Annotated in this window: 87 protein-coding genes and 4 pseudogenes (2 of these 91 only partly in view); 17 read left to right on the top strand and 74 right to left on the bottom strand. The window is 44.4% G+C overall.

Translation table 11 applies throughout. The features are described 5' to 3' along the window. The 16 genes from ASD40_RS24545 to ASD40_RS36650 all read right to left on the bottom strand — a co-directional run. Window positions 1-1,570: the 5' portion of a cellulase family glycosylhydrolase gene (locus ASD40_RS24545; RefSeq protein WP_057305761.1), read on the bottom strand. It extends 155 nt beyond the left edge of the window; only the first 1,570 of its 1,725 coding nucleotides appear in the window; the start codon lies at window positions 1,568-1,570; the stop codon falls past the left edge of the window. A 502-nt stretch (window positions 1,571-2,072) separates the two neighbouring features. Next, a complete protein-coding gene (locus ASD40_RS24550; protein WP_057305762.1) occupies window positions 2,073-3,779 on the bottom strand; it encodes an ABC transporter substrate-binding protein in 1,707 nt (568 codons plus the stop codon). An 81-nt stretch (window positions 3,780-3,860) separates the two neighbouring features. Continuing rightward, window positions 3,861-4,685: a carbohydrate ABC transporter permease gene (locus ASD40_RS24555; RefSeq protein WP_082562485.1), complete on the bottom strand. Its 825-nt coding sequence runs from the start codon at window positions 4,683-4,685 to the stop codon at window positions 3,861-3,863. An 80-nt stretch (window positions 4,686-4,765) separates the two neighbouring features. Then, window positions 4,766-5,656 (bottom strand): ABC transporter permease, encoded by an 891-nt coding sequence (locus tag ASD40_RS24560; RefSeq protein ID WP_082562421.1) that lies wholly within the window; start codon window positions 5,654-5,656, stop codon window positions 4,766-4,768. Between the two features lie 357 nt (window positions 5,657-6,013). Next, window positions 6,014-7,588, bottom strand: coding sequence for a response regulator transcription factor (locus ASD40_RS24565; RefSeq protein ID WP_057305765.1), 1,575 nt, complete (start codon window positions 7,586-7,588; stop codon window positions 6,014-6,016). Continuing rightward, window positions 7,581-9,368: a sensor histidine kinase gene (locus tag ASD40_RS24570; protein ID WP_057305766.1), complete on the bottom strand. Its 1,788-nt coding sequence runs from the start codon at window positions 9,366-9,368 to the stop codon at window positions 7,581-7,583. Before ASD40_RS24570 ends, ASD40_RS24565 begins: the two co-directional genes overlap by 8 nt. 476 nt (window positions 9,369-9,844) lie before the next feature. Further along, complete coding sequence (locus ASD40_RS24575; protein ID WP_057305767.1) at window positions 9,845-10,924, bottom strand: alpha/beta hydrolase; 1,080 nt, start codon at window positions 10,922-10,924, stop codon at window positions 9,845-9,847. A gap of 121 nt (window positions 10,925-11,045) precedes the next feature. Further along, entirely contained in the window at window positions 11,046-15,188 is a 4,143-nt protein-coding gene (locus ASD40_RS24580) for an endo-1,4-beta-xylanase (RefSeq protein ID WP_057305768.1), read from the bottom strand. 313 nt (window positions 15,189-15,501) lie between these two features. Next, window positions 15,502-16,494 (bottom strand): endo-1,4-beta-xylanase, encoded by a 993-nt coding sequence (locus ASD40_RS24585; RefSeq protein ID WP_057305769.1) that lies wholly within the window; start codon window positions 16,492-16,494, stop codon window positions 15,502-15,504. A gap of 1,282 nt (window positions 16,495-17,776) precedes the next feature. Continuing rightward, complete coding sequence (locus ASD40_RS24590; protein ID WP_057305770.1) at window positions 17,777-19,282, bottom strand: response regulator transcription factor; 1,506 nt, start codon at window positions 19,280-19,282, stop codon at window positions 17,777-17,779. Next, window positions 19,275-21,098, bottom strand: a complete 1,824-nt coding sequence (locus ASD40_RS24595) for a sensor histidine kinase (RefSeq protein WP_057305771.1) — start codon at window positions 21,096-21,098, stop codon at window positions 19,275-19,277. The genes ASD40_RS24590 and ASD40_RS24595 overlap by 8 nt, the downstream gene beginning before the upstream one ends. Before the next feature lie 25 nt (window positions 21,099-21,123). Further along, entirely contained in the window at window positions 21,124-22,644 is a 1,521-nt protein-coding gene (locus ASD40_RS24600; protein WP_057305772.1) for a response regulator transcription factor, read from the bottom strand. Between the two features lie 126 nt (window positions 22,645-22,770). After that, window positions 22,771-23,682: a carbohydrate ABC transporter permease gene (locus ASD40_RS24605; RefSeq protein WP_057305773.1), complete on the bottom strand. Its 912-nt coding sequence runs from the start codon at window positions 23,680-23,682 to the stop codon at window positions 22,771-22,773. 13 nt (window positions 23,683-23,695) lie between these two features. Beyond that, window positions 23,696-24,670 (bottom strand): ABC transporter permease, encoded by a 975-nt coding sequence (locus ASD40_RS24610; RefSeq protein ID WP_057305774.1) that lies wholly within the window; start codon window positions 24,668-24,670, stop codon window positions 23,696-23,698. 72 nt (window positions 24,671-24,742) lie between these two features. Continuing rightward, window positions 24,743-26,425, bottom strand: a complete 1,683-nt coding sequence (locus tag ASD40_RS24615) for an ABC transporter substrate-binding protein (RefSeq protein WP_057305775.1) — start codon at window positions 26,423-26,425, stop codon at window positions 24,743-24,745. Window positions 26,426-26,692: 267 nt separating this feature from the next. Beyond that, a complete protein-coding gene (locus ASD40_RS36650) occupies window positions 26,693-27,037 on the bottom strand; it encodes a hypothetical protein (RefSeq protein ID WP_057305776.1) in 345 nt (114 codons plus the stop codon). A gap of 50 nt (window positions 27,038-27,087) precedes the next feature. Between ASD40_RS36650 and ASD40_RS24625 the strand changes: the two are divergent. Then, a pseudogene (locus ASD40_RS24625) lies at window positions 27,088-27,405 on the top strand (transposase); the annotation flags it as partial. 50 nt (window positions 27,406-27,455) lie between these two features. Here ASD40_RS24625 and ASD40_RS39500 read toward each other — a convergent pair. The 22 genes and pseudogenes from ASD40_RS39500 to ASD40_RS24725 form a co-directional block, all read right to left on the bottom strand. Further along, entirely contained in the window at window positions 27,456-27,749 is a 294-nt protein-coding gene (locus tag ASD40_RS39500; RefSeq protein WP_200957474.1) for a sugar-binding protein, read from the bottom strand. Between the two features lie 139 nt (window positions 27,750-27,888). Further along, window positions 27,889-28,083, bottom strand: a pseudogene (locus tag ASD40_RS38840) (DDE-type integrase/transposase/recombinase); the annotation flags it as partial. Window positions 28,084-28,204: 121 nt separating this feature from the next. After that, window positions 28,205-29,581: pseudogene (locus tag ASD40_RS24635) on the bottom strand (glycoside hydrolase family 43 protein); the annotation flags it as partial. A 15-nt stretch (window positions 29,582-29,596) separates the two neighbouring features. Further along, window positions 29,597-31,579: a YjhG/YagF family D-xylonate dehydratase gene (locus tag ASD40_RS24640; protein ID WP_057305779.1), complete on the bottom strand. Its 1,983-nt coding sequence runs from the start codon at window positions 31,577-31,579 to the stop codon at window positions 29,597-29,599. 47 nt (window positions 31,580-31,626) lie between these two features. Beyond that, entirely contained in the window at window positions 31,627-33,096 is a 1,470-nt protein-coding gene (gene gucD / locus ASD40_RS24645; protein ID WP_057305780.1) for an alpha-ketoglutaric semialdehyde dehydrogenase GucD, read from the bottom strand. 49 nt (window positions 33,097-33,145) lie between these two features. Then, window positions 33,146-34,027, bottom strand: coding sequence for a fumarylacetoacetate hydrolase family protein (locus ASD40_RS24650; protein WP_057305781.1), 882 nt, complete (start codon window positions 34,025-34,027; stop codon window positions 33,146-33,148). A gap of 86 nt (window positions 34,028-34,113) precedes the next feature. Further along, a complete protein-coding gene (locus tag ASD40_RS24655; RefSeq protein WP_057305782.1) occupies window positions 34,114-34,878 on the bottom strand; it encodes an IclR family transcriptional regulator in 765 nt (254 codons plus the stop codon). A gap of 193 nt (window positions 34,879-35,071) precedes the next feature. Further along, window positions 35,072-36,616 (bottom strand): glycoside hydrolase family 43 protein, encoded by a 1,545-nt coding sequence (locus tag ASD40_RS24660; protein WP_057305783.1) that lies wholly within the window; start codon window positions 36,614-36,616, stop codon window positions 35,072-35,074. Between the two features lie 153 nt (window positions 36,617-36,769). Then, complete coding sequence (locus ASD40_RS24665) at window positions 36,770-38,185, bottom strand: family 43 glycosylhydrolase (RefSeq protein ID WP_057305784.1); 1,416 nt, start codon at window positions 38,183-38,185, stop codon at window positions 36,770-36,772. Window positions 38,186-38,277: 92 nt separating this feature from the next. Beyond that, window positions 38,278-38,502 carry a beta-L-arabinofuranosidase domain-containing protein gene (locus ASD40_RS39275; protein WP_327205307.1) on the bottom strand — a complete coding sequence of 75 codons (225 nt, stop codon included), beginning with the start codon at window positions 38,500-38,502 and terminating at the stop codon, window positions 38,278-38,280. Next, window positions 38,498-40,822, bottom strand: coding sequence for a glycoside hydrolase family 95 protein (locus tag ASD40_RS24670; RefSeq protein WP_057305785.1), 2,325 nt, complete (start codon window positions 40,820-40,822; stop codon window positions 38,498-38,500). The genes ASD40_RS39275 and ASD40_RS24670 overlap by 5 nt, the downstream gene beginning before the upstream one ends. Window positions 40,823-40,863: 41 nt before the next feature. After that, window positions 40,864-41,652 (bottom strand): helix-turn-helix transcriptional regulator, encoded by a 789-nt coding sequence (locus ASD40_RS24675; RefSeq protein WP_235549366.1) that lies wholly within the window; start codon window positions 41,650-41,652, stop codon window positions 40,864-40,866. A gap of 340 nt (window positions 41,653-41,992) precedes the next feature. Then, window positions 41,993-43,525: a carboxylesterase/lipase family protein gene (locus ASD40_RS24680; RefSeq protein ID WP_057305787.1), complete on the bottom strand. Its 1,533-nt coding sequence runs from the start codon at window positions 43,523-43,525 to the stop codon at window positions 41,993-41,995. Between the two features lie 169 nt (window positions 43,526-43,694). Beyond that, complete coding sequence (locus ASD40_RS24685; protein WP_057305788.1) at window positions 43,695-45,494, bottom strand: hypothetical protein; 1,800 nt, start codon at window positions 45,492-45,494, stop codon at window positions 43,695-43,697. A gap of 43 nt (window positions 45,495-45,537) precedes the next feature. Then, a complete protein-coding gene (locus tag ASD40_RS24690; protein ID WP_156390181.1) occupies window positions 45,538-46,506 on the bottom strand; it encodes a carbohydrate ABC transporter permease in 969 nt (322 codons plus the stop codon). Continuing rightward, window positions 46,503-47,426, bottom strand: a complete 924-nt coding sequence (locus ASD40_RS24695) for an ABC transporter permease subunit (protein ID WP_200957461.1) — start codon at window positions 47,424-47,426, stop codon at window positions 46,503-46,505. The genes ASD40_RS24690 and ASD40_RS24695 overlap by 4 nt, the downstream gene beginning before the upstream one ends. A 478-nt stretch (window positions 47,427-47,904) precedes the next feature. Next, on the bottom strand, window positions 47,905-48,882 hold the full coding sequence (locus ASD40_RS24700; RefSeq protein ID WP_057305789.1) for a glycoside hydrolase family 43 protein: 978 nt from the start codon (window positions 48,880-48,882) through the stop codon (window positions 47,905-47,907). A 334-nt stretch (window positions 48,883-49,216) separates the two neighbouring features. Beyond that, on the bottom strand, window positions 49,217-50,263 hold the full coding sequence (locus ASD40_RS24705; protein ID WP_235549367.1) for an ABC transporter substrate-binding protein: 1,047 nt from the start codon (window positions 50,261-50,263) through the stop codon (window positions 49,217-49,219). Between the two features lie 277 nt (window positions 50,264-50,540). After that, window positions 50,541-51,503, bottom strand: a complete 963-nt coding sequence (gene yjfF / locus ASD40_RS24710) for a galactofuranose ABC transporter, permease protein YjfF (RefSeq protein ID WP_057305790.1) — start codon at window positions 51,501-51,503, stop codon at window positions 50,541-50,543. Then, window positions 51,496-52,524 (bottom strand): ABC transporter permease, encoded by a 1,029-nt coding sequence (locus ASD40_RS24715; protein WP_057305791.1) that lies wholly within the window; start codon window positions 52,522-52,524, stop codon window positions 51,496-51,498. Before ASD40_RS24715 ends, yjfF begins: the two co-directional genes overlap by 8 nt. Before the next feature lie 5 nt (window positions 52,525-52,529). Beyond that, window positions 52,530-54,038 carry a sugar ABC transporter ATP-binding protein gene (locus ASD40_RS24720; protein ID WP_057305792.1) on the bottom strand — a complete coding sequence of 503 codons (1,509 nt, stop codon included), beginning with the start codon at window positions 54,036-54,038 and terminating at the stop codon, window positions 52,530-52,532. Between the two features lie 100 nt (window positions 54,039-54,138). Then, window positions 54,139-55,173: an ABC transporter substrate-binding protein gene (locus tag ASD40_RS24725; RefSeq protein ID WP_057305793.1), complete on the bottom strand. Its 1,035-nt coding sequence runs from the start codon at window positions 55,171-55,173 to the stop codon at window positions 54,139-54,141. 253 nt (window positions 55,174-55,426) lie between these two features. Between ASD40_RS24725 and ASD40_RS24730 the strand changes: the two genes are divergently transcribed. The 3 genes from ASD40_RS24730 to ASD40_RS24740 are packed head-to-tail and all read left to right on the top strand — an operon-like array spanning window position 55,427 to window position 59,846. Continuing rightward, window positions 55,427-57,229, top strand: coding sequence for a cache domain-containing sensor histidine kinase (locus ASD40_RS24730; RefSeq protein WP_057305794.1), 1,803 nt, complete (start codon window positions 55,427-55,429; stop codon window positions 57,227-57,229). A gap of 6 nt (window positions 57,230-57,235) precedes the next feature. Next, on the top strand, window positions 57,236-58,882 hold the full coding sequence (locus tag ASD40_RS24735; RefSeq protein WP_057305795.1) for a helix-turn-helix domain-containing protein: 1,647 nt from the start codon (window positions 57,236-57,238) through the stop codon (window positions 58,880-58,882). Beyond that, window positions 58,869-59,846 carry a sugar ABC transporter substrate-binding protein gene (locus ASD40_RS24740; RefSeq protein WP_057305796.1) on the top strand — a complete coding sequence of 326 codons (978 nt, stop codon included), beginning with the start codon at window positions 58,869-58,871 and terminating at the stop codon, window positions 59,844-59,846. The genes ASD40_RS24735 and ASD40_RS24740 overlap by 14 nt, the downstream gene beginning before the upstream one ends. Window positions 59,847-59,991: 145 nt before the next feature. Here the strand turns inward: ASD40_RS24740 and ASD40_RS24745 are convergent, their stop codons facing one another. The 22 genes from ASD40_RS24745 to ASD40_RS24850 all read right to left on the bottom strand — a co-directional run bounded on the left by ASD40_RS24745 (window position 59,992) and on the right by ASD40_RS24850 (window position 87,648). Continuing rightward, window positions 59,992-63,150, bottom strand: a complete 3,159-nt coding sequence (locus ASD40_RS24745) for a glycoside hydrolase family 2 TIM barrel-domain containing protein (RefSeq protein WP_057305797.1) — start codon at window positions 63,148-63,150, stop codon at window positions 59,992-59,994. Further along, window positions 63,147-63,959: a carbohydrate ABC transporter permease gene (locus tag ASD40_RS24750; RefSeq protein ID WP_057305798.1), complete on the bottom strand. Its 813-nt coding sequence runs from the start codon at window positions 63,957-63,959 to the stop codon at window positions 63,147-63,149. Before ASD40_RS24750 ends, ASD40_RS24745 begins: the two co-directional genes overlap by 4 nt. Further along, window positions 63,956-64,885 carry a carbohydrate ABC transporter permease gene (locus ASD40_RS24755; protein ID WP_057305799.1) on the bottom strand — a complete coding sequence of 310 codons (930 nt, stop codon included), beginning with the start codon at window positions 64,883-64,885 and terminating at the stop codon, window positions 63,956-63,958. The genes ASD40_RS24750 and ASD40_RS24755 overlap by 4 nt, the downstream gene beginning before the upstream one ends. Before the next feature lie 68 nt (window positions 64,886-64,953). Beyond that, window positions 64,954-66,339, bottom strand: a complete 1,386-nt coding sequence (locus ASD40_RS24760; RefSeq protein WP_057305800.1) for an extracellular solute-binding protein — start codon at window positions 66,337-66,339, stop codon at window positions 64,954-64,956. Between the two features lie 175 nt (window positions 66,340-66,514). Then, window positions 66,515-68,218 (bottom strand): cache domain-containing sensor histidine kinase, encoded by a 1,704-nt coding sequence (locus ASD40_RS24765; protein ID WP_057305801.1) that lies wholly within the window; start codon window positions 68,216-68,218, stop codon window positions 66,515-66,517. Between the two features lie 2 nt (window positions 68,219-68,220). Continuing rightward, a complete protein-coding gene (locus ASD40_RS24770; RefSeq protein ID WP_057305802.1) occupies window positions 68,221-68,670 on the bottom strand; it encodes a helix-turn-helix transcriptional regulator in 450 nt (149 codons plus the stop codon). Between the two features lie 165 nt (window positions 68,671-68,835). Beyond that, entirely contained in the window at window positions 68,836-69,774 is a 939-nt protein-coding gene (locus tag ASD40_RS24775) for a response regulator (RefSeq protein ID WP_057305803.1), read from the bottom strand. 226 nt (window positions 69,775-70,000) lie between these two features. Next, window positions 70,001-71,470 (bottom strand): sucrose phosphorylase, encoded by a 1,470-nt coding sequence (gtfA, locus tag ASD40_RS24780; protein ID WP_057305804.1) that lies wholly within the window; start codon window positions 71,468-71,470, stop codon window positions 70,001-70,003. Window positions 71,471-71,481: 11 nt separating this feature from the next. Beyond that, entirely contained in the window at window positions 71,482-72,438 is a 957-nt protein-coding gene (locus ASD40_RS24785; RefSeq protein ID WP_235549368.1) for a carbohydrate kinase family protein, read from the bottom strand. A gap of 20 nt (window positions 72,439-72,458) precedes the next feature. Beyond that, entirely contained in the window at window positions 72,459-73,250 is a 792-nt protein-coding gene (locus ASD40_RS24790; protein ID WP_057305806.1) for an alpha/beta hydrolase, read from the bottom strand. 45 nt (window positions 73,251-73,295) lie between these two features. Next, window positions 73,296-74,102 (bottom strand): Nif3-like dinuclear metal center hexameric protein, encoded by an 807-nt coding sequence (locus tag ASD40_RS24795; RefSeq protein WP_057305807.1) that lies wholly within the window; start codon window positions 74,100-74,102, stop codon window positions 73,296-73,298. Window positions 74,103-74,132: 30 nt separating this feature from the next. Continuing rightward, entirely contained in the window at window positions 74,133-75,032 is a 900-nt protein-coding gene (locus ASD40_RS24800; RefSeq protein WP_057305808.1) for a carbohydrate ABC transporter permease, read from the bottom strand. A gap of 12 nt (window positions 75,033-75,044) precedes the next feature. After that, window positions 75,045-75,974: an ABC transporter permease gene (locus tag ASD40_RS24805; protein WP_057305809.1), complete on the bottom strand. Its 930-nt coding sequence runs from the start codon at window positions 75,972-75,974 to the stop codon at window positions 75,045-75,047. Window positions 75,975-76,035: 61 nt separating this feature from the next. Further along, complete coding sequence (locus tag ASD40_RS24810) at window positions 76,036-77,586, bottom strand: ABC transporter substrate-binding protein (protein ID WP_057305810.1); 1,551 nt, start codon at window positions 77,584-77,586, stop codon at window positions 76,036-76,038. 142 nt (window positions 77,587-77,728) lie between these two features. After that, a complete protein-coding gene (locus ASD40_RS24815) occupies window positions 77,729-79,318 on the bottom strand; it encodes a response regulator transcription factor (RefSeq protein ID WP_057305811.1) in 1,590 nt (529 codons plus the stop codon). A gap of 11 nt (window positions 79,319-79,329) precedes the next feature. Further along, the gene (locus tag ASD40_RS24820; RefSeq protein ID WP_057305812.1) at window positions 79,330-81,051 is read right to left on the bottom strand and encodes a sensor histidine kinase; all 1,722 of its coding nucleotides are present in this window, start codon (window positions 81,049-81,051) and stop codon (window positions 79,330-79,332) included. A 278-nt stretch (window positions 81,052-81,329) separates the two neighbouring features. Next, the gene (locus ASD40_RS24825; protein WP_057305813.1) at window positions 81,330-82,262 is read right to left on the bottom strand and encodes an alpha/beta hydrolase; all 933 of its coding nucleotides are present in this window, start codon (window positions 82,260-82,262) and stop codon (window positions 81,330-81,332) included. A gap of 20 nt (window positions 82,263-82,282) precedes the next feature. Then, window positions 82,283-83,272, bottom strand: a complete 990-nt coding sequence (locus tag ASD40_RS24830; protein WP_057305814.1) for a LacI family DNA-binding transcriptional regulator — start codon at window positions 83,270-83,272, stop codon at window positions 82,283-82,285. Window positions 83,273-83,357: 85 nt separating this feature from the next. Further along, window positions 83,358-84,182 (bottom strand): carbohydrate ABC transporter permease, encoded by an 825-nt coding sequence (locus ASD40_RS24835; protein ID WP_057305815.1) that lies wholly within the window; start codon window positions 84,180-84,182, stop codon window positions 83,358-83,360. Further along, entirely contained in the window at window positions 84,182-85,063 is an 882-nt protein-coding gene (locus tag ASD40_RS24840; RefSeq protein WP_057305816.1) for a carbohydrate ABC transporter permease, read from the bottom strand. Before ASD40_RS24840 ends, ASD40_RS24835 begins: the two co-directional genes overlap by 1 nt. 39 nt (window positions 85,064-85,102) lie before the next feature. Next, window positions 85,103-86,434, bottom strand: coding sequence for an ABC transporter substrate-binding protein (locus tag ASD40_RS24845; protein ID WP_063860421.1), 1,332 nt, complete (start codon window positions 86,432-86,434; stop codon window positions 85,103-85,105). 473 nt (window positions 86,435-86,907) lie between these two features. Beyond that, a complete protein-coding gene (locus ASD40_RS24850) occupies window positions 86,908-87,648 on the bottom strand; it encodes a glycoside hydrolase family 43 protein (RefSeq protein ID WP_235549370.1) in 741 nt (246 codons plus the stop codon). Between the two features lie 370 nt (window positions 87,649-88,018). On the opposite strand from ASD40_RS24850, the gene ASD40_RS24855 reads away from it, so the two are divergent. Beyond that, on the top strand, window positions 88,019-88,930 hold the full coding sequence (locus ASD40_RS24855; protein WP_057305818.1) for a glycosyltransferase family A protein: 912 nt from the start codon (window positions 88,019-88,021) through the stop codon (window positions 88,928-88,930). 349 nt (window positions 88,931-89,279) lie between these two features. On the opposite strand, the gene ASD40_RS24860 is transcribed toward ASD40_RS24855, so the two are convergent. After that, the gene (locus tag ASD40_RS24860) at window positions 89,280-89,708 is read right to left on the bottom strand and encodes a MarR family winged helix-turn-helix transcriptional regulator (RefSeq protein WP_006207256.1); all 429 of its coding nucleotides are present in this window, start codon (window positions 89,706-89,708) and stop codon (window positions 89,280-89,282) included. A gap of 159 nt (window positions 89,709-89,867) precedes the next feature. On the opposite strand from ASD40_RS24860, the gene ASD40_RS24865 reads away from it, so the two are divergent. From ASD40_RS24865 to ASD40_RS24890, 6 genes and pseudogenes are all read left to right on the top strand, one after another. Then, window positions 89,868-91,178, top strand: a complete 1,311-nt coding sequence (locus ASD40_RS24865) for an amidohydrolase family protein (RefSeq protein WP_057305819.1) — start codon at window positions 89,868-89,870, stop codon at window positions 91,176-91,178. Window positions 91,179-91,743: 565 nt separating this feature from the next. Continuing rightward, window positions 91,744-91,926, top strand: a pseudogene (locus ASD40_RS38845) (aminopeptidase P family N-terminal domain-containing protein); the annotation flags it as partial. A gap of 550 nt (window positions 91,927-92,476) precedes the next feature. Then, window positions 92,477-93,925: a spore germination protein gene (locus ASD40_RS24875; protein WP_057305821.1), complete on the top strand. Its 1,449-nt coding sequence runs from the start codon at window positions 92,477-92,479 to the stop codon at window positions 93,923-93,925. 15 nt (window positions 93,926-93,940) lie between these two features. Next, window positions 93,941-95,089 (top strand): Ger(x)C family spore germination protein, encoded by a 1,149-nt coding sequence (locus ASD40_RS24880; RefSeq protein WP_057305822.1) that lies wholly within the window; start codon window positions 93,941-93,943, stop codon window positions 95,087-95,089. Between the two features lie 7 nt (window positions 95,090-95,096). Continuing rightward, window positions 95,097-96,200 (top strand): GerAB/ArcD/ProY family transporter, encoded by a 1,104-nt coding sequence (locus tag ASD40_RS24885; RefSeq protein WP_057305823.1) that lies wholly within the window; start codon window positions 95,097-95,099, stop codon window positions 96,198-96,200. After that, entirely contained in the window at window positions 96,197-96,400 is a 204-nt protein-coding gene (locus tag ASD40_RS24890; RefSeq protein ID WP_057305824.1) for a hypothetical protein, read from the top strand. Before ASD40_RS24885 ends, ASD40_RS24890 begins: the two co-directional genes overlap by 4 nt. A 1,039-nt stretch (window positions 96,401-97,439) precedes the next feature. Here ASD40_RS24890 and ASD40_RS24895 read toward each other — a convergent pair. The 3 genes from ASD40_RS24895 to ASD40_RS24905 all read right to left on the bottom strand — a co-directional run bounded on the left by ASD40_RS24895 (window position 97,440) and on the right by ASD40_RS24905 (window position 99,900). Continuing rightward, window positions 97,440-97,661, bottom strand: a complete 222-nt coding sequence (locus ASD40_RS24895) for a DUF896 domain-containing protein (protein ID WP_057305825.1) — start codon at window positions 97,659-97,661, stop codon at window positions 97,440-97,442. 20 nt (window positions 97,662-97,681) lie between these two features. Beyond that, window positions 97,682-98,674, bottom strand: a complete 993-nt coding sequence (locus tag ASD40_RS24900) for an LLM class flavin-dependent oxidoreductase (protein WP_057305826.1) — start codon at window positions 98,672-98,674, stop codon at window positions 97,682-97,684. Window positions 98,675-99,219: 545 nt separating this feature from the next. Then, a complete protein-coding gene (locus ASD40_RS24905) occupies window positions 99,220-99,900 on the bottom strand; it encodes an NAD(P)H-dependent oxidoreductase (protein ID WP_057305827.1) in 681 nt (226 codons plus the stop codon). Between the two features lie 279 nt (window positions 99,901-100,179). Here ASD40_RS24905 and ASD40_RS24910 point away from each other — a divergent pair, with 279 nt between their 5' ends. After that, the gene (locus ASD40_RS24910; protein ID WP_057305828.1) at window positions 100,180-100,764 is read left to right on the top strand and encodes a TetR/AcrR family transcriptional regulator; all 585 of its coding nucleotides are present in this window, start codon (window positions 100,180-100,182) and stop codon (window positions 100,762-100,764) included. Between the two features lie 108 nt (window positions 100,765-100,872). On the opposite strand, the gene ASD40_RS24915 is transcribed toward ASD40_RS24910, so the two are convergent. Then, window positions 100,873-101,526 carry an HAD family hydrolase gene (locus tag ASD40_RS24915; protein ID WP_082562424.1) on the bottom strand — a complete coding sequence of 218 codons (654 nt, stop codon included), beginning with the start codon at window positions 101,524-101,526 and terminating at the stop codon, window positions 100,873-100,875. A 16-nt stretch (window positions 101,527-101,542) separates the two neighbouring features. Continuing rightward, window positions 101,543-102,178, bottom strand: a complete 636-nt coding sequence (locus ASD40_RS24920) for a DUF5677 domain-containing protein (protein WP_057305830.1) — start codon at window positions 102,176-102,178, stop codon at window positions 101,543-101,545. A 207-nt stretch (window positions 102,179-102,385) separates the two neighbouring features. Between ASD40_RS24920 and ASD40_RS24925 the strand changes: the two genes are divergently transcribed. Next, complete coding sequence (locus ASD40_RS24925) at window positions 102,386-103,345, top strand: LacI family DNA-binding transcriptional regulator (protein ID WP_057305831.1); 960 nt, start codon at window positions 102,386-102,388, stop codon at window positions 103,343-103,345. 235 nt (window positions 103,346-103,580) lie between these two features. Here the strand turns inward: ASD40_RS24925 and ASD40_RS24930 are convergent, their stop codons facing one another. The 6 genes from ASD40_RS24930 to ASD40_RS24950 form a co-directional block, all read right to left on the bottom strand. Continuing rightward, a complete protein-coding gene (locus tag ASD40_RS24930; protein ID WP_268795927.1) occupies window positions 103,581-103,988 on the bottom strand; it encodes a carbohydrate ABC transporter permease in 408 nt (135 codons plus the stop codon). A gap of 43 nt (window positions 103,989-104,031) precedes the next feature. After that, window positions 104,032-105,003 carry a formylglycine-generating enzyme family protein gene (locus tag ASD40_RS24935; RefSeq protein ID WP_082562425.1) on the bottom strand — a complete coding sequence of 324 codons (972 nt, stop codon included), beginning with the start codon at window positions 105,001-105,003 and terminating at the stop codon, window positions 104,032-104,034. A gap of 32 nt (window positions 105,004-105,035) precedes the next feature. Continuing rightward, window positions 105,036-105,422 (bottom strand): chromate transporter, encoded by a 387-nt coding sequence (locus tag ASD40_RS24940; RefSeq protein WP_327205298.1) that lies wholly within the window; start codon window positions 105,420-105,422, stop codon window positions 105,036-105,038. After that, complete coding sequence (locus ASD40_RS39280) at window positions 105,373-105,573, bottom strand: chromate transporter (RefSeq protein WP_327205299.1); 201 nt, start codon at window positions 105,571-105,573, stop codon at window positions 105,373-105,375. Before ASD40_RS39280 ends, ASD40_RS24940 begins: the two co-directional genes overlap by 50 nt. 17 nt (window positions 105,574-105,590) lie before the next feature. Beyond that, window positions 105,591-106,241 (bottom strand): chromate transporter, encoded by a 651-nt coding sequence (locus ASD40_RS24945; protein WP_063860401.1) that lies wholly within the window; start codon window positions 106,239-106,241, stop codon window positions 105,591-105,593. A 249-nt stretch (window positions 106,242-106,490) separates the two neighbouring features. Then, entirely contained in the window at window positions 106,491-108,002 is a 1,512-nt protein-coding gene (locus ASD40_RS24950; protein WP_057306307.1) for a sulfatase family protein, read from the bottom strand. A gap of 130 nt (window positions 108,003-108,132) precedes the next feature. Between ASD40_RS24950 and ASD40_RS24955 the strand changes: the two genes are divergently transcribed. Then, on the top strand, window positions 108,133-108,969 hold the full coding sequence (locus tag ASD40_RS24955; protein WP_057305834.1) for a helix-turn-helix transcriptional regulator: 837 nt from the start codon (window positions 108,133-108,135) through the stop codon (window positions 108,967-108,969). Window positions 108,970-109,038: 69 nt separating this feature from the next. Here the strand turns inward: ASD40_RS24955 and ASD40_RS24960 are convergent, their stop codons facing one another. Next, entirely contained in the window at window positions 109,039-111,354 is a 2,316-nt protein-coding gene (locus ASD40_RS24960) for a helix-turn-helix domain-containing protein (RefSeq protein ID WP_057305835.1), read from the bottom strand. Window positions 111,355-111,570: 216 nt separating this feature from the next. Here ASD40_RS24960 and ASD40_RS24965 point away from each other — a divergent pair, with 216 nt between their 5' ends. From ASD40_RS24965 to ASD40_RS24975, 3 genes are read left to right on the top strand one after another with little or no spacing between them, the layout of a single operon-like run. Next, complete coding sequence (locus tag ASD40_RS24965) at window positions 111,571-112,899, top strand: ABC transporter substrate-binding protein (protein ID WP_057305836.1); 1,329 nt, start codon at window positions 111,571-111,573, stop codon at window positions 112,897-112,899. Window positions 112,900-112,930: 31 nt separating this feature from the next. Then, window positions 112,931-113,881 carry a carbohydrate ABC transporter permease gene (locus ASD40_RS24970; RefSeq protein ID WP_057305837.1) on the top strand — a complete coding sequence of 317 codons (951 nt, stop codon included), beginning with the start codon at window positions 112,931-112,933 and terminating at the stop codon, window positions 113,879-113,881. A gap of 1 nt (window position 113,882) precedes the next feature. After that, a complete protein-coding gene (locus tag ASD40_RS24975) occupies window positions 113,883-114,728 on the top strand; it encodes a carbohydrate ABC transporter permease (RefSeq protein WP_057305838.1) in 846 nt (281 codons plus the stop codon). Window positions 114,729-114,805: 77 nt separating this feature from the next. Here the strand turns inward: ASD40_RS24975 and ASD40_RS24980 are convergent, their stop codons facing one another. After that, window positions 114,806-115,343, bottom strand: partial view of a LamG-like jellyroll fold domain-containing protein gene (locus ASD40_RS24980; RefSeq protein WP_057305839.1) — the 3' end only. Its footprint extends 893 nt past the window's final position; only the last 538 of its 1,431 coding nucleotides appear in the window; the start codon falls outside the window, past its right edge; its stop codon occupies window positions 114,806-114,808.

The following is a 115,343-nucleotide window of genomic DNA, read 5'->3' on the forward strand; positions in this document are numbered from 1 at the left end:
GTTTGAATGTCCGGGCGAACTCTTTGTACGAAGTCCAGTTATTCGGACCTGCGTTGCCCCCTACAGCGTACACAGCCTCCATCGTGGCAAGACGGTCGCCGTTGAAGGCAGTCGGAATCGCAAAGCTGTTGGTTGTGCCTTCCACGTTTTGCAGCACCGGCGTGTCATTGTACAAGACATGGAACGTCCAATCTGCGCCCTTGTTAAATTGGGCTTTCAATACGGCTACCTCGCCAAGTGAGGCCGATTCAGTCAGCTTGGCGATAAAACTTGCTTTGAGGGTCAGCTCTTCGCCGTTCAACTCATAATCTTTGCCTATTTTCAACTTATTGTCTCCGGCCAAGATACCGGTCAAAATATTGCCGTTCAAGTTCACATGGACTACGGCGTCTTGGGCCGGCGTACCTTTCCTGACAAAGATCAGATCGGATTCGCCAGTAGAAGAGCGGCCTTTCAAGCTGGCCATAATCTGATTGTAAAGCTCCGGATCGTCCCACTGAAGCGTTCTGCGGTCAAACCGCCCGCCGTTGTCCCACAGCATAAGGGCAAGTTTGTTCTCTATGGATTTAGAGGTGAAATACTCGATAAACTTCAACATCTCGCCATGCTCGGGCACACCTTCACTGATCGGCGTTTTCCAAGGTACAGCATCCCAGCCGAGCAGTCCGAATTCGCCAATGACAACAGGAATTCCTTTCGATACGAACGAAGTCGTTACATTGTTAATCATTGTATCGATATCTTTAATCGTGTCAGCCTCAAGCCTCGGGTAGCCCGCAATGTTTACGCTGAACGGCCAGAAGCCGTAAAAGTGAACCGTCACGATCAAATTCGGATCGTTCAGATCGGCAATTGTGCTTGAAAGCGAATCCACGTGCTCTTGCGAGTGATTCGTATTTAACGTCGGCAGCACGAGCGGACGAACGTCATTATTGCCTCCCGACGCTCTTACAATATGAACGAAGGATTTGTTGAGCTCATCAAGAAACGCGTGTTGCGTCGTCACATCAACGTTCTCAAAAAACGGTTCGTTGACGCTCTCGAACATCAGTTTGTCGGAATGATTCTTGAAGCGGTCGGCGACTTGCGTCCATATCGCATTATATTTGGCCAATGCTTCGTCGTGATTCGTCGGCATCTTGCTGGCCCACATCCAGTTGTCGTGATGAATGTTGATCATGACATACAGTCCCTCTTCCAGCGACCAGTCGACGACTTGCTGAACCCGGTCCATCCAGGCCGGATTGATCGTATAATCCGGTGCGCCTTCCATCCGCCCGCTCCATGTAATCGGAATACGGATGCTTTTGAAGCCCTGCTTCCTAATTTCCTTAATGAATTCTTTGGTTACGCGAGGGTTGCCCCAAGCCGTCTCATCATTTTTTGTCGGATCAGTTGTATCAAATGAATCAAATGTATTACCCAGGTTCCATCCGGGCTGCATTGCGCTGACATAAGACTGAATTTGGGTTTCTTTCGGGGAAGCAGCGGCCGAACTGACGGGTGAAAACAACGCCAGCAACAGGGCAACGATCATTGCGACCGACAGATATGATCTTTTTATGCGCATAGAAATTCTCCTTTGGTTTCATGTATTTGGATTGATTCTGTAGATGTTTTGCTTGCCGCATATTTACTGATGCATCCCTGAATATCCTCCTCTGCTTGGAATAATTGGCACTGCTGTCTTTCGAGGAAATCAATTCCCCGAGACACTTGTGACTGCGCTTCGATGTTGTGTTTTTCATGCAACTCCTCATTGAACGCTTTATGTAAGCGGTGACATTTTTATTTTAACGATATGGCGTTTGTAATAATACTTCATAAAATCATCTAAAAATCATGTGGAAATTCAATATTTTGGATGCTGTCCTGTAAAATAACGCTTCACAACGGTATACGCCATTCGGATCGTTCGCCGACCACGGGTCAACGCCGGGGGAACGGTTCCGTAATAGCGCCGGCATGAGATAAGGGACCGACTCCATGGCGGCCCCCTCTCAATCGGATCGGTTCAACAAGCCGACGTTACTTAATGCCGCTGTCGGCTTTCAGCTTGACTTTGTCAGCTTTTACTCATTCCAAAGCTTCACACGCTCTTTCACCAGCCTGGTGAATTCCTGATTCAGCTTGTTAACGCCGGCTTTTTCCAGATCCTTCATGAAGTTGTCCCATACGGCGTCGAATTGGTCCGGCTTCACCAAAATCGCTTCCGGGATGCGTTTCTTCATAATGTCTTCGCACTTCTGGAAGAGGACGTTCACTTCGGAGCCGCTTTCCATGTTGATGTTCCACGCCGCGCCCCACGGTCTAACCGGGAATTCCTTCTCGGACGGCCACAGATCCTTGAAGTTCTTGATTTTGTAAGCAGCCAATGTCTCTTTGTCCGCTTGGGTGTATTCCTTCTCGATTTGTTCAGGGAAGACAGTGGTGTAATAGTTGCCCGTTGGGTCCTTCACGCCGTCACCGTAGCTCGGTCCCATTCGGTACATTTCAATACCGGTAGTTTGCTTAAATTTTTTGTTATCATTGATCTTCATCTTCAAAATGTCGTCCAGGATGACGTGCTTGCCGTTCTCCACCTTGTAATGCTTGCCTTCAATCCCCCAGTTGACCAACACTTGCCCTTCATCAGACGCCAGAAAATCCAAGAACTTGATGATGCGAACCGGGTCTTTGGCGCTCTTCGTAATCGAGATGCCGGTACCAGCCAAGTATCCGGTATCCTGGAAATCAGATCTCTTGTAGGTTTCATTCAAGGTAACCGGGAAGTGGGCGTAGGTTTGATCGAACTTGCCGTCTTTCTTCAGCAATGCTTCTTCATTGGCGTAGTCCCAATCCGCATCGATGAGTCCCAGAACGCGGCCGCTGGCAACCTTCGCCTTGTACTGGTCATACTTCTGCACGAAGCTCTCCGGGTCAAGCAAGCCGATGTCGTTCATATGGTTCAGCCATCGGAAGTATTCCTTCTCCTCAGGACGCAAGTAGTGGAACTTCGCCTCATAGGTTTTCGGATCAATGTAAAATTCGCCTTCATCCGGCGCGCCTGTCGTGGCAACGGCGGGGTTGGTGGTGGTAATCAAAATTTGCCATTCCCCTGCGTTCAGGGACAAGGGGATGATCGGCTTGCCGTCAGCTGTAGTCGGGTGCTTGTCTTTGTAGGCTTTGAGAGCGTTCTCGAAATCCTTCACCGTCTTGATTGGCGGGTAGCCAAGCTCCTTCACCACGGCATGCTGCAGCTCGAAGCCGGCGCCTGCCTTGAAGTACTGGTTGTTTACCCCAGCTGTCGGCAGGACATAAATGCCATGGTCTTCATTGCTCCAGCGCAGACGCTTCATGTAATCGCCATACAGCTTCTTAAGGTTCGGCGCATACTGGTCAATGAGCGGCGCCAGATCGATCAAAGCGCCGGCGTCCTTCAGCTTGCCCGCACTGCCCTTGGCAGCAACCATATCCGGATAGTCGTTGCTTGCCACCATCAGGGAAAACAAATCATCATTGCCGCCTACCGGGAATTGCGCCTTGATGGAGATGCCGGTTTTTTGCGTAATGAGTTTGCCGACTTCGCTCTGCATGTCGTCCCAGAGCGGATTGTTGTCGCCAGCAGCGAAACGGATCGTCATGGGGGCAAGAGCTTCTTTGGACGATTCGGATACCGATGGTTTTGACGATGCCGCAGGACTGCTTGTGCCATCGGAATTCGGCTTGCTGCAGCCGGTGGCCGCCAACAAGGCGACGACCATCAGAACGCTTGCCACTTTCGTTGTATTGACTTTCATGAAATACTGCCTCCCTTTTATTCGTTGATAATTGAGGTAATGATTATATGGGACAGGTTTCCCTGGACTTACCGATGTCAGTTAACTCTTGACCGCTCCCAGCGTTATGCCTTTCACGAAGTACTTTTGCAGGAATGGATATACCAAAAGGATCGGAGCGGTGACGACCATGGTGATGGCCATCTGGATCGATTCCGGCGAAACCTCCGCCAAGGACTGCTGCTTGTTCGGGTCGTAGATATTGCCGCCGTTGTCCGTCGCTAGCAGAACCTTGCGGAGCTCGTATTGCAAGGTCGTATACTCCGGCTTTTGACCGTTGTACAGATAAGTGTCGAACCAAGAGTTCCAATGGTTGACAGCGATGAACAGCGCGATGGTAGCCAGCACCGGCTGGCATAACGGGAGTATGACTCTCCAGAAGATGGTCCAGTCGTTCGCACCGTCCATCTTCGCGGATTCCAGCAAGGCATAAGGCAGACCGTTTATATAGGAGCGCACGATGAGCACGTTCCATACGCTCAAGATGCCAGGGATCATATAAACCCAAAATGTGCCTAACAGGTGCAAGTCGCGAATCAGCATATAGCCGGGAATCAAGCCGCCGGAGATGTACAGGGTCATCACGAAGATGGCGGTGAACAACTGCCTTGCCTGAAACTCCGTCTTGCTCAGGACGTAAGCGACCATGGAGGCGGACAAGACGCCGACCACCGTACCCAAGACCGTTCGGATGGTCGAGTTGCGAAATCCGGTCAGCAGTCCCTCATATTGAAAGATCGTCTCGTAATTCCGGATAGTTAACACTCGCGGCCATACGTGGATGCCGCCTTTGACGGTATCCGCGGAGTCGTTGAAGGAAATGGCCAACACGTTGATGAACGGATATAAGGTTGCAATCCCAATCATGATCAGGATGACATACAGGGAGATGTCGAATAAGCGGTCGGCTGTTTTTTTCTGCACAAGCCCTTGCACTGTGATTCCTCCTAAATGATCGTTTCTTTGGTGATTTTTTTATAGATGGCATTGGCCGTAAACACCAGGAAAATACTGACAACGGAATTGAACATCCCGATTGCGGTGCCGTAGGAATAACGGGACATCTGGATACCGTATTTCAAAGCGTAAATATCAAGCACCTCGGAGTAATCATTGACCAGCGGATTCCCTAGTAAGAACTGCTTCTCGAAGCCGATGCTGATCAGGTTGCCGATGGACAGAATCAGCAGTACCATGAAGGTGGGGCGGATTCCCGGCAGCGTAATGTACCACATCCGGCGGAACCTTCCCGCGCCATCCACAGTCGCCGCTTCGTACAACTCCGGGCTAATCCCGGCCATGGCCGCAAGATAGATGATGGAATTCCAGCCGGTTTCCTTCCACATATCTGCCGATGTGACGATTCCCCAGAACCAGGTGGGCTTCGCCATGAACTGGATCGGATGGTCCGTAATGTGAAGCATCATCAGCAGTTGGTTCACCGCACCTCCGTCGGTGGAGAGCATCTTGCTGACCAAGCCGGCGACAACCACCCATGAAACAAAGTGGGGCAAATACGAAACCGTCTGAATGGTCCGCTTGAACAACTGTCCCCGCAATTCGTTGATCAGCAGTGCAAAGATAATGGGAACGGTAAACCCGACAATAAGCCCCATAATGCTCATTGCAAGCGTATTCCGCAAAACCAGATAGAACCGTTCGTCCGCGAACAATTCGTGGAAGTTGCTCAATCCCACCCACTTCTGTTGCAAAATATTCTTGCCAGGCTTATAGTTCTGGAATGCCATCAACCAGCCCCATAATGGAACGTAGTTGAATATAAGCAACCAGATGATGAAAGGCAACGACATGAAATACAAGTATTTCTGATCCAGCATGGTCTGAATGAAGCTTTTCTTTCGTTTTACCGCCTGAAGATTAATGACAGTTTTTGTTGATAGCGGTTGCAGCCCGGTTCCTCCTCCTTCTCTCTCTCTCTCTCTCTCTCTCTCTCTCTCTCTCTCTTGATCTTATTTTAACGCACCCGGCCTGACGTCAAAACCCACGAAATTCAACTATAAATCATATTAAAATAAGCGTTTTCAAAGGATTCAAAAAAGAAGGAGGCAAATGGCCCTCCTCCCGGAACATTTATGGCTATTCGTGCGAAAACATCTTGAAGGGAGCGCCTTTGAACGAAGATGGGGACGCTGTATCCTATCAAAAATCGACACGCAGAACATGGCTGCACGGTTTCATCCTGAAGTGGTTTTGGTCGGCTTCATCTTATAGCGGGACGGCGATTCGCCTATATACTTTTTGAATTTCAAATGGAAATAATCGGCGCTGGCATACCCGACACGCGTCGCTACCTGGTGCACCTTGAGCCCGCCGGCCAGCAAATGTTTGGCGTTCCGGATTCGGACTTTGTCCAAATAGTTGTGAAAGGTGTCGCCCGTGAAGCTTTTGAACATCTTCCCCAAGTACCCGCTATTGTAATTGAATAACCCGGCGAGTGTCTCAAGCTTTAAGTTTTCAGCGTAATGACGCTCCACGAAATCAAGAATTTGCTTGATGGCAGACTCGCTGCTGAACGTGCTTATACGCTCCGTCAGTCCGAGCAACCTGTCCTCAAGCATCTGACGCAACGACCGAAGATCAGGCTGCTCATAAATTTCTGCGACTACCGAAAGGCCATCTTGTGCGGCAGTGAAAGCGGTGTCACTTGTCTTCGACAGCTTGGTCAGTGCGAGCGATATCCATTGCGAGAAGGCTGTTTTCATCGCTAGCTCCGCACCGTCGTACGCGGCGATCGACTGCCCCCCTTCATCCAGAATGCGCCGAACGGAGTCCTTGCTGCCGATATCGAGCGCATAAAATAGCTTATCCGCCAAAGCGTTTATATCGGGTCCAGTCGGCTCGCCGTCTCTAGTGCCATTAGCGGCAAGGTTGAGAGGCGGACGCTTAAGAATGACCCTCCGTTCTCCGCGGAACAGGAACTCTTCCTTCAGCAGCCGGACAGCCTGCGAATAGGATTGACTGATTTCGCCGAGCTGAGGCACCGGGTCTCCCGCCGCTGCGGAGAAGCCGCCGTTCAGTCCCAGAAGTGATTCCTCCAAATCCAGATACATCGAATTGGCCTGTAGTTTATTCGGCGCCCTCTCATTCAGCAGAACGCCTACAAAGGGCTCTGCGGCGAATACGATGCCTGTACCCGACGACTCAAAACGCTCTGCCAGCTTTCTCTTGACTTCCGCCCGACCGTTTACATGACTGCCAAGCGGCGGATGCAGCTTCAAGAGCATTACCCGATACGAACACCAATCGAGCTCCGGCTCCTTCGGCTGTTCCATCGCCGTACGGTGACCCTCCTCATCATACATTAGCAGCGATACGATCTGATCCTCGAGCTGCTGCGCCGACGTCTGTTCCTTTATTTGCAGCGATCCGGAAGCCTCTCTCAGCACTCCGCCGATCCTATCAAGCTCATCTTGTAATTCATCCGTATCTACTGGCTTGAGCAAATAGGCGTTCACTCCCCATGAAATCGCGCGCTTGGCGTACGAGAAATCGGCATGGCCGCTTAAAATGATAAATTGGCATTCCTTATCGACCTTGCGAATTTCTTCGATAACCTGCAGCCCGTCCGTCCCAGGCATGCGGACATCCATGACCATAAGGTCGGGCTTCAGCTCCTGGTGCCGAAGCATCGCTTCCCGGCCGTTGCCCGCCTCCCCGATCACCTCGAAGCCGTGCCGCTGCCAGTCGATAATCGCCTTCAAGCCTTGGCGTATCGCTTTTTCATCGTCTACGAGAATAACTTTATACATGTGAATCTCCTCCAATCGGTATCATGAAATGAATTTCCGTCCCTTCATTTTCCCGGCTGACGATGCGGAGTCCGTATTGCTCTCCATAAGTAAGAATAAGCCGCTGATGCACGTTGCGCAGGCCAATGCGATGATTCTTTCCATCTTCGGGGTCGTCCAGCGAGTAGATTAGCGCATTCAACCTTGCTTCCGGAATTCCGGCGCCATCGTCGGCAACAGTCACATACAAGGCGTGATCCTTAAGCTCCGTACGAATCCGTACGAAGCCCGCCTCTTCTTTATTCTCGATCCCGTGAATCACGGCGTTCTCCACCAGGGGCTGCACGACGAGCGGCAGAATCTGGATTTCGCTTGATGCCGGGTCGAGCTCAAGCTCGTAGACAAGGCGGTCATCGTAACGGAATCGTTGTATGGCCAAGTAACATCGGACCATATCCAGCTCTTCACCAAGTGTAATCGTACCGCCTCCGATCTCGAGGCTCTTGCGCATCAGTTTCCCAAGCACCCTGACGATGTCGGCAATATCCGCACTCCCCCGCAAATGAATCTTCATCCGCAGCGACTCAAGGGCGTTGAACAAGAAATGGGGATTGATCTGGCTGGCCATCATTTTCAGTTTGATTTCTTTCTGCTTGAGCTCCAGCTGCGCTTTTTGCCGGTTCGATTCGGTCACTTCCTCCATCAACTCGCGGATATTGCCGACCATATAATTGAATTGCCGTGACAGCTGCCCGATTTCGTCGTCACCATCAATCACTGAGCTGGCATGCAAATCGCCTAAAGCCACCTTATTGATTTGCTTGCTCAAGCGAAAGATACGCTTCGACAACAGCGAGGAAAAAATATAGATGAACACCAAGGCGATTAACAAGCTCATGATGATAATGAATAGTCCGAACATGCTGATCCGGTTCGCTCCCTTAACGATGCTTTGCACCGAAAACACGGATATGATTTTCAAGCCGTTACTACTCACGTCCGGAATGAGGGACTCTATAATGAGCTTCGACGTTTCCCCGTTGTAATCGATTTGGTACGTGCCACTCGGTTTATCCAGCATTTCCTGGGTGATGTGAAAGTCGCGAATATGCTTGCCCACGAGGTCCGTGTTTTTGGCAGCATCGATATATCCGTTCCCATCGATGACCATCGTATCGAACTGCTCTTGCCTCAGAATTCCGTTCAGCTGCGTTGGGCTGATATCGATGACGAGCACGCAGGTCGTTCTGTAATTCGGAAAATAGACGCGACGCACGAGGCTCAGGTAAGCACTATCGCCTTTCGTTTCGTCTCTGATATAATACCATCCGATTTTATCCGAGTTCTTTATCGTCGCCTTGTACCATTCCGAATTCGCAATCGACGGCTCTGGCTGTAAATAGTACCAGTTATTCAGCAGCGTCGGATTATCCACGTACAACCGGATGTTGGTGATTTCTTTATACAGCCGCACGTATTGCTCGAACTCCCGATATTCTCTATAGGCCTCTACAACCGCATAGTTCGATTCGTAACGCTTATTGACGAGAACTTCCAATCGCGGGTCCGTCGCCAACTTATTAGAAATCTCGATCGACAGTTTCAATATCTCGCCGATGCGTGTCTTCACCTTCTCCACGTCGTTCGACGTTTGCTGGACCGCATCGTTAAGTGCCGTCTGGCGGAGCGATTGGGTCAGCAAAGCGCCCACGATCCCGACCGGAATAAAGACGACAAGGATGAATGAAATGATCAACTTCTTTTTCATGTGAATGTTGTTCGTTTTGTCTATCAACTTCATAAGCACCTTGCCCCCCTTTTTTTTGATAGCGTTTTCAATTATGTGAAATATATGATTTTATGCTTCTGCTATGGGGCTATATAATTATAAAAAAACTTTCGAAAGCATCCCACCCAGTAGATTCATCGAAATTTCATGTCAAAATTAGATATTTTTATCCTAACACAAAAAAATCGATGTTGCATTTTGGCCCGCAGAGACCCGGAACAGCATCTGGTTCCTTTGCGTATAAAGATGGCTTAATTTTGCGCCAAATGGTTAACCCACTCCCATTCCGGAAGCCCCACAAAAAACTGCCGCACATGGAATCCATATGCGGCAGCCTTCCTTCTATTCCTTGCAAATGAAGCGCCGAGCTGCAGTCGTCCCTCAAGACGATGGACGTCATCCGCCCTTGAAGGATTCCACGCCTGCCTACAAGTTCTGCTTAGGGGAACGGCCCAGCCCCAGATCTAGACCTCCCTGTATATGTTCAGTTAAAATGAATGGAGCGTCAACCTGACAACATATGGCTTTTCATGCTCTTCACATTTCCCAAATGATAACCGGATAAAATTATATGCACCGTTGTTCCATACATTGAAATCATGAACACCGTTCTTTAGAAGGACCTGGTAATAATCACTTACAGAATCTCCCGCAGTGTCCGTTAGCCCTTCAACCGATTTGGCATAGCTGCCATTTGCTACTCCGTCTGAATCGCCGCAGGTGGTATATAGCAAATGAAGTTTATGGACGCATGATGTGAGACTGACTCCAAGAGTTATGCCATCACTCGACGTAGGAGCGTTTGAAAAAGCTCCGACATAAGCAAACAAATCTATCATGCCTGGCGCGAGCACAGTCTTATCCAACCCGTTGTTCCAGGAACTCTCTGTGCCAGTGATTCGCGTTGAATCATGTCGGTAACCGCCGAGGATCAGATTCAAGGCTTGCATTCCCCCCATCGAAAGCCCGGCGATCGCTCTGCGCGTGCGGTTAAATAGGATTCCCTCATCTGAAGTGACTGTTATATCTGCGTATGTTTTGTAGTTTGATTCAATAAATGGAATCAGATCGTATCTCAACTCATAATCGAAGTAATAGAATCCCAGCATATTGGTTCCTTCGGAATTGAAGGAGCTATCCGTCCAGTCGTACGCGCTTCTCCCGTTGGGAAATACGACGATCAGCGGATCGATATCGCCGTTTACAATAAGATTGTCAAATATATTGCAAATGATAAATCGTCCGTCAACCTTACCGTTACTACTTAACCATTCATATTGATCCCCGCCTACTCCATGAAGCAAATACAATACATTATATCTAACGGTAGTGTCGTTTGGGTCATAACCCGGAGGCAAGTAGACGTTGCATTTCTTCAATATGGCATCTCCCGCAACGGTTTCTCTTCCTGCTTCACTGATCTCGATGTTCCGATCCGTTACAAGCTGTCGAGACAAATGAATATAGTTGCCTACCTTATAGGAAACCTCTTGAACCGTACCTTGAGACTCTTCATTAACTGACCTTAGATATTCGGCAGGCACTGACGTCACATTCATGCTTTTCATAGATCATTATTGTCCCTTCGGATATATATTTTCCACAATAAGAATATGGAATACAAAGCTGCCGCACATGAAATCCACGTGCGGACAGCCTTCCTTCTATTCCTTGCTGGCGTTATTGCACCTATTGAGCATCCAAAACCCTAATGATGATAACCGCCGCTTCTGCGCGGGTGCTGAAAGCCTTCGGCTTCAGTGTACCGTCTTCGTAGCCGTTCAGCACACCCTTGGTTGTCAAAGCCGCAAGCAATCCTTGGGCCCAGGCGGAGACGTCGCCGCTGTCCTTATAGTCCAAATCGCTGTTTGCAGATGCCAAATGTGCAGCACGAGCCAGGATTGCAGCCATTTGTTCCCGCGTGATGTTGTCATACGGGCCGAAGGTTCCGTCCTCATAGCCATTCACGATCCCCAGCGTGGATGCGGTTGCAATAGCATCCTTCGCCCAGTGGCTGCCGGTATCGGAGAACCCAGCTCCGCCTGTTGCCGTCAGGTGGAAAGCTTTGACGATCATGGATACGAACTCGGCTCTTGTTACAGCTGCTTCAGGCCGGAATGAACCGTCTTGGTAACCGTCGATCACACCGGCCTTCACAAGGGCTTGGATCCCTGCTTCGGCCCAGTGTCCTTTAATATCGGTCAAGGCCGGAACCTTGAACGATGCGGACTTTTCTGCCGCCAATACTGCAAACTTGGTGAAGTGTGTCACGCTGCCGGAAACGGTGCCTTTCTCCCGGTCGACCTTAATGTCGCCCAGTTTGACCCACTTGTCGGTTTCTTCATTGTACCAGTACAATGCCACCTCATGTTCATCATCCAACAAGCCAGTCTTGAACGGCAGGGTAATAGTGACTGGTTTCTGGAACGCTCCTGCCACGTCCTTAGTAATCTCGTACACATCTCCGGCCAGCTTCAAATGCGGGTCGTTATTCAGCTTCGAAGGATCACTCAGCTTTTTGACGACCACGATAACGTCTTTGCCAATGGCTCCGGCCGGCAAATCAATGGTCGCTCCATTTTGTTCGACCTTGCCGCCCTTTTGGACGTCCACTTTAAAGAATTCGTCCGGTGTGGGGCTCGAGGTAGAACCGGTCTGGGACGGTGCAAGCTTCGGCTCAAACGTCAGAACGCCGAATCTCGAGGTATTCTGATAGGATTGACCTGTCGGGTCGTTCCATGAAAATACGCTTTCCCGGCTTCCACTGTCCTGAGCATTATTGACTTGGAGGTCGAATCCGATCATGGTTCCTGCAGCAGGAGTGATCGTATCCAGCGCGATTGCCGTTTCTACAACGTAGCCTCCATCAATGAGTTTGGTGGCCGATGTATAGTTGTCTTGGGTTGCATGACCGCCAACGGTCTTCACGTTCTTGAAGTTGATTCGGTATTGGCCATCGTCGATTTGGTAGCTATCCGTTTTTCCGTTGTTTTGGTCAACGAAGATTTCAATCGAATCCTGCTCCCATGGGTTCGCGTTAGCATCGTTCAATTTGCTATCTTGCACGACGGCATAAACATAAAGGTTATGTTCATCCCACATCGTATGGATTTGAGCTTTGGCGACTGCGTTGTTATGTTGTTCTACCATGACGTCGGTGGAATAAACCGGTGCGTTCGCCCACGTGCTGTCCAGTTCACCGTCGATGGTGGGGGTTCCGTAAACAGCTTTTCCCGCCTTGGTAGCATCGATATAAGTCAAGACCCCGTAACCTGCTGTATCGCTGTCTTGGACGTTCCGTGGATCGCTCCAGGAAACGATGACGCCGTTGCTGCCATGCTCCGTACCGTCATTAGTTCCCATGTCGGTCACTCTTACGTCAAACTTCACTTGCTTGCCTAAGGTGCCTGCCAATGGGATCGATGCTTGCACTACATAACCGTCGGTGGTTTCCGTAATATGAGCATCATTTCGTGCGAATGTATACTTCTGGATTCCATTTACGAAGAGATCGATTTTATCCGTTGCGGTTTTGGTACTGTCTTTGACCGCTACACGGGCATATAGGTTATGGTCATCCCACAACGTTTTCACTTGAGCCTGCAGCGTACCTGCTTGTTGGGTCTTGATTGTCGGAATCGTATTCCAAACCGAATCTAAAGCGTTTACAGGTGTGCCTTGAGCTGTGAGTGCTGTTTCTGGAGTGATGGGAAGATGAGTAGGCGTTACCGTCTTTACTGCCTCGATCATTCCCCAATACGCGTATTTCGCTTGATGCTTCACGTCAAACGGAAGTGGGGCATCTTTACGGATGATATTATTGAAGTTGTCCAGCCAGGTATGATCGTCTGCAATCCCCCATAGCGTAACATTGCTGATCCATCCGTCAGGATTATATGCTGGAGTGTTCGGGTCGGCATGTTTGCTCTCGTTGTCCAGTCGAACCAGCTCTTGGAACAATTGTTTGTAGCGGTACCCTTGTTTAATAAGCATGTTCTCATCAAAGCTGGTTGTTGAGCTATCCGTATAAACGGAAACGTCAAGCTCTGTGATCTGATTGTCGAATCCGGCTTCTCCGAATTTCCGGATGGAATCGGAAATTTGTTCGATAGAGGGGCCGCCGATGCTGATGTGCGTTTGATGGCCTACACCGTCAATCGGAATTCCCTCTTTTCTCAGCTTCGTTACCAAATTAAACAAGAAATCGCGTTTGACCGGGTCCTGCGTACTATAATCGTTGATATACAGCTTAGAGTTCGGGAACTCTTGCCGAGCAACTGTGAAAGCTGTTCGGATGAAGTCCAGGCCTGTCAGATTATACCACTCGCTCTTCCGCATGCCGTCCCGCTGTCCTGGGTCGATGACTTCGTTGACGACGTCGATGGCATTGATCGGTACTTCCATAGCTTTAAAGTGACGCGCTACAGTTTGAATATAAGTTGTAAGACGGTCCAGCACCAGCTGTTTATTATCATCTGTTGCTTCAAGCGGATTGCCTTTAGCATCCTTAAACATCCATTCCGCAGCTTGCGAATGCCAAGCAAGAGTATGCAACCGGAAATTCATATTGTGATCCTTGGCATACTGTGCAGTCTTGTCTGCTTCCGTCCAGTTCCATTGCCCTTCTGTCGGTTCGAGAGAGCCCGGCTTTGTGGCGTTCTCAGCGACGATGGAACTGTAGTGATAATCCAGAAGTGTGTGGACATCGGAAGTAAGCTGGTCGCCAGCCACCGCAGCACCGATCTTGAAGTTGTCCGCATAGACGTCCTTCAAATGATCAATATCCGTTTGAATCGGCTTTGGTCCGGCTACTTGGCCCACATTGGACAAATCGAAATCGTCCATATAGAAGGATCTTGCATCGCTATACTGGTCGGCTACTTCCACGTATGCATTCAAAACAGTCGGAGTGCTTGTTAAAGTGAACGTGCCGGTCAACTGTACCCATTGATCAGATGTCACCGTCAAGTTAGATGAAACATTGGCATAAGAACTGTCACCGCTTTGTACAGAGAGCCGCAATACAGTGGGGGACTGCCCCGAAGCCATTTTTACCCATGCGGACAAATTGTATTTGTTGCCCGCAGACATATCCCCCAGGACGTTAAGCAATGGTCCGTCATATTGCTTTGATACCGTGGTCAGTAAGCTTTTGGAGCCGCCTGTGGTGTGATTGTCAGCCGTCGATATATCGATATTGCCTGGGCCGTTCCTACGTACCCATTCCCCCTGCCCGTCTTCAAAAGTAGATTGGATCCCCGGTTGATCAATCGACGTGACGTCCATTAGCGACACTTCATCAATATAGAGATCCTCCGTCGTGGTGGAATTATTCGACTCAACCCATATTTTGAACCCCGTGGTATCGCTCGGGAGCTGGTACCCCTTCCATTCAAAGGTGGTCCATTCTGTGGAACTAACCGATTTATCCTCTACCAGCCAAGGATATTGGTTAGTCAGCGAGACGGCGGCGACATTAGAAGCGATATGAAAGGTGTCGGTTCCTGCTCCGAGTTTAAGCTTCAGCGATAAATCGTACGTATGGCCGGGTTTCGTCAACGAAGTCAAATCCAAGAACGGGCTGCTGCTACTTGCAGCACGGTTCGTCATCGCCAAGGACTTGGATCCTTCGGAATATGTTGTTGACGATATGGCAACGCTTCCGTCCCCTTTCCAAGGCACCTTTTCCCAGCCGCCTATTTGGCCATCTTCAAAGCTTTGGGACAAAACCACCGATCCGCTGGCTGCTGCCTCCAAAGGCGCTAGCAGCTGGGGGGCGATCATCCCAAACAGCAGCACGATTGCCATCCATACATTCATTTTCTTTCTCACAAGCATCCTCCTCTTTCTTGCAATCGCTTACAATCTATTCCAATTTCATTTTACAACTTAGATAATTGGCTTCACATACTCAAAATAAAGAATAATCCCCCCTCAATTATGGCGTAGAATGTATTAAACATTAGTCCTCTTTCTAATAAAAAGAAATCGTCCCAAAAGGTCATAAATTGACCTACGGGACGACCCCTTTGTCGATGACTTACTGCTCTGACTTGCCTAATTCCAACAGCCGGCTGACCGTCACAAGCTCATAGCCATGGCCTTGGCCTTGGAAGCGGCGATGACGCTCCAGATCCAAAATTGCTTATCCGATTACACGCCAGAATGCTTGTTTAGGCTGAAATTCCCCATCAAACAGAAACGGCCAATTCTTTCGGCCGCGAACTGGGAAGTTGTCCAACCAGGTATAGTTGTCAGCCGCTCCCCAGAACGTTACCGACGTAATGACATCCCGATATTCCTTAAAAAGCCCGAAGATTTCCTCGTACCGCTGCTGCTGCAGCTCCACCATTTGCACGGTGGGCACCGTCAGATCGGTCCGTCTATCGTCAAAGTTGAACATGGAAAGATCCAACTCAGTGATGTGAAGCTCCAGATCAAGGGATGCGTAAAGCTCGATCGCTTGCCGGATTTCATCCAGGGAAGGACCATGGATGTTCCAATGTCCCTGCATGCCGATTCCGTGGATCGGAACCCCCTTCTCCTTCAAGGAACGGACGAGATTATAAATCTTATCCCGCTTGACCGGCTCCGTCTCGTTGTAGTCGTTATAGAACAGAAGCGCATTCGGATCGGCTTCATGTGCTGCCTCGAAGGCATAGCGGATATAATCCTCACCGAGAATCTCCAGCCATTTGGTACTTCGCATCACCAGTTCCGCCTTATCTTCGATCGCCTCATTGACCACGTCCCACGCATAAACTTTCCCCTTGTAACGACTAGCTACCGTACGGATATGCTCCTGCATCCGTAAGAGAACCAGTTCTCTGCTGGCTAGACCGCCGGAAGGGCTTTCAAACACCCAATCAGAGGTTTGATTATGCCAGACCATCGTATGCCCCCGGACGGCTATCCTGTTCTGCCAAGCAAAATCCATTATTTCATCCGCCGCTTCAAACGTATACCGATCTTCCTCAGGATGGATCTCCTCGAACTTCATCTGGTTCTCCGCGGTAATACTGTTATAATGCCGAGCGATGAAATCCCCCTCGGATCGGATGGTCTTCGTGCTAACGGCGGCCCCGATTTTGAATATTCCGTTAAAAGCCTCGTGCAAATTCGGTACCTTGTTATTCATGGATTGGCAAGCCTCCTCATCATATCCTGTTTAAACAGGCCATCTATGTTATATGATATAGAATCTGAATACACTTACCATTCACAGATTAAAGGTCTCTCCCCCCTATTCTTAAAAAGCATTAAAAATTGGATGCGATGTTTCCAATAACACTCATATGAGAAAAACGGCTTTCGCGGTCTTCGGGTGAGAGTTTTTATAAATGTTGATGCAAAGTAAGCTACAACACGCGAGACGCATATGCTTTTGCTTTTGCTTTTGCTTTGCTCTTGCTTTTGCTTTTGCTTGTCCGTGTGTTGTTGCACTTTGTACAACATTTGGCAAGCTAATCCGCTATTTTCACGCGATTGTTGCAAAAAATACAACAATTCTGATCCAAAGTGGTCCATTAGAGTGAGTTAAGGCTAAATTGTTGTACAACATACACCATCCTGAGCTTTTCAAGAAAAAGTCAAAGAAATTGTTGTACGTTATACAACTTGTAATTCTAATTTCCCTATTTCTCTCAAAAATCAGAACCAGAGACAAAAATCAAAATATAGAAAAACCAAACACAGAAAACCGAAGTCACTTATGAAGCATCATGTCACTATCCTTAATTTCACTCAGCATTAGCACCTTGCGCACAATTTTTGTACGCTAGCGTCCGGTCGCGACAGATCCGACGACCTTGCGCACAATTTTTGTTCGCTAGCGTCCGGTCGCGACAGATCCGACGACCTTGCGCACAATTTTTGTGCGCTAGCGTCCGGTGGCGGCGGATCTGACGACCTTGCGCACAATTTTTGTGCGCTAGCATCCGGTCGCGACAGATCTGACGACCTTGCGCACAATTTTTGTGCGCTAGCGTCCGGTGGCGGCGGATCTGACGACCTTGCGCACAATTTTTGTGCGCTAGCGTCCGGTGGCGACAGATCTAACGACCTTGCGCACAATTTTTGTGCGCTAGCGTCCGGTCGCGACCGATCCGACGACCTTGCGCACTATTTTTGTACGCTAGTATTCCTTCTCTCCATACTACCAAATTTACCAAATAAATTAGAAAGGGAGTATCCTCATGATCTACCTCGAAACTTATACTTTCTATTATCTCAAGGATAAACGACTCCGTCGTCCTTCTAGGACGAGCGCGCTACCCTGAAAATTAAAAATTTTCATTCATCAGTGGTGCCGCAACGCGGCATGGAAGTCTTATCTACGCAAATAGACGTGTATCTCTTAGAAAAGAAATACACGTCCTTCGTAGAAACGGCACAGACTGTAGGATTCACTCCCTGTTCTTTTAGGCTTTTCTTAATTGTCTATACGCGGCGGGCTTGTCGGACACACGTTTTTCAAACTCTTTGAGGAAATGATGATAGTTAGCGTACCCGATCTGCTCCGCGATCACGCGAATCGTTTCATCCGATTCACACAGCATTCGCTTCGCCTCATGAATGCGCAGATCATGAATATACTCAATCATGCCTACGCCGCACCTCTTCATGAACGCTTGGCCTAAGTAAACCGGGTTCATAAAGAACCGTTCTCCGATATCTTTAATCGTTAGCGTTTCCCGATAATGTTCTTGGATATAACGCTCAATAACCCGAAGGGGATGGCCCGAGAATTTGTCTTTATGCTGCTTCAACTGGCTCAAATACTGCTGCATATATACCTGCAGGGATTCCTCCACTTCTTTTAAGGAACGATGCTCCCTTCTCAAAAAATCGCGAACACGAGGCAGTGCCTCTGAATCGATGCCCATTTCCCGCATGACGGCAGCGCTCTTCAGAACAATGCGGATGACCAACAAATGGACGACTTCCCGAGCCGTTTTGTTAGCAGACAGCATCACAAACATTTGTTTAATCAGCTCGCCAATCCGTTTCACCTGAAGCGCCTCGATCGCAATGTGAATGTCGTCTACGATAGAAACCGCATGGAGGTCATAGCTAATTTGCCTGAGATGAATCGTTTCGTAATCGAGTGGACCCCCTGATACATGAAAGAAATGATGCACGGATGCCTCTAGAGCACCTGTATACGAATCTGCAATATGTCGGAGGGAGTCCACCCGTGGTCCTATCGAAAGACAGCATTCGATACCGTGCTGACGAAGATCTTCATATACATGTTGAGCCCACTCCTTGATATCAGGGACAGACGGCATGACAAGCCCCTCCTGATTCCCAAATAAATCAATGGGATAAACTTTCTGCGACTGTAAGTACCTCGCATCCAGTTCATGCTCTGTGCCGCTCAACCATTCGAAATGGATATACCTCCATCCCTGATCTCCTAGTACCAAAGGATTCAGTATCTCACCTACGTTCTCGTCCGTTGCCGAAATTTCTCCCCGAATTATCTGAGCAAGCATAGTCGGTACAAGACGATTAGCAACAAGGTCATTTCGTACCTTTTGCTGTTCTCGGTGCTGCAGCTCCTGAATAACAAGTTGAATGATAGCATCCCATTCCCTATCTAAAGCTGGTTTAAGCAAATAATGCTTAACCCCGTACCTCAGGGCAGATCGAGCGTATTCAAAATCGTTGTACCCGCTTAAAATAATGAATACCGGATCACTGCCTGCTTTTTGCACCCTTTCAATCAATTCTAAACCGTCAATCACCGGCATCCGAATATCTGTTACCACGAGATCGGGCTTGCAGGCTTCAATACAGGCCAATGCTTCTTCGCCATTCTCGCACATTCCCACAATTTCAAAGCCAAGCTCTTCCCACTCCATCATGAGCCTTATCCCTTCCAAGGCAAAAGGCTCGTCATCAGCAAAAATAACTTTATACATGTCCAATAGCCTCCTCCTGGTTCTTGATGAGACTCAAAGGGATTTGAATCGTAACGCTTGTCTTTTCGAAGGGGATACTTTCAATATGGAAGAGAGAACGTTCTGCGTAAAACAGATTTAAGCGGCGGTACACGTTGCGAAGTCCGATGTTCTTGCCGTTGTCTTCTCCCTTAAATAGACTCTGAACAATCTCATCCAGCTTCGCACTGTTCATACCGATTCCGTTATCTTCGACCTTCATGAGCAAGTTCATTCCTGCTCTCTCTACAGATATTCGAATCCTGCGATTCCCTTTAACCGATTGAAGACCATGTTTGCAAGAGTTCTCTACGAGCGATTGAATACTCATCTTTGGGATCCGATACGCGAGAACAGATTCGTCAACGGACAATTCATAGTGAAACCGATCTTGGAATCGGAATTTCTCGATCTGGAGGTACATTTCGGTAAAGCTTAACTCTTCTTCTACGGTTACCAAGTCCTCTTTCCAGCTTAGCAGCCTTCTCAGAATTTGGGACAAGTTTTGTATGATTTCCGTCACATGCTCATAGCGATATTTCTTACAGACTACGAGAATCGCGTTTAACGTATTGAACAGGAAATGAGGATCTACCTGACTTTGCAAATATTTCAGCTCTGCCTGCACGCGTTCGAGCTCCAAATCTTTTTTTTGAATTTCGAGTTTGTATACGTCATTGATTAAATTGCGTATTTTCCCTGTCATCAGATTAAAGCTGCGAAGAAGATTGCCGATCTCATCTTTCCCTTCATACATCGTGATGGGTTCAAACCTCTCGTTTTTCACCAATTGCATATGTTTGGAGAGCTTTCGTACCCGGAAATTAAAGGAATGCATAATGATATAAATCAATATCGTCGGAATAATCGTAGAGATGAGTGTCAGCCATATAAAAAAGTGGATAACCCCTTTCCTCTCCTCCGCGATTCGACTTCCCTCCGGAATCCCGATCAGCCGCCAGTTAAGCATGTAACTGGCGGTACTGAGAGGACTGACGAAGCTATTCCCAGGTAAGCCTGCCAGCTGATTATCGCTAGATACAGGCAGGATCTGCAACAGAGGGTCAACACCTTTAAATGTACCTGCTGATTCCAAAACAAGCTGATTTTCCTCATCCACGAGCTTGATTTGCAAGTAATCGTGTTCTTTATCAAACAGCTCCAGCAGCTTATCCATCCGAATATCGATGCGCAGATATTTGGAGAATGCCATAAGGTCAGGGAAATTGTCCAGCTTCCGACTAATGCTGACATATACCAATTTCTCCTCGGGATTCATGGGATTCGTATCCAAATAAGCGGTCACTGTCACCTTATCTTTCTTTTCGTTCATCTTCTGGTACCATTTACTCTGCAGATCACTGGGCTTAAGCACAAAGTAACTTCCACCATTGGATAGCGTTGGGTTAGAGGTATACACGCCAATCCAAGATATATATGGGTAAATATTCGGATACTGACCCAATTTATCTCGGAGGTAACGATCGTATTCTTCGTAATAGGCGACATTATCAGAGTACGTATATTCAAGCATTTCATTAAAGACACGGTCAGCGGATACGGCGTTGCCAATCACGACACCTTCGTTCACCATTTGCATGATTTCACTTCCGACCCGATTCAGGGAAATTCGCAAGTTGTCCATCTCTCTACGTTCCGTGTTTTTGCTATCCTGCATGTAAAATAAACCGTTTATACACAAAATGGGAAGCAGCACACACATCAAGTAAATGATCAGAAACTTGAATTTCAGCGGAATATCATTAACTATACTTAACAGCTTCCATCTCCGGCTCATATGCGATCTCCTTGTCAGTTGTAGGTCATCCCTTTTTGTAGGCAGAGGGTAACAGGCCGGTAAGTGCCTTGAACTTGGTTACGAACTGTTCAGAATCAGAGTAGCCGACACGATTAGCGACATCGGATATTTTCAGTTCTTCACGACGAAGTAATTTTTTGGCCTCGTCAATTCGTACGACATGTAAATATTCATTGAAGGTGAGGCCAACTTGTTTCTTAAACCTTTGGCCAAAGTAGGCTGGATTCAGCCGAAAATGCTCTGCGACATGCTGGAGTTGCAGCTTTTCGCTGTAATGCGATTTGACGTAGTCTTCCGCTGCGGATATGACCGCATCTTGCCCTATGCCTTTCTTCTGGCCAATCCACTCTGCAGCTTGCAGGAATTCCCGCATGACCTTGCGTTCCAAGAGGCCAAGATCCGTTGGCACGTATGAAGTGAACCAATCCGGGGCCCACACATGCTCACCTCCGGATTGGGTAACAACCTTAAAAATTTCAAGCTTAATGTTGCCTAAATAAGCGCTCAGCCAAGATCCGGAGACGGACTGCCTCGAAAGAGTGATGAATAAATGGTGCACGTGGGCTCGTACCGTTTCTGGACACCCACTACCGACGGCAGCTAGGATGGATTCCGTCATTCCAACAAAGGCAGGCAGTGTCTCCGCTGACCACTCTCCTTGATAGATGTAAATCCCTTCCGTTCCAGAAGGGAACTTGCACATTTCGGCCAAAAGTCCCTCACGGAATGCTTCTTTTAACGCATGCGGTCCCTTGTGTTCGCCGCTTACCGAAAACGAGAGCGCTCTGCCCCAGTTATTTCGTATACTGGCAATTAGCTCTGTAATCATTGCGGGAGAAAGATCGCGCTCCTCTGGCCCCGAGACCAGTAAGAATCCATGCCGTTCTTTGCCTACCCCAAATGGAAGTAAAGTCGTCGCTTGAGGAAGCTTGATCCTATCCACAATAACCTGTATCAGGTCCGATTGGACATGAGCCTGAACGTCAGGTTCAAGTAAGATGCAGCGGAAGCTTGAGCATTCATGAAGATCTAACAAGGCGTTCGCTTGCTCAATCCATTTCTGCCTGATTTCTCCCTGCAATAACCTTGAAATCGTTTCCAATCGTAAGCAATCCAAGGCAGCGCTTTCGTACTGGCTGTGAGCTTCACGCTCCTGGATCGTATTCGCGACCGCTTCCACCGCAGCTATAAGCTCATCTTCAATTAAAGGCTTCATCAAATAATTGGCCACACCATGTCGCATAGCTTTTTTGGCATATTCGAAATCCGCGTATCCGCTCAAAATAATAAATTTCATTTCAGGATACAGACAGGAAGCTTGTTCAATCAATTCCAAACCATCTATGACAGGCATTCGAACATCCGTCAGCACCAAATGAGGCAGGGTCGACGCCATCATGGCTAATGCGTCTTCGCCATCCGGCGCTTCCCCGCATATTTCAAAGCCTAGCTTATTCCAATCAATCATTGACCGCAATCCCTCTAGCATGTAGGGCTCGTCATCGGCAAACATGACCCTTAACATGGGAAACACCTCATTTCAGGGAGTAGATATGTCTATTATAAAGGAAAGGATCGGCCTAAACAAAGCAAAAACCGTCCCAGCTCCGAGCTGAAACGGGAAATGATTATCCTCATGGTTTATTCCTTCTTACTCTTTGACGCTTCCAAGGTTCATGCCGACGATAAAATACTTTTGCAGGAAAGGATATACGAATAGAATCGGAACCGCCGCCACAATCGTGATCGCCGAACGTATGGAAGCAGGCGTAACCATGGCCTTCGTTTGATTTGTGTTTGCCCCTGACATCAGACCGGGATCATTGTTGCTGCTCATCGTTGATCCAAGCAGCTTCATCATTTCGTACTGAAGTGTACTCAGCTTCAAATCAGACGAAGCATACAGGAATGTATCGAACCAGGAATTCCAAGAGCCAACTGCAATAAACAAGGCGATGGTCGCTAGTACAGGCGTACACAGCGGGAATATGATGCGTATAAATATGGTGAAATCACCGGCCCCGTCCATTTTCGCAGACTCAACCAAGCCTGATGGAAGCGTTCGAATATACGTCCGAATGACTATGAGATTAAACGCACTCACCATTCCTGGGAGCACATACACCCAGAAGTTATTCAGAAGCCCCAGGCTTTTGATCAGAAAGTAGTTAGGAATAAGTCCTGCATTAAAATACATCGTCAACACAAAAATTAAACCGATGATTTTACGAAAAATATAGTGGGGCTGTGCTAGTGTATACGCTAACATGGTGGTAAGGAATACACCTATCACCGTCGCTGTAATCGTACGAGCGACTGAAATCCACGCCGCATGGTAAATCGTACCGGAAAGGAAAATCGCCTTATAATTTTGCAATGACCATGAACGAGGCCATATATAGATGCCTCCCCGAAGCGCATCATTGCCCTCATTGAATGAAATCGTTAGTGTATGAAGGAACGGATATAAGGTTACTATAGCAAGAACGAGCATGAAGATGCCGTTAATCGTATGGAACAGAATCGGCTCTATCCGAATTCTGCGCGCAGTTGTTGTTCCCATCGTCATCTCTCCTTTATATCAACCGCTCTTCACCAAGGCGCTTGGCGGTAGAATTTGCAATTAGAATAAGGATTATGCTTACAACTGTTTTGAAAATACCTGCCGCAGTGGCCAGCGAATAGTTGCCTTGAGCAATCCCGTACTTTAGAACGAAAATATCAATCGTTTGCGACCAATCGACGACCAATCCATTGCCGAGCAGGTACTGAATTTCAAAGCCTGCATCCAGAATATGTCCGATGTTCATGATTAATAGAATGATAAATGTCGACTTGATCCCAGGCAGTGTGACGTAAAGGATCTTCTGGTAACGGTTTGCACCGTCGATCCCAGCAGACTCATACAGCGACGGATCGATCGAGGTGATAGCTGCAAGGTAAATGATGGTATTCCATCCCACCTCTTTCCACACATTAGACAAGCCCACAATCCCCCAAAAATATTTGCCCTCACTAAGCCACATCACAGGTTCATTAATGAGGTGCAGCTTCATCAACAACTGATTAATGATACCATCGTCGACGGATAGCGAAGTCGCTACAATACCCGCAGCAATGATCCATGACAGAAAATGAGGCAGATAAGAAATCGTTTGGATGGACCGTTTCCAGAAACGAACTTTAATTTCATTCAGTAAAAGAGCTAAAATAATGGCTGTTGCAAAGCTAAGAACCAAATTGATCACACTCATGGCAAGCGTGTTGCGAAGCACGGTCAAGAACGTATCATCTTGAAAGAGAAATTTAAACTGCTTCAACCCCACCCACTGCTGTTTGGAAAATTTCAAAGCAGGACGATAATTCTGGAACGCCATCAACCAGCCCCAAATCGGTACATAATTGAAAATCAGAATATAAATCACGATGGGAAACGACATCAGCATTAACTGCTTCTGATTTTTGAGCGTCTTCCAACTTAAACCGACGCCGATTTCCGGATCAATTTTTTGCTTTTTCGTTGGTCTTTTGGACAGTATGGTCTCGGCCATCGACATTCCCTCCTAGGAAGTAAAGCGGAGAAGACCCTGAGTCTCCCCCACTCTACTACATGTTCTATTTTCTTATTTGCTGCCCCAATTCTGAATACGCCAGTTAATTTGTTCATTAATACGATCTTCGTAGGCTTTGAAATTGCTTTTGGAAATCTGTTCCACATATTCCTTCCATACACCTTCAAAGTCATCCGGTTTGGCCATAATAGCTTTCGGCAAATATTTTATGGCAAGGTCGTTCAGCTTCGTATTGGCCACTTTGGCTGGTGAACCATCCACCAGATCAATGCTCCACGCTGGGTAGTATACGGGATTTTCTACAGGTGATTTGAAGAACTCTGCCCATGTCTTATGGTTGTATGCCTTCAGCACTTCCTGATCCTGCGGCTTCAAGCTGTCAAAGAATTCCTGTGGCTGTGATCCCGGATCTGTTGCATTTCCGTCACTATACGTCCCTTGCATCTTAGGCAGGCCACCAAAGAACCCATCCGCTTTATTCGCTAGCTTCCATGTATTATCGTCTGCTTTCGCGCGCTGTTCAGGCGTACGGTAGAACTTGCCATCCTTTACCTCATAATCCTCGCCTTGAATACCCCATTGGAGTGTCTTCTGCCAATCTTCGGTCATTAGTGAGTCAAGGAATTTGATGATTTGAACCGGATCCTTGGCTTTCGTCGAAATCCCGAATCCGCGGTTGATGTTCAAAACTGGACGGTCACGATAGTACTCTTTGGCACCTGGATATAAGAGCGGGAACCCTACGTATGTGCTGCCGAATTTACCTTGTGATTTCAAAGAATTTTCTCCATCGCCAAAGTTCCAGTGCTGGTCGAACATCCCAATGACGCGGCCACTGGCAATTTTAGCTAAGTACTGATCGTAGTTCTGTACCAGTGCCTCTCTATCCATCAAGCCTTGCGCATTGATCTCATTCAGCTTCTTGTAATAGGTCTTGGCAATATCCTTGTCCGCAAAAATTTGCGCTTTCCCGTTTTCGACGATAACACCACCGTCATTTGGGTGACCAGCTAAATGCTCAGGCGGATTAAGCAGCGGGAAGTTTCTCCAGTCGAAGCTCAACGTCTCAAACCCGATCATATCTGGATGTTTCGCTTTATATTTCGCAATGATATCGAAATAATCGTCCAACGTTTTAGGAGTTGGATAACCCAATTCCTTCAGGACATCCTTTTGCAGGTAAAAGCCAGGTCCTTCATACGTAGTATCGTTAACTTGACCACTGAATACACCGTAAGCTGGCAGAACATAAAGGTGACCGCTTGCAGGATCCTTGGCCTGATTCAACACGGAGGCATAGTGCTTTTTCAGATTCGGTGCGTACTTGTCAATCAGGTCCTCGAGGGGAATAAAAGCACCGGCCGCAATTAGTTTATCATCCCCGGACATAATATCCGCATAATCACCGCCGGCAATCATAACGCCCATCTTCTGCTGCAGGTCACCGACCAGAAACTCCATTTTTAGGCTAACGCCAGTTTTATCTTTAATCATCTTGTAGATCTTGTTGTCAGGAGTCGGCTGTTGGCCAGGGCCACCAATGAACACAGATAATGTAACTGGCTTGATCGCGTCGTTTTTCGTTGCTGCCGGACTTGTCTGACTACCGCTAGGTGATGCGGTGCTATTCGCAGCATCACCATCCTTCGAGTTGCTGCAGGCTGATAGTGTCAGTCCTAGTGCCAGAACGGGTACCAATGCTGCTAAAGCGTGCCGTTTTACTTGTTTAACCATTTTCTAGTCCTCCCTTATTGTCTCCATGAAGATGCATGATCCTTTTAGGCCAAACACTTATTTACTTACACTATTTATTATACCTCTCAAGAATACGCTTACAATTCACAGAATATAGGTCTTACCCCTACGAATTACAGTCATGTAAATCTAATGTTCGACTAAATAAGTCAACCCATCTACGGCTGTTTACTTCAAGCAAGGTTGTCCTTCCGCACCTAAACAAGGATCCGCCTCCACACATTTTGAGCCTATTTAAATCAGTCGTCAAGAAGCTTTTCCTTTCTTACCCGTTCCATTACATTCTGGGCAAAAGAACTTCGGTTCCTCACCGTCCTCATCTCCCCATGTACATTCATACACAATGAAATCAGGAACCTGGTCTATGCACCCACATTCTAGACTCACATAATCAATAAAAACTTTTGGATCATTCATTCCGAGCCAATCTTCTAGCGTACCTTTCATCCTTTTGGCTCGCTCATCCAGCAGCTTCTGCTCTTTATTTTTTTGTCTTTCATAAGCTTGCATTCCCCATTTTTTCTCAAGTTCTCGTTCCCGCTCTTCGTCATAATAATATATTCGCCCGTAATCTGCATGCCAAATAACCACAAGATGCATCCTTTGCTTGCAACAAGGTCACCCCAGGGGGGCGCTGTCAGGACCCTGAAAAGCAGGAATTGTTCAAACAAGCATTTGAAGCAGTTAAAAAAATTGATCCAACGCGAATTGATCGAATCTTGTTCCAAGATGAGTCGATGATTCGTGACAATCAGGCGCTAGCTCATACCTGGTTTCCTAAAGGACAGCAAAAGAAAATCCCCACATTCGGCAAGCATCGAGGCGTAAAACTGATCGGTATACTTGATTATGAAAGCGGCGAAGTGTTTTGTATAGTAGAGGAACAGTATGATGCCGGTGTGTTTCTGCGCTTCCTGGAACAAGCTGTTGATCGCTATCCTGGAGAAAAGATTGTTATTAATACTTGCAAAGACGTCATAACCCGCAGTCTGACCACCTGCGTCGTAGACTACGCTCGTGACGGTGTCGAAGGTCGATCCGCTTGAACGATGGTCGACGGTTCTCTCATTTGCGAAGTTGACGCGATACTGGCCGTCGTCGTTCGATTGTGATCCTGATCCACGAAAATCTCAATGGAATCTTGTTCCCAAGGGTTTTGCGAATCTGCTGCTCCAAGATAAGTTGCGCTTAAAGTTTCTGAAATCGGAGAAAAAAGAGAACATCGTGAGCGTTTCCGCTCACCTCGGATTGATTGGTGGGTTTTGGTGCAACTATTGAAACTATAAAAAGATAGCCGTCTTATTGTTGGTTGACTATGCTGTCAAACCAAACAATTTTTTGACTAATTCAACTGCAGAGAGGACAGACGAATGATTGCATTCGACCTGTCCTTTCCTTATCATGTGCATGACTTCGATTCCCGCGATAGTTTTTTCGGCAGNTAATTCAACTGCAGAGAGGACAGACGAATGATTGCATTCGACCTGTCCTTTCCTTATCATGTGCATGACTTCGATTCCCGCGATAGTTTTTTCGGCAGTTTTGAAAGACTTAAATCCCAATATTGGTTTTATGATTTTCTTTATGAATCGATGATCTTGTTCAATAATATTGTTGAGATATTTCTGTTGTCGAAGTAACGTTTCTTGATTCATAACTTTCTCGTCCTTCAATTGCTGGACTGCGGCAGGTTACGCTGGGTTTTTGTCGGCAGTGATCACGCGTGGCGATTGATTGTGTGGTGAAGTCAACATCTACGCGGTCAATGACGACCTTCAATCGGAACCTTGAGATCCCGTCCATGCTGACATCATGATCCAACAACTCGTCTTGGACCCCATTCTTGGATTGTAGAATCCCCAGGCATATTCCCCACTCTTCATGATGAGTTAACCGTAAATAGACGTAATCTTTCGTATCATAATAGAGTATAAGCCCCGCCATCTGTTGAAAATGATCGGGAACGAATTTTAGACACGTCTCCGCTTCACAGCGGAAAGTTTGCTGCCGGCGGGCTACTAGGCTTTGCCTGTGCATTGAGATCAGCGATTCCATCCCCCGCAGCCTGAGATAACCAGGCCTATCATTCAGGCTTAACCAAGACGGATCGGCGGGAATCCGCAGCGTGCTCCAATGAACGTTCAGCTCCAGCCCGTCAAAATCATCTTTCTCAGGCTCAGGCCCGAAAGGATAAGGTTGCAAATCCGGCGCTTGGACATGAAGCAGCGGGTAACGGCTTCCTCCGGCGAGCCGCAGCCAACCATCTTCGGTCCATTCGCAGCGCTGAATTGCAGTTTCCCTGCCGAGGTTGCAGTATTTATCCTTGACGGGACGAGCGCATAAGTGAACCATATACCATTCCCCCGCAGGCGTATTCACGAGGCTGGCATGCCCAGACTTTTGCAAGGTGAGATCAGGTCTTCCCGCAGAGGTCAGAATCGGATTCTGCGGATCTACTTCATAAGGCCCCTGAATATTACGGGAGCGAGCCATTGTGGCGGCATGGTTGTACTGCGTTCCTCCTTCTGCAGTCAACAAATAATAATAGCCGTTGTATTTATAAAGGTGAGGACCCTCAGTCAGCTTCAATTCCGTTCCTTTGAAAATGTTTGTGATCGGGTCGATCAGTTTTTGCTCCTCAACTGAATATTCTTGCAGTACGATGCCTGCGAATCTGTTATGCCCTTTGCGAAAGTCCCAAAGCATATTGACGAGCCACTTGCGTCCATCATCGTCATGAAATAAAGACGGATCGAATCCACTGCTGTTCAGGTAAATAGGCTCCGACCAAGGCCCACTAATATCTGTAGCTGTTACCAAATAGTTATGGGTATCCTTGAAAGCTCCAATTCTGCTTTTTACATCCGTGTAGATCAAATAATAAACACCGTTATGATAGCTTAAACATGGCGCCCAGATTCCACCGGAATCCAAGTTGCCCTCCATATTTAATTGAGACTTTCTTGTTAGCGGGTGACGAAGCAGCCTCCAATGTACAAGATCCTTTGAATGATGAATTTGAACGCCGGGAAACCATTCAAACGTGGACGTGGCAATTTAGTAATTATCATCTACCCTAAGAATAGAAGGATCTGGATTGAATCCGGGCAAAATTGGGTTCGTAATATGGGTCATCTTATCATTCCTCTCCTAATTGTTCTGCACAGCCAATGCTTTTGTACCTGCTTCCAAAACAGCGAGAATACGATCCACATCATAAACACTCCCTGCCCAGGTTCCACCGCTGACAGACTGTAAGGCAGCCCATAAACGAGTATCTGCAGGTAGATTTTCGTCTGCGGCAAGCTCCGGGTGAGGGTCGCGGGCAGCAAGCACACGGGCTCCTTCTTCAGGGGGCAGCAATTCGCCACCATCGCCTAGAAAATGGATGCTGCCTTCCAAACGATTTCGGTCAACTACGATGTCGATTGTATCACCATCCCGTAGTTTACCAATCGGACCGCCAGCTAGCGCTTCAGGTCCAACATGACCAATGCAGGCACCTGTGGATACGCCCGAAAACCGGGCATCGGTAATTAGGGATACGTATTTGCCGAACGGCAAATGCTTTAATGCTGAGGTTAATTGATAGGTCTCCTCCATCCCGGTACCCAATGGTCCGCGCCCGATCAACACCATAATATCTCCAGCTTGAATGCCGCCTTTCTTGATTGCCGAGATAGCCGTTTTCTCCGAGGTAAACACCTTGGCATTGCCCCGATGGCGGTAAACCCCATCCTCTCCAATGGTTGTCGGGTCAATTGCCGTCGATTTAATCACCGATCCTTCCGGAGCCAGATTCCCAGTAGGAAACGTAACTGTCGAGGTCAACCCTCTTTCTTTGGCACGTTCTGGACTCATAATAACGTTGTCCGGATCGATGCCGTCCATTTCCATAAGCAGACTTCTCATCCGCCCTCGGCGCTCGCTCGTTTCCCACCAATCCAATACAGTACCCAGCGTTTCACCGGTTACGGTCAACGCACTTTCTTTCAGTACCCCCAAGCGTCGGAGATGCAGCATCACTTCCGGTACCCCTCCGGCCAAGAATACGCGCACAGTCGGATGATATTCCGGACCATTCGGCAATACGCTGACTAACCTTGGTACGTCTTTATTGATACGAATCCAGTCTCGAACAGTCGGAACGGGCAGCCCTGCCGAATGAGCGAAAGCAGGGATATGCAGCAGTAAATTGGTCGATCCGCCGAAGGCCGCATGAACAACCATCGCATTGTGGATGGACGCTTCGGTCAAAATATCCTTCATCCGGATTCCTTTTTCCTCGAGCGTCATCATTGCCCGGGCCGACTGCCTGGCCATCTCTTCCCACACGGGCTGTCCCGACGGTGCAAGCGCAGCGTGAGGCACCGTCATGCCCATAGCCTCTGCAATAACCTGCGAAGTAGCTGCCGTTCCAAGAAACTGGCAGCCTCCGCCCGGTGTGGCACAAGCCCGGCAGCCAAGGTCGGCAGCATCTTCCAGGCTGATTTCGCCATTAGCATACCTTGCACCTATGGTTTGGATTTTCCCGGCATCTTCGCCCTCCGTAGGAGGTAATGTCACTCCTCCGGGCACAATTACGCAAGGGAGTTCGTGCATCCCGGCGAGAGCAATCATCATGGCAGGCAGTCCTTTGTCGCAGGTCGCCACACCGAGCACTCCTTTGCGCGTCGGCAAGGAGCGGATGAGTCGCCGGAAAACGATCGCTGCATCGTTGCGATAAGGCAGGGAGTCAAACATGCCTTCCGTTCCCTGGGACCTACCGTCGCAAGGGTCGCTCACATATCCGGCGAAAGGAACCCCTCCGCTTTCTGTGATCACCTCTGCAGCAGCCTGCGTCAGCAGGCCAACTTCCCAGTGACCGGTATGATAACCGAGCGCGACAGGACTGCCGTCTTCCTTACGTATGCCCCCTTGCGTGCTTAACAACAGATACTGTTTACCCTTCAGGCGAGACGGTTTCCACCCCATCCCAACATTTTGGGTAAGTCCGAACAACTCTCCGCTGGGAGCATGCAATAACATTTCTTTTGTTAGCGGCAATGAGCCTTTTGGGCCTTGCGCGTGCGTACGGATTGTAAACAAATCGTTATTTTCATTTGCCATAATCGATTTTAATTGCTCTCTCATTAACCCTCCACCCTTCCGAATTAGGTTTCAATGCAAAAGTGATACGCTTAAGCTTTGAGAAATACCGTTTTTATCGAAGTGAAAAATTCAATGGCCGCCTGGCCTTGCTCGCGCGAATGAGAGCTAGACTGCTTCATACCGCCGAACGGAGCCTGCAACTCCACTCCGGCTGTCTCGGAATTAATTCTTACTAAACCGGCGTCCATATCTTGAATAAACGAAAGAATGTTGCCTATGCTTTGCGTGTAAATAGAAGCGCTCAGACCATAATCCGAATCGTTAGCCAGTTGAATGGCTTCTTCCATGGATTCAACCTGAATTAGCGCGAGGACCGGGCCGAATATTTCTTCCCGGGCAATCGCCATTTCCGGAGTTACTTTATCGAACACGGTGGGCTGAATATAGAAGCCTTCGGCGAGATCCGGGTGATCTGGTGATGCTCCGCCGAATAACAGCTCAGCTCCTTCCTCTATTCCTTTTTGAATGTAGGACTGCACCGTTCTTAGCTGATTTTCGTTTGCGCAAGGGCCGAGCCATGTACCGGCATCTAATCCATGACCAACTGTTAAACCTTTTAATTTGCTCAGGAGCTTTTCTTTGAAAGTTTCATACACATCACGCATCACAATGACACGGCTTGTTGCCGTACATTTCTGTCCTGTCGACCGGATTCCGCCACTGATCGTCGCGTCAACCGCCAAATCCAAATCGGCATCTGCAGCTATAATGATCGGATTTTTCCCTCCCATCTCAAGCTGATATTTCGCCCCTCTGGCCAGTGCCGCCTGACCGACCCGTTTGCCAACTTGATTGGAGCCGGTAAACGTAATTCCGTTTACATCCGGATGCTCTGCAAGACCTTGCCCGATCACAGATCCGCTGCCAGTCACCATATTTAATACACCGGCAGGAAGTCCCGCTTCTGCAATGCATTCTACGACTTTGGCAGCCGTTACGGCCGTCTCCTGAGCAGGCTTCAGCACAACCGTATTGCCATAGATTAAGGCTGGCGCCATTTTCCATATCGGAATCGCCACTGGAAAATTCCAAGGTGAAATAACTCCGACAACCCCAAGCGGTACACGGGTCGTAAACATCAGCGCTTCGCTGTCCGTGGAGGGTATCACTTCTCCGATCTTCCGCATCCCTTCACCGGCATAATAGCGCAGGATGGCGATCCCTCGTGCCGTTTCGCCTTTTGCTTCCGGCAATGTTTTGCCCATTTCACGCGTCATCGTCTCGGCAATTTCATCGATGCGTCTTTCCAGCGCATTGGCCGCTTTAAACAAGTAGTCGCCTCTTGCCGAGCCCGATAACTTTCTCCAACCTTGCTGTGCCGCTTTGGCGGACGCAACCGCTTGGTTCACTTCCTCCAATGACGACGACTGCACATAGCCCACGACTTCAGTTCTTTTAGCTGGGTTTATGCTGGGAACCGTTTGCCCAACGCTAGCAGGACACCATTCACCGTTTATATAGTTTAAATAAGTTTGCCCTCCAACAAATACGGATGTCATATATATTCCTCCTTAAATGTATGTTATCTACCAATAGGATAATTATAGATTAACTTCCTGCACCTACAACATGATTAACAAGTTTCCCAATACCGGTAATCTCAATTTCGATCCGGTCTCCGTGAGCGAGTGTAAACTCGTTAGGCGGCACAATACACGTTCCCGTCAGCAGCACGGTCCCGTCAAACAATTCATTATCCCGAATTAAAAATTCGGTCAATTCGTCAAGCTTTCGTTTTAGCTGATTGGTATTTGCCGTTCCCTCGACAGCTTTTTCCCCACTGCGATATATTCGGCTTGTAATCTGCAAGTTGTAAGGGTCGTCTACCGTTTCGGCTAAACGGATCGCTGGTCCCAGGGAGCAGGAACGCTTCCATACTTTGGCCTGAGGCAGGTAGAGCGGATTCTCGCCTTCAATATCCCGGCAGCTCATATCATTGCCAATGGTGTATCCTACGATTTTCCCCATAGCGTTTAGAACAAGACCTAACTCCGGTTCTGGCACCTGCCACACGGAATCGCTTCGGAGTTGTACTTCGCCGCCTGGACCTACCGTTCGGGCAGCCGTCGATTTGAAAAAAATCTCCGGACGCACAGCGTCATAAACTTTATCGTAAAAGGTCAAGGCATCCAGTTTGCCTTCGGTTGCCTCATAATTTCGCGCATCCCGGCTTCGCTCATACGTAACCCCAGCAGCCCATACTTCTGGCGCTTCAATTGGAACGAGTAGCTCCAGCTGATCTACTTGACATGTTAGCGCTTCACGGCCTTCGATCATTTTCAAAACCAACTCGAGCGGTGAAATCTCTTTTTCGTCAGCTTCTTGAATCAAAGCTAAAAAATCGCTTTGCAGCAATACGAAAATTTGCCCTTCGTCATTAACTGCAGCTAGCTGTGAAAGCCCTTCATTTATAAAACGGATAATTTTCATAAATTGCTCACTCCTCTAATTTTGTTTTACATTATAAAACTGCGTTCTCAAATTCTAGTGTAAAAAATGCCTGGACTCGACATGCTTTACAAAACTTGCCGAAACCCCAGGGTCTGTGAAATCGTCTCTGCTTCTTTCTTAAGTAGGGCAATATATTGCTTAAACAATAGGTCATCTACCGTTGAAATTAAAGTTGATATGCTGATCGCTGCTACAACCGAACCATTATGTTCGAAAATAGGAGCTGCAGCGCATCGTACGCCCGGTTCGTTCTCCTGATTGTCAATGGAGTACCCTTGCTCACTTACCTGATTCAATTCGTGAAGGAATGCCCCTCTGTCCGTAATCGTCGCTTCTGTAATATTGGAGAAATGGTAATTCCGAAGGAGCATATCGATCTCATCCTTCGTTCTAAAGGCTGTCAACACCTTTCCTACCGCGCTGCTATGAAGTGATATTCTGCGTCCGATTCGGGAATAGCGAATCGCAGCTTTTTCTCCCTCAACTTTATCCAAATACACGCCTTCCTTCCCATCAAGAATAACGAGATGGGTTGTCTGACCTGTCTGCTCCGACAAAGCAGTCAAGTGCTTTCGGGCAACTGTACGGATGTCCAGGCCTTGCAGCATAAGCTGTCCCTTTTCCAGGAGCTTTAACCCTAACTTGTACTTTCCTGTTTCCATATCCTGATTGATATAACCGTGTAACTGAAGCGTTTTCAATAAGGAGTGTATTGTACTCTTGTGAAGCTCCATTCTCGCGCTGATTTCTGTAATTTTCAGCTCTGTCGTATGCTCGTCGAATAAATCCAATATTTTCAATGCTCTGTCCAGCGCTTGAATAATAGGCATGGTATCACTCCTATCCACAAGTCCATAATAATCTTTTACAACCATGCAATCAAGATAAAGTTATTATTTATCACTAGATATACACTGCGGTGTTATTGAAAAATCTTGACAAGATATTAGCTGGTTTAGTTATTCAACTATAGTTTCCCGTCCCTCAGTACTAAGGATTTATCTCATGTATGCTCACTCATCCTCAGGATTTCATCACATTGTACACGAACCTAGAAAACTGAGCCGTTCCTCCAATCTCCTTGGTAGAATATAGGAACAACCCGTAACGCGCCCCTACAAATTGATCCATTTTCCAGACCATATTATGGGTAATACCAAGCTTTTTCCAGTCTTCTCCGTCCATGTAATAAAACTCGCACTCGTCTGTATTGTTCACGAAATTGCCATAAGCCTTCAAAGTAACTTTGTCACTGTCCACTGGAATCCTTGCATATTCCACCCCAGTCTCTTTGTCTACTAGGTTTCCGAAGATCGTTTTATCGTCTGTGGTTCTTGCCAACATGACCAAGTAGTATTGTCCAGCTTCCTTGGTAAGTGCAATGCAGCCATAGGTGCTGATCAAGAAGCACAAGCCTGCATAATCACCATCCTTTAGCTCGCTTCCATCCAAGGTAACGATAGCTTCGCATGCGGGCCCCATTGCACGCTGTGTCAATGTATTTACCGAAAATATTAAATTGGGATTAATTTTTCCAGATTGAATACGATATGTACCCGGCTTATCCGTTACGGACCACAAAATATCTGTCGGGATATGATTCCACTGCCAGTAGTCTTTCAGATGAACCTTGCCGTTCTCATCCGGCTTGTAGAAGAAATCATCGCTTCCGACCAAAGGTTTGTATTCATATCCGGGTCTAGTACTCGGAATGTCGATATATGGGGGTGGCTTACTATCGAATACCGGAACATCATTTTCCCAATGCAAAGGCACCAAGACAGGGATACGGCCAACGGCACCATGATCCTGAAACAAGAGGGCATACCATTTTCCATCTGGTGTATCAACGATTCCGCCTTGTGCTATACCTGCATTAAAATACTCCATGTCATCATCAAACACCTCTCCTCCAACAAAGTCCCCCTCCAGGGAATCTGCTACAAAACAGGCTTGTGTTCTACGACTATGTCTGGACTGTGTAATGTGTATAAAAAATGCGTAATATTTTCCATTAATCTTATAGATATGGGCACCTTCATAACCAAGATGATAAGGTCCTGTCTCCCTCACAATGATCCGGTTTAATCCACCAGGCTTGGGACCGGTCAAATCTTCCTTTAATTCTGTAAGATGAATCTCGGCATTTCCATATATAATATAAACTCTGCCATCATCATCAAACAAAAGTGAGCAATCATGATAGAATCCTTCGATATTCGGGTGCCTCATCCATGGTCCTGTGATTTCAAACGCAGAAAACAAATACGTTCGATGAGTATCGTTTGCTACGAAACATACATAATATTTACCTTGATGGTAACGCAAAGATGCCGCCCACATTCCCTTTCCATAGATCTGCCGGTCACCCTCCAGCCTCTGATCCGGTGTATCATCCAAAGCATCATATACATATGTTGCCACTTCCCAATGGATCAGGTCATACGACCTCAATATTACACACCCCGGCATAAAATGCATGGTCGTACTGACCATATAATAAGTATCCTCCACCCGGATCACGTCGGGGTCCGGATAGTCAGCCCATATAATGGGATTCGGGTACATCTGCATTACCCCTTTCCTTCATTTAGTTCCTACAATAAACAGCCATGTTCAATAGTCGTGACGTCTTTCTCAACTCACTTATTAGCTCGTAAGGCATCCCGATGCTCCAAGGGTGTCAAACCGTTGCCTGGAATGAGCATGATCCTATGTTGGTTATTCCAATGTGAACGAAGCTAGACTCGCGCCTCCCGTACCCGTATACGTGAAATACAAGGCTTGTATGCCATCCGGTATAACGAGATCCGTAGAATATTCCTTCCATATATTTGTAAAGTCAACCGATATCTTCCCGAGAGCATGACCGTCCCATGATGTTTTCACTTCAAAGGTACCACGGCAATATCCACGCACCCTGATTTTAACTTTCTTGATCCCATCGCACTGAAAATATTTAAATCCGGCTGTTGCGGAATCCCTCATATTGGCGATATAACCGATCTCCTCATCTCCATCTTTCCCATCTTGGGTAATCTTCGGAAACCGACAGTCCATCCATTCCCCGGGAGCTCCTGTATACAACGCCTCATCACTGCAAAACAGATTGCAAGCCAGGTACGAAGGATATTCCCCTCGACCGTCAAGCGGCCCTCCATTCGAACCGCAGGATGTCATTTCCACCTGCGGAATCGTACCATCCTCGCGGAATTCGATCTGTTCGATACAACCTTGCCGGCTGAAATTCGTTCCGTTGGTATGTCTATGATAAAAAATGTACCACTTTTCATTCATCTCAACAATGCTACCATGGTTATTGCCGCCATAATACATGGGTTTATTCGCCGGTTTGTATGAGTCGATATGAAGATCATTATTGCTGACAATGACTCCCTGATATACGAAATCCTTTGTTGGACATTTACTGGTCGCGTAGCACAGTTCATGCATGACGATGGATGAATAAATAAAATAATACGTATCGCCTTTCTTCCTTATAGAAGGAGCCTCAAAAAACTCATGCCCTTCGAATCCGCTGCCTTTGCTGTAAGGTTCACTTGGCGCGACAAATACCGGTTCCTCTAAAATCGTGAGCATATCGGGACCCAGGACCGTAGCCATGGCACCGCTTCTTGACTTGTCCCCAGCTGCACAGAAACCGGTATACAGGTACGTTCTTTCTCCTTCTGTCATCACTCCTGGATCAAATTGTGGCTCGTCGCCTTCTCTGTCTCCCAAACGTGTTCCATCGGCATATCGAACATAGCCATAAAATTCATATTTGCCGGCCGGGGTATCACAAACAGCGACCGAAACGATAGAAACCTTGTCAAGGACATAGTACAAATAATAACGTCCATTCGGACCAACCGTGACATCTGGTGCATACAGACACATGCTTCCATCAGGATTAAGCGGATCATCTGTTTTTTTGTAAATCACGCCTTCATACCGCCAGTCTGCCGGGTCATCCTCAGGTGCCGACCAACAGACATAATCGTTCAAGCAATACGCATGCCCATTGAAACGGTCATGAGAGCCATATACATAAACTCTGCCGTTAAAAACATACGGTTCTCCATCGGAAATATATTCCCATGATGGAAGATATGGATTTCGTGCTTGTTTTTTCATATTAATCTGTTCACTCCTTGCTAAATTGGATGTTTCTTTCATATACACTGAATATTCTTCTTACTCGACTCTGAACAACGGTATGAATAATATCACCTGATTGCCCTGATCGTCATCCACAGCAAATTCCAGCCAGTCCTTTTCACGATGCCTTCATCCTGATCCGCAAATGCGAATTTGGAGCAGGCAGAAAGAAAATGCCCTACGAAATGTCCTCTTAAGCCGCACTCCACGTCTTCCCAACCGCCAAGGGGCTCCGCATTTGACGGGATTCCCGCTAAGGAGTATTGGTTAAACGATAAAACCGAAATCTCAATTCGCGGGCTTGGATTCGGCCTTAGCTAGTACTTGAACCGCAGTCCCTGCCTCCGCCTCAAACGAATAGGTTGATGCGTCGAGTTGCGTTGGCTCATAAATCTCCCCTTCCATCCATAATTGGATGGGCAGATTGCAACGAATACGATACACCCCTTTATAATCTGGCTTCAGATCAGCATGCTGTAATTGACCGTCCTTCCATGTTATATCTACCGTTACCGCACCGCGGGCGCGCAGCCCCGTTACTTCACCATTGGACCATGCCTTAGGGAGAGCTGGTAACAAATGAATGGCGTCAGCATGGCTTTGCAGCAGCATTTCCGCGATACCCGCAGTCCCGCCAAAATTGCCGTCAATCTGAAACGGCGGATGGTTATCGAGAAGGTTGGGCAATGTGGAGTGCGTCAAAAGGGCAGTTACATTTTCGTATGCTTCTTCCGCATCTCCCAGCCGAGCCCAAAAATTCACAATCCAGGCGCGACTCCAGCCTGTATGTCCGCCTCCGTTTGAAAGTCGTCTCTCAAGTGTCCGGCGAGCAGCAGCACTTAGGTTTGGTGTCTTCTCTGGAGTGATCTGTGTTCCCGGGTGCAAAGCGAACAAGTGTGAGATATGACGATGTCCTGGCTCCACTTCCTCATAATCTTCAATCCACTCCTGTATTTGTCCATGACGCCCAATCTGGGGCTGCGGCAGCTTATCCATTGTAAGTTTAAGCGTTGTCAAGAAGTCCATATCCGTCTCTAACTGTTCACCTGCCGCTAGACATGCGAGAAACAATTCGCGAGCAATCTGGCTATCCATGGACGGCCCATAGCAAAGCACGCCCGTTTCCCCATTCGGCAATCTATATGTGTTTTCAGGTGAGACAGAGGGGCAAGTGACAAGCACTCCACTCGGAAGTTCGACCATATAATCAACAAGAAAAGCAGCCGCTTCTTTCATCATCGGGTAAGCACGTTTCAGAAATGCCTCATTCCGCTCGAATTGATAATGTTCCCAAAGATGCAGACATAACCATGCAAGACCAAGGGGCCAATATGTCGAGGGTAGATAAAGATCCTGCGGTGCGGTATCCGCCCAAATATCAGTATTATGATGGGCAGCACTGCCACCGCACCCATACATGACTTGAGCGGTTCGGCGACCGTTTGGAATCATCCGTTCGATCAATTCAAAGAGAGGCTCATGGCATTCGGATAAATTGCAGATCTCAGCCGGCCAATAGTTCATTTGCGCATTAATGTTAATGGTAAATTTGCTGTCCCAGGCCGGCAACATATCCTTATTCCAAATCCCTTGCAAATTCGCAGGTAAAGATCCTGGTCTGCTTGAAGCAATAAGCAGATAACGGCCATACTGGAAATATAAAGCTAGAAGTGCGGGGTCTTCGGCTCCAGCCTTCATCCGTTCCAATCGTTTCGAGGTGTCTTGTTCCACAGCTTTGAATGCAGGATCAAGCCTTAACGACGTCCGCTGAAACAGTTTATTATAATCTTCAATGTGGGCTGTTAATAAATCGATATACGTCCGTGAAGCAGCACGCTTAGCATTCGCAAACGCTGCGGATTCAGGATCGGACTCTCGAAAATCCGTGGCGGCGGAAATAACCAATGTGACGGCATCGGCATTGGTCACGACCAAGTGCTCCCCAATCGTACGCATTTGACCTCCCTCTGGTTTGCACATCAACACACCGCAATAGTTGACACCTCCGCCACTATTGCCGCTCATTATGATCGAATTACCTTCTTCTGTGCGGATATGGTCTACGTATCGGAACCTTTCCCTTCCCATTCTTGCCGTAAAGGAAATTTGGCCCGGTGTATCAGCCGTCAATCGAATCACAATCGCGCCGTCCGGATAGCTCGCAAAGATCTTGCGACGATAATGAACCTCACCCGCTTTAAAGGAAATGCTGACCACTGCTTCTGATAAATCGAGCTCCCGTTCATAATCGATGACTTGGTTATCGTCTAATGTTTGGAAGTGAAGAAACAGATCGCCGAGCGGCACATAATGACGCTGGGTTTCAGGGATCGCGGTTAAGGCAAGCGAAGCGAGGGACTCGGCTTCTTTGAGCTTCCCTTCAAATATGAGGCGGCGAATTTCCGGAAGATGTGCCAAAGCATCCGGGTTATGCCGATCCCTTGGCCCTCCATACCATAAGGAATCTTCATTAAGCTGCAATCGTTCGGAGCATGCCCCTCCGAAAATCATAGCTCCCAGCCGTCCGTTGCCAATCGGAAATGCTTCGTCCCAATGCTTGGCTGGGGAGCGAAAAAATAGTCTTTCTTTGTACTCTAAACGTGCTTCACTCATGATGATTGCCCCTTCACTTTACAATCGTATTCTATTTATAATCAGCGCCTCTCAACAGACGCGCCTTCCATCTGCTTGTGAAACTTTCTTGGTGTAAAGCCCGTAATCTGCTTGAATTGACGGCAGAAGTGCTCCACGTTGTTATACCCGCAGCGTAAAGCGACCTCCGCGATGGATAGAGAGCCGTGCAACAAATATTCTTTGGCTTGGCGGATGCGGCTTGTAATCACGTCATCCATACAAGAAATCCCGAAAGTCTTCTTGTAAATTGTCTGCAAATACCCAGGACTGATACGGATAGAGTCGGCCATTCTCGGAACCGCCCAGTCCTGGCTAGGATTGCTGTAAATGGCGGTCCGAAGCGATAACAAGTTGTAGTATTTGGGCGTAATTGCTTCTTGAAAGTAAGATTCCAGCAGCTTGTTAAACAAGGTTCTCAGTAAGCAGTCAATGGATGATTCTTTATAATCTTTTTGAAAAGAGTGTTCGCTGACGAGAAGTTGAAATAGTTTGTGGCAGTATTCAGGGTCATTCAATGGAAATGGCACTCCGAATGGAAGCGATGTTTCCGTTACATACGATTCGTTGGATTCGAAACGAATCCAGTCATTCTTATATTGTTCCGCGCAGGCCTGGTAATAAATTTTTTGATGGGGATGGTATAAAACTCCACTGTGTGCTGGGTACTCCTTCAATTCTTCATTGACCCAGAACAGGGCAGGTGTATGGGTCACGACGAGCAGCCAACAGTTATGGCCCTCAGGGACATCGAACACAAAATTGCTTGCGTGTGCGGCATCATATTCAACATAGAAAATGTTGGTCATCATGATCCTCCAGTATCAAAAAAATGACAATACATCAATTATTTTTATTAGCATATATGACTGTTTGAAAACAGTCAACGAAGCAACAGAACGACGGCTCGTTTGGCATTCTTGCCTACATCGCAAACTAGATGTTCATCGAAATGGGAATGGCTCATAGTCATGGACGTCATCCGATTCCGGAATCTTCAAAGAGACCTTGGTTGAAAAACCAAGGTCGTCTCGTAAGCTTGGTCATTAACCTCTAACGCCAAAGGCGGTCTTTACCGTCACGAACATCGGCCGCTTGTTAAAATGAGAAGTTTGCCGTTTTTTTGAACCTCAATGCCACCCTCTTTGGAGATCAGGATATAGTTGCCGAATTCTTGAAATATTGTCTCACGAGGAGCTGCATCATATCGCTGGGTTGTTCCCTGGAAAACTCGGCTTGATCCGCGAATCGCATGCCGTACGCCGCCTCTGGCGTATAGGGCTCCCACCGAGACAAGTCCTCTCCCGTAGAATCTTTGCCGTTCGGATCTCCAGAACGAATGAAGTTCGCCCAGTAATTGCACATTTGGCGGGCAAGATCGTAATGTTTGCCGACGAACGGCCTCCAGCATTTGGCGAGGGTCTCGAAGAAGAACCAGAGATCCACCGAGTGGAACGTTCCAGGGTTATCCCAACCCGGGATTCCCGCATCGAAATTGTAATAGTAAAGCGGGAGATTGGCGCCGGTATCCGCATTGGCCTGTCCGGCAATCCGTATCGCGTATTCGATGCCACTTACCGAAGCTTTTTTCAAGACCTCATCGAAGTTGCCTGACGGAAATCCGCAAACCTCAAGAAATTCATTGGCATCGTCGCCGAATAAGTTAACGGCCAAGTTCTTGATCTCGTCCAGCGAATCGGCCTCCGGAGCACTGAAAAACTCGGATGACGTATGGCCGAACATCACCGGTACCTGCAAGCGCTTGTTTTGAAGGAACAATTCGAACGCGCTGCCAACACTGAACTTATTGTCGACGACGGTGCCCCAGAACGCCTTGTACTCCAGCATCTTGTCTCGGAGAGAAACCGCATCCAGCTTCCGGGCTTCCGCAAGCGAGGAAATGCCGAGAAATTCGAAGAATTGAACGCCTTCCTGTCCGGCTTCCGTTATATCGCGCAGAAACCTGGGCGTGCGGACTCCTGGGTAGAGCTCCGTGAATACCCCGCTCTGCACGATCGCTCTCTGAAAGAGGCCGTTGTTCTGCGGTGAAGTAAGCTGGCTCATGACGCTTCCGCCGCCGGCAGATTGTCCGCCGATGGTGATGCTGTTCGGATCGCCGCCGAAAGCAGCGATATTGCGTTTGACCCATCTTGTAGCAGCTTGTTGGTCGAGGTGGCCGAAGTTCGCGGGAGCTTCCGGCGATTCCGCCGTGATTTCAGGGTGGCATAGAAATCCGAACACGTTCAGACGATAGTTGATCGTAACCACGACAATGCCTCTTCGGGCGATGCGTTCCCCGTCAAACTCCATCTCGGCCGTATGACCGACCTGCAGGCCTCCTCCGAAATACCATACGTACACCGGCAGCTTTTCATCGGCACGGTTAGCCGGAGTCCACACGTTAAGGTAGAGGCAGTCCTCGTCCATGGCGATGTCCGGTTCCACGGCCCATTCCCGGGTATAAATATTGTTGTCGTCGATCTCTTGTCTGGCCTGCATCGAGACAGGCGCGAATTCGTACGCGTTGAGCACGCCCTCCCAGTCTTTGACGGGCTGCGGAGCACGCCAACGGTTCTCTCCTACGGGCGGAGCGGCAAACGGGATCCCTTTGAAACTTGTGATCCTGGGGTCGGCTGCCGGCAACCCTTGTACCCATCCGTTTTCAACGTTTACGACTCTAAGCATGCTTGATTTCTCCTTTCATTAAGCGAACTCGTTCCACGAAAGCGTCTTCGCAAGAATCTGCAAAAGATCAAAAAGATCATCGACGGACGATGTATTCGTCTAAAATCAGAAAATGAATGAGGGATATATAAGATCATACATATCCCTCATTCATAAAAAATTATTATTTTTACTTTTTAGCTAATGCATCGGCACGCATTTTAATAATCTTTTGCGCTTTTTCCGTATCCATTGCAACTACATCATTCCAGCCGAGGCCTATCACATCTTTCTTCATCATTTCCCAAAGCTTGTCGAACTCTGCTTGATTCTTTGCGAATACCATTTTCCAGGATGTGTTCTTTACATAGTCAGAAATCTGGCTGCGTTTGTTTTTAATATCTGATGAATCGCTTCCTAAACTTGTATTGATATTGGGGACGATATCGATCATCTTATGTTTCAAGTAGTAATCTGTTGCGTTTTCTGCATTATAAGTGTTCTGCCAATCCGTCGTTAGCGCTGTCTTGTTCGCTTCAATTGTTGGGCTCCAGTAATTGCTGTTATAGAACTCCCCTGTCTTTGGATCTTTGGCAAAATCGCTAATGATCATCGTGTTGAGCTTACTTTGTCCGTCCTGGTATCCGCCGCCTCCGTACTCTTCCGGAACAGGTGTATTTTTCTGGAATGCGGTTTGACCCACTTCGGTCAGCTTAAACTTGCCGTCTGCCGTCTTTTCGTAGTTGAAGCCTTCAAATCCATTCACATAGTAACGCAGGCCTTCAGGAGAAGTAGTCCAATCCATGAATTCCATGATCCGATCGGGATCATTGGCTTTGGAACCGATAGCAAAAACTCTTCCATTGCCGTAATAAGCATCACTTGCCTGAATGATGTGCGTGTCAGCGATCGGAACAGCAACATTCCCGTCACCTTTTTTACCTCTTTCAATTGAATTGTAGAACCCTGTTTCCCATGAATACCACAAGAGAAGTACCTGCTTGTTGGTCAGCTTTTCGGAAACTTTGTTCCAATCCTGGGTTGGTGAGTCAGGGTCAACCAAACCCATCTGATTTGCTTTAAAATAGAATTGCAGAATCTTCTTGTACATACTGTTGTCATCGATGAGCGGAACGATGTCGCCTTTTGCATTCAACTGGATGGTGCTGGTTCCTTCTGGCTGCTCATAACCGTACCAATTGCCTAACCAGCGTGCATTTTCCATAGTGCCTCTGCTGTCCCAATCCTTCCACAAGGTGATCGGAACGATCGGTTTACCGTCCGGAGTCTTGGGATATTTCTCATGCATTTGCTTCAGTACATTTAAAAGATCATCCAGATTGTTCAGCTTGGGAGCCCCAACTCCCTTGAAATAATCCCAAGGCATTATTGGGCTTGAGTAAGGGGTTTGTTCCGAGTATGTCGTTGGTGAAGTATCTGCCTCAAAAGTCGGCAAAGCATAAATCTTGCCATCCGGATTTACTTTTTGAAATGCTGCATTGAAAGGTTTGAAATGATTATCCACATATTTGGACAGGTTCTGCGTATTCTTGATCTTATCCGTGAGATCCATAATCAGACCAGCTGGAATTAATTCTTCCAACTGACTGTTATTGACGATCAGAAGATCGCCCAAATTTCCTGCTGCCGATCTTGTCTTGTATAGCTGATCGCCGGCAACCTGCGGAGCAAGAATGTTCAATGTGATATTGAACTTATCCTTAATAAGCTTTCCATACCACCCTTTCTGCTCGCCTTGATAATTTGCTGCATTATCAAAAACGGTAATGGTCAGCGGTTTACTGTGATCTAGCTCTGTACTAGCCTTGGATGTAGCTCCAGTACCGGAGTCTGGTGACTTACTTGGTGCCGTTGATGCAGCCTTATTGTTAGATTCGCCTCCACAGCCGGTCAATGCTACCGAAACCATGAAGAGGCTGGCAAACAACATCAACATCGATTTTTTTACTGCTTTACTCCGCTTACTCATGTTCAACCCCCCAAATTCTTTCAATTTATTATAACGGTGTAAGTTATCCCTTCACTGCACCGATCATAATCCCCTTTACAAAAAACCTTTGGAAAATCGGGTAAATCAACAAAATAGGCGCTACAACAATAATGGTCACCGTCATTCGAATTGAAGTAGTGGTTTGCTTTGTTGCCAGACTTGTTATGGCTGTCGAACCGGCATTCTGCAGGTTTACCATGCTGGATATGGAACTTGCCTGATTAATATAGTTATATAGAATAAACTGCAAGCTATATAGTTTGCTCTCCGTAACCAACAACAACGTGTCCTGGAAGGAATTCCATTGATCCACTGCCGCAAATATGGCAACCGTAGCCAATATAGGCTTACAGATGGGCAACATGATTTTGAAAAAAAGGGTCATGGTCCCGGCCCCATCGATACTTGCCGCATGTTGCAATTCCTTCGGCGTTGATTCCACGAAAGTCTTTACAAGAATGATGAAAAACGGTGCTACGATTGTCGGCAGAATATAGGCCAAAAAATTGTTTGTCAGATGCAAAGACCTCATTGTCAAATACCATGGAATAACCCCGGCATTAAAAAACATGGTTAAAACCGTATAGCGATACCAAAATTTTCTCCTCCACATATCCTCCTGGGTAAACATGAATCCCAAAAATGCGGAAGCCCCTACCGTCAAAGTGGTTCCGATCACGGTCCTTCCTACAGATACAACGGCTGCATCCCACAACCCCGGTATTTTAACCACATCCACGTAGTTATGGAATTGGATTTGTATCGGGTAAAAGATAACATCACCTTTGGCACTGATATCGTTTGCACTTATCGTATTAATAATGATCGAGTAAAATGGATATACACAAATAAGCGCATACAGGGAAAACAGGAAATATATTAAAACAGTCATCATTTTATCTGTTGGGCTGACCTGGACTTTCATTTTTCTAGTGAGATGGCTGCCAGGCACTTTATCATTCGGCGCCAGACCTACTGCTGTATCACTCATACAATGCTCTCTCCTCTTAGTCTTTTTGATAGTCCGTTTACAGAAAAGAGAAGTACAACACTAATCAAGCTCTTTAGCATACTGATCGCGACGGACACGGAATAGCTGCCGCCCCCCATTGCCAGGTTGTAAACATATAAGTCTAAAGCCTGTATGGAATCCTTGTTAAATGCATTTTGAAATACGAAATATTGCTCCAAGCCATTATTCAGAAAACTCGCAATTTGCAGCATCAACAAAACAAAATAGGTCGGCACCATACTCGGCAATACGACATGCCAGATCACCCGCATTCTTGTCGCGCCGTCTACATAGGCCGCTTCATATAGAGAATCATCTATACTCATAATCGCCGCTATATACAATATGGCTGACCAACCCAATGTTTTCCAAGTCGTCCACATCCACATCATAATCCAAACATGGTCGGAGTTTTGAAGAAGTAATATCGGGGAATCGATAAATCCAAGTTGTTTCAAAAGGCCGTTGACTATACCGTCACTAGAGAACATTGAAAATGCCAGTGAATAGACCAATACCCAGCTGATGAAGTTCGGCAAGGTTGTTACTGTCTGAATAAACCTCCGGAAACGTACGGATTTGATCTCAGTCAGGAATATGGCAAAAATCATTGGAAGCCAGGAGAATAGCAGATTCAAGCCACTCATCCCAAACGTATTCTTGAGTATTTGAAGCGTTTGATCGATCTTTACTTGGTTTTCGACCAAGGTATGGAACCACTTCAGACCAACAAACGGCGATTGGGACAGCGGAATCGGCGGCGTATAGTCAAAGAATGCATAAACCCAACCATATAGCGGGTAATAGGCAAAGACACCAAGTAAAACCATAAAAGGCATAATAAAGAGGAATTTCATTATTGAGATGCTTTTCTTGCTGTATTTTTCTATTCGTACCATGTCAGGCCCCCTATTTTATATTCAACGTATTTATTGACAAATAACAATATCCAAAAAAATACAAAGTGCCGAAATTGCAGTTTCATTCTACTCAAGCTCAAAAGGTCATCTATGAATTTGAGGACCACCATGTGTTGATAGCGTTTTCATTCAGTTTCGTTAAAGCTATTATAAGATATCATTTTTTTCAAAACAATGACCTATTCTCATCGATTATTGATCTATTCTCATATTGCTCGGTGAATCACGATGATTGCATCTATGAACAGTGGAGAAAAGATCAAATATCCATATACAAGCAACCACAAGCTATAGCTGAAGAAAGCCACATATGGTTTAATACGTGAAAAAAGCCCAGATTCCTAACACTAGGAACTCCGAGCAGATCCGTTGGTATACGTTGTCGGCTCCCCAATTGCAGGCGGAGAACAGGATGTCCCGCCCGCAGTTTTTAAGGGCCAAAGCCAAAATTTTTTCGTTAATAAGGAGCGATCGTCCGAATCGTACCATCTTCGTTATAGTATAACTCCGTATATTTGACGCAACGCTTGTGGTTAACGCCTTCGGACAAAGAACTGTCGTGGTAAAATAAGTACCATTTGTCTTCGAACTGGACAATGGAGTGATGAGTTGTCCAGCCGATAACCGGAGTTAAGATCGTGCCCTTGAAGGTATACGGTCCCAACGGATTCCGGCTGACGGCGTATACTAATTTATGGGTCGTGCCCGTGGAGTAGGACAAGTAGTACCAGCCATTATATTTGTGTACCCACGGTCCTTCAAAATAGCGTCTATCCTCGTCTCCAGAGAGAATCGGGCCGCCGTTTTCATCAACAATCGAAATTTCTAATGGAGCGGTTTGAAATGATAGCATGTCCTCGCTCAGCAGAGCGACCCGAGGACCTATCGCAGGCGCATCCGCCGCCGGTCCCACTGCTTCCGGCTCGAAAGTACTGGTCTGCCATTTTTCCAATTGGCCGCCCCAAAGACCGCCGAAATACATGTAAGCCCGATTGTCGTCATCAACAAACACGGCTGGGTCGATACTGAAGCTTTCCTCGATATAAGACGGTTGAGGAAGAAAAGGACCAGCCGGCGATGAGCTGGTCGCCACACCGATTCGAAAAATTCCATCATGATCCCGGGCAGGAAAGTACAAGAAATAGGTGCCGGCCTTAAAAGCAGCATCAGGAGCCCAGAGTTGTTTGGAAGCCCATGGAATATCCTTTAGATGAAGGACCTGTCCATGGTCGATGACGGGGGACTCGAAGCCATCCATGGATAGAACATGATAATCTTCCATTGCATATTGATCCCCATTGTCATTATCAATACCGTCATGATCGAGATCGTGTGACGGGTAGATGAAAATTTTCCCTTCAAATACGTGCGCCGAAGGATCGGCAGTAAAGATATGGGTGACAAGCGGGTGATGAGGTTTCGGTAGCTTGTGCATAATTGCGCTCCTCTTTATAGATTTGATTTTCTCTTACACCTTTATTATGAGACCTTGTATGCGATTACAAAATAAATAGATTAAAGATCTATCCCCCCATAAATAAAGAAAGATACGGGATAACGTATTTAGAACACTTGCATAAAACAGCACCTCCTTGTCAGTTAATTACCAACCGACAAGGAGGCGCTGCTCTTTTAATATGTGATTTGGCTTCCGTTGGACCAGCTTTTAATCCGCCATTAAATTTGATTGTTCATGCTGTCCTCTTATCCGATTAATGGCGAAAGCGGAAAACAGCCACAATAAAAAAGCATTTATGCCATCTATGCCCTTAATAACTTCGAGAAGCGATCTCCTTCTCTGCCGTTACTTGTGTAAATACATTTTCTGGGGTAACAATTCGTTTAGGTAGTGTGCTGCCTTTCACGACTTCCTTCACAGCCTGAATGAGATTAGGACCCAGCAACGGATTACACTCAACCACTAAATTAATTTTACCCTCATTCATCTTTTCGAGTGCCTTCCTTGTTCCATCTACGGTGATGACCACAATATCTTTCCCTGGAACTAACCCGTACTCTTCGATCGCCTCTAATGCACCGAACGTCATATCATCGTTATGGGAATATAAAACACGAATATCCCTGCCTTTTTCTTGCAGAAACTTCTTCATCACTTGTTTGCCTTTCGCGACTGTGAAATCCGCGTTCTCACTCTTCAGAAATTGCAAATCACTGCGCGAAGAGATAACGTCACGGAATCCCTTACCCCGAGCTATGGAAGGCGTTGATCCTTCGGTACCTTTCAGTTCCACAATGCCGATTGGCTTATTCGTTTTTGGGAATTTATCTAATAAGTACTTCCCTGCTTTACGGCCCTCTTCATAAAAATCAGAACCAATATGCGTCACATACAGAGATGAATCAGAGACATCTACATAACGATCAATAATAATTACTGGGATCCCTGCCTGTTTAACTTCTCTTAAAATCGGCTCCCACCCCGTTTCTACAACAGGAGCAATTGCGATAACATCGACTTTCTGTTTTACAAACTCTTGAATGGCCTCAATTTGCTTTTCTTGCGATTGTTCTGCATTTTGAAAGTTGAGTTCGACATCTGATTCAGCTGCAGAATTTTTAATGGATAACGTATTGGCAAGACGCCATTCACTTTCTGACCCTAGTTGTGAAAATCCTAAGATGGGTTCCTTACTTATGGGAGTCGCTATGGACACAACATGACTTTCTTCCTCAACATTAGTAGTAGTCTCATTCACTTGAACTTGCTCACAGCCAAAGATCAGCACTAGAATGCTCATTGTCGCGATAATTTTCATAAGCGCTAACAACGTAGTTTTCGGTCTACTGAAATGCATAAATTCATGTTCCCCCTTAAAAATTATTCCGTCTGAAAATGAGACATGTCTCTCTAGATACTTCGAATATAGCCTGACCACATATCGTTTGTACATAGTTTAATTTGTCTAGGGAAACGGTAACATCTGTAGAACGTGTTAATAACTGATCCATTTCTTCTTGAATTCTTGTAAATAATTTGTATACCTCATATATGCTGTTAACCTTCAAGTTAAATCAAACAAAAAATAGCATTATTCGACAATATATGTCAATTAATGCCCTTCCTTCGACTCTCTACCTACGTTGAACCCAACTTCGTTGACTTAGCAAACGTTGTAAGATAATAAACATAAACAATAGAATACCAATGACAATCTTTGTCCACCAAGAACTTAAAGTCCCTTCAAAGCTAATAATGGTTTGAATGACACCTTGAATCATAACACCAAAGAAAGTTCCTACAATGTATCCAACGCCTCCAGTGAGAAGAGTGCCACCGATCACAACTGCTGCGATCGCATCCAACTCCATTCCCATCGCATGCAAGCCATAACCTGAAAGCATGTAGAACGTAAAGACCACACCCGCAAGTGCTGAGCAGAATCCACTAAAAACATAAATCAACATTTTGGTTCGTCCCACTGGTAAACCCATCAGTAAGGAAGATTGTTCACTTCCACCTAAAGCATAGGTATTTCTGCCAAAACGCGTGTAATGTGCCATATAAAAGCCTAAAAATACAACCAATAAAGCGATGATGACACTTATGGAAACAAAGTTACCTCCAGGCAAGCTTATCTTCGTTTGAGCGACGCTTGTATAGAAGCCATTATCAATGGTAATTGTATTAATGCTAATGATGTAACACAATCCCCTGGCGAGAAACATCCCTGATAACGTGACAATGAAGGGCTCGATCTTGAAATAATGAATGATGGCCCCCATTCCCCAACCAAATAAAGCGCCAATTAACAATACCATGGGTATGACTAGGCCAGGCGGCCAACCCGCTTGGACTAAGCTTGCAGAAATCATTGTGGTTAAGGCAATGACAGAACCGACCGATAAATCAATACCTCCAGATACAATAACAAATGTCATTCCAACGGCAGTTATTAATAAAAAGGCATTATCAATTAGCAGATTCATCAACACTTGTAAGGAGAAGAAGCCTGTATATCGGAAGGATCCAATAGCAAACATTAGTATAAATAATCCAATGGTCACGAGTATGGGGATATGCTGTTTCTTAAGCATGCTGCTTAACCTCCCTTTCTCCCGGATAATGGCGCGTTTTCCAACGGAAAGCAATCGATTTACGGAAAGATTCCGATTGAATTAAGCATACAACTAGAACTACGAATGCTTTTACAACTAGCGTTATTTCTGGTGGTACACCAATCATATAAATCGTCGTGGTAAGCGTTTGAATGATCAGCGCTCCAACTAATGTTCCTGCTAGGTAAAAGCGTCCTCCTGTAAGCGCTGTTCCGCCAATAACTACAGCTAGGATCGCATCTAATTCGTACCATAGTCCAGCATTATTTCCATCTGCGCTTGATACATTCGAGCTTAGAATCAGACCCGCGATTGCGGCGCATAAGCTGCAGAACATGTATACGAAGAACATAACCGTCTTCGATTTCACACCGGCAAGCTTACTTGCCGTTGGTTTACAACCAACGGATTCAATAAATAAACCGAGTGCTGTTTTTCTTGTTAAGAGATAAGCGATAAGGAATACGATAGCAACGATGAATATGGAAAACGGAAGCGTCAATATTGATCCTGCTCCAATGAACTTATAGTGCGGATTGGAAATTGTAATAATTTGTCCACTTGTTATCAATTGAGACACACCGCGCCCGGAGACCATTAAGATTAGCGTGGCGATAATCGGCTGCATCCCAATATTAGCAACTAAGAATCCATTCCAAACACCTAATACAATCGAAATCAATAAAGCAGTACCAACCGCAATAATGATGACATTCACTAAGCTGCCATCTCCATTGCTGATCATGAGGCACGCTATGGCTCCTGAAATCGCTACTACTGAACCTACGGAAAGATCGACACCTTTCGTAGCCGCAATGACTAGTGTCATGCCAATGGATACAATCATTAGTGGAGATCCAAAGTTTAGAATATCAATTAGACTTCCATAAAGGTGTCCATCCCGCATTTTTATCGCAAAGAAATCAGGGGAGTAGATTAAGTTAAATACTAAGAGTGCACATAAAAAAGTTAGTGGCCAAAACAAATGATGCTTAACCATGTCTATTAACCTCCCGCAATTGCCTTCATGACATTTTTCTGACTAATCTCATCGCCAACCATTTCTTTCACCTTGTGACGATCTCGTAGTACGACGATTTTATGACTGACACGTAAAACTTCCTCTAATTCGGATGAAATAAATAGGACTGACATCCCTTTTTGAGCTAAGGATAGAACTAATTTCTGAATCTCAGCTTTAGCTCCAATATCAATTCCCCTTGTAGGTTCGTCTAGAATCAATAAATTAGGATCCGTGAGCAACCAACGAGCAAGCAATACTTTTTGTTGATTCCCGCCGCTTAAATTCTTAATCAAATGTTCGGGGTTAGGTGGATTAATGTTTAAAGCTCGAATATATTCATCCGCTATTTCATCCTGACGTTTTCTTGAGATGGTTTTAAACCAACCTTGGGATGCTTGAAGTGCTAGTATAATATTTTCTCGAATGGTCAAATCATCAATAATACCTTCTAATTTACGGTTTTCGGAGCAAAATGCGATGCCTTGATCAATAGCTTGCCTTGGTGAATGAACCGCATCACTTGAACCTGCAATTGTCATTTCGCCAGAATCAGCCTTATCTGCAGCAAAGAATAATCTAGCTAATTCGGTTCTTCCAGAACCCAATAAGCCCGCTAAACCAACAATCTCTCCTTTATGAATCGTGAGATCAACAGGTTCAATGGAACCTTTTTTCCCAAAATCAGTTGCTTGAATTAATACTTCACTATGAACTTGTGCTGCTACATCACCTTTAGGCAGCTCTTCTAATAGCTCAAGGTCTTTCCCAATCATCTTGGAAACCAGCTCTATACGAGGAAGCTCTTTAGCTAAATATTCCCCAATAAACTCTCCATTTCGGAGTATGGTTATTCGATCTGAAATGTCATAAACTTGATCCAAAAAATGAGTGACGAAAAGAATCGCAAGTCCTTCATTTTTCAATCTCGTCATGACAGAAAATAGTTGTACAACCTCGCCTCTATCTAAGCTGGAGGTTGGTTCATCAAGAATTAACACTTTTGCTGAAATACTCAAAGCTCTTGCAATAGCTATAAGTTGTTGAACAGCTACTGAATACACATGCAATGGTTGTGTAACGTCTATTTCGAGATTCATTCTCTTTTTCAATAATTGCCCAGCATCTTCATTCATTTTTTTCCATAAAATGCGACCGAAACGACGTGGTTCACGCCCAATATAGATATTTTCAGCTACGGACAGGTTCGAACAAAGGTTAACCTCTTGATAAACCGTACTAATGCCTGCATTTTGCGCATCAAGCGGGCTAAGAATTTTAATTGGCTTTTTATCCATCTCAACGACACCCTGATCGATGGAGTGAACACCTGTAAGTACTTTAATTAGTGTGGACTTACCTGCCCCATTTTCACCCATTAATGCATGAACTTCTCCTGGGAACAATCTAAAATTAACGTTAGTTAACGCCTTAACACCCGGAAACTGCTTATGAATTCCGGTCATCTGCAATACCGGACCTCCCTGTTTCATAAAGCCACTCCTCTCCTATATGAACAAGAGCCACTCCATACTAGCAAGATGGAGCAGCTCTGCCCTTTTTATTTATGGTTACAATGATGTAGACAATCTCTTAGTACTGACGATTCGGCAATTCACGTTTAGCATCTTCTGAAGTAAATACGCCTTCTTTCGTAACAATTCGTTTCGGCAGCTCTTTACCGCTAAGTACATCTTTAGCAGCTTGCATTAATTGTCCACCAAGTAGCGGGTTACACTCGACGATGAAGTTAATTTTCCCTTCGCTTGCCGCTACAAAGCCGTCTTTCACGCCATCAACTGAGATAATAGTGATATCTTTACCTGGTTTAAGTCCTGCTTCTTCAATAGCTTGGATAGCCCCGAGTGCCATATCATCGTTATGTGCATAGAGAACATTAATGTTCTTATTGGCTTTCAAGAATGCTTGCATAACCTCTTTACCTTTGGCACGCGTGAAGTCACCTGTTTGTGAAGCAATGATTTTAAGATTAGGATTTGATTTAATAATTTCGCCAAATCCAGCTTTACGATCATTCGCAGGAGCAGAACCTGTTGTTCCTTGAAGCTCTACGATATTAACTGCTTCTTTCGTATCCTTATATTTGTCAACTAACCATTTCCCTGCGCTACGGCCTTCTTCTACGAAATCCGAACCAATGAACGTTCTGTAAAGGGAAGTGTCTTTGGAATCTACTGCTCTATCCGTTAAGATAACTGGAATGCCAGCATCTTTTGCTTCTTTTAATACTGTGTCCCAACCGGACTCTACGACTGGTGAGAATGAGATGATATCTACTTTTTGTTGGATGTATGTACGAATAGCTTTGATTTGATTTTCTTGTTTTTGTTGAGCATCGGAGAATTTCAATTCAATGCCGGCTTCCTTCGCGGAATCTTGAACTGATTTAGTATTAGCTGAACGCCATCCACTTTCAGCACCTACTTGCGCAAAACCCATTGTGATTTTCTTGTCCGCTTTAGCAGTAGCCACCGCTGCTGTACTTGGGCTTACAGTCGCCGCTGCAGATGTACTGCTTGCTGTCTTGCTTTCTCCTGAACTACCACAAGCTGCTGTGAACATCATCATTACTGAAGCTACTAATACTACCCCTAGAGACTTTTTCATTTATTTTTCCTCCCTTATTTCACCTGTTTGCTTGGTGTAACTAAAGTATAGGGACGAATCGTGTAAGGGTATACGGAGTTTCGTTGACACTTCTTATAAATTTTTATTCACTTTTTGATCTTCCGAAATAAAAACAGTATTTTTTTATTCAGAAAGTGCAGTTTTTTGTTTGATGATTGCGTTTTCAAAACGATTGATTCATAATTTGTAATAAGATTTCGATAAGTCAGAACGAATGAAAGGTTAACCTATTATGGGTATATATCGGAAAATAACTTCTAGCCTTCGTGCCAAACTTTTGACGATGTTTGTAATACTGACTTGTCTTCCTTTAATTGTCGTAGGTCTTATTTCCTATAATAAGTCGTACAAAGTGGTATATACGAACAGTAAGTCTGCAACTATGATGCTTTCAGCACAATTAGCAACGAACATTGATAATGTATTTACAGATACGAAAAAACTCCTTGAATTAAAAAAAGATCCAAACGTCTTACATTTTTTATTTTCACAAACCTCTTCTAATTTAGATGCGCGTGAAATTTTGCAAACCATGTCATCGTATCGACAAACGTACCAATATGATAGTGTTCTTAACATCACGATGATTAACCTATATGGTCGAGGGATTAGTGAGAGGAAAGGTGTATTTCAACTAGAGAGAAACGCTTTGCGAAATCCGCATTTCGAGTATCTGATCCAACATCCAGAGGCTGTCTTGAACATTCCTCCGGTTGATCCATCTGCATTGGCACCATTGGACGGTTTTCAATATAAGAAGCAACATATTATATCGATCGTTTCTACAGTTAAACAACGAGCCACCCATGAAGTGATTGGCTTTATTATTATTGATGTCGATGACAGCATCGTGAAACAGTTTTGTGATAACGTCACGATAGGCACTAGCGGATTTTTCTATGTAGCTGATAATAATGGCAATGCTATATTTATCCCGTCCAAGGCTTCCAATTCAACTAAATGGCTGCAACACGAAGATATTCCTACAATTATTAAAAGTGAAAATAAAGAATTCATTGATAATACACAAGGAAAACCAGAGTTTATTGTAACATCCCCCTCTAAATCTACCGGTTGGAATATCGTGGGAGTCGTGCCGCTTCAAGAAATTGTTGAGGAAGCCAATTCCATTCGTCAACTCATTATCATAAGTGTTTTACTCAGTATCATCTTTGCAATCACGTTACATCTGTTCGTCTCCACGCGCTTGACAAGACCCGTGCGTATCCTAAAGAATAAAATGCAGCTCGCTGCATCTGGTTTTCTTGAAGCTAAGGTGGTGCTTGCTGGAACGGATGAAATCGCTGACTTGGGTAATAGCTTCAACATCATGATTGGGAAAATTCGCATGCTGCTTGACCAGAGTATTCGAGAACAACAGGAGATCCAAAAATCAGATCTTAGGGCACTACAAGCTCAAATTAACCCTCACTTCTTGTACAATACGCTGGATTCCATTCTTTGGCTGGCACAATCTGAAAAGAAGGATCAGGTTGTCCAGATGGTCATGGCTTTATCTAAGTTATTTCGTATTAGCTTAAGTAAAGGTAAGGATCTGATCACACTTGAGAAAGAAATTGAACATCTTCAAAGCTATCTAACCATTCAGCAGATGCGGTATAGAGATATTTTAGATTATCAAATTGATATTGATTCAAGCCTGCATTCCTTACATATCCTGAAAATGACGCTACAACCCATTGTTGAAAATGCACTCTATCATGGACTTAAAAATAAGCGTGGCAAAGGTTTGATCCGAATAACCGCTGCATTGGAAGATGAAGACAATTTCTTGATAAAGGTTGAAGATAATGGGAAAGGCATTTCGGAAACTAGGCTTCAAGAGTTACGAAAAGATCTAATGGAACCTCATGTCCCACAAGTAACGGGGAATGAAGTTTCTGGTGGATTTGGATTACACAATGTGCATAGACGGATTCGTATCTATTATGGGGAAGCTTATGGCGTTCAGATTAACAGCAGCGAAGGTGAAGGCACCGATGTCACCATTCGAATACCGTGTACATGGGGGTGAGTTGGAATGAAGAAAATAGTACTTGTTGACGATGAAATCCTAATTAGGGAAACCATTCGCGATTGTATCCATTGGGAAAAGGAAGGGTTTATTTATAGTGGTGATGCATCAGATGGTGAAGTTGCTCTTCCTATCATAGAAAGGGTTCAGCCCGACATCTTAATTACCGATATCCTCATGCCTTTCATGAACGGTCTTGAATTAAGCAGCATCATGCGCAAACAATTTCCAGAAATGAAGATCATTATTATTAGTGGCCATGCCGAGTTTGAATATGCCAGAACTGCTATGCAAATTGGCGTACAAGAATACTGCTTAAAGCCAATTACCCCAACTGATCTCCTCAAGGTTCTTCACAAAGTTAGTAATGAAATTGACAAAGAACTGGAAATAAAGTCCAAGCTTCAGATGCTTAAAGACAATCAAAATGTAAATAGCAAGATAACCCAAAATAAATTATTGAATGATCTATGCAGTGGCTTTATGACCACCTCTGAAGTGATGCATCATAGTGCCGCCATTCAATTGAATATCGTAGCTCATTTTTATGTAGTTACTGTACTGGATTTACGAGATACGGAAGCGTACAAAATTGAAGATATGAATACCATGGATGAAAAGGAGCGCTTGTTGTTGGACAAGTGCTTAAAAATCAGGCACCAATACAAGCAACTGATGTTTCAGCGCAGCCGCTCTGAATACGTATGGATTATTAAGGGAGCTACACTAGAGAATTTAAAACATGAATTACAACAGTTTCAGGATTTGCAAAAAGCGATCTCAGAAGAGCCCCATTCACTCCCTATCTCCATTGGTATTGGTAGTGTGCAAGATCGTCTGCAAAACGTCCACCTATCCTTTTTAGATGCTATGGAAGATGTTCATTGGCGAAGGCTATCTCGACAGAATCAGAATGTGCTTAGTGAGATGAAAACAGAAACCTTAGACCCTACGCTATTTTTAGATCGTGGCGCTTTCATGGATTTTTTGAAAATCGGGTCGCATAGCAAACTAGAAGCATTCGTTGCAGATTATGCTGCAGCCTTGGTTGACATCAATTGGCATTCAACATCCATTGGGTTTTACATTTTGAATGATGTGACCATTGAGGCATTCCGTACAAATAAAGATATGTATCGTCATCTGGCAGAGCCTGAAAAGTCCCTTCAACAATTTCAGCAAATGATTGGAACTATCCGGACTTGGGAAGAAACGTGTTCATATTTAGTCAGCTTAATTGAACAATTTTGGAGTTGGCGTTCCCGCATCTACGATAAATATAGCGATATGATAACCAAGGTCAAAGAATACATTCAGTTGAATTTTGAAAAAGATAACTTTTCTTTACAAGATGCTGCTGAGTATGTCAATTTGAGTCCAAACTACTTGAGCAGAGTATTCAGCCAAGAGACAGGTCAAACCTTCATTGAGTTTTTAACACAAATGCGCATTCGAAAAGCAATGGAACTTCTTAAAAGCACATCAGCTAAATCGTATGAAATCGCTTTTTTGGTGGGCTATAATGATCCCCACTATTTCTCAAATTTGTTCAAACGATTAACGGGTATGACCCCGAAGGAATTCAGGAAGAATGGAACTGCTGATGAAGCACTCGATATCTTGAGGGGAGAAACTCTTCATGTGGAAGATTAAATGGATGATAATCGCCTATTTGATCTTGCTAATTTTATCCGGGTGTAATGGATCAGCGTCTCCCTCCCCAGAAGTAACTTATAACGTAACGAGTACGCTCGATCCATCAGTGTCTCCTATCAAACATTCTGACCAACTCACGTTTGGAATTATTTATCCGATGGCACACCCGTTCTATGAAATGATTACTGATTCCATAGAAAAAGCTAGCAAACCCTATTCGATTCAATTAATTGTCAAAGCTCCTGATGAAATTAGTCTGGAACAACAGATGAGAATGATGGAAACCATGATTGCACAGAAGGTCAACGGAATTGCTATTGACCCCATCGATTCCGTTGCCCTCACCCCTTTAATTAATAAAGCATCACAAGCAGGTATTCCCGTCATTTGCTTTGAATCCGATGTTCCTGCTAGTAAACGATACTCCTATATTGGAAGTGATCCACTTAAAGAAGGCACTTTAATGGGGCAAATTATTGATAGAAATCTGAAAGGCAGAGGTATGATCATGATCGAGGGGAGTATGTCCGACTCTCCTCAGATCAGCCGTCGACTTGAAGGCATCATACAATATTTAAACCAAAACACCGAAATACAAGTACTTGAAACAAGATACCATCATGGTGATAACGAAAAAGCAATTTCAGATCTAGAATCCATGATCGATGAGCATCCTCATTTTGACGCACTCATCCCTTTGGATATCGTATCCAGTTCTAATGCCATTCTTGTTTGGAAATCTCAAGGTTTAAAGCGCTATGCCATTACTTTTGGTTTGACGCCTGAAGTAAAGAAAGCTTTACTAAATGGTCAAATTAACGCAGTGATTTCTGAGTATGAAGAACAGTGGGGAGAAAAAATTATCGAACAATTGCTCGCCGCGACTAAAAATGCACCTACTCCTACATGGGTCGACACTGGTTTTCAAGAGATTAAACAAAGTGATATGACCGTTGAATAATAGATGCTGCTATGCTTAAAAACCCACAGATCAACCTGTTTTTGAAACAACAGGCTGATCTGTGGGTTTTGTAAGCAAGCTTATTGCAGAACAAAACCCCACTCTACATACTAAAAAAGAATGGGGTTCTATTTAGACTAAATGCTCACAAAGGTTTTATGAAAAAAGTATACTGGTAAACATTTGGAGTGATTTGATATTCCGGATGAATGGTAGTACTCCAACCATTATCTCCACCGAGTCCGGTATGTGCATGATCGATGTTTAACCAGATACGATCACCGCGTACAAGATCCGATTGGTGCCGTGCAGCCGCGTATTCCGCAACCGAATTGCGATGCACATTGAAGTGAAGCGGCTGTTCTCCTTCCACTCGGATGCCACTTCCCATTGAATTGGATAGTTCCAACCAGCGGACATCTTCCTTGCCGCCGCATTCTACCGGCACGATATAAGGATAATGTTGTTCGTCCACTGAGCTGTGATACAATCCGATAGGAGCGCTTGACTTACGGTCGATGTAGTTCTCATGCAATCCTCTACCGTACCATTTCAATAGACCGAACATCTCTGGCAGGGTAATTGTAGTCCCGATTCGAGGCAGCATCGGCAGCACAGAGTCTGCTTTCACTGTATGCTCCAACCTTATCGTTCCGTCTCCAAATAAGGAATACCGCAAAAAGCTATCGAATCCAGCACTCACTCCCGTCGCTGAAAGGCGACAAGCAACTTCGATATTTACTCTGGTTTCATCCACTTGAAATGCAAGTGTCCTCACATCTTGGCGTTCTAATCGATCTAATCCAAATTCTCTCCAAACAGCAGCAATCGATTGCCTACCTGCTAAGGCATCATCAATCCCAGTCGGCGCTCTATAAAAGTTTTCGGACATGCCGGAGTTGATTAGCAATTGCCCATCAAATACATAAGAAGATAGTAGTCCTTCCTGCTTGTCAAATGCGATAGCGAAACGTTCTCCTGAGATTTCGATCAGATCCGTTGTCTGATCTAGACGAATCGTACCACCCGCTTCTAATTTCAGCGGTCGAACCTGGTCGCTAAAAGGCAGTTCAAATTGTTCCTGACAGATTTCATATCCGTATTCAGCCCACGACAAGGCATGTTTCAAGCGAAGCGAAAGATTGAGGTAATATTCCTGCCCTATTTCACGAGTCAGACTTGTGAAAGGAACCCTGAGAACCTCGCTTTGTCCAGCAATGACATCCGGCAGTGAGAGAAGCCCGTTCTCCGTAGGGATACCGTTCTTGCAGACTTCCCAGTGTAAGTCCAGATGCGACAAGCTGGAGCTTAGATATTTATTATTAATATAAACGGTCCCCTTCGACAGATCATGAACTTTAATCGCAACAGGAGCCTGAAGCTTTTTGATTTCCAAAGCTCCTGGATGCGGCGTCAAATCCGGTTGAACAACGCCGTTCAAGCACATTTCGACCACTTCATCCGTAACGTTTTCACCAAAATCCCCGCCGTATGCCCAGTACCGTGTACCGTCCTCTAAGGCATGTACTAAAGCTTTATCCGACCAATCCCATACAAAGCCGCCTTGGAACCGGGGATAGCGATCTACCATATCCCAGAACTTATAGAAATTCCCTGTGCTGTTGCTCTTCGCGTAAGCATACTCGCACATAACCATGGGGCGCAAGTCACCGGTATTTGCCATCTCTTCCTCCACCCACGATAGTGTCGGATACATCGGTGTACGAATATCGGTTATGAGTGAGCTAGAGTCACCGCTTTCATATTGAATCAACCTATACGGGTCGTAATATCGAATCCAACCGGTCATCGCTGCATGATTCATCCCGACACCGCTCTCATTGCCGAGAGACCAAAATAAAATGGATGGATGGTTTTTATCCCGCATCACCATTCGGATCGCCCGATCCAAATAGGCATGCGCCCATTCTGGATCTTTGGAGAGCAAAGATTGAATGCCATGCGTTTCTAAATTAGCCTCATCAACCAGATATAATCCATACTCATTGCATAAATCGTACCATACAGGATCGTTCGGATAATGGCTCGTGCGAACGGCATTAAAATTAAGTCGTTTCATGGCAATGATTTCTTCTCGCATCCGCTCGTGGGAAATGGTCCTACCCGTCTCAGGATGATGTTCATGACGATTCACGCCTCGAATCACAAGGCGCTCTCCGTTCAGCGTAATAACGCCGTCCTTCGTCATTTCGATTCTTCTAAAGCCCACCCGGCAGCTCTCGTAATCTACCGCCTCGCCTTGCGAATTCAGAAGCGTCAATACTAACGTGTATAAACTTGGTTCCTCAGCACTCCACTTCGTGGGCTTCGCAATCGATGCCATCAGCAAGGCGGCACCCGCTTCACGCACCCATTTGGAACGGTCATACATTGGTGAATCAGCCGAAACCTCCGCGGTCACAGCTGGGATCACATCTTCTCCTTGTGCATCCAGAAGCCGCGCTTGTACTTGGTAGTCAGCGAATCCATCCGCGTTATTGACATAACTGTATACAATCAGCTCTCCATCCTGACAGCTCTCGTCCAGTAAAGCCATTACCTTAAAATCGCGAATTCGGATTTTAGGCTTGCTGTACAAAGTTACGGAACGATATATGCCAGATAAATGCCAGTAATCCTGGTCTTCCAAATAAGACCCGTCGCACCAGCGCATGACCTGAAGAGCGACCGTATTTTCCCCAGGCAATAAATATGTAGTCACATCGAATTCCGCACTAAGTTTACTATCCTGGGAGTAGCCTACCTTTTCCCCATTCACCCACAAGTAAAATGCCGATTCGACTCCGTCAAACTGAAGGAAAACATCTCTTTCTTTCCATGTATCAGGCACCATGAAGCTCCGTACATAACAGCCTGTCGGATTATTCGAAGGAACGAAAGGCGGACGCAGTGATAAAAATTCGTTATCGGTCACAGGTCCTTTTCTTCCCGGCTGCAGGACATGTTTATCATTCACATTACTCATATCAAAAGGAAACTTAATATTCGTGTAGATCGGGGCGTCATAACCTTGCAGCTCCCAATTGCCTGGTACACGAATCTCTTTCCAACGTGAAACATCCTCATTTACCTTATAAAAATCCTGCGGCACAGACAATGGGTTCTGTACCAGGCTGAATTTCCACAATCCATCGAGGGATTGAACGAAAGGCGAACTTGTTCGATCGCATGAAGCAGCTTCAACAAAACTAGCGTACGCACCTAAAGGAACATGCATGGGTTCCCGATTAACTTGCAGCACATGGTGATTTTCCCACTCGTGCGGAGTTGAACGTATATTCATCCTTTTACAGCACCTCCAGTCAGACCTCGGACCAATGTCTTATTTCCAAAAAGGAACAAGATAATCAGTGGCAGCGTGCCTAGGCTCAGTCCTAATATACTTGCGGAATAATCGTACCTATACGCCGAGGACAGTGTTGTAATCCCTAAAGGCAATGTGAAAAGGTCCGGCTTGTTGATGGTCACTAACGGGAGCAAATAATTGTTCCACGACCATAGAAACGCCAGAAGTCCGAGCGTCGTAAGTGCCGGCATCAGGAACGGTACAACAATCTGGTAAAAGAGCTTTAATTCCCCACAACCGTCGATTCGGGCGCTTTCCAGCACCTCTGTAGGCACGGAGGATGAAGAGAATTGCGTCATGAAAAAGACCCCGAACGCATTATTGCAGGCAGCAATAATAAGCGGCATATGCGTATTATTCAAATGAAAAAACTTCATTTCAATGACATAGGCGATCATCCCTAGTTGTCCGGGTATCATCATGGTGAACAAGATAAAAAGATATAACCATTTCTTTCCTTTAAATTCAAATTTACCGAAGGCATAGCCCGTCAGAGCACTGAACGACAGTGTTAGCACTGTACTGAGGACTGCTACATAGAGACTATTCAAATAGAACAAAGGAAAATTTCCCGACATGACTTTCTTTAAGTTTTGTATAAAATAATTTCCCGGAAGGAGCACGACGCCTTGAAACAAATCATTTGCATAGTAGGTGCCCATAATGATCATATTGTAAAATGGCGAAAGCACGATCAGGCAGATCAATGTCAATCCGGTAATTACTAGCCCTTTACTCATCTTCATCGCGTGTTCTCCTCCTTGTTCATCCATTTGATGCTCAATACGGAGAATAACGCGATCACAAGAAATGTCGAGTAAGCGATGGCTGCTCCCTTACCGTATTGAAAGGAGCTTCCGCTAAAGGAGGAATCGTACATATACCAAATTGGCGTTAACGCTGCACCGTCCGGCCCGCCAACTGTCGGTGCGCCTCCCACCCAGCCGCTAAACAGCAGCATCGGTTCTTCGACCATTTGTAAGCCGCCAATAATCGAGGTAATAATCAAAAACAAGTTCATAGGCTTTAACAAAGGAATCGTAATATGAAAGAAAACTTGTCTGGCTGATGCTCCATCAACTGTAGCCGCTTCATAGATGGAAGGATCAACACTGGCCATGCCCGCTGTATAAAACATGACAAAATAGCCAAGATTTTTCCATATCACCATCACAATAATGATGCAACGAGCTAATCCCGGTTCGCCCAGCCAATTTATGTTTTCTTGAATGAGCCCGAGATGCGTCAAAATATTATTCAATATACCGCTCTGCCAGTCAAACAACAGCGAGAAAATAATCCCGACAGCTACGGGGGTTGTTAAATAAGGGCTAAAAATACTGAGACGGAAAAACGTTTTGCCTCTAATCCATTTACTTTCGATGATACTTGCTAGGAGCATCCCGAATAAAATCAGCACCGGCAAGTAACACAGCATGTAAAACATTGTATTGCCAATACTTTTCCAGAAATAGGTATCTTCAAACAAAAGCAGCTTGTAATTAGCCAAGCCGATAAAGAGTCGATCTCCCGTCAAGGTCCAATTCGTAAAGCTTATGTAAAGTGTAAATAGGATCGGAAATAAGCCGAATATCAAGTAAGTCAAATAATAAGGGGCAATGAACACATAAGGCCACTTGTTCGTTTGTTTTAAGTTGGCGGCTGACCGCATGAAAGCTCACATCCTTCATACATAATCAAATGGCAACCGGCACGCGCCGATTGCCATGTGGGCTTACGTTATTTAAAAGTCAATTCTGGGTGATTTCGTTTCAATTCCTGCTTCCACTTTTCAAGACCTGTTTCTGCCGTGAAGGTCTTATCCTTCATCATGGTCTGCGCAACCAATGTTGAAGCATTATAAATGTCATTATCATATTTGGTCACAGGCTTGCTTTTTAAAGTAGGAAGCACTTTGGTGTTCCAGAACAAGCCAAGATCCTGACCGCCAAAGTAAGCGTCTGCTCCCGTGGATAAGTTCGCTGAATCGGTGAACACCGATTTCATTGGCACATAATAATCAAGCGATGTTTTATTCACTTCTTGGCCTTCTTTGGTCGTATAATACCACTTCAGAAACGTCCATGCTGCGTCTTTGTTTTTACTGCTCTTAGTAATACCCAATGACGTTCCGCCATAACTGAATCCGCCTGCAGGAGGAACCATAATACCCCAGCGACCATTGCTGTCCTTATCGTTAGCTTTAATGACATACTTTGGAGACCAGTTCGCCGCAGGATAGAAGATGACATCGTCTTTTGTGTAAGAAGCGTTCCAAGTTGGCGACCACATATCCAGCTTCTGGTCAATTCCGGCATCGCGAATAGCCTGAACTTTTTTCAAAACGGTTAGGAACTCTGTGCTGTTTACTTCCGTTCCTTTAATGATCGGTGTAGCGTCTTGTGGATACAATGTCGTATAGGCGTCTACGAGACCTGCGATCATAGAAACTTTACCGTTGCTTTTCTCCTTCACTTCTTTGCCCTTGGCGATGAACGTATCCCAATCAGGGAACATCGCGCTTAATTGATCGGGATCATCCGTTCCGAAATATTGCTTGGCCAGATTACGTTTATATGCGAATCCGCCTGGCGACACAGCCCATTCCAAGCTGACAAGCTCCCCTTTATCGTTCATCGTTTGCGGAATAACATAATCCAAAAGCTGAGATTGATCAAAGTTATAAGGTGCCTTCGTCAAATCATCCAAGATGTTAAGCGAATAAAGCGAACCCCGTGCATTGATTTCACCGAAAACAATATCAGGCAATTCAGAACCCGCAGCAACGGAGGTTTGTACCTTCTTGACATAGTCCGCTGCAGCGACTTGCACGAAATTCAATTTAATATTGGGATATAGTTTATTAAAAGCTTCTTGGGCTGGTTTATAGAAACCGCTGTCCCAATACCACATGTTTACTGTACCTGACATATTTTTGTCGTCTCCAGCCCCTGCTCCCCCGCTGCCGGATGGTGAAGCTTTCGGCGTAGCTTCCGCTTTCTTGCCGGAATCTGGCGTGCTGGCAGCATTTTTATTATCGGAGCTGCAAGCGCTTAAAACCAAAGAAAAGAGTAACATTATGCCCATCAAGAACGGTAATGCTCGATAGTTTTTTGGCCTATTCAATTGGTATTCCCCCTGAAATTCGTTGATTTGGGACTTGGAGTTTCACTATAAAAGGCGCCTCTCGTATGTGCGTCTCCTTGTCTCTCATAACTATACTTCCAGCCGATGAAACGCAAAAGTATACAAACCGTTCATTTTGTTTAAAATGTGATGCAATGTGTTCAGTTTCACCAATTCACAGCATTTCCTCATTCGTCAAAGGCAGCACCATGATTGCAGCCGTTCCTTTGCCTTCTTCGCTAACCATCTCCAATCCATATTGATCTCCGCATAAATAACGAATTCGTTCTTGAATATTCCGAAGTCCGACCTGCTTAAACTTGCCTTGGCGCCTAAAGGACGGAGCGTTTTGAAAAATACTAGCAACCCTGTCAGCACTCATTCCTTGCCCATTATCCTGAACTGAAATTTTCAGTCGATCCTCCCCGCTGCGTTTCATTTGGACCGTAATGATTCCTACTTCATCCATACCTGCAACCCCATGGAAAATCGCATTTTCCACCAAAGGTTGCAGACAGCTTTTCGGAATACAAATAGAATCCAAGCCATCCTCTATATCCCATCGAAGTTCGAATCTATCCGCATAACGATAACGTTGAATTCGGACATAATGATCGATAAGTTCTTTTTCTCGAGAAAGCGTTGTCAATACGCCTGTCTCTTCAATTTGTACGGCATCCTGCAGAATACCGATAAACGACTCCACCATCTCCTCGATCTCTTGATGCTTTTGTTTCCTCGATAAATAGACCACTGTATTCAACGTATTGTAAATGAAGTGCGGATTAATTTGAGCAAACAATAATTCCGCGGATACACGTCGTTTCCAAGCCTCCTGCTCGGCCTTTTCCTTCATCTGCAGTTGAATGTTTTGCAGCATTAACTCAAAACCGTTTTTGAGCACAGCCAACTCGTCTTTACTATGGAAGGACAGATGGATATTGTAGTTCCCCATGGAGACTTGTTTCATCGCTTTAGACATTTGTGAAATTGGCTTCGTAATCGTCGAAATAATCGGCACAAACATCAATAAACAAAAGACCAGACACAAAACGAGAAAAGCGATACCATAAAAAATGACACTCTCAATCTTGTGATAAAACTGCTCTCGGGATGTATAGGTCATTATGGACCATGGTACCGCACTTAAGGTCTCTTTGAAGACAAAGCCGTGTTTATTAAGCAGCTTGAGTGCTTCCGGCTCTTGGGAATCCGTTGGCATTCCGTTGTTTAACAGCATGGTTCCGTCGTTTCGCATCCATGCATATTTATCAAAAGAAAGGTGAAGCGAGCCCACAACCTGTTCGAAAGCCTCATAATTAATATTCAGCAGCAGAACGCCGCCTGTAGGAAACAGTATGTAAAAACTGATGACCTTCGTTTTCTTCAAATTTTGAAGTACGTGCGGAACCGTGAAGCCGCTCTTCTCGCCGGTCTGGATCGCCTCCTGATACCAAGGCTTTTTTAACTCATCATCATAATAACTGTCAAGCGAAAATGGGGACCAGAATACTTTGCCGTCGGATCGAACGATAGCCATCGAATCCAAATAATTTCGCAGTACGTTAAACTTGAGCAGCTGCCGATTCACATCTGAATACGCCAAAAGCTCATCATAGACGGATTCATAAGACAGCTTATTTGAGAACGTTTGCAAAAGTTCGTCGTTCACAATATTCCCGGCATATTTTTCTATATCGTCTACCAATTGGTTCATTTGATTCACGGTCTGCTGTAAATAGATATCGTTATCGTGAATCGTTTGATTTTCAAGTATGAAAAAAAAACGCCAATACGCCAACAAACTGCTGAGCGTTAACGATACGATGACGATCAGAACCACGCTTCCCAGTATTTTGTTCTTGATGCTGCGGTTCATGCTTACCCTCCAACTCGGTCTTTGTATTCACTCGGATAAGTGCCGATCATTTTTTTAAATACTTGGCTGAAATATTGGCTCGTTTGGTATCCGACTAAAGTGGATATTTCGTAAATTTTCAACTCATCCTTCTTCAATAGCTCCTTAGCCTTTTCAATTCTGAATTCCGTGATAAAGTCGGATAACGTCTTATTCATTTCTTTTTTGAATGTTTTTCTAAGATGAATGCTGCTGATATTGATATTTGTAGCAACGGATTCAACGGAGAGATCCGACTCGCCATAATGATGTTTCACATATTCGACCGCTTTCACAACCCAACGGGAATGAGCATTGGCGGTGAGTTCGTCCATGGCTAATTGATCGTTAATTTCTCTTATGAACGACTGTAGGATCGTAGTTGCATCTGTCCCCAACGGCAACGCGGGATCGATTGCAAAACGATCCTGCATGTATTTGCCAAGCTCCTTAATAACCTGCCTGAATGCGCGGATATGCTTATGACCGATAAGCGAAACCGTAAACAGCTTCTCCAGAACCTCAACCGCCGCATCTCGATTGCAAAGTTCTATTTCATTCTTGATGGCTTGAACTGCCTTTTGACTTGCTTCAAGAGGCTAATCGCGAAGTCCTGACTGAGCTTGCTCTACCGAAAAAAGTGCTCGTGCCGGAAAAAACATAGCGTAATCATAGGTTGCCTTCAAAGCCTGATAGGCAGTTGGAATCGTTTGACTGCTCGTACATAAGGCAACGGACAGGCTGACAGGAACCTTTTCAATAGTAGAAATAGCCTTTTGAATGAAGCCAGCAACCTTGTAAGCCTCATTCCAACAAAATAGCGTACTCTGAGGATTAGGAAGCTGAAGAATCAGTGCATACCCTTCATTCCCATCTTCAACTGCCTCAAACCAGCGGGACTCCCCCTCATCTTGCATCATGGAAGTCACAAGTTGCCAAACCTGCTCAGGCTGCTGGATCTGCCCGCAGCGTTTTCCCCCATTCAAGAGGTAGGTCGGCCCCACTTCAAAATAAAATAAGGCAGAACTTCCCTGTAGGACTTGGTTTACTTCACGGGCAGCTGGAGAATTCGAATCGTGAGGCTCCGCGAGCCATTTTCCATGAAGTACATCTAACAACAACTGCTTTTTAACGTTTTTCCAGATGGCTTGTTCATCGGCCAAAGATTGCTTGATCGCCAGCAATTGGTTCAAAAGCCGATTTTGACTAATCTCATGCTTTAATACATAGTGAGCTGCTTTTAATTCTAAGGCTTGTCTTACGTAATCGAAATCACGATAAGCCGTTAAGAAGACTATGCGTGTTCCCGGCTCTGTTTCCAAAATGCGCTTGCTGAGCTCCAAACCGTCTATATGAGGCATGGAAATATCAGAGATTACGATTTTCGGTCTTTTCTTTTCAAACCATTCCCATGCTTTCCGAGGATCCGTCGTTTGTATGACAACTTCAAAGCCATGTTCGTGCCAATCTATGATATCAGCGACATTTTCCAAGGCCATCGGCTCATCGTCAACCAACATAACACTGATGAGTTCCACTTGTTATGCATCCCCTCTCAAATAGAGACTACTATATAATCGAAAAAAGCATTCCTCTTATTAGAAGAACACTTATAACTACGAGCTAGATGTGTATGACTATATAGTAGAAATAAAAGAAGAACAATACCATTTATCGATCTTTTTGTATAATAATCGATGGTTATCACTTTCAGAGTAAAGAGGCGTATACCTGTTTGGTATGCGCCTCCGATTCTACCTTGAACTATACGGCATATAGGGTTAATTCACCGTTCTCGCCGATGTATTCAATCATTGTCTTGCAAGTTTGCAGATCTATAAAGAGCCGGCACTCCTTATCGTCCTTGCGCCAAGCCAACCGAACTTCATCTTGCGCCGAAGGAATAACAACAAACTCGCCGCCAAAAGCATCATATTCATTTCTGAACCGAATGAGCGTAATCAATCTTTGGACAACTTCCTTCTCTAGCGACTGTTCAATTTCATCAAGGCTGAAGTTATGCCGGTTGATTTCTCTTCCTTCACCGGTCCTCATTACGCTCTCAAGATCGTTTTCTCCCGCCAGCAGTCCGACATAGTAGACTTGAGGGATTCCCGGCACAAAGAATTGGATAGCTCTTGCCGCTAAATAGGCATCGTCGTCACATCCGAGAACGGAGTAAAAAGAACATCTGATTTGATGAACATCGAAACCATCTTCTGCCTTATGCTGATCGGATACAATAAGACTAAGATTTGATCCTCTTTCCAAGCATAGATCCACCAATTTTCTTGCTTCTTTCGTATTAATCAAATCGTCCATGTCCGGCTTTACAGGTATACCATCGTGACAGTCAAGCATAGTAAACTGTTTATCAGGACGAGTCTTCAAATACTGATTGAGACGCTCGTTAGATTTATGTACCAAAGTATCGAGGACCGTATATGGCAGTATAAAATCGTAAATCCAGCAGCCATGTTCAGCAAGCTTGTACTGAATGGTGTAATGAGCGTGAACCTCAGGTAGTAATTCGATGTCCAGCGCTTTCGCAACTGCCATCATCCAATCCAGAAATTCGTAGATGTCCGGCTCGACAAAAAAACAGCTTGTTCCCAGCTTTTTTATCATGTATCCGACTGCATCCAAACGAACGATTTTGACATTCTGCTGCTTGAAATTATTGAAAATATCGACCAGCAACTGCTTTACACCATATGACCGAATATCTAGATCAATCTGTTCGGATGGATCCTGCTTGCCGAATGTCGTCCACACCTTCTCTTCCTCACCGGTTTCTTCAATGGTAAAAGTAGAATAAGGAACCGGTCTGCGCAGAAACATGTTGTCAATATCTTCTTGAACAGGCTTGCCATCCTCCCATATTTTATCCAAGGTTAGAAAGAAGTCGGCATATTCCGATTGACGCCCCTTTCTGAGGAAATCCTGGAAATATTCGGACTGCCTTGAAATATGGTTAACCATCACATCGACCAATATATCGAACCGTTCTCCAATGGCTCTAATATCGTCCCATGTGCCGAAGCTCGGCTCAATTTCAAGGTAGGTGAGCGGGGCAAAGCCTCTGTCTCCGGAAGACGGGAAAGGAGGCAAAATATGAACGCCGCCCCTAAACACATCGGAAAAATGTTGAAAGAGCACCTGCTTCAGCGTCTTCAAATCACCGCCCAAGGAATCGGGATACGTGATCAACTGCACTTGATTTTTTACTGACATAAAATAATCCCCTATAGTCCGTATTTTTCTTTGATAAACTCCAGATGCGGTAAATCCACTATGGCTCCGGTGTACTTTAATTTATAGGCACTGACGGCAAATCCCAGGGAAAGAGCTTGTTTCAACGGATAACCTTTGACGAGCGCCGTATAAAATCCTGACCAAAATGCATCTCCGGCTCCCGTAGTATCAACAACCTGAGTAGCTAGAGAGTTGAATGCAAGCGTCTCTTTTCCATTTGAAACGAGGGCGCCATCCTTCCCTAATGTCAAAATAACCAGCTTTGCACCCAGTTCTAAGAAATAATCGAGATAACGCTCAGGTTCCGCTTTCCCAAACAATCTCTCCGCATCATCCTCTGAAGGCTTGACAATATCAACTTTACCGATGATAGATTTTACATAGTCAATCCCATTCTCGCCCTTTTGCCATATCATCGGATGATAGTTAGGGTCGAAACCTGTCAAAATACCGTGTTTTCGCACCGTATCCATCACACTTTCGATTGTATAGCGGGACGGAATCCTTGATATAGGCCAACAGGAGAAATGGACGATTTTGGAGTAAATTATGGCTTCCTCCAGCCCGGATGTATAAGCTAATTGATAATCCGCCCCCCGATAAAATATCGGAATCGGTGTAGAAACACTTTTGGTTACAACCACCATGCTCGTTGAATCATCGACACGTTGAATGAGATCCGTAGCGATACCCGCTTGCTGCAGTTGATCGACGAGAAATCTGCCCAACCCGTCATCTCCGACTGCAGAAGCTATAAGAGGGGTGATCCCTAATTTTTTTACATTTAATGCAATATTGGAAGGAGAACCCCCAAATAACTTTTGGTACGTATCACATGTATCGCTATCGTCATATTCCGTTGTCATCATATCGATAAGAAGCTCGCCAACAGTCAAAACATCGTGCTTCTTATCGCTTAACGGTATGCTAGCCTCGAATTCAAACACGTTTGCCATCTCCTGATTCTTTATTGAATCGCCCACAATATAGCTTTTTCAATGTATTCATTCCAAAAGTCCCAGGTATGTCCCCCCTGGCTTTCCACATATGTATGCTCAACCTGTTCCGAAACTAAAAAATCATGAAATCTCTGATTGACGTCCAGTAAAAAATCTTCTGTACCGCAAGCCATGTAGATCGCTGGAATCGCCGACTTCTTCTCTTTCAAGCCCAGGACCAGAGCCTCCGGGTCTCTATCGCTTCCTTGAAGCTGATCCAAGTCGCCGAATACTCTCGTAAAATATTTATAGTCCGCTATGCCGTCCGTATAGTCGCTACTTGCGTTAGCAATCTTATAGGTAATAATGGCCGAAGACAAAGCGATAATCTGGCTAAAATGCTCTGCATATTTGAAGCCGTTCCGAATGGCTCCGTACCCGCCCATGGATAAACCTCCAATAAAGGTATCTTCTCTTTGATCGGATAGCGGGAACATTTTCCGTGTAAACTCCACTAGTTCTTTTCCGACGTATTCTCCGTATAATGACCCTTTATCTACATCATCCAGATAAAAGTGGTTTTCCCCGGCCGGCATAAAAACCGCAATACGGTGTTTGTCGGATAACTCCCGAATTCTCGAGAAGCTGATCCAATCTGAATGGCTCCCTGAATATCCGTTCAACAAATAGAGCGCTTTAAGCGGCTTCTTCTCTGCTTTTGGCATTCCCGGAAAATCAAAATCATCCAGCGGAACAAGCGCATTGAACGTGACTTCTCTCCGTAAAGCCTTCGAGTAAAAATGAACCTGCAGTGTCGCCATTGTATCCATTCTCCTTTTCTCTCATTTAAGGACTATGCCCTCGTCTTACAGATAAAGAAACGGCTCCTTCGCATCGACAAAAGTAACCGGGAGTCCACCAGCCAACGGCTTCAGCCACTCGGCCATAAACTTCATTCCCCATTCCTCGCTCCGCTCATGGCCTATGACGATCATCGCTTTTTGAAGTCCGAGCATACGAGCATCGTTGACATAAGCGCAAAGTGTCCATTCCACGATTTCACCGCAGACGATGACATCCAGGTTCTTACTTCGCATCAGTTCCATAGGCATTTGCTCTCTACCAAGACCCAAACTGCCTCCGCCTACCAAAATTCCGACTCTGGAACACTTCATCTCGAGATCGCCTACGATTTGTAGGACATTCATCCCCAATTTGTCTTTAAAGAAGCCGGACAACTCTGTCAAAGTGACCTCGGCAATTTGGTACGTGTGCGGCGGATGCTTTTCCAGCAAATTGTCTTCCCAGCCGAGCTCCTTAATCAGTCCATCATAAATTCGATCCGTCTTTGCCATGTGCATATAATCATGGTAGCGCCAGACCGCAATCTGGTGATCCTCTAACAATTTTCGCTTTGCCTGATATACAGGGTCGTCTTGGAGCCAGTCCAATTCATCTATCCCTGTATAGAAGGTAGGCTCGTGTGTAATAATCATATTAGCCCCGCAAGCGATAGCCTGATGAATCACATCGACGGTTGCCATAAACGTCGTTACAATACCGGTTACCTCTGTATCCGGACTTCCGGATACGAGTACATCTCCTGTTTTTTCCAGCCTGAAAGTGCCGCAAGAATCCGAAATAACTGCATCAATTACCTGTTGAACATTCATGCCATACCCCTCCTTCGTTTCATAACGTGATTAACCTTTTACGGCACCGACAACGACGCCCTTGGTCAAATATTTCTGCAAAAAAGGCAGTACGATCAAGATGGGCACGATCCCGACAACCCCCATAGCCATACGTACCGCTGTGGTCGGAAGCTCGGCTGCACCGGCGCCTAGCAAGCTGCTTGCCTGGCTCGATTTTAAAAACTGAATATTATTCATCAAACGGATCAGCAAATTCTGAATGCCATAATACTGAGGCTTCGTGACGAAGTATAAGGCATTAATCCAATCGTTCCAGTAGGCAAGTCCTGTAAACAAACCGACCGTTGCCATAACCGGAACCGAAAGCGGCAGCATAATGCTGTAGAATGTTCTTATTTCGCTAGCTCCGTCGATTTGAGCCGATTCGATAAGCGCAGCAGGCACATTATGCTTATAGAAATTCCTTACCAGCAGAACATTGAAACCATTCATTAGCAAATTCGGTACGATCAATGCGGCTAACGTATCCTTAATCGCAAACACTTTGGTCCACATCATGTAGGAAGGTACGATGCCTCCGTTAAACAACATGGTGAAAAATACGAGAAATGCAAGGACATTATGATACTTGAAATCTTTCCGCGACATTGGATAGGCAAGCATAGCCGTAATGGCAAGGCTGATGACGGTACCGACAACAGTCACAAAAATCGAGACTCCGTATGCTCTCACAAAGGTCGACATATTGCTGAACAAGTATACGTAGGCATCGATGCTCATTTTATTTGGGAAATAGCTATATCCGTCTCTTATTAGCGTCTTTTCATCGGTAAACGATGCCAGCAGCATCAATATAAAAGGTAAAAAAGCAAAAACGGTCACCAAGGTCATTGCTGCTGCAGAGAATATCGTAAATGCCCGTTCTCCTCTTGATTGTAAACTCGTCATGATGGATCCCCCCTAAAACAGTGCATTGTCGGAATTTACTCTCCTTACAATGCCATTGGCTACAATGACAAGAATAAGGCCTACCAATGACTGATAAAGACCAGCCGCCGCCGACATGCCAATATCATTAACCTGCATGAGAGCACGATAAACATAAGTATCAATGGTTTGTGTCGTGCTGTATAAAGCACCCGCATTCAAAGGTACTTGATAAAAGAGTCCGAAATCGGAATTGAATATTCTTCCTACAGACATTAAACCTAGTAAGATAATAGTTGGCGTCAGCAAAGGTAAGGTGATCATAAAAATTTGTCTGAGTTTGCCTGCACCGTCAATTTTAGCGGCTTCATAAATACTTTTATCGATTCCTGCAATAAATCCGAAGTAAACGATTGAACCGTATCCCGCCGTCTTCCAAAGCTGTATGATAACAAGGATGAATGGCCAATATTTAGACTCGGAATACCAATTAATAGCCGGAATGCCAAGCGGCTCTAGAATCGAATGGTTGATAAACCCGCTGTCGGCATTCAAGTAAGCAAATGCGAGAAAAGATACGATGACCATAGATACCAGGTTCGGAAGAACTAAACCGGACTGAAAAAACTTCGAATAAAACTTATTCAACAGCTCTGCCATCAGTATCGCGATGAATATAGAAACGATGGTTCCGAGAATGATAAATGCGACGTTGTAAAGAATCGTATTTCTTGTCATTATCCACGCATCGGAAGTCCGGAATAAAAACTCGAAATTTTTCAACCCGACCCAATCGCTTCCGAATAGGCCTTTTGCAAAATCTACATCTTTGAAGGCGATAAATACCCCGAACATCGGAATGTAATTATTGATCAACAAGTATAACAAGCCGGGAGCCGCAATCAGTAAAAGCGGCAACGTATTGCTAACTTTCTTCTTGTATTTTTTTATTGGCTTCTCCATGCCACTCCCCCCCTAAGGAAGACAGAATGGAGCAGTTTCCGGCTCCATTCCTCACCATTTTTTATTTTTTCTGCTCAGCAATCCATTTGTCCAGTTGCTCCTGCTTTTTCTGAATGATGGTTTGCGCCCCTGCATCATTCAATGCTTTTACAAATTTAGGAATGGTTGTTTCCGGATCCAAAACGCCAGTAATCAAACCAGGAATGTATTGATTAACCACATTGTTTACTGTACTTAACTCCGTTTTTACGGAAGATTGGTCGAAGATGAATCCAAAGTATGGCGACCTCTTCGTTTCTTTGTTCTCCTTCAGTTTAAATTCGGTATCCTTCCAATCCGTGCCTTCAATTTGATACTGAAGCGACTCAGAGCCGAGAATACCGGAAGATAGCTGTGCCGTATACGGTACGGTTGCAGCATCTTTTCCATCCGGATATTTAACGTGGTGATCGTCCACCTTTACATAGTCCCGACCTTCGACTCCATAAAGCATCGTATTTAATAGATCCTTATCCGTATAGGTTAAATTCAAGAGTTTCATAGCAGCCTCAGGTACTTTGGTCGTACTTGACATCATCCATACAACGAAGTCTACAGCTTGCGTATCAAAATAAAATGGAGAAATCCGTTTCATAACGATATTTTTACCAGTCTGAGCGCTTAATGCTTTGCCAGCTTCCATACCGCTATAACCACCCAGAGTGGAAAATCCGCGTCCCGACGAAGCCAAGTCAGCAAAGTTTGTTGAGGTTGTGGCTGCATCTTTTTGCAAATAGCCTTTCTTGTACCAATCTCTCATCATGTTAACGCCGTTTTTAAAAATATCCGTTTCATAAAGATTGACTACTTTATTGCTATTTCCTACAACTACACCGATTCCTGATTCATCGGTTAACAGATCGATGTCATTTGTTCCTCTTAATAGTCTAACCAGATTGGTATCGCTTGGATTGACATTAATAGGAGTGAAAGGCACGACATCCGGGTGCTTTTTCATCAAAGCGTCGAATATTTTTGGCAAATCATTGACCGACTTCATATCGTCTGCTGTAAAACCCGTTTCTTTTAACAAATCGGCGTTATATACAAAGTTTAGCGGGACCGACATCCCTTTATTGGCGGGAATTCCATAAATATGCCCGTTCATCGTTGTTGCTTTCAGCAGTCCTTCACCGAAGTCTTTGTCCAGAATCGTTTTTGTTTCCTGGCCGTATTTGCTGATTAAATCCTCCAGCGGATAGAGCTGTTTTTTAGCAGCATAACTTGGGAATTGGCCTGGGCTGGTGAACAAATCCAACTGCTCGCCGCTTTGAAGCGCCAAATTTACTTTTTGCCCGTAGTCTGCAGGCCCGTACACTTTAAAGTCCACTTGCACATTAATTTTCTTTGTTGTAATTTTGTTGATCGCGTCGTTAATGTTGCTCATATCATCGGGAATTTTATTGAATGACGGCAAGGCTATAACAACCTTTTCCATCTTGCTGCTGGTCCCACCCGACTTAGAACCGGTTGTTTCGGTCGAATTGCCAGTTCCGGTCGTGCAAGCTGTCAGAACGGTGCCGAACAGTGCTACAGATATGACTGATGCTAAGATACCCCTTGTCCTTTTCATATTTTGAAGCCTCCTGAAGTAGTTTCTGAATACGATTTCATTTTAATCCTTATCGGTATGTTTATCTTTAAAAAATCAGCGCTATTTTTTTGAAAATCAGTGATGTCGCCAAAAGAAAAAGGCCCAATCGGCCTCTTTTGCATTATGGTTTATGTTTGGTTCTAAAAGCATTCGGAGTTTCACCCGTTATTTTTTTGAAAACCGTTGAGAAATAGGAGATGCTGTCAAAACCAATCTCGACGGCAATTGTTCCAATACTCTCGTTTCCTTGGATGAGCCGTTCTTTTGCTATAAGGATACGATGCTCATTCAGGTAATCTTTCATCGATAATCCTGTCTTGTTTTTAAACATTTTCGCAAGATAATCGGGCGATAAATAGACACTGGCCGCAACATCCTCGCGATTCAGTTCCAGATGGTAATTATTGTGTATAAACGTTTTCGCCTTCTCTACAACACTTTCGGACTGTTTCACTTCTCTTATATAATCGATTGTTTTATTGGTTACGAAAGCAGCCCATTTCATCATGTCCATGACACTATGTTCGGATTTCTGCAGCAAGATGCCGGAGATATGATCGGAAAACAACTTATGCGCAAGTATTTTATTTTTATACAGGATCGAATATACAAGCTGCATAAAATCCTGCTTGATCGAATGAAGGATGCCCGCGTCAAGTTTATTGCTTTTGGCCAACGATTCGAGATCTTTTTTTAGCTTGTTCACGATTTGCACTTTTTCGCCTTCGATAAATAATGATTCGAATCCGTTCACATCCAGCGTATAGGATTCATTCGTTTCATAATCAAAGCGGTCTTCTTGGCAATGAACATTACCCTTATGAATAATGTTGTTCCTGTCCATGACCTCCAATATAGCTCTAGTTGCATTCAACAAATCGATCGATACTTTCTTACTGATATAACAGGTCGCCGTACACTGAAAGTAATCCCGACAATAACGGATTTGCTGACGGCATCTCGTTGCAATCTCTTCCAGCGAACTACTGCCCCTGATGATCGTCCCCATATAGTAACGATCGTCTTGCTGATAATTGATAACATGACTAAGTTGCAGGTTATCAAGCATCGTTTCTGAAGTTAGATTGGAAAACGCATAGATGAAGGTGCTTTCATTCCAGCTATCCTCAATATCCGATTTGCCGATGCTCGTTAGTACTAGAAAGTACCCATGTTCCAACTCTAGAGATAGGTCTCTCTTCCGGATTTCGCCATGAATCAAATCTATGCGGGGGGAAATTTGGGCAAATAAAATCTCCCTCCAAAAGCTTTGCTCGACAAACGATTTATTTTTCAACCAACTGGCACCGAATTGGCTGTATGCCTGCAGCCGATTTTTCGCCCTTAGCGTATTTATTGTTTTGGCTAGTGCCTCTTCGACCTTACTTTTATCAAAAGGCTTGATTAAGTAAGCATCCGTATTGTAAGAGATTGCCGTCGACGCGAATTCAAAATTTTCATGACAAGTAAAAAAAATAAATGCACAATCATGATGGTTATCCCTTACCCATTTGATCATGTCAAGACCTGTGCCTTTGGGCATTTCGATATCACAAATGATGATATCCGGTTTACCTTCTTCAATAAGAAGTTTGGCATCCGCAATATTATACGCCGTTATTACGGATCCAATCCCCAATGAACTCCAGTTGATGAAGTCACGCATGACCTCAATAGTAGGAATATCATCATCAATCATGAGACACTTCAATACGTTCCCTCCTAAGTCTGATCCATGGATGACTGAATAGGAATCAAAATTTCCACCCTTGCCCCAGACGGTTCATTCTTGGAAATATGCAACAAATTATCCCTTTTATAAAGTAGACTCAGCGTTTTTTTGATATTGGAAATGCCGATTCTTTGCCCCGTTTCATTGACACGCGTACCGGCGGCATTCACTTCTTCTATGATTTCATCAGGAAAACCTTCCCCATTATCTTCTAAGGTAATTTTAATAAAGTCCTCGTGATGATAAGAATACGTTTCCACTTTAATAAATATCGACAAAATATCTCCGTAAACTAACGCATGCTTAAAAATATTTTCAATAAAGGTTTGTATCAGAAATTGCGGCAGTATATGCTGTTCCAAATTGGGTTCGATATCGATCATATGGAAAATGTGATTAGGGAATTTGATCTCTTGCAAGTGAATGTAATTGGTCACGTGATCGATTTCTTCCCTTACCGTTACGTTTACCAAGCCTCCCTTGAACATATATCTGAGATGCTCCGACAAGTAATTGATAAGTTTCCTGATTTCTTCGTTTTTATTTTGATACGTAAGGCTTGAGACGGTCGTAATGGCATTCAAGAAAAAATGTGGCTTTATTTGCATTTGAAGATACTTGAGCTCAGCTTTGTTTCGTTCCAGCTTCTCTTCATAGGAATGGATCTTTAACTGTTTGATTTCTTTCGTCATCGACGTAAATGAATGAAAGAGCTTGGCGAACTCGATGGACGCTTTATGCAGCGGCAGCTGGTAGTCCCAGTTTCCCTTCTCCAATTCTTTCGTCGCTTTGACAAGTTCAAGAACAGGCTTAATCATTTCGCGTGAAAGCGATGTTAATACAGCAGGCACGATAATTAAGGAAACGACGCCAAGAGAAACAATCACCCATTGGAAAAAATCCAGCCCAGATAAAACGCTCTTCCGTTCAATCAGATTCGAAAGTTTCCCGATCTCTGGAATGTCCTCTGAAATGATAAAATATTTGCCATCATCGAGCTTGTACGAAGTTTTACCAGTATCCGGCAGCGGGCTCAACTGATTAATGAATGGATCGGTCGCAGAAAGCAACTCTCCGCTTTTATCCGTCAATCCATAATGGTTTTGGGAATCTGACGTTTTTTTCACAACATTCATCAAGGTGTCCGCTTTTACAACTGCGCCAATCATGATGTCCGACACCTTGAAGCTTTTTATTTCATAACTTATTCCATTCACTTGAATCGAGGACCATTCTCTTCCGATCGCCGTATTCCCCGCGAATTGTTCACTCTTTAAATAATCGGATAATGTTTGATTTTCATTAGAAAGTATGTTTTTGCCGAACTGAATCAAAAAGAGGTGTTCACTGGGCTCCAAAATAAATAATGCATCTATGCTTTCGTTATTTGACACTTTCGAGAGCAATGCATTTTTTAATCGCAAGGCATCGAAGTATTTGTTGCTCTCATCTTTTTTCGGATACACAACGACATCGTCGATATGATTTTCAAATACTTCGTTTAAATCTTTGGAGACGCTGTTTAAACGATTTTGGATATTCGTAATGTGAATCCCCATGGTGTATTTGGAGTTATTCACGATATTCGTTTCGACCACTTTGAAGGAATATACATTGCTGATGATCAGAACCGCGACAAGTATGGCCAATATCAACGTAATTTGAAGTGAAAATTTGTAAACGAACGAAACCGGCTTTGTACTCTTAAGCATGTCACCCTTCCTCATTAAAAGAACATTTTTCGATTCCATTATATGATTTTTCAAAACATAATGCGACAAGGATAAACGACTCCGTCGTCCTTCAGGGACGAGCGCGTTTGTCAAGACTGATGACGCGAAGTGTAATAAAACTTATACTTTCTTATCTACAAATAAATGAAAAGAGGCATAAGCCTCCCTTCACCGATAAAACCTATTAAAATCATGATACAGCTTTACTAAATACCATCGAAAGTATACTAACCGGTTGACACAATTTCAAATAAAAATCAACGCTGAAAAGCTCTTGCCAAAGCATTCGCATAGCCGTTCCTGGTACGTTGGCTGACTTCCGCTTCGGGTACAACGTGTTCGAAGGCATGATAACATCCGGGATACAATTGAAATTCCACGTCGACGCCGGCTTGGGCAAGCCGTGCAACATACTCAATTGTCTCGTCGCGGAACGGGTCAAGCTGGCCTACACATGTATATGTGGGAGGAAGACCGGTCAGGTCCTTCGCTCTAATTGGCGCCGCATACGGAGAAATGTCGCCATCGGCATGTTCGCCAAGGTACATCTTCCAAGCCGCCAGATTGTTGGCCCTGTTCCAAACGGCAGGATCCGTAATTTCATGGCTAGAAGGCGTAACATTACGATCGTCGATCATCGGGTATAACGGCATTTGGAAACAGATGGGGGGTCCTCCCTTATCGCGAGCCATCAGCGCCAATGCTGAGGTCAACCCTCCGCCCGCGCTTCCTCCCCCAATCGCAATCCTCGATAAATCGATATTCCATTCCTCCGCGGCACCAATTATCCACTTCAAAGCAGCATAGCAGTCTTCAATTGCCGCCGGAAACGGGTGTTCAGGGGCAAGCCGATAATCGGGGGAAATGACAATACAGTCGGCAGCCTTAACAAAACTTTCACAGAGACTTTGTTCACCGTTAGGGTGGCCTAACACATATCCTCCGCCATGAATCCAAAGTAAAACAGGCAGGTTCGTCTCATCCCTTTGAGCCGGTTCGAAAACTTTGATCAGCATTTCTTGTTTACCTGCACCGGAAATTGTACGGTCGCTGATCCGAACAAACTCAGACTTCAAAGATTGCGGCAAAGGGCTTTGTCTTACCATCGCCAAATCATCAGGAAGCTGAAAAAGAGGGAGAGACGACACAGACTCCCTTATTTCCAGTAACACTCTGCTTTTAAAGTCCATTCTACATGCCTCCACTATTGTTACGTAGTACTCCGTTCAATTAATGTAACCGGTAAAGAATTGACCATCGGAACCTCCTCCCCTTCTATTTGTTTTGTAATCAATTCGATCGTTAATTCACTCATCTTTTGAATGGGCTGCCTAATGGTTGTAAGACGCGGCACCACTAAAGATGCAATCTTCACATCATCATAACCGATGATTTTCATGTCTTCCGGAATTCTTTTGTTTAATTGATAACAGGCTTGCATAACCATAGTTGCGATCACATCGCTACTTGCAAAAACACCGTCTACTTCCGGATGCTCCAGAAGGAAACGAACAATTGTATCCTCACTTGCCCCAGTATCTAGGTCGTGTACCTCTAAATTCAAGTGAACATATTCAACCCCGGCATGTTGCAGTTCCTCAGCAAACCCTTGTAACCTTCCTCCAGCAAGCAGACCATGATGATGCGGCCCGCCAACTCCACCTTGAATATATGCCAGCTTTCGGCAACCTTTGCCCACAAGTAACAGCGCTGCAAGTTTGCCGCCCATCAGATTATCGGAATTAATAACAGGAATCGTATCATCTACGACTCGATCGAAAGCTACAATAGGAAGGTTCAGATTCCGATAATGTTCGACATCCAAAACCATGCTGCCCATAATGATGGCGTCCACTTGATTCTTTTTCAGCATGTCGATGTATTTGCGTTCTTTCGTTACATCTCGATTCGAATTGCACAATAGAATTTTATACCCGCTTTGGTCAGCATAATATTCAAGATAGTGAGCTAATTCACTAAAAAAAGGATGAGAAACTGTAGGAATAATGAGGCCGATCATATTCGATTTTTTTCTGAACAAAGAACGAGCCATTTCATTGGGATGATAATTTAGCTCCTTCATAACCTGATATACCTTATCCCGTGTCGTCTGGCTGATATATCCCCGGTTATTGAGCACGCGGGACACCGTAGTAACAGAAACCCCGGCTTTTTCTGCTACATCATCAATTTTAGGCATGGTTTGACCACCTGACTTTTTTAAAGCAATTATACGCTTAATTTGCAATTTTTTCAGCCGAACTCCGTCCCATATTACAGGACCTTTATTTCAAGGCCCCTTCCGTGATCCCTTTGATGATTTGGTTTTGAACGAAAAGATACAACACTAGCACAGGAATAATCGTCATAATTAATCCTGCCATCAAGGGTGCGTAATCAACAGAGTACGACGAGAAGAAAGTAAACGTAGAAAGAGGCAATGTCCTTTGTTCCGGCGACAGTAAGACCAAACTGGGCAATAAATAATCATTCCAGATCCAGAGTACATCGAGTACGATGAGCGTTACGAAAACCGGTTTCAATAAAGGCAGTACAATCTGGAAAAAAGTTCGCAGCCTCGAGCTGCCCTCTATAAAAGCCGATTCTTCCAATTCGTAAGGAATTCCTTTGATAAACCCATGGAAAGTAAAAACGCCGAAGGGAACGCCAAACCCCAAATATAAAAACAGCAGCGTTCCCTTCATATTAAGCAGATCCATCTTTCCGTACAGCATGACCAAAGGAATCATGATGACTTGGAACGGAAGCGCCATGGAGCCAAGCATCATGAAAAATAGCACAGTATTCAGCTTCCATTTATAACGAACAAACAAATACCCGGTCATTGACGAGAAAATAACAATAATGAAAACTGCAACAACTGTAATCAACAAAGAGTTGGAAAGTCCTTGCATGAATTTCATGTTGGTAAATGCAGCAGTGTAGTTCTCGAAATGAACACTGCTGGGAATAGCTAATGGATTTTCAATGAATTGCTGCGTTTTTTTGAAAGAGTTCATGACGACCAGCAAAAAAGGAATTAAAAATACAAATAAAATTACATACAGGATTGCGGCTTTGATTCTTGATATGGACTGTCGAAAAGCCATCACGATTCGACCTCCAATTTTTTAAGTAAGTAAGATTGAGTTAGCGCAACCAGGGCTACGACAGCAAATAAGACAACTGCTTCCGCCTGTCCGACTCCATATTGATTGGACAAGAAAGCTTTTTGAACGATATGATAGGAAGCTAATTCGGTGGAATGAAAAGGTCCGCCTTTCGTTAGGGCAAGGTTGATATCGTAAGTTAAAAATGAGCGAGAGATGGAAATAAAAATACAGATGACGATAGCCGGGATCGAAAGCGGCAATATGATTCTGCGAAGTCTTGCATAACCGTTCGCCCCGTCTATGCTCGCAGCTTCCAACACATCACTAGGAACACCTGAGAATCCGGCAATATAAATGATCATGAGATAGCCGACTAATTGCCAAGCTGTTGCGATGATGAGTGCCCAAAATGCGGTATCCGTATCCGTTAACCACGACGATTTAAACAATGCCCAGCCGTATTTATTCCCTATATAAGGCATGATCTGCGAGAATAGCGTCTGCCACAAATACCCTAACACGATTCCGCCGATTAAGTTTGGAGTGAAAAAGCCCGTTCGAAGCCATTTCTCTCCTTTAACCCCGCTGGTCAACGCCAGTGCTATAAAGAAAGCCGCCACATTGGAGATCAATACCGTAAACACCACATACTTAATGGTAAACCACAATTGGGTAAAAAAAACTTTATCATGAAATACTTTGGTATAATTTGATAAGCCGACAAATGATATGTCGGCCGTTCGAACATCCCAATTCGTAAACGTCAGGTATAACCCAACCAGGAACGGAATCAAAACAACAGCAGCAAATGCCGCTACGGAAGGAGCTCCAAAAAGAAGAAAAGTTCCCGTATTTCTTAAATAAATCTTACTCCTCATAGTACCGCACCCTTTACAACCAGTTTTTAACCTTAATCCCTATTTCCCAGCATTCGATTTCCAATAATCCTGAACCTCTGTCGTGAAAGCCTTTCGGTCAGTTTTTCCTACCATATATTTTTGCATGGAAGCTCCTGTCTTGGACCAATAGTCTTGCGGGAAATAATTAATGACTCCGATATTAAGGAACTTCCCTTGATCGACATATTTCGCAATGGCATCGGAAATCACATTTGTGCCTTTTGCCTTTATATCCTTATAAGGCAAGGAGAGGCCCATTTTGGTCACGATCGCACTCTGACCTTGCTCGCTTGTAACCATCCATTCGACGAATGCTTTAGCCGCTGCCTGCTGCTCCGGAGTAGATCCGGATTTATCGATAGCGAACAACTTCGGTTCCGTGTAAGCTACTTGAGAGTTGCCGTAATCGGCTGGGTTGTTGCTAATTGGTACCGGAATGATTCCAAATTCTTTATCTCTTCCTTCAATCGTGCCAATGACAGACCAAGTCCAATCACCCATAAAATAGAATGCCGCATTGCCTTTTGCGAAATCTGTGCTGTCTTTGTTGTAATCTGCGACGAGCGGATCATTTTTTCTGGCATTATATTGCTTTAATAAATCAAAAGTATCCATCAGACCGTTGAATGGCTGATTGTCCGCCAAATTCGTTTTGCCATTTTTCAAATCCTCTACAAACTTGCGGTTCTCTTCCACCTTTTGTGATTGCGAAGAATAGGCTAGTCCCAAATAGTGAGCGCCTAAGGACCAATCTGCCCCGTGAATTATCACAGGCGCCTTGCCGGCAGCTTCAATTTTCTTGAACAATGCTTCCAAATCATTGCGGGTTTTTACTGATGAAGGGTCAAAGGTCCCTCCGGTTGCTTCCTCAACTACGCGCTTGTTATACAACAAGCCATAGCCTTGGGCAGTCCATGGAATGCCAAGGAATTTGCCGTCCAGCAAAGCGCCGTCAACCGCCCCGGGCTTCGTTAATTTTTCATACTTCGCCTTCTCCGTCTCTAAGTCCATGAACTTATCTTTATATTGGAGAATCGTTCCCGGGTCAAGATTCGCTACCGTGGCCGGATTGCCGGATGCCAACAGGGATTGAAATTTCTCTAACTGTGCTCCTCCAATTGGTGTCGGAATCAATTCAATAGTAACGTTAGGATTCTGCTCGTGATAAGTTTTAAAAAGGTCTTCGAACACGCCGTTTACTTCAGCTGAAGTATTAAAGAAAGTAATCTTGACTCCCTTTGCCTTTTGAGTGGCTCCCGGCGAGGAGCTTGGGGCATTGTTTTGGGAACATGCCACCAATGAGGAAAGCAATACAATCGAACAAATTCCCGTAGTGGTGATACTCTTCATCTTTTTCAAACCCTATTCCCCCTTACAAGTCTGTTTTGAATGCGCTATCAAATTTATTTTAATCGGTTTCCGCATCTTGTGTCAACCGGTTGACATAAATTTTATATTCTTTTGGCTCAACGTACAAACAAAATAAACCGGCACCCCCAAATTCGGAGTCCCGGTCTTATAAACACTAAACAACTTCATTCAATCTCTTTAAAATGTTTAAAATCTTCACACCTGTCTTCGCTCATAGGCACTTAATCTCGGGATTAGGTTGAAGCTTTGAAATAAGCTTATGTTCAATACCTAGTTTTTATCCTGTGGTATTCTTCCATTGTTATTGAAAGCACAGTTCCGTGTTTGAAGCGATATGGGAAGATGAAGTTTTCATCCGATCGGATAAAGAGTCCACTATCCATCTCATCTGCTATAAAAGAAACATATCCCTGCCCTTCTCCCTTGACACCGTAAAAATCCAGCATCAAGCATCATTTACCATTGCTCAGCTTATACGCTGTAGGTGCTTCATAGGCGGGGTTATTGAGCTTAGCCATTTCCCCATTAAAGGCCTCGATTGTTTCGCATTCACCGGCGAGGGTTTCTCCCTTTTGCAGTATAATAGCTTTGGGATTTGCCTCGCTTTTCAGGAATCGGTAGAACATACCGTTTTCCTCGTAGATGGCAGAATCAATTACCCCGCTGTCTTCCTTCCGATAAAGCAGCTGCGGTTTAGCAAAACTTTCAAAATCCTTTGTTCGCGTGTAATAGATTGCCTTATGCCCGAAATTGTTGATAGAATGAGCCGATGACCAGTGAATGACGTAGTCTTGCTCCATACGATCGTAAATCACATCCGGCGCCCAAATACATCCGAAATCCTCATCGCCTAATTCGATCATTCTCTGCTCAGACCAGTTCACAAGGTCATCCGATTCCCACAAGGAAAGGCATTTACTTCCCTCTCTGGTGATGCTCTCCCAGCTTCCTCTGTACTTGTCATGAAAATGGTTGGCAAGGCTCAGATCGGTGGCAAGAATATAAAATTTGCCGTACTTCGTTCGCACGATTGTATGATCTCGGACTCCCTTATCACCCTTTTCACTCCAGAGAACGGGTTGACCTCCGTTTACCTGTTCCCAGTTAAACCCATCAGTACTGAGTGCAAAATATACTTGCTCGCCATCAGGTGTTTCCTTTTCTTTAAAATGTACGAATAAATAAGCTTCCATTCAAATGCTCCTTCCGAGACATCATATCGTTTATAGCGAAAAAAATACCGAACAAGTAGCCTTATTCCGACCCTCGCTCTTGTGTATATATCGTTAACTTTGGTTGTGTGTTCATCACCAGCTTGACTCCTTTACTCCTTTTAATTTGATTTTAAGCGCTTGTTCATCCGGAAACAAGCATTTAAAATGGTTAAATGCTGACCTATCGTGCTTTTTATCTACCACGCGCTCCATGTTTCGCAGTAGAACCAGTACCTTCGCGTTTAATGATGCTCAGGAGCTTTGTGTTATAATGTATAAAGATAATCAGACTGGATGAGAATTGGACCCATAAAAGACCAAACAGATGAACCAATCGGAGGCGTTAAAATTGCAAAATATTACAATAGCAATCTGTACTAGAAATCGAGTTGCAGATATCACCAAATGCATCGAATCCATCAGTAGGCAGGTTGAACTTTATTGTGAGGTTGAGATTTTAATTGTAGATGATGGAGATATCAATAAGGAACAATTAGATTTATTTGAAGCTATCTTATCAAAAATAAAATGCATGAAGCTGTCATACTTTAAGAAATTAAAAGCTGGAATTTGGCTTTCAAGGGTTGAATGTGTAAAAATCGCCGCACATGAAATTATCCTTTATCTAGATGATGATGTTGAATTAGATGATCCTTACTATATAAACAAATTACTAAAAAATTATGAAGATGATGCAAGTTTGGCAGGAGTAGGAGGAATAGCCAAGGGATTATATTCTAGTAAAATAGCAAATGCTCTCGGAGTAGCCACGTTTCAAATGTCTAGTTCATTGGGGAAATTGTCCAAAAGTGGTTTAGCAGGATCTATAGCAAATTGGAATAAAGCCAAATCAAATTTTGAAACAGAATTTTTTCATGGGTGCAATATGTCATTTAAAAAGAATTCACTTAAAGACATGAAGCCTTTAAGCTGGATGGAAAATTATGCTGTCGGCGATGATTTATATATGTGCTACTATGCAAGCAACTATGGTAGATTGGTCATAGATCCGGATTTAAAAATAATACATCACGAATCGCCTCAATCCAGGGATAAAGCTGAAAAAGTTTCTAAGGCCAAAGTCGTAAATCATTACTATTTCCTTAAAATGAAACAAGCTGGGATTTTGAATTACGGGGCACTATTATGGACTATTGTATATTCAATAGTTAAAGAAATGGTTAAAAAAAATAATGATGCGACAATAGGTTACTTAAAAGGAATAAAATTTCTGTTCTTTACGAAGAAAGAATCCCTATAAAAAGCTTTATCTTTGCGTGACGATACCGTTAACATTTATTTCTTAAACCCTAAGGATCGATAAAAAAAGACTGACGAACAGTTCATATAACTGTATTGTCAGTCTTTTTTTATACGTATCTCCTAAAGAGCGTTCCATTGAAATCGAAATGAAAGTCCTTGCGGCGGACTCGGACTTGGAAAAATAAAGTCTTAGGCTGTCGCCGCTGATTATTTAACTAACGTTTCCGTTAGCTTAATCAATCGTCGTAGTCACTATTGAGCTTTTAATCTCCGCTTATTGGAAAATATTACATAGCCTAATGAAACAAGGAACTCCAAGCGACCTTCGTGGTAGATTCCAACCGCAATTATAAGCGTTCATTAATTTTGATCAACAATTCCTTTAAGGTTTGCTTCTCCTCTTCGGAAAGGACTTGAACGATTTCGTCCTCCACCTTTTGGAAGGAGTCATTAAAGTCTTCAATCAATTCAACGGCCTTTGGTAAAACATAAATATTTTTTTGCCGTTCATTATTGGCTGGGATTTTCCGCTCGATGAATCCTCTTTGCTCAAGACCTTGAAGCATACTTGTAATGCTAGCCCCGCGCAGATGAAACCGATCGGCAAGATCCCTCTGAATTAATTCAGTTTCTTGGTTCTCGTAGATATAGCCAATTATTTTTCCTTGTTGAGCGTTTAACCCTAACTCTTTTATGCTCTCGTCCGCTTTTTTCTTTAACTTAAGGCCAATAATCTGAAACAAATCCAGATAAGGCGTATCCTTGCGAGGCTTCATGATCGTACCTCCCCATATTGTTAGAAAGCTAACTGTAAGCAAATAAACTATACAGAGATCTAGCTTTCATGTCAAATAAATATTAGTTTATTGACAGTTAGTTATCTAACAGTTATACTCCGAAGTGATTCAGGAACAACTCCAAGGAGGAATAACATAATGAAGAATGCAGTCCAAAGCTCTCCTGTAGAAACAGTTACGGCAATTACGAATGCGCGTATTTTCGATGGTGAAAAAGTGATCGAGTCAAGGAGTATTGTCATCAAAGGGGAAACCATTATTGCGGTGGGCGGCGACATTCCGGCGAATGCAACAATCATCAATGCTGAGGATGCAACATTATTGCCCGGCTTGATTGATGCGCATGTCCACACTTCCATCGGTGGATTACGAGATGCATTAAATTTCGGCGTGACGACAGAACTCGAAATGAACGGTGATTTTACGAAAAGAGGACGCGCGATCCAATTGAAAAATATGGATGACGTCGCCGATGTCCGTTCTGCAGGCACGGCAATCACCGCTCCGGGTGGTCACCCGGATGAATTGCTGCCAGATGGGGATGAGATTCCAGAATTCGTATTAAAGGAATTGGAGAAGTTATCGAAGGAAGACCGGGAAGCTATGCTAGCCGCTTACGCCCACGATCACGAAGAAGTGCCGCAAGTAACGACGGTGGAAGAAGCGATTAAACATGTGCATACCCAGGTGGAGAATGGCGCCGACTATATAAAAATCATGATTGAAGAAGGAACAGTCATGGGTGCCCCTGGCCTGCCTGTCTTAAGCGACGAGATTCTAAAAGTAGCCGTGGAAGAAGCCCATAAGTTCGATAAAGTCGTCATCGCCCACGTCTTGACTGCTCATTCTTCGCAAACCGCCATCGATCTTGAAGTGGACGGATTGGGCCACCTGTTTATCGACAGGCCCGAGTACACGTCGGAGTTAGTGCAATCCATCGTCGATTCTGGCGCGTTTGTTACACCGTGTTTGGTGTTGAACTCATCCATTCTTGGGAACCCAGCATCGGAATTGGCGAATGACCCTCGTGTTCATTCCAAATTAAGTCCGGAATGGATCGATATTTTGAACTCTAGCTTCAATACTTTCCCGCAAGGCAAAATGGAAAATAGCTTTAAAAATGTGATGGATCTTCACAGTGCCGGTGTGGATATTCTGGTCGGGACGGATGTCGCCCCCGTTCCCGTTCCGAATCTTGGCGGCCTTGCTCATGGAGCCAGCGTACATCATGAATTGCAATTGCTGGTTACGGCCGGGTTCACTCCGATAGAAGCGCTTCAGTCGGCTACCTCGAAACCGGCCCGTCGGTTCGGTCTTAATGATCGTGGCCGTATTGCCGAGGGTGCGCGCGCTGACCTAGTACTGGTCAATGGTGATCCGACAACCAATATCTCGGATACCCTATCCATTAAAGCCGTATGGTTCAAAGGTGCGCAAAAACTAAGTTAATTATTTCGGCTATTGTAATAATATGTTATATGTAGTCAAAAACACTTTTGTGGCAGGGCACTCTACTTCGAGGAGTGCCCTGCTGTTCGTCTTTGTAATTAAACTGCCCTTTAGTTTAATGAGCTTATAATTTCGATTGTATCTTTTAGTGTTATGGACTTAGAAGAATATTGTCCCAACTTAGTTATAACCTTCGGTTTAATTCGACTTTCAAAATTATCATTCCAAATAAACATGTTCCTGAATATTTCAAAAGTCGGTTTATAGTTTGATTTTTCTATTCTGAGTAACTGTAAGATAAATCTTCTGATAATTCGATACTTTCGTTTCGAATTATCCGTATCCAAAAATATTATTAAATCAGCATTATTAAAACTTTGGAACACCCATTCGTTATAATGAGCACCCTACCAAGTATTTAAATGAATAATTGTGCTCAACAGTTGATCTCTTTCTTCCTCAGTCCTTTTAATGTCTCTCGGTTTATGTCTCTTCCATACAACATTATCCAATTCGTAATACTCGGCGGATGAGCCGCACTTGTACCGCAATGTGGGCAATGACAATGAATACTCGTATTGAACAGCTAGTTGCATATATGGATCGGCGGGCGATCGATGCCGTACTGATTACGATGCCGAAGCATGTGTATTATTTGACCGGGTTTGCGAGCGACCCGCATGAGCGTCTTCTCGGTCTGTTGATTCCGCGCGGAGCCGAGCCGCTGCTAATCGTACCGGCTCTGGACCTTGTGCTGGCCGGCGAGAAATCTGCGCTGCCGCATGGTGTTCCGGGCTCACAGGCCGTCCGCGAAGGGGAGCTGCTCTTGTGCGACCGTGGATCTTCGGTTTTCACCTGCCTCTATCTATCCTCGATTTTGGAATCGGCTCTCGTAGATGAGTTTGTCGTCAACCGCCGTTCCAATCGAAGAGGAAGAGGAATACGATCTGAGCTGGCTTCAGTGGTATATTTTTCTAATGGTTAAACACAATAACTAAATGATGGAGGGTTCAACATTGTCTAAACTTTCCGTTACCGAGCCGATGCAGGAGCAAATCCGAAATCGTATGAAGGGGCCCCTGACTTCGTCATTCGGCCGTTCCCTCTCCGTGGATCTTCGGCTTTCACCTGCCTCTATCTATCCTCAATGTGGAATCGGCTCTCGTAGATGAGTTTGTCGTCATACTCATGCTTGCCGCCGTTCCAATCGAAGAGGAAGAGGAATACGATCTGGGCTGGATTCAGTGGTATATTTTCCCAATGGTTGTACACAATAACCAATGATGGAGGGTTCAACAGTGCATAAACTTTCCGTTACCGAGCCGATGCAGGAGCAAATCCGAAATCGTATGAAGGGGGCCATTGACTTCGTCATTCGGCCGTTCCCTCTCCGTGGATCTTCGGCTTTCACCTGCCTCTATCTATCCTCGATTGTGGAATCGGCTCTCGTAGATGAGTTTGTCGTCAAACCTATGCTTGCCGCCGTTCCAATCGAAGAGGAAGAGGAATACGATCTGGACGACCTGGGCTGGTTTCATCGCCACATCCCCTTCGTCCAAAACAAGGAATGGACAGATGCCGATGAGGGCGTCCGCCTGCTGCTGGAGGGCCAGTGCCTGCTGATTCCAACGCACGTTAACCGTTTCCTAAGCTTTGACGTCAAACGTAGTGACTATCGCAGTGTAACCGAGCCTCAGTCGGAAGCCACAGTACGCGGACCACGGGAAGGTTTCGTCGAAGACATCGGTCGGAACGTGGCTCTCATCCGTAAACGGCTCAAAAGTGAACATTTAGTTTTTGAACAGATGACCATCGGAACTAAGACGCAGACCAAAGTGTATTTGACCTATTTGCCCGACGTAGCACCCAATGACGTCGTAGAAGAATTCCGTCGTCGGCTGCAGGCCATCCAGGCTGACAGCATTCTGGAAAGCTCTTATATGGAAGATTGGATCCAAGACAAGACGTTTTCACCGTTCCCGCAACTCATCGGGACAGAACGGCCGGACGCGGTGACTGGCAAACTGTTGGACGGGCAAGTAGCGCTTCTCACCGACGGCACTCCGATTGCATTGATCGGTCCAGTGACATTTTTCCAACTCTTCTCCTCACCAGAAGATTACTACCAGAGGCCGGATATCGCCACACTTTCGCGATGGTTGCGAATGTTCGCTTTCATGCTCTCGATCTTTATCCCTCCTCTATACATTGCGGTGGTCACATTCCACCAGGAGCTACTACCGACTTCGCTCTTGATCAACCTGGCCGCGCAGCGGGAAGCTGTGCCTTTCCCCGCGTTCCTAGAAGCAATGATCATGATGGTCACGTTCGAGATTTTGCGTGAAGCCGGTTTGCGGATGCCTCGGATTGCTGGTCAATCGATCTCCATCGTCGGCGCGCTAGTACTCGGTATGACCACGGTCGAAGCAGGACTCGTCTCCGCGGCTATGGTTATCGTCGTTTCGATCACGGCAATCTCCAATTTCGTGTCGCCAATTTACGGCTTTGGCATTGCGCAGCGGATCCTCCAGTTCGTGTTCATGTTCCTGGCCGGCTTTATGGGATTATACGGTATTCTGTGCGGAACATTGTTTGTTTTGATCCATCTAGTCTCATTGCGTTCCTTCGGTGTGAAGTACATGTCTCCCATTGCGCCTTTGGTGCTGTCAGACTTCAAAGACACTATCCTGCGCGTTCCTCGGTTCTGGATGAAACAAAAACCTCAGATGTTCTCTAAGAAAAAATAGGGGAGGGGGCGAACATTGCGAAAATTATGGCTCTTGAGCTTACTAGTCGCCTTACTTCTCTGTCCAGGTTGCTGGGACAAGAAAGAAATCAACGAATTGGCAATCGTCACCTCAATCGGCATCGACCGAGAACCATCGACTGGCATGTATATTGCTTATTACCAAGTAATCAACCCTCCGGCTCTCTCCTCCAGGCAAGGTGGCGGATCCAAGGCATCGGTTTACACGTATCGTTTCAAGGAATATAGCTTGGGCCGGTTCATTCAGAAATCGAGCACGATGATGCCGCGTTTGCTTTTCACCTCACATTTGCATTGCTATATATTATCCGAAGAGGTGGCCCGTCAGGGCATCATTGATATTCTCAATTACTTGGAAACAACTCCCGAATGGCGCATGAACGCTTATCTGTTTGTGACGGATTCCCCTCTACAGGCCGTAATGAACAGCTTTACGACACTCGAAAAGGTGCCCGGACGCCATGCCACCTCGCTTGTTCGCGTTCTTTCGCGGGGGTCATTTGCGGGGGGTGTAGAGCCGATCCGTGTCAAAGACATCGTGACAGGTATGGAATTCCGATTGCCTACACTCATACCAATGATCCACTACCGCGGCAAACCTGCGGAAACTACCGAGAGAATGGAGCAAATTGACGTCAGCAAACAAGCGCCGTCCTTTTTTGAGGACAGCGCGGTGTTCTTCAAAGGACGCATGGAGGGACGCTTGGACAGTCAGAATAAATACTATTATCATATCCTAAACACGAAATATCGGAAATTCACAGAGACGGTTAAAGTAGACGGAAGTTACGTCGACGTCGAGACGAATAATGTCCAAGTGAAACGGAAATGGGACCGATCCGCCAACCATCTCAACATCCTCATTCATGCTGATCTTCGCATATTGAACAACCAACAAAATACCAAATTAACGTTGCAAAACGTACACAAGATCGAAAAGGCGTTTAATCGCGTCGTAGCGGACAAAGCGGAGAAGATGGTTGTGTTGGGAAGGTTAAAGAACTGGGATCTGTTGGGCTTGCAGGATGAAGGGGCTACTTCTGATTCATGGCGGCGGACGTCGGTGAATTTCTCGGTCACATCTGACGTTACGACGACCGGCAACAAGAGGGATCCCTATACTAAGGAAGGCAAGGAGGGATGAAGAGCATATGGAATCCGACCGGCTCAGCGCGTGGCAGTTTCACTTGTTGACGCAAATCTATGTCATCGGCACTGCGTTTATTTTGCTCCCCGGCCCGATCATCGCGAGCGCAAAACAATATGGTTGGGTTGTCGTCATTTGGGCGACCTTGTATGGGTTGGTGCTTGCTTTCGGCTACTTGTACCTTGCCAAGCTGTATCCAGGAAAAACACTTGTCGAGATCGCTTTGCAGGCATTCGGCAAGTGGGCCGGCGGCCTCGTCTCGTTACTGTATATCGTTTTTTTCATCCAAATCGCATCGTGGGTAACCCACAATCTTGGCGATTTCATGCATATTAATCTCATGCCGCTCACACCTATTTCTGTATTCCATATCATGATATTGCTCGTTAGTGCGTACGCCGTGTCGAAGGGGATCGAATCAATCGCCTTGGTGAACGAACTTCTGGTGCCTTACCTCTATTCAGCGTTCTGGGTTCCGATAGTCATCATGCTGCGGGAGTGGAAGTGGCGCTATTTTCACGTCGCCTACCCTTTCCAGCTGAGCGACGTCGTTATTCAAACCCGATACGTGCTGGCGTTCCCCTTTATGGAGACGGTGGCGTTCTTGATGCTTATTCCATTCGTGCAGAGGAAAGTGAAAATCGCGTTTATTACGGGAATCGCTGTCGCCGGCGCAATGTTGACCGCTTGCGTTTTTATTTCGATTGGGGTTCTAGGCGTGTATCGCGGCCAGCAGTTGGTTTACCCAATCTTTTCGATGTTCCGCGAAATGAGATTTACCGGCTTCATCGAGCATTTGGAAGCGATTCTGGCTGTGAATATCGTGCTGGTAGTATGTATTAAGCTGTGCATACTATTCTATTGCGCCGTTTTGGGCGTCTGCCAGCTGTTCAAAATTGAGAGGCGAAACATCGTCATTTATCCGATGGTGTGGGTCATTTCTGCGTATTCGATGCTGTTTATAAATAACATCGAAAATCTCGATTGGATAAAAAAATATTTGTTCGAATACTACTTCTTATTCGCCGTGGCTCTTCCCGTCCTCTTCATCGTCGCGGCCAAATGGAGAAATAACGGTCGGCGGATGAAGAAGGACGGCTCTACATGACGATTTTGGTCGCCGTCTATGCCTTAACCATCGGAATCGGTTATGCGATGCGAAAATTCGGCAATTACAACGGCAAAGAGACTACAGTTTTCTTCTCAATCGCAACTATCGGAGCCGTTTTGTGGCTCAGTATTATTCTGCGTCATCCATTAGATTTGAATGATGCGATCGCCTTCATCATCGAGCGGATCCTGCCTTAAATTCGCCAAATTATTATTTTACGTAATTAAAATAAAGGGCCGGTATCCCCAAAGATGCTGGCTTCTAGTTTTTATGTACTTACTAATATCTAAATTTATTTTCGTGCGAAATGCGCCTCTAGTATGGATTTTGTATATTACCCCTTCATCTGAATCATTTTTGGCGACTATTTCACGGCATATGACTGCTCTCATATAGAAAAATATCCGTTAAAAACTAAACCCCGAGGGAGTGTCTCTTACTAGTCCCATTCCAAAATAGAACAATAACTTTGATTAATAGTGTATATAGAGTAACTATTCCAAATGGATTACTGATTACATAACGTTCTTCGTCCTTAGTCCTTTTATTATAGATTGATTTATCAATGGTAGTTGGTTCAGTTGAAGCGCAGTCGCTCTAGGACAGAATATGGGGTCCCACCCACATTTTAACGAGAATATACGCTAAGCAAATTTCGACATACACTGAGTTTGATTTTCTATTCTAACTATGACATTTTTTGTAACGATTAGGGGTACGACCTAGATACAAGAAACAACGGGTCATAACTGTACTTCCAGTTATGACCCGTTTATAAAATAGTAATGCACCTTTGATTTATACGTTTTATATATTCGTAAAATTATCAATATATCAACCATTCAAATATAGACCATCCGTTAATTACGAGCACATTCCGTCCCATTTCTCTGTTCTTCCATTCCGGTTTTAAAATCAAAAGTTACCACTCTAACAAACATTAAATCCCCTTATTTAGAACATATATTACCAAGAATCAATTTTTAGTAAGAGATTCCTTTGAAGAGGTATTATTAAGTGCCGGTGCAATAAAGCGAATATTTTCAAGAACAGTTTGTAATCGAAAGCCTCCTTTTACACCCGGCACTGAAGAAACAAGCCCTGCTCGTACAGTTTTCTCATTAATTTTTGAAGATAAGTTGGAGAATAACCTGCTTAGGTAAACAATTAAGCAACAAAAGAGCAAATACAGCTTGTTCCACGCCAGCCGTCATTTTCATGCGTCATCATTCTTTTTTAATGATTGTTTTGCTGTTCTTTTTTCAATTTTTCAGGTGTAACATCATTACCTAAAGGGTCTAATATTGTTAACCCTTTAACTGTGCTGATTACTTGTCCACGAATAATTTGAAGATATTCTTGACGTAATTCTTGACGCTCCTTTAATTCTGTTTGTGTTAAACCATCTTCTTTTTGTTTTTTAGCTAATATATTAATTCGATTTAAAATTTCAATCATTTCTTTCTCCGCCTTTCTTTTTATAAAAGTTCTTGTGCAAGTAATCGATAAGACTGTAGTCTTGCTTCATGACTATGACTGATTGTCCCAATCATAGCTTCATTAATACCAAAATTTTGCTCATGTGCGCGTAATGTATTTGCAACATCTTTTGCACTCCCCACTAAGAATCGTTTACGGTTATTCTGTATATGCATCTTATCCATTTCAGTATAAGAATAATTTAATGCTTCCTCAGGAGATACTACTTGAAAAGCCATCCCTTTATCTAATAATAATAAGTTTAAATCTAAACTAGCTGCATGATATTCAGCTTCTTCAACTGTTTCTGCCACCATCACGAAATAACCAACATTAATTTGGGGGTTTTGCATAAACTCCGAAGGAATGAAATTTGTACGATAAGACTCCAACGTTTCGGTAGATAATTGTCCACTAATGAATTGAGCAAACGAATATCCAATACCGAATCGTCCTGCTTGTGCAGCGCTGTTGCCACTAGATCCTAATAACCAAACTTCAGGTAATGGAGCACCCAATGGAGCTGCCAGTGTACGATTATATAGATGGTCAACAGGCATCGTTTCTGACATAAACATCATCGTTTCTACTAATTTATCGTACTGGTTGAACAGGTTCGGTTGTTTTCCTTCATGTAATGCAATAGTAGAAAATTGATCACCACCGGGTGCACGGCCTACACCGAAATCAATTCTATTAGGGTATAATGTCGTTAATGTTTTAAATATTTCTGCCATTTTTAATGGCGAGTAATGCATCAGCATGATTCCACCAGAACCAACACGAATATGGTTTGTCACTGATGTAATATGGGCAATCAATATTTCAGGTGAAGCACTAGCTAAGTTTGCAGATCCATGATGTTCGGAATACCATATTCTTTGATATCCTAAACCATCTACTAATTGAGCTAATTCAATAGTATTTTGTATAGTTTCATGAGGAGCCTGCCCATTTGAAACTGGAGTTTGATCCAAAACGCTTAATTTCATAAAAAAACCTTCTTTCGTAGTTAATATAGATACTTAATACCCATAATTGGAGCGTATTTTCATTTCAATATTGATTTAATAAAAGTTTCTCCCGGTTCCTCTTTACTATTTATTGTGCCTTTAGTATTTGGGAAACCTCCTTGTCGATGGTCGCCCTGCTATAGTAAAATACAATGTGAAATAGCGATGATTAAGGTTTTCCATTCCAGTAAGTTACTTCATCAACACCTAATCTTACTGTTGGGATCCTGGTTCTCTTGCTTTACCCACAGCAATCATTACGATGTTAACTAAGTTTTCTGGGACATTAAATTCCTTACGGATTCTTCAATGCTGTAGCCAAGCATTTACTGTATCGAATCCTCTTGCCTTTGCAGCTAGCATGAGCTGCATGGCTACTAGACCACCATCAAGCATTTGCTATTCTTTTTTTACTTGTTCACTTACAGAACCATAATATCCCTGTACACTATTGTTGATTCTGTCTTTAATTTCTTCTGTCATATACCCGCATCTACGCTCTCTTTCCAACCTGTCTGAAATCATTAATTAATCCACTGCACAATATCCTTCATGTCTTTTCTCCCTCTAGGGAATGCAGGCTCATTTGCTCGGTATCCAAATGCAACCATAGCCGAAACAGCTAAGTGACCATCCTCTAGTAAGTTTTCTTCCGCAAGGAGTTTTTCTACCTTATCGATATAAAATCCTTCTATTGGACAAGAGTCAATTCCTAGTAACGCTCCTACAGTCATCATATTGGCAAAGGGAAGAAAGGTTTGTCTTTTAGCCCAATCCAATGCTTTTTGCTCATTTTCAAACAGATTTTGTTGGTTTACTTGGAAATTTCTTATACCCTCTATTATTTGATCAGATATTTCATCTGGAACACCCATAACATTAAGCCATTGATTTTTTACATATTCTGAGTCGTACCTTGTATCCTCGCTTGCTCTTGAAAGAATGATAACGAAATGGCTCGCAGTTGGCAGATGACCTTGTGCGCCTGGAGAAATTTCTTTTAGCTTTTCTCTGAATTCCTGATTTTGGACAACGAGGAATTTCCAAGGTTCAATGCCACATGAGCTTGGTGAAAGTCGGGCTGCTTCTAAGATTACATTAAAGTCTTCCTCTGAGATTTTTTTTGTTGGATCAAAGGTCTTTATAGCACGTCTAAAATTAAACGCATCAAGAATTTCTTGTCTTTTTATCACTCTTTGTGTCATATTCAAACACTTCCTTCTTAGTTGTTTTAGATAAGCTATCCATCGATAAGAAAAAAATATTAGCATATATTTCCCTTATTTTTGAAGAGATTGACCTACTCATCCAGTTGTCAAATATTAAAAATGTAGAATCCAACATGTTTTGTATAAACAATGGATGTTGTATACTCGATTCTAAAATAGAATTCATTTATTCTCAATCATCAGTTTTGGTGTTTTATCGCCTATACAACAAACAAATTAAATTGTTGTCTATTCATATAAAAGAGAGGGATAAATATGGAAGAAATGAAAGTAGATCCACGTATTATACGGACAAGAAAATTGTTAATGGATGCCTTTATGAAAATAGCTCAAAAAAAGGAGTTCAAAGACATTACAATAAAGGACATTACGGAGGAAGCAACCGTAAATCGTGCCACTTTTTATTCTCATTTTCAAGATAAATACGACTTAATGGATGCCTCCATTACAGAAGATATATTAGAAAGCATTGTGAAACACTTGAATCATTACGATAGGTTAAATGAAGAGACTATTGTAAACATCTTTTTTACATTAACTAAGTTTCATACAAAAAAACGTACAGAATATAGCTCACAATGTAGAAGAAGTATGGAATCCTTTTATTCAATAATTGAACAAAAAATAAAAAAAGAACTGGGAGAATTATTTTATACCCTATTTTTAAAACAACAACTTAGCTTGGATTCGGAAGCCTTAAAAATTGGTACTACTGTGTTGAGTTGGGGAATTTACGGAGCATCTGTGGATTGGGAAAATAATAGTTCTCTTTCAGCAGAACAATATATAAAAAAAGCCTTACCTTTTATTTTGACGGAAATAAATAATTTTAAAGGATGATTATTGACCCCAAGAAATTTCAATAATGCTATCATGGATTAGAACTTTGCACCAGAACCAGCATAACTAAATGTATGACTCTTTTGCGCTACTCAAGGGATGAAGAGCCTAAGAAACTTCGTTTTCGATAGTTTGCTTAATGAATTGCGTAAATTCTTTTACATCAGCAAAGAGCCAATCGGGATGCAAGGCCAAAAGTTCTTCTTGATTAGTAGTCTCGGCCCACGCAGCAGATACAATGGGTACCCCAACTTCTCGGGATTCAATAATATCACTTGGAGAATCTCCCACATATATACACTCTACAGGAGCAACTCCTAATTGATTTAAAACATTTTTTATTGCTTCTACTTTTCTTGACCCCCGAGGAGAACCTGTTTCAATAAGATCAAAATAGGAATGAATCCTAAACATAGAAAGTGTAATACCTGTTCCCCGTTCTCCCTTGCCAGTAACCAGAGACAAATGGACATTATGGTTTTTTGCATAATCTAATACTTCTACAATTCCAACAAAGGGTGTAGCACACATCGTATGCAAATTTTGATAATGCGATAGGAAACTCTCGATCACCTCTTCGTATTGATTAGGAATTAATGCATGTATTATTCCTTCTTCGGAAGGACCAAAGGTATCTCTAATTTCCTGATCAGAAAACGTTCTGCCAGCCAATGGTTCAATGGATTTTTTTAAAGCAGCAATACATAACGGTAACGTATTTCCAATCGTACCATCAAGATCAAATATGATACATTTCAACATATGCATTCTCCTTTTTTTAAAATGCGTAAACTCCATTCATATCCACTAACAATAAATCCAATTTATTCTTCATAGTTTTACTTAGCTCATTATCATTTGGATTAGTTTCAAGAGCGCAACCGAGTATGATAGCTGCTAAGTGACATGATTTTGTAAGCATATCATCTGCGTTAAAGGGGACGGGGCCTGCAGGAAGAAAGAGTTCCCCAAGATCCGTGCTTAAATGCGGATACATACAACTTGAATAGGGCATGTAGACGGAATTGAACCAATATTGCATTTTTGTTTCATTCGCCATAGTTAAAATATCCGAGTTTTGTTCATCCTCTCGGACTAAACCAGTATCATCTATAAACTGAAAAACTCGCTCTTCCGGATTCTTTATAATAAATTTCAATGTAATTGTATATTCAACCATCATACGTAATACAGAATAAGCCTCATCACAAAAACCGGAAACTAACAAAAGACGTAGTGCAATTTTTGACTTATGAAATCTGGTTATAAAGTATGACGATAAATGAGAAAGTAAGTTATGTGGAATTTGTTCTTCTATCAGATAAAGATCAATTAATTCGACCCAATCATCATAAAATTTCAATAACTTCCAATGATTACTTTTCATTTCCATAACGACTTCTTTGTTGTACATAATCCACTCACCCCCATTCATAAAATATGACTCGTTCAATTCATTAATAATTTGTCTACAATAGCAATGTAATTTATGAAACGCGTTCCATGTCAACTTTTATTATTTGCTTAAAAAAAGTACAGGATTATACTTAAATAATACTTGTTTGAAGTAAACTTGAATTGAAAAGTAAACTGTTGATTCTTTTGAAGGAATGGTGACATTATGGCGAATATTAAAGATATCGCTAAACTTGCTGGAGTGTCGGTTACAACAGTGTCTCGAGTCATTAATGGTCATCCTTACGTAAGTACGATCAAAAAAGAAGCTGTCAGACGAGCAATGGAGCTGGCCAACTACGAGCGTAATATCAACGCTGTTCATTTAAGTAAAGGAAAAACGAATCTTATAGGTGTCGTAGTCCCATCCATAAGACGTCCTTTTTTCGGAATGGTAGTTGAAGGAATAGCGGATGAGGCAATAAAAGATAATTATAAATTAGTGCTCATCCAGACAAACTATGAAATAGAGCGAGAAATGGATGCTCTAATGATGCTGAAGCTAAAACAAATCGACGCTCTCATTATTTGTTCAAAAACAAGCGATTGGGATATTGTAGAGGAATACGTACGATATGGTCCAATTATTGTGTTAGAAGACGCCCGCGGCAGAAACGTGTCCTCCATGTTTATTGACCATTATAAAAGCTTTTCCAGAGCATTATCATATTTAAGAAGCAAAGGTCACCATAAAATCGGCTATTGCCTGGCAAGAAAATCTAGTCCCAACAGCGAACAAAGAGAAGCAGCTTACAGAGATTTCTATTCCAATTTGAATGAAACTTTTGACCCGAATTATATTTTTTATGATTGTGTTCACCTGGAAGATGGGGAATGGATTATGCAGCGAATCATAAAAATGGAGGACCCTCCAACCGCACTTTTGGTTACTAGCGACCAAGTAGCAGCCGGAATTTTAACTTATTGCAAGGAAAATGACATAGGAGTACCGGATAAACTTGCAATTGTAGGATTTGATAACCAACCTATTGCTAAAATTATGAATATCACGACTTTTGAAATTCCCATTGTTGAGATCGGAAGAAGATTATTTCTTCAAGTTATTGACGGAAGCCATTTTCATGAAGAAATTCCAATTAATTTGATAGAACGTCTAACCGTATAGACTAAGCGGAGTTATTGTAAGATCATAATAAAGAGCAACGGCAGCTAAGGACTGTGAAATAGAGTCCTAGACTGCCGCTGCATTTTTTGAGCTATCAGTATCCGTTAGAGTTCAAGGCGTTTGATTGTGTGTTGAAGTCAATGCTTTCCAAATTGAAACTTGAAACATGGCTCCAATTGGGTCGAGCAACAGAATCTGCTGCGGCAGTTGGGTTGCATGATTTTATGGAGGATATTTACCCTTTGAGCGCTCCGGCTGTTAGCCCTTCTCTAATATGTCGTTGAAAAAAAATGTAGATTAAAAACACAGGAATAACAGAAATGACTAACGCCGCGAACAGGATTCCCCAATCGACACTGTACTGCATCTCTCCCTGCATGAAAACAAGACCTAATGAAACCGTATATTTTTCCGGGGAGTTTATAAGAGTCATAGGAATAATGTAATCGTTCCAGTATGTAAGTGCGTTCATAATGCCTACGGTGATTAAACCCGATCGAGACAGCGGCAGCATAATTTTGAAGAAAGTGCCGAATATACCACAGCCGTCGATTGTGGCCGCATCCTCCAGTTCTTTAGGCAGTGCTTGAATAAAGCCGGATAAAATAAAAATCCCAAACGGAATCTGCATGACCGAATACACAATCGTCAAACCGATCAAAGTTCATCGCGACATAAAAGTGTAATTAAGCATCCGCAGCACAACGAAAACCTATATTTCCCGCAGAACTGTCGGGTGTATTCTTACTCCGTGCCGCCACACGATATCGATTGCAATAGGAAGCATGGCACAAGTACGAACCTCCCCTTAGAACCCTGTTGTCTCCAGATGGAGGCCCAGTGGGGTTATCCTTTGCGCCATTGGTATGATAGGTAGGACTAAACCAATCCGAGCACCACTCCCACACATTACCAGCTACATTGTAAAGGCCGTATCCGTTTGGTTCAAAGGATCTGGCAGGCGCCGTGCCCGCATACCCATCACTAGCATGATTTTTCTCTGGGAACTTTCCTTGCCAAATATTGCACATATGCCGTCCGCCCGGTTTCAAAATATCCCCCCAAGGGTATCTCTTCTGCACCAGTCCTCCTCGAGCAGCAAACTCCCATTCAGCTTCTGTCAATAGTCTTTTCCCTGCCCATCGGCAATATGAAACTGCATCATTCCAGGAAACATGGATGACCGGATGGTCCATCCTACCTTGGATTCCAGAATCAGGACCTTCGGGATGAAGCCAGTCAGCGCCATTTACTACCCACCACCATGGAGTTTGTTGTGCCGAATTTTTCACATGCAACGTAGTTGCTTCAGAAACAAAAAGATGAAAAACATAGGACCACCCAAAGGTTTCAGCTTCGGTTTGAAAGCCTGTATCCTCAACAAATCTCTTGAATTCTTCATTCGTTACCGTCGTAGCATCGATGTAATAAGGATTAACAGAAATTTCTCTGACAGGCCCCTCACCATCAGCTGGGAATCCTTCTTGATCATCAGTCCCCATCAAAAACTTGCCACCAGGCAAATAAATCATGCCATCCGTTTGGCATTTTAATTTTGTATGAACCTGCAGGGTATTGAATAAATGTTCGTGGCTTGCCTCAGTTTGATGAATAGCGCTCCGTCTTGCTGAGCAGCATGACGGTTTATTGGTTACCATACGAAACGCCCCTTTCACTTTTGTAAATGTAACTAGCTGAATAATGCAATACCGATTAAGGCAGAAAGGAAGATAGCGGTTAATGGGTACATTTTATATTTCAGTACTGCAACGAAAACACCTGCAGCCATCACAGCTATTATCACATTTTTCCACGTAAACAAGATTCCGGCTTTGCCCTCGAAACCAAAATGAATCGCTGCATATGCAATCAAACCCGTTACGACAGGCTTAAGCCCATAGTAGATAGAGCGTACTTGTTTATTCTGATCCATCCGGTAGAAGAACGAAGCGATAATGACAATAATGAATAGTGACGGTAAAACAATACCAATTGTGGAAACTGTTGCACCGATCATACCCGCTGTTTCATAACCAATTAATGTAGCAGTGTTCGTTGCAATCGGGCCCGGTGCCATTCCTGCCAAGGCAACAGAATTCGTGAATTGCTCTGCGGTAAAGCCAATGATGAGCAGCTGTTTCATGTTGAATAACTGGAATCATCGCATAACCGCCGCCAAAAGACATAAAGCCAATTTTAAAAAAAGTCAGGAATAACTCCCATAACATGCCTCCACCTCCTGCGGTTAAATCCCTTCAGCAAAAAAATACTCGTACTTGGCATAGCCTGTTCCATGAGAAGAAACCAGGGCTTTCTCTCCTTTTTCTAACCGAACATCAAATCCAATCGCTTCTTTTACTTTTACCAATACGATGCCAATAAATAAACCAATGAGAATCACGTACAACGGATGAACTGGCAAAGACAATAAAATAATCAAAGTGATTATCGCAGTAACCAAGGTTGTTTTATCAAAAATAGCGGATTTGCCCATGTTGTAAGCTGCTAAAGCAATTAATCCGATAATGGCAGCATGAATGCCTACCAACGCAGCCTCTACCTTAGGGTTACCCTGTATGTAAGTAAAAACAAGACTAAGCAAAAGAGCAATTAGGAATGTAGGGAGTGTAATACCAATAACAGCCGCGACCGCCCCGGGAATTCCGGCCAATCTGTACCCAATGAACGCCGAAGCGTTAACACCGATTCCTCCAGGTGCCGATCCCGCGATGGAGATGAGATTGGATATATCTTTCTCAGGAATCCATGCCCGTTTGATGACGACCTCTCTCTCAATGACCGAAATCATGGCGTAACCTCCACCGAAAGTGGCTGGTCCAATCTTCAAAAACGTACAGAAAATATCCCAAATGACTCTGAAGCGATTAATTCCCATCAAGTAACCTCCCGAATATGTTTTCATGAATACACTAATTTCGCCGTATTTTTATATAAGTAATGACCATTAATCCGATTATATCAATGAGTTAAATCCATTTCAGAACTATGTTAATTCATAATTGGAAGTATCATACATAATCGGAAGTATCATAATCGGTCCAACTGGCTGTCCCCTGATATCGAAAAAAGAAAGAGCCGAGAGCAAATGCACCCAACCCTTTAAATGGGTAACTCTAATTGCCGGTTAAGCGTGCCAAATGCGTGGCATAGGCATCGATTCTTTTCCTAACTCCGCCCAAGCGTATTTCAAAAGCAATTCGGATTTAAGTGCTGCGTATTGCGGCTCATTCCAAAGGTTATTGAGCTCTCCGGGATCCTCTTGAAGGTCGAAGATTTCACCGTACGTTTGATTATAGTAAATGGTAATTTTGTACCGTTCATCGACATACGTCTTCTGATGAATGGTCGTTGGCTCGTGCCGGAACTCGCAAATGGCATGTTTTCTGGCTTCCGATTGTGTACCGAGCCAGACACCGCTTTGATCCACCCCTGTCATTGCTGAAGGAATCGGAATACTGGAAAGCGACAGGAGTGTAGGTGCAAGATCGACAAGTGATTGAATCGCCGGTGAGATACGGCCTTCCGGGACATGGGCAGGATAACGGACAATAAAGGGCAGCTTGATCAAATCTTCATAGTGAAAGCCGCCTTTGTACTGCAGCCCATGCTGACCAAAGAAGTGCCCATGGTCGGTCGTAAACACGACAATCGTGTTGTCTGCAAGCCCGAGCTCATCCAGCTTATCGAGAATGTTGCCGATATATTTGTCCATACAGCTGATCATTCCGTAATAAGTCGCAACTAGTTTTTTACGTTCGTCCGGGGATTGCATAGAATGAGATTGGTAGCCGTGAATCCCTTGACCGGTTTCGCGCCATGCGGAGAAATCAGGATTCTCCTCCTGTGTCATCCGGAAGTGCGGCGGATTCCGGTCATGCTCTCCTGGCGTGATCCCCGGTATCGTAAGCTGGTCCGGATCATACATCGTGTCCCAAGGCTCAGGCACAAGATAATCTGGATGCGGATCGAAGAAGCTCGACCATAGGAAGAACGGTTCGTTATTCTCCTTGTACTGCTCGAGCAGAGCATTTGACCGTTCAGCAATCCAAGTATTGTAGTGAAACTCTTCCGGTATCGGCCATTTGTGTAAAATGCTATTATCCATCGTGCCAGTTGGAGGGAGAAAATAATCACGCCAATTCTTACAGCCCTTTTCTTCCATCCAAATGGCATAATGCTGGCCTACATGCGCTTCATTTGTATGATTTCGGGCCAACTCTACATGGTCAAAGCCGTAGAAAGGCCCATTAAACTTCCTCCATTTATCCAAATCCTGAAGCAACGGGTATGCTTCAAGCGAAGGATACTCTTCTGTAGAGCGCAAGGGTTGAAAGTGCGCCTTACCGATCAAAGCCGTTTGATAACCGTTCCTGTTGAAATCCTCACCAACGGTATGCCGGTCTTCCAGCAGCTTGGTGCCGAGTGTCCACGCCCCGTGTTGACTCGGATACATGCCGGTAATGATCGACGCCCGAGTCGGAGTACAAGTCGGATTCGGACAATACGCTCTCGTAAACGTAGTCCCTTCTCGAACCAATCGGTTTAGATTAGGGGTATGGATTTCCTCGTTAAACGCTCCAATTGTATTCCAATGCTGTTGGTCACTGGTAATAAGTAAAATGTTGGGTTTGTTCACAAACTTCAGCTCCTCTAACAATTCATTATTTCCCTTGTAAATATGGTATACTAAACCTTGTCTATCTGAAAATAACAAGATGACTAGACTTGTCATTTTGTCTTGAAAAATTTCGAAAAAGGTGATGAGGATGCAGGAGTACGCTCATGAATACGCCGATGTTTGGTATGCCCTTCCTACCCCGCTGCAAACTTCAGGCGGGTGCTGGATCGTACGGGCAGGCCGAAACAAGGCTAAGCCTCATTATGAAGTAGGACCGAAAATCATTCGTCAATTCGGTATTCATTTTGTGTTGAATGGTGTTGTCAAAGTGTCGGATGACGGGGTGGAGAGCGTTCTGGAAAAAGGGGACTTATTCTGTCTCTTTCCAGGCCGTTCTTACACGTACTGGTCTATATCCGGGGACAAGCCGCCACTTCAGATGGCTTGGCTGGCAGTAGATGGCCCCCAGGCTCCATTATTGCTTGCTGAAGCAGGGCTTTCTCCGGAATCGTTTTTTGGCAGACAAATGATGGACCATCGAGTGTGGGGGACTCTTCGCCTTATTTTTCGGGGATATGAAACGGAGAATGTGGACCCTCTGAAGGAACAAAGCTTGTTAATGGAACTTTTTTGGAGATTGAAGAAGCTGACGCAGTCAGAAAAGCAAAATCCGAAACCCCATTGGTTGGCAAGAGTAAAAGACTACTTGGAACTCCATTGTACCGAGGAAATCACAATCGAAATGGCTTCTAGTTACGCCGGAGTTCATCGTTCGCATCTGTATGCTTCCTTCAAGGAAGCATACGGCTGTTCCCCAATGCAATACCTGCAGCAGCTTCGAATGGAACAAGGTGCCCAGCTGCTCAAGCAAAGCAGTCTTTCGGTGACCGAAATCGCACTTTCCCTCGGTTATCCCGATTTATATTCGTTTAGCCGGGCATTTACGAAATTTTACGGGTTATCCCCAAAAACATTCCGTGGTTAGGAGTGCGCCAAGCTAAAAAATGACATTCAAACCATTGTTAGTTTGAATGTCATTTTTTAGCTTGGAATTTTATGGGACTCTCTTTTTCCGGTATTCCCCCGGAGTAATCCCCTCTATCTTTTTGAAAAAACGGATATAGCTGTTTACATTGTTGTAGCCAACCGCCATGGAGATATCATTCAAGTTCATATTTGTATCCATTAACAGATTTTTACTTTCTTCCATTCTTTTCAGTGTTAAATATTCAAGGATAGTTTGACTCTTATGCTGCTTGAATATACGGCTCAAATAAGAAGAGTTTAAGCCTACACCTATGGCAATCATTTCGATAGACAAGTCTGTTTGATAGTGTGTATGAATGTAAGCAACGACTTTTTCTACGGTTTTATTGTTTTTATTGTCCTGTTCTTGAATATATGTTGTGATTTGCGCAACAATACCCGAGATCCACTGGTGAATATGATCAATAGTCTCCCGTTTGGCTAGCTCCCGGTAAAGTATGATATCTGGACCGAATAATTGACGCGGGTGGCCATTATGCTCAAGTAAAGCTTCAATACTAGCTTCAAGTACACGATTATAAGCCATATAAACCGATTCTGACTGAAGCTGCTTTTGTGTAATTTCCGTTTTCAGCTTTTCCAGAATTGACAATACCTCTTTCGTGTTTCCTGCCTTTAGGTTATTAGTGATCTGCTTTTCAGTCTGCAACAATGGATAATAGATTCCATCCTTCTCTTTATTCTGTATTTCGTACAGAAGTACAGATTTAGCACCATGGAGAAGCTTGCTTTTAAGTACCTGGAGTGCCTCTTGATAAGATTTATGCGATTGAGTGATGTCCAGATAGACACTGCCTATGCCGATCGAAACCGATAATTTTAATAGTTCACCTATGACAGACTGCATATGCCCAGCGAGCTCCCGAAGCTCTTCCGCCTCCATCATATCGAACACATTAATAATAACGGCCTGCTGGTACTCCGATACATCCGTGATGATAAATCGATAATGTGTTTGGATCTGAATCAACTCTGAAATGATATTTGCGATCGCAAATCGGTACAAATTCAGATCTTTGCTTGAAAAACGCTGTGCTAATTCGGCAGCATAGTCCATTTCGACGACGATGACAACATACCCTCGAAGAGACAACCCCAATCGATAAAGTTCGATCTGCTCCTTAATGTCCCTTGAATCGGTTAACCGATCATGCAGCAGCGCCATTGCGAAGCGATCGAGCATAGCCGGGGTCTGTTTGCGAAAATGCTGATCCAACAGCTTTTTTTCCCCTACGGCCGTCTTCAGTACATCGGATACTAAACTCAGTTCATTTGTATGATGTAACGGATTTTCTAAAGAGAGCTCGTCCATGTATGTTCTCGCTCGCTCCATCAATTGTTTGATCGGATCGTACATTTTACGTGAAAGCCAATATGAAATCGCAATACCAATTATGCTTAACAACACGCAGAATCCTAATGTGAGCCACCCAATATAGGATAGTCTTTCGTAAATATTGGTTAGGGGCGTTTGGGACACAAGCCTCCATCCATTCCATATTGGCGTCGAATAAGCGACCAGCAAATGCGGATGATGCGCTTTGTCTGTAAAAAAGCCCTCACCTATAGTTGAAGCAACTTGCTTCATATTTGCTTGAGTCACGTCATTGCCAACATTCACCTGCTTGTATGACGTAATAAATTGACCGTCCGAAGCGACGATATACGTGTTCATGTGCGCAATATTTTGCATTTGCGTAAGCAGTTCCTGCAGTTGATCCTCATAAAGATGTATCGCCAGATATCCGATTTTGTTATGGTAGCTGATAGGTACCTTGCTAATATATGTGATAATACTTTTTTCCTGTTCGTCATTATTGCTCATGAGCCTGGGGGGAAGCCAAAGATGGTCTTGATCCGTTCTGCGAATCGCCTCCACCCATCGGTCAGCCATGTTGCCTTGGTAAGGATGAATGAGCCTATCTGAAGAAATCATAACCTGGCCGGATTCGAAAAAGAGCTGGATGGATTGAATCTTCTGATCCTGCGCGACGGCTTGCTTGAGCATATCTTGAAACTCATTAAGCAAGTAACGATTGTCATTATCGGCGGAATAACTGTTTAATCTCCCATCCATGCCAATACCCACGGTCAGCGAATTGATTCTTCTTAATGTATCGTCAAAGGTTGCCACCGTGTGCCGCAATGAATTGATATGAGAATGGCTGATTTCATCTACAGCCGTGTAGAAAGCAAGACGATATGAAAAGAAACCGATTCCAATAACAGGCATGAGAATAACAATTATATAGGAGATGAAATATAACAACAGCAACCGATTCGTTTTTTTCCATTGTATCCATTGCCGAGTAAATGTTCTCATGATAGTTACCTTTCTTTCTATGCAATATGCGTTAATTATGCCATACCTTATCCCGTTTATGATATAAAGAGTCAGAAAATCATGACGCACGTCAGTAATGTATGATGCCGAGATATGACTTTTCGAGATGAACATACGAATACTTCCCATATACAGCTAAGAATCCAGAACGATATGATTAATGTGCAAGTCAACTACATGTCAGGGGGATTAAAAATGAAAAAATATTTAGGCATTGTATTAACGAGCTGCTTAACTGTTTCATTATTAGCTGCTTGCTCGTCACAGGGAAATACACCGAGTGAATCACCAAAAGGGAATGATCAAGCATCTGCACCAAGCACTTCCAGTTCACCCGTTACGTTAAAGTTCGCAAGCTGGAGCATTAATGAAGCAGCAACCAAAGATGCACTGCAGCAAATGGCTGACACCTATATGAGTCTGCATAAGAATGTCAAAATTGAATTTATAGGTATTCCGTTCGGAAACATTAAAGATCAAACCTTTGTGATGGCATCAAGCGGCGATGCGCCAGATATCATCCAAACATTCACCGCTTCATTCCCTACCTATGCCGCCTCCGACATCGTGGAACCGCTTGACGACTTGTTAGGCAAAGATTACGTAAACGATCTACTTCCTTCCTATAAGGATGATTACACTTATAATGGCAAGCTGATGGGTATTCCGTGGGCAGCTTCGCCTTACGTACTGTATTGGAATAAGGATCTGTTTAAAAAAGCGGGACTGGAGCAAAAACCGCCGAAAACCATTGATGAAATGCTGGATATCGCACGAAAAATTTCCAAGTTAAAAACCGACAGCGGAGAAAGTATATATGGGCTGGGCGAACCGACGGATAAACTGCCTATCAACGGGATGATCTTCTTGAAGACGCTTTACAGCTTTGGCGGCTCCATCTTAGATACGAACGGTAAGGTAAACGTAAATACACCGGAAACCATCTCTGCCTTCAAGTATTATCAGACATTGATAAGCGAGAACTTGTCGCCACAGGCGGCGAAACTGAAAGACCTGCGCAATCTGTTCGCAATCGGTCGTCTCGGCATGTATGCGGACGGATATTATGGTAAAGCCGTATTCCGTTCATTAAGCGGCAAAGGCGAAGCGTTCGACAGCACTTGGGAAGCAGCTCTGATGCCTGCTGGCAAATCAGGCAAAAGCGTTTCCATAGGCGAAGCCCATGGACTCGTCATCACGAAAGATTCCAAAAATAAGCAAGAAGCAGTCAATTTCATCAAGTTCTTAACCGACAAAGACATGATGCTGCTCTATCATCAAAAGAGTGATGTCGTTTCCGCCAGAAAATCGGTCAGCACACTGCCTGAATTCAACAATACTCCTTTCGATAAAGCGTTAAACCAACAAATGAATGCTATTAACGCATTACCGAAAAATAATCAAGGCCTAGAGCAATCATATCTGGATATGGCGGATTCCATTCTAAAAGTTACTATTGCTAAAGAAACGCCGGAAAAAATAGCGGCTGATTTGGATGCTAAGCTTAAACAAACGCTGAAATGAACCCTTATAGAAAGAAGTGAACAACTTAGCCATGCTATTCAAAGTGAGTATGAAACTCGAGAAACCTTTCAGAAATGCATGGTTATCGAGTCGTGCCAAAGACAGATGGTTTCTTTTCTTTTTGTTAGCGCCACCTATGGTGCTGCTGCTGCTGACCCTCGGCATTCCCATCGTCAACTCGATTTATATGAGTTTCTTTGATGTCACACTGGTGCGAATGAATGACTACAGGTGGAATAACTTCGCCAACTACTTACATTTGTGGACCGAAAATGACTTTATTCAAGCCCTGCGAACAACTTTGTTATATGTCGTAGGCGTCGTGATTCTTCAATTTGTACTAGGTATCCTCCTAGCATTGATGCTCAATCAAGTGGTTCGAATGCGTAAATTGCTGCGTACTGCCATCCTGATTCCATGGACGATTCCAACAATTGTAGTAGCATTATTATGGATGTGGCTGTTTCAGCCTCAATACGGTGTTTTGAACTATATCCTTGTAAGTTGGGGGATTATCGATAAACCTTACGAATGGCTGAGCAGTCTCCATCTTGCATTGCCGGCTGTTATGGTGGCTGCCCTTTGGCGCCAGCTGCCATTCATGAGTACCATGCTGCTTGCCGGTATGCAAGGAATCTCCGCGGATATTTATGAAGCATCCAAAATTGACGGAGCCAACCGACAGCAAACGTTCTGGTACATTACGCTGCCGCAGTTGAAGAATACGATCAAAACGGTCACCTTGATCGCCATGATCGAGAATTTCAAAATGTTTCCGTTATTCTGGATTATGACCGGCGGAGGACCGCTGAACGCAACCACGACCTTAGCGATTCTAAGCTATAAGACTGCGTTTATTAAATTAAATCTAGGCGAAGGCGCAGCAATTGGAGTCTTATGGCTTATATTACTACTCTTCGTATCTTGGGGATATAATAAGCTATTTTCAATTGGTGAAGACAACCAGGCAAGGGGGCACTAACATGAATAACACCTGGAAAGAACGATTGCTACGCTTGGTCGCTACCCCTGCTCTGCTGGCCGTTTATCTCGCATTTTTTCTATTTCCCCTCTATTGGATGGCAATCACGTCATTAAAACGCAATTCAGAGCTTTTCGCGCTGCCGCCTAAATGGATCTTCATTCAACCTGTCTTTGAACATTACGTCAAACTGTTAAGTGAATCGGCATTCATCATCTATTACAAAAATAGCCTGATCGTCAGCCTGTCGACAACGTTATTAACGCTGCTGCTTGCCATCATGGCAGGGTATGCCTTCTCTCGGTTCCGTTTTCCTTTCAAAGGCTTCGCCATGCTAACGATTATGTCGACGCAAATGCTGCCCGTCGTTTCCTTGCTCATCGCGCTGTATGCGATGTATAAATCATATGGGCTCCTTAACACCCATTTAGGGCTCGTTATTGCACTCACGACATCTGCGCTGCCATTCTCCATCATGATGTTGAAAGTATTTTTCGATAATATTCCCATCTCTTTGGAGGAAGCTGCTAAAATGGACGGCGTAAGCCGCACGGGGATCTTATTTCGTATCGTGATGCCTTTATCCAAGCCCGGTATCTTTGCAGTGGGCATCTATTCGTTCATCATGTCTTGGGACGACTTGCTGTATTCACTCACACTCATTACCAAGGATGCTATGCGGACACTAAATCCTGGTATTTCCATTCGTTATATGGGCGAAGTCGCCTACGATTGGGCAAACATTATGACGGTTTGCGTCGCTTCCACCATTCCCATCATGCTGCTATTCTTATTTTTTCAAAAATATATGGTCTCCGGCATGACCGCAGGTGCGGTTAAGGAATAAAAAAATAAAGAAAAGCGCCATATCGACCCAAACAATCGATACGGCGCTTTAAATTTTTATGCGGTAACAACTATAGTTTAGGAGCCTGTTATTAAAATTATATCCTCTTTCTGCAGCGGAACAGAATAAACGCGTACATTCTTGATGCCTCCGTCAAAAGCTAATTTACCTCCTTGATCGCCAAATGCATCCGCACCAAATCTTCCTCCGTAGCCACCTGCACGATCATGAGCTTTTACTAAGGCAAATGAAGCACTGCCTTCAGCGATAGCTGCGCCGTTCACATATAGGCATAGCTTCCCTTCATCATAGGTCACGGCAATACTGTGCCATTGTGACAGTTCCATTAGACCGAGCTCACCGGAAACAATCAACCTGTTTCCGTGGGAGCATACAGCCCCTTCCAAACGGCCATCCTGGATACGAAGTGCAAGACCGTTATCTGAATCACCTTCATCCAACAAAACATGAGTACCTGAAACAGACTGCGGCTGAATCTCCATCGTGACGGACCGCATGGAGAAGGCGTCGTGGAAAAAGCCCTTCGTTCCCTCCGCAGCAACCCTGACAGGCGAATAAGTAGGCGTCCTGTACTGTACCAGTAGTGCATACCTA

It is taken from the genome of Paenibacillus sp. Root444D2 (genome assembly GCF_001426375.1).
GTDB lineage: Bacteria > Bacillota > Bacilli > Paenibacillales > NBRC-103111 > Paenibacillus_E.

Bases quoted from the DNA above. Each gene is read 5' to 3' on its own strand.
- ASD40_RS24835 (WP_057305815.1), bottom strand. From the start codon at position 84,182: ATGGCTTTTCGACAGTCCATATCAAGAATCAAAGCCGCAATCCTGTAT.
- ASD40_RS24735 (WP_057305795.1), top strand. From the start codon at position 57,236: ATGAAGAAAATAGTACTTGTTGACGATGAAATCCTAATTAGGGAAACC.
- ASD40_RS24945 (WP_063860401.1), bottom strand. From the start codon at position 106,241: ATGGGAATTAATCGCTTCAGAGTCATTTGGGATATTTTCTGTACGTTT.
- ASD40_RS24850 (WP_235549370.1), bottom strand. From the start codon at position 87,648: ATGGAAGCTTATTTATTCGTACATTTTAAAGAAAAGGAAACACCTGAT.
- ASD40_RS24765 (WP_057305801.1), bottom strand. From the start codon at position 68,218: ATGAACCGCAGCATCAAGAACAAAATACTGGGAAGCGTGGTTCTGATC.
- ASD40_RS24715 (WP_057305791.1), bottom strand. From the start codon at position 52,524: ATGGTTAAGCATCATTTGTTTTGGCCACTAACTTTTTTATGTGCACTC.
- ASD40_RS24910 (WP_057305828.1), top strand. From the start codon at position 100,180: ATGGAAGAAATGAAAGTAGATCCACGTATTATACGGACAAGAAAATTG.
- ASD40_RS24800 (WP_057305808.1), bottom strand. From the start codon at position 75,032: ATGACGAGTTTACAATCAAGAGGAGAACGGGCATTTACGATATTCTCT.
- ASD40_RS24935 (WP_082562425.1), bottom strand. From the start codon at position 105,003: ATGGTAACCAATAAACCGTCATGCTGCTCAGCAAGACGGAGCGCTATT.
- gucD (WP_057305780.1), bottom strand. From the start codon at position 33,096: ATGACATCCGTATTTGTTGGAGGGCAAACTTATTTAAACTATATAAAC.
- ASD40_RS24960 (WP_057305835.1), bottom strand. From the start codon at position 111,354: ATGAGAACATTTACTCGGCAATGGATACAATGGAAAAAAACGAATCGG.
- ASD40_RS24670 (WP_057305785.1), bottom strand. From the start codon at position 40,822: ATGAGTGAAGCACGTTTAGAGTACAAAGAAAGACTATTTTTTCGCTCC.
- ASD40_RS24720 (WP_057305792.1), bottom strand. From the start codon at position 54,038: ATGAAACAGGGAGGTCCGGTATTGCAGATGACCGGAATTCATAAGCAG.
- ASD40_RS24915 (WP_082562424.1), bottom strand. From the start codon at position 101,526: ATGTTGAAATGTATCATATTTGATCTTGATGGTACGATTGGAAATACG.
- ASD40_RS24555 (WP_082562485.1), bottom strand. From the start codon at position 4,685: ATGATTGGGATTGCAACCTTATATCCGTTCATCAACGTGTTGGCCATT.
- ASD40_RS24790 (WP_057305806.1), bottom strand. From the start codon at position 73,250: ATGGCGACACTGCAGGTTCATTTTTACTCGAAGGCTTTACGGAGAGAA.
- ASD40_RS24805 (WP_057305809.1), bottom strand. From the start codon at position 75,974: ATGGAGAAGCCAATAAAAAAATACAAGAAGAAAGTTAGCAATACGTTG.
- ASD40_RS24830 (WP_057305814.1), bottom strand. From the start codon at position 83,272: ATGCCTAAAATTGATGATGTAGCAGAAAAAGCCGGGGTTTCTGTTACT.
- ASD40_RS24570 (WP_057305766.1), bottom strand. From the start codon at position 9,368: ATGAAGTTGATAGACAAAACGAACAACATTCACATGAAAAAGAAGTTG.
- ASD40_RS24865 (WP_057305819.1), top strand. From the start codon at position 89,868: ATGAAGAATGCAGTCCAAAGCTCTCCTGTAGAAACAGTTACGGCAATT.
- yjfF (WP_057305790.1), bottom strand. From the start codon at position 51,503: ATGCTTAAGAAACAGCATATCCCCATACTCGTGACCATTGGATTATTT.
- ASD40_RS24615 (WP_057305775.1), bottom strand. From the start codon at position 26,425: ATGGTTAAACAAGTAAAACGGCACGCTTTAGCAGCATTGGTACCCGTT.
- ASD40_RS24740 (WP_057305796.1), top strand. From the start codon at position 58,869: ATGTGGAAGATTAAATGGATGATAATCGCCTATTTGATCTTGCTAATT.
- ASD40_RS24660 (WP_057305783.1), bottom strand. From the start codon at position 36,616: ATGTACCCGAATCCCATTATATGGGCTGACTATCCGGACCCCGACGTG.
- ASD40_RS24905 (WP_057305827.1), bottom strand. From the start codon at position 99,900: ATGACACAAAGAGTGATAAAAAGACAAGAAATTCTTGATGCGTTTAAT.
- ASD40_RS39280 (WP_327205299.1), bottom strand. From the start codon at position 105,573: ATGTTATGGGAGTTATTCCTGACTTTTTTTAAAATTGGCTTTATGTCT.
- ASD40_RS24920 (WP_057305830.1), bottom strand. From the start codon at position 102,178: ATGTACAACAAAGAAGTCGTTATGGAAATGAAAAGTAATCATTGGAAG.
- ASD40_RS24860 (WP_006207256.1), bottom strand. From the start codon at position 89,708: ATGAAGCCTCGCAAGGATACGCCTTATCTGGATTTGTTTCAGATTATT.
- ASD40_RS24730 (WP_057305794.1), top strand. From the start codon at position 55,427: ATGGGTATATATCGGAAAATAACTTCTAGCCTTCGTGCCAAACTTTTG.
- ASD40_RS24745 (WP_057305797.1), bottom strand. From the start codon at position 63,150: ATGAATATACGTTCAACTCCGCACGAGTGGGAAAATCACCATGTGCTG.
- ASD40_RS24610 (WP_057305774.1), bottom strand. From the start codon at position 24,670: ATGGCCGAGACCATACTGTCCAAAAGACCAACGAAAAAGCAAAAAATT.
- ASD40_RS24600 (WP_057305772.1), bottom strand. From the start codon at position 22,644: ATGTTAAGGGTCATGTTTGCCGATGACGAGCCCTACATGCTAGAGGGA.
- ASD40_RS24550 (WP_057305762.1), bottom strand. From the start codon at position 3,779: ATGAAAGTCAATACAACGAAAGTGGCAAGCGTTCTGATGGTCGTCGCC.
- ASD40_RS24685 (WP_057305788.1), bottom strand. From the start codon at position 45,494: ATGAGTAAGCGGAGTAAAGCAGTAAAAAAATCGATGTTGATGTTGTTT.
- ASD40_RS24650 (WP_057305781.1), bottom strand. From the start codon at position 34,027: ATGAAAATTATCCGTTTTATAAATGAAGGGCTTTCACAGCTAGCTGCA.
- ASD40_RS24840 (WP_057305816.1), bottom strand. From the start codon at position 85,063: ATGAGGAGTAAGATTTATTTAAGAAATACGGGAACTTTTCTTCTTTTT.
- ASD40_RS24605 (WP_057305773.1), bottom strand. From the start codon at position 23,682: ATGGGAACAACAACTGCGCGCAGAATTCGGATAGAGCCGATTCTGTTC.
- ASD40_RS24695 (WP_200957461.1), bottom strand. From the start codon at position 47,426: ATGGTACGAATAGAAAAATACAGCAAGAAAAGCATCTCAATAATGAAA.
- gtfA (WP_057305804.1), bottom strand. From the start codon at position 71,470: ATGTCAGTAAAAAATCAAGTGCAGTTGATCACGTATCCCGATTCCTTG.
- ASD40_RS24675 (WP_235549366.1), bottom strand. From the start codon at position 41,652: ATGATGACCAACATTTTCTATGTTGAATATGATGCCGCACACGCAAGC.
- ASD40_RS24975 (WP_057305838.1), top strand. From the start codon at position 113,883: ATGAATAACACCTGGAAAGAACGATTGCTACGCTTGGTCGCTACCCCT.
- ASD40_RS24810 (WP_057305810.1), bottom strand. From the start codon at position 77,586: ATGAAAAGGACAAGGGGTATCTTAGCATCAGTCATATCTGTAGCACTG.
- ASD40_RS24965 (WP_057305836.1), top strand. From the start codon at position 111,571: ATGAAAAAATATTTAGGCATTGTATTAACGAGCTGCTTAACTGTTTCA.
- ASD40_RS24750 (WP_057305798.1), bottom strand. From the start codon at position 63,959: ATGAAGATGAGTAAAGGGCTAGTAATTACCGGATTGACATTGATCTGC.
- ASD40_RS24940 (WP_327205298.1), bottom strand. From the start codon at position 105,422: ATGGCACCGGGCCCGATTGCAACGAACACTGCTACATTAATTGGTTAT.
- ASD40_RS24845 (WP_063860421.1), bottom strand. From the start codon at position 86,434: ATGAAGAGTATCACCACTACGGGAATTTGTTCGATTGTATTGCTTTCC.
- ASD40_RS24925 (WP_057305831.1), top strand. From the start codon at position 102,386: ATGGCGAATATTAAAGATATCGCTAAACTTGCTGGAGTGTCGGTTACA.
- ASD40_RS24900 (WP_057305826.1), bottom strand. From the start codon at position 98,674: ATGAAATTAAGCGTTTTGGATCAAACTCCAGTTTCAAATGGGCAGGCT.
- ASD40_RS24640 (WP_057305779.1), bottom strand. From the start codon at position 31,579: ATGAGAGAGCAATTAAAATCGATTATGGCAAATGAAAATAACGATTTG.
- ASD40_RS24565 (WP_057305765.1), bottom strand. From the start codon at position 7,588: ATGTATAAAGTTATTCTCGTAGACGATGAAAAAGCGATACGCCAAGGC.
- ASD40_RS24700 (WP_057305789.1), bottom strand. From the start codon at position 48,882: ATGCACAAGCTACCGAAACCTCATCACCCGCTTGTCACCCATATCTTT.
- ASD40_RS24795 (WP_057305807.1), bottom strand. From the start codon at position 74,102: ATGAATGTTCAACAGGTAATTGATGCAGTTATTTCGGATTCTTGCGGC.
- ASD40_RS24820 (WP_057305812.1), bottom strand. From the start codon at position 81,051: ATGCTTAAGAGTACAAAGCCGGTTTCGTTCGTTTACAAATTTTCACTT.
- ASD40_RS24705 (WP_235549367.1), bottom strand. From the start codon at position 50,263: ATGCATTTCAGTAGACCGAAAACTACGTTGTTAGCGCTTATGAAAATT.
- ASD40_RS24885 (WP_057305823.1), top strand. From the start codon at position 95,097: ATGGAATCCGACCGGCTCAGCGCGTGGCAGTTTCACTTGTTGACGCAA.
- ASD40_RS24955 (WP_057305834.1), top strand. From the start codon at position 108,133: ATGCAGGAGTACGCTCATGAATACGCCGATGTTTGGTATGCCCTTCCT.
- ASD40_RS24560 (WP_082562421.1), bottom strand. From the start codon at position 5,656: ATGCTGGATCAGAAATACTTGTATTTCATGTCGTTGCCTTTCATCATC.
- ASD40_RS24725 (WP_057305793.1), bottom strand. From the start codon at position 55,173: ATGAAAAAGTCTCTAGGGGTAGTATTAGTAGCTTCAGTAATGATGATG.
- ASD40_RS24970 (WP_057305837.1), top strand. From the start codon at position 112,931: ATGCTATTCAAAGTGAGTATGAAACTCGAGAAACCTTTCAGAAATGCA.
- ASD40_RS24595 (WP_057305771.1), bottom strand. From the start codon at position 21,098: ATGAGCCGGAGATGGAAGCTGTTAAGTATAGTTAATGATATTCCGCTG.
- ASD40_RS24895 (WP_057305825.1), bottom strand. From the start codon at position 97,661: ATGATTGAAATTTTAAATCGAATTAATATATTAGCTAAAAAACAAAAA.
- ASD40_RS24890 (WP_057305824.1), top strand. From the start codon at position 96,197: ATGACGATTTTGGTCGCCGTCTATGCCTTAACCATCGGAATCGGTTAT.
- ASD40_RS24825 (WP_057305813.1), bottom strand. From the start codon at position 82,262: ATGGACTTTAAAAGCAGAGTGTTACTGGAAATAAGGGAGTCTGTGTCG.
- ASD40_RS24690 (WP_156390181.1), bottom strand. From the start codon at position 46,506: ATGAGTGATACAGCAGTAGGTCTGGCGCCGAATGATAAAGTGCCTGGC.
- ASD40_RS24655 (WP_057305782.1), bottom strand. From the start codon at position 34,878: ATGCCTATTATTCAAGCGCTGGACAGAGCATTGAAAATATTGGATTTA.
- ASD40_RS24665 (WP_057305784.1), bottom strand. From the start codon at position 38,185: ATGAAAAAACAAGCACGAAATCCATATCTTCCATCATGGGAATATATT.
- ASD40_RS24770 (WP_057305802.1), bottom strand. From the start codon at position 68,670: ATGCAGGATCGTTTTGCAATCGATCCCGCGTTGCCGTTGGGGACAGAT.
- ASD40_RS24575 (WP_057305767.1), bottom strand. From the start codon at position 10,924: ATGAAAAGCATGAATGTGACGTCAGTGCCTGCCGAATATCTAAGGTCA.
- ASD40_RS24585 (WP_057305769.1), bottom strand. From the start codon at position 16,494: ATGAATAACAAGGTACCGAATTTGCACGAGGCTTTTAACGGAATATTC.
- ASD40_RS24590 (WP_057305770.1), bottom strand. From the start codon at position 19,282: ATGTATAAAGTTATTTTTGCTGATGACGAGCCTTTTGCCTTGGAAGGG.
- ASD40_RS24755 (WP_057305799.1), bottom strand. From the start codon at position 64,885: ATGCGGTCAGCCGCCAACTTAAAACAAACGAACAAGTGGCCTTATGTG.
- ASD40_RS24680 (WP_057305787.1), bottom strand. From the start codon at position 43,525: ATGCTTAGAGTCGTAAACGTTGAAAACGGATGGGTACAAGGGTTGCCG.